Origin of the sequence: Streptomyces lacaronensis (assembly GCF_047337785.1) — a bacterium.
Taxonomy (GTDB): domain Bacteria; phylum Actinomycetota; class Actinomycetes; order Streptomycetales; family Streptomycetaceae; genus Streptomyces; species Streptomyces lycopersici.
Genome location: NZ_JBLHDK010000003.1, coordinates 11,901,786 through 12,017,128 on the forward strand (window position 1 = coordinate 11,901,786; position 115,343 = coordinate 12,017,128).

The window sequence follows — 115,343 nt, forward strand, 5'->3', positions numbered from 1 at the left end:
GGACGACGGGTCCGGGGCGCCGGTGCAGTTCGTGCCCCGGGCGCTCACGGTGCCCTGGCGCCGGATCGACCTGCGCCATCTGGACGAGGGGGCGCGCGCGGCGGAGCTGGAGCGGGTGTCGGCCGAGCAGCCGCGGTTCACCCCGGACCGGCCGCCGCTGTTCCAGTTCCTGCTGGCGCACACCGGCGAGGACCGGCACATCCTGGTCTTCCGCCATCACCACCTGCTGCTGGACGGCTGGTCGGTGCCGCTGCTGCTACGCGACGTCCGCACCGCGTACGCCGCGGAAGGGGCGGACGCCGGCCCGGCCACGCCCCCGGCCGTGCCGCCGTACCACCGATACCTCGACTGGCTGCGCGGCCAGGACCGGGAGGCGGCCGAGGCGGCGTGGCGGGCGGCGCTGGCGGACCTGCCGGGGCCGACCCGGCTCGCCCCGGCGGACGCCCCGCCCGCCGGCGGCGGCGTCGAGGAGCTGGCCGTGGACCTCGGCGCACCGCTCACCGCTGCCCTGGCGGCCACGGGCCGCCGCCACGGCCTCACCCTGGGCACCCTGGTACAGGGCGCGTGGGCCATCGTCCTCGGCGCCCTGACCGGGTCGCGGGACGTGGTCTTCGGCGGTACCGTCGCCGGGCGGCCCGCGGAGGTCGACGGCGTCGAGTCGATGGTGGGCCTGTTCATCAACACCCTCCCGGTGCGGGCGAGGTTCCGCCTGGACGAGCCGGTGCGCGCCCTGCTGGAGCGTCTGCAGCGGGAGCAGGCCGAGCAGACCGCCCATCAGCACCTGCCGCTGGCGGCGGTGCAGCGCCTGGGTGGGGTGGGCGAGCTGTTCGACACCCTGCTGGTGATCGAGAACTATCCGTTCCCGCCCGAGTCGCTGCGGGCGGCCGACGGCGCCTGGCAGGTGGCGGGCATCGACGGCCGCGACGACACCCACTACCCGCTGAGCATCGCGGTGATGACGGGCGACGCGCTGCGGCTGCGCCTGGGCCACCGCACCGATGTGTTCACCGCCGAGCAGGTGCGGGCCGTCGCGTCCTGCCTGCACCAGGTCCTGGCGCGCCTGGCCGACGACCTGGAGCAGCCGGTGGGCCGGGTGCGGCTGCTGGACCCCGCCACGCACCGTACCGTCCTCGGCTGGGGCCGGGGCGCGGCCGCCCCCGCCGCGGCCGGCACCGTCGGCGGACTACTGGAGGAGGCCGCGGCCCGCACCCCGGACCGTACGGCGCTGGTCGGCGAGGGCGGCACGCTGACGTACGCCCAGCTGGAGGAGCGGGCGAACCGGCTCGCCCGGCTCCTGGCCGCCCGGGGCGCCGGGCCCGAGCACACGGTCGGGCTGCTGCTGCCTCGCGGCGTGGACGCGATCGTCGCCCTGTTCGCGGTGCTGAAAGCGGGCGCCGCATACGTGCCCATCGACCCCGGGCTTCCGGCCGAGCGGATCCGCTTCGTGCTCGAGGACACCGCCCCGGTCGCGGTCGTGACCGCGACCGGACTGGCCCCGGCCCGCACCGGCGCGCCCCTGGTCGTCGTCGACGACCCACGGACCGCGGCCGAACTGGCCGCGCTGCCCGGACAGGCCCTGGCCGACGAGGAGCGCCGCGGCGCGGTGCGGCCGGAGAACCTGGCGTACCTCATCCACACCTCCGGCTCCACCGGTGTGCCCAAGGGCGTGGGAGTCGAACACCGCAACCTGGTGAGCCTGTTCGCGGCCCACCGGCGCGACCTGATCGAGCCGGCGGTGGCGGCCGCGGGGGGACGCCGCTTCCGGGCCGCGATGACCGCGTCGCTGTCGTTCGACACCTCCTTCGACGGGGTGCTGTGGATGCTCGCGGGCCATGAACTCCACGTGGTGGACGACGACACGCGCCGCGATCCACTGGCCCTGGTGGCGTATGTCGCCGAGCATCGCGTCGACTTCCTCGACATCACCCCCTCCTACGCCGCGCGGCTGCTGGACGCGGGCCTGCTGGAGGCCGATGCGGCGCCCGCGGTGCTGATGCTCGGCGGCGAGGCGCTCGGTCCGGGCCTGTGGGGCCGGCTGCGCGCGGCGGCCCCGGCGACCGCCGCGCACAACTTCTACGGTCCCACCGAGTTCACGATCGACGCCCTGTCGGCTCCGCTGGCCTCCGCGGAACACCCCGTGGTCGGACGGCCGCTGCGCGGTGGACGGGCGTACCTCCTGGACGGCGCGCTGCGGCCGGTGCCCCCGGGCGCCCCCGGGGAGCTGTATCTGTCCGGGCCGCAGCTGGCGCGCGGCTATGCCGGGCGGCCGGCGCTGACAGCGGATCGGTTCGTCGCCGACCCGTTCGTCCCCGGCGGCCGGATGTACCGGACCGGCGATGTGGTGCGCTGGTCGGCCGAGGGGCAGATCGAGTTCCTCGGCCGCGCGGACGAACAGGTCAAGGTCCGCGGGCACCGCATCGAGCTCGGTGAGATCGAGGCGGCGCTCACCGGTCACCCCGCGGTGGCCCGGGCGGCCGTGGTGACCCGCACCGACACCCCGGGGGTGACCCGGCTGGTGGCGTACGCCGTCGCCGCCGCGGGCCCCTGCGACCCGGCGGAGCTGCGCGACCATCTCGCCCGGGCACTTCCGGAGTACATGGTCCCGGCCGCGGTGGTACCGATGGCCGAGCTGCCGCTGACCGCGAACGGCAAACTGGACACCGGCGCCCTGCCGGCGCCCGACTTTGCCGCCGTGGCCCTCTCGCGGCCCGCGGCCACTCCGGCCGAGCACACGCTGTGCGCACTGTTCGCCGAGGTACTGGGGTTGCCCGCGGTCGGTGCCGATGACGACTTCTTCGCCCTCGGCGGCGACAGCATCATCTCCATCCAGCTGGTCAGCCGTGCCCGCCGGGCGGGGCTGGGCCTGAGTCCGCGTGATGTCTTCACCCGCCGCACCGTGGCGGCCCTCGCGGCCGCGGCCACACCGGTGACCCAGGACGAGACGGTCGCCACCCGTGACCCGTCGGCCCCGGGTGAGCTGCCGCTCACCCCGATCGTCGCGGCGCAGCGCGAACTCGGCGGCCCCAACGACGGCTTCCACCAGGCGTTCGTGGTGGCGGTGCCCGCGGGCGCCGGCGCGGACACGCTCAGGGAGGTCCTGCAGGACCTGGTCGACCACCACGACGCGCTGCGGTTGCGGCTGGACGTCGGGGACGGCGACTGGCGGCTGACCGTGCGCGAACCCGGTCAGGTGTCCGCCGCTCCATCGCTGACCACAGTCGAGGTCACGGCGGCCGGGGCGGACGGCGGCCCCGACGCGTACGAGGACGCCTTCGCCGCCGCGCTGGACGCGGCACTCCCCGGAGCGCGGGCCCGGCTGAACCCGGCGGCCGGCACCCTCCTGGACGCCGTGTGGTTCGATCCCGGCCCCGAGCGTGCCGGGCGGCTGCTGCTGAGCGTCCACCACCTGGCCGTCGACGGCGTGTCCTGGCGGATCCTGCTGGAGGATCTGGCCCTGGCCTGGCAGGCGCGGGCCGCCGGCCGGCGGGCCCAGCTGCCGCCGGCCGGCACCTCGCTGCGGACCTGGGCCACCGGGTTGGCCGCGCTGGCGCGCACTCCGGAGGTGGCGCGGGAGCTGGAGGTGTGGACGGGGCTGCTGCGCACCCCGGACCTGCCGGTGGCCGACCGCCCGCTGGACCCGGCCCGGGACGTGGCCGCCACGGCCCGCACATTGACCGTGACCGTAACCGCCGCGCACACCGCGCCGCTGCTCACCACGCTGCCCACCGCCTTCGCCACCGGGGTGAACGAGGTGCTGCTGGCCGGGTTCGCGGTCGCGGTCGCCGACTGGCGGCGCCGCCGGGGCCTGCACCCGGACGGTCCGCTGGTGGACGTGGAGAGCCACGGCCGGCACGACCTGCTGGAGGGCGCCGATCTGTCCCGTACGGTCGGCTGGTTCACCGAGCAACACCCGGTGCGGCTCGACCCCGGCCCGCTGGACTGGGCGGACGTCGCGGCCGGCGGCCCCTCCCTCGGCCAGGCGGTCAAGCGGATCAAGGAGCAGATCCGGGCCGTCCCCGGCGACGGCGCCGGATACGGCCTGCTGCGGTACCTCAATCCGCGCACCGCCGCGACGCTGGCCGAGCTGCCGCGCGCCGCGTGGGGCTTCAACTATCTGGGCCGGTTCACCGCCGGGCGGACGGAGGAGGACTGGGCGCCGATCGGCGCGGCCGGGCCGCTCGGCGGGGCCGACCCGGGGATGCCGCTGGAGCACGCCGTCGACCTCACCCTGGTCACCCAGGACCAGCCGGAGGGCCCCACACTGGTGGCCACCTGGACCTGGGCGGGCGAGCTGCTGTCCGAAGCGGATGTACGGGAGCTGTCGCAGGCGTGGCTGCGGTCGGTGGAGGCGCTGGCCGCGTACGCCGCCCGGCCCGGCGCGGGCGGCCGCACCCCGTCCGACTTCCCGCTGGTGTCGCTGTCCCTGCACGAGGTGGAGCGGCTGGAGGCCGCCCAGCCCGCGCTGGTGGACGTGGTGCCGCTCGCCCCGCTGCAGCAGGGCCTGATGTTCCAGAGTCAGCTGAGCGAGGGCCAGGTCGACCTGTACACCTCGCTGCTCACCCTGGAGGTGCGGGGCCCGCTGGACACCGCGCGGCTGCGCGCCGCGTGGGACGAGCTGCTCCGCCGCCATCCGCTGTTGCGCACCGAGTTCCGGCAGGACGGTCTGCGTGAGACCGTCGGCGTGGTCGTGGACGCGGTCCAGCTGCCGTGGGCGGAGGTGGATCTGTCCGGTTGCGCGCCGGAGGTACGCGAGAGCCGGCTGGCGCGGCTGGTGGAGCGGGAACGCGGGCACCGCTTCGACCTGGGCAGCGCACCGCTGCTGCGCTTCACGGTCGTGACCCTGGGCCCCGACCGTTGCGCGCTGCTGTTCACCAACCACCACATGCTGGTGGACGGCTGGTCGATGCCGATGCTGTTCGCCGAGCTGTTCGCGCTGTACGGCGGTGGCGGCGCCGCGCGGCCGCCGTTCGCCTACCGGGACTATCTGGCCTGGCTGGGCCGACAGGACCGGGCGGCGGCCGAGCGCGCCTGGAGCGAGGAACTGGCCGGTCTGGGGGACGCCACGTTGCTGGCGCCGGGGGAGCGGTCCGGCGCGGTCGTGGTCCCGGAGCGGCTCACCGCCGAGCTGTCGGAGGAGACGACGGCCGCACTGACGGCCACCGCCCGCACATTCGGCCTGACCCTCAACACGGTGGTGCAGTCGGCGCTCGCCGTGCTGATCGCACGGGCCACCGGACAGAGCGACGTGGTGTTCGGCACGACCGTCTCCGGCCGCCCGGCGCAGCTGCCCGGTGTGGAGGACATGCTGGGCATGTTCATCAACACCATCCCGGTGCGGGCGGCGGTGCGCCCCGAGCAGACCCTGGTGGAGACGGCCAAGCTGCTCCAGGAGCGGCAGGTGCGGCTGCTGGACCACCATCACCTGGGGCTGGCCGACATCCAGCGGACCGTGGGGCGGCGCGAACTGTTCGACACCGTCATCTCGTTCCAGAACTTCCCGCTGCAGCAGGCGCTGCCCGACCTCGGCGCGGCCGGTCTGGAGGTGACGTCCGCGGAGAGCACGGACGCCAGCCACTACCCGTTCGTCTTCCACGCCTTCCCCGGAGAGCGGCTGGAACTGCGCATCACCTACCAGCCCGATGTGCTGGATACCACGGGCGCCCGGGCCATGCTGGACCGGCTGGCCCGTGCGGTGTCCGCGTTCGCCACCCGGCCGGAGGCCCGGGTGGGGCGGCTGGACCTGCTCGCCGACGGCGAGCGCCAGGCGCTGCTGTCGGCCGGCAGCGGCCCGGCCGAGCCGGTGGTGGACGGCCATCTGGCCACGCTGTTCGAGCGGGTGGCCGCCCGCGCGCCCCAGGCGTGCGCGGTCCGCTGGGAGAGCCAGGAGCTGAGCTATGACGAGCTGAACCGGCACGCCAATCGGCTCGCCCGGCGCCTGGTGGCGATGGGCGCCGGGCCCGAGCGGTTCGTGGCGGTGGCCCTGCCCCGGTCCGTCGCCTGGATCACCGCGGTGCTGGCGGTGGCGAAGGCCGGGGCCGCGTATCTGCCGGTCGACACCGACTACCCGCACGAGCGCATCGCGTTCATGCTCGACGACGCGCGGCCGGTGCTCGTCATCACCGCCGACGCCGTCCAGGACCCGCTGCCGCCCGCCGATGTGCTGCCGCGGCTGTGCCTGGACGACCCGGCGGTCGCGGACGCGCTCGCCGCGGCGTCCGACACCGACCTAGGCGACGCCGACCGGGCCGGCGCCCCGGTCACCGCCAACGCCGCCTACATGATTTACACCTCCGGGTCGACCGGTCGCCCCAAGGGCGTCGTCGTCACCCACGCCGCGCTGGCCGCACTCGCCGATCTGCACACCCGCCGGCTCGGCGCGGGCCCCGGCAGCCGGGTGCTGCAGTTCGCGTCGCCGAGCTTCGACGCCTCGGTGTGGGAGGTGTGCATGGCGCTGCTGACGGGCGCCACCCTGGTGCTCGCCCCCAAGCACCGACTGCTGCCGGGACCCGCGCTCGCCGAACTGATCGCCGAGCACCGGGTCACCCACGCCACCATCCCGCCGACCCCGCTCGGGGCGGTGGGCGAGGAGGAACTGCCCAGCCTGACCGACCTGGTGGTGGCGGGCGAGGCCACCGGCGCCGACCTCGTCGCCCGCTGGGCCCCCGGCCGCACCATGATCAACGCGTACGGGCCCACGGAGACCACGGTCTGCGCGACCGTCAGCGGCCCGCTGACCGGCGGCCGCCCCTCCATCGGCCGCCCCGTACCGCACGCCCGGGTGCGGGTCCTGGACACCACGCTGGCCCCGGCCCCGGTCGGTGTCACCGGCGAGCTGTACATCGCGGGCCTGCCACTGGCCCGTGGGTACCGGGGCCGTCCGGACCTGACCGCCGACCGGTTCGTCGCCGACCCCTTCGGTCCGCCCGGAGCGCGCATGTACCGCACCGGCGACCTGGTGCGCTGGCGGTCCGACGGCGAACTGGACTTCCTCGGCCGGGCCGACCACCAGGTGAAGCTGCGCGGCTTCCGGATCGAACCCGCCGAGATCGAGGCCGTCCTGTCGGGAGCGCCGGGCGTGGCCGAGGCCGTCGTGCTGGTACGGGAGGACCAGCCGGGCGAACCGCGCCTGGTCGCCTATCTGCTGGCCGAGGACGACACCGGCCTCGACCTGGACGTGGTCGCGGCCACCGCCGCCGCGGCGCTTCCGGATCACATGGTGCCGCGGGTGTTCGTACCGATGACCGCGTGGCCGCGGACGCCCAACGACAAGCTGGACCGGGCCGCGCTCCCCGCACCACAGGCCCCGGCCGCGGCCGGCCGGCCCGCGCGCACCGTGCTGGAGCAGGTGCTGAGCACCCTCTTCGCCGAGGTGCTCGGACTGCCCGCGGTCGGCGTGGACGACGACTTCTTCCACCTCGGTGGGCACTCCCTGCTCGCCAGCCGGCTGGCCGGCCGCATCCGTTCCACGCTCGGGGCCGAGCTGCCGGTGCGGGCCCTGTTCGACAGCCCGACGGTCGCCGGGGTCGCGGCCTGGTTCGGCCGGGAGACGGCGGCGCTGCGGCCCGCGATGCGCCGGATGCCCCGCCCGGAGGTGCTGCCACTGTCCCACGCCCAGCGACGGCTGTGGTTCATCGACCGGTACGAGGGCGGCAGCGCCACGTACAACATGCCGATCGCGATGCGGCTCCACGGTCCGCTGGACCCCGGTGCGCTGCGCGCGGCGGTGGCCGATGTCATGGCCCGCCACGAGGCGCTGCGCACCGTCTTCCCCGAAGAGGCCGGCATCCCCCGCAGCTGCGTCCTGGACCCCGAGGGGCTGCGGATCGACCTGCCGGTGACCGCGGTGGCCGCCGACGGGGTCGCCGAGGCGCTGACCGGGGCGGCCCGCCGCCCCTTCGACCTGGCGGTGGACCCGCCGCTGCGCGTGGAGCTGCTGCGTCTGGACGCCCGGACGCATGTGCTGCTGGTGGTGGTGCACCACATCGCCGGTGACGGCTGGTCGATGGGCCCGCTGTGCCGGGACATCAGCACCGCCTACACGGCCCGGCTGCACGGCGAGGCCCCGGACTGGGAACCGCTTCCGATCCAGTACGGCGACTACACCCTGTGGCAGAACGAGCTGCTGGCCGAGGAGGCCGGGCCGGACAGCCCGTTCGCCCGCCAACTGCGGTTCTGGACCGAGGCCCTGGAGGGCGCGCCCGAGCAGCTGGCCCTGCCCACCGACCGCCCGCGCCCGGCCATGCCCAGCTACCGCGGCGACGATGTGGTCTTCCAGGTGGACGCCGAGACGCACACCGGGCTCACCGAGCTCGCCCGCCAGTGCGGGGTCACGGTATTCATGGTGCTCCAGGCCGGGCTCGCGGCGCTGCTGACCCGGCTCGGGGCGGGGACGGACCTCCCGCTGGGCAGCCCCATCGCGGGCCGTACCGACGAGGCGGTGCGGGACCTGGTCGGATTCTTCGTCAACACCCTGGTGCTGCGCACCGACACCTCGGGCAACCCCGGCTTCCGGGAGCTGCTGGACCGGGTGCGACGGACCGACCTGGCCGCCTACGCGCACCAGGACATGCCGTTCGAGCGGCTGGTGGACGCTCTCAAGCCCGAGCGCGATCCCTCCCGCAACCCGTTGTTCCAGGTCGCCTTCGGGCTGCAGAACGACGCCACACCCGTGGTGGACCTGCCCGAGGTACGGGGCGAGGAGGAATTCGTGGGCATGAAGGTCGCCCGCTTCGACCTCATGTTCGGCTTCACCGAGACACATGACTCCGACGGTTCGCCCGCCGGCCTGAACGGGTCCGTGGAGTACGCCACCGACCTGTTCGACGCGGAGACCGTCGAAGGCTTCGTACGACGGCTGATCCGGCTGCTGCGCAGTGCGATCCAGGAACCGGACCGCGGCTTGGACACGCTCGCGATCATGGACGAGGACGAGCGCCGCCGCATGCTGGTCGACTGGAACGACACCGCACGCCCCGCCCCCACCGGCACCCTGGTCAGCCGCTTCGAGGAGCAGGCGGCCCGCACTCCGGCGGCCCCCGCGCTGCTCGGCGGCGACCGCACGCTGGACTACGCCACGCTCGACCAGGAGGCCAACCGGCTCGCCCGGCTGCTGGTGGAGCGCGGCGTCGGCCCCGAGACGCTGGTGGCGATCGCGATTCCGGCGTCGGTCGAGCAGCTGGTCGCGGTGTTCGCGGTGCTCAAGGCGGGCGCGGGTTATGTGCCGCTCGATCCGCGCCACCCCGTCGAGCGCGTCCGGTTCATGCTCGACGACGCCCGGCCCACGCTGCTGCTCTGCACTGGGCAAGGGGCCTCCCAGCTGCCCGCGGACGATGCCCGGCCCCGGCTGTACCTCGACGCGCCCGCTACCCGGGCGGAGCTCGCGGCGCGTCCCGGCCATGCCCTCGACGACACGGAGCGGCGCCGTCCGCTGCACCGGAGCAACGTCGCGTACGTCATCTACACGTCGGGCTCGACCGGTCGCCCCAAGGGCGTGGCCGTGGCCCACGCCTCCGTCCTGCAATACCTGGACTGGGCCCTGGACATCTATCCGGGCCTGCGCGGCACCGCGCTGCTGCACTCGCCGATCTCCTTCGACCTGACGGTGACCGCGCTGTTCGGGCCGCTGCTCTCCGGTGGCCGGCTGCACGTGGCCGGGATGGAGGAGGACCGGCAGACCGTCGAGGCGCTTGACGCCGCCCCGCTGTCGTTCCTGAAGGTGACGCCCACACATCTGCGGCTGCTCGACGCGCTGCCGCCGGAATTCTCCCCCGTCGACGATCTGGTGATCGGCGGCGAGGCGCTGACCGACGCCGCACTCGCCAACTGGCGCGCCCGCAACCCGCGGGCCACCGTGCACAACGAGTACGGCCCCACCGAGACCACGGTCGGCTGCAGCGTCCACCGGATCGCGCCGGGTGACGAGGTGCGCCCCGGCGTCGTGACCCTCGGCGGCCCCGCGTGGAACACCCGGATGTATGTGCTGGACTCGCGGCTGCGGCCGGTTCCGGTGGGCGTCCCCGGCGAGCTGTACATCGCGGGCGGGCTGCTGGCCCGCGGCTATCTGCACCGGGCGCCCCTGACGGCCGAGCGGTTCGTCGCCGACCCGTTCGGCACCCCGGGTGAGCGGATGTACCGCACCGGCGACCTGGTGCGCTGGCTCCCCGACGGCCGGCAGGAGTTCGTCGGCCGGGCCGACAACCAGGTCAAGGTGCGCGGCTACCGCATCGAGACCGACGAGATCGAGCGCACCCTGCGGGACCACCCCGAGGTGGACGAGGCCGTGGTGACGGTGCGGGAGGACCGCCCGGGGGATCCGCAGCTGGTGGCGTACGTGGTGCCGGGTGCGGACGGCGCACAGGCGAAGAGCGGGTCCGCCGAGGAGCAGATCGACCAGTGGCAGCAGGTGTACGCGCAGATGTACGGCGTGGAGCGGCCGGAGGAGTTCGGTGAGGACTTCAGCGGCTGGGCCAGCAGTTACACCGGCGAGGACATTCCGGTGGGGGAGATGCGGGAGTGGCGGGACGCCACTGTGGAGCGGATCCGGGCCCTGCGGCCGCGCCGGGTGCTGGAGATCGGTGTCGGCAGTGGTCTGCTGCTGGCCAAGCTGGCCGGTGACTGCGAGGCGTACTGGGGTCTGGACTTCTCCGCCGAGGCCATCGGCGTGCTGCGCGAGCAGGTCGCCGCCCGGCCGGAACTCCTCGGGCGCGTCGAGCTGAGGCTGCGTGCCGCGCATGAGCTGGAGGGGCTGCCCACCGGGTTCTTCGACACCGTGGTCATCAACTCCGTCGCCCAGTACTTCCCCAGCGCGGCGTATCTGACGGACCTGTTGGAGTCGCTGTCCGGTCTCGTCGTGCCCGGTGGTGCGGTCTTCCTGGGTGACCAGCGCAATCTGCGCACCCAGCGCGCCTTCCAGACCGCGATCCGGCTGCGGCAGCACGTGGAGCATCAGGACCGGGCCGCGGTGTCCCGGGCGGTCGAGCAGGCGATCATGATGGAGAGGGAACTTCTGGTCGACCCCGAGTACTTCGCCGCCGTCGCCCGTGAGATCCCCGCGTACACGGCCGTGGATGTCCGGATCAAGCGCGGTACGGGTGGCAACGAGCTGACCCGTCACCGCTTCGATGTGGTGTTGCGCACCGGTCCGGTGGACGCACGCGGCCTCGGCGGGATCAGCCGGCTGCGTTATGGCGTGGACCTGACCGGTCTGACCGGTCTCGAAGACCATCTGGCCGAGTACGGCGGTGAGCCGGTCCGGGTCACCGGTATCCCCGATGCCCGGCTGGCCGGAGAACAGGCCGCCCTGCAGGCCCTGACCGAGGGGCGCCAGGTCGCCGAAGCCCTGGAGGTCCTCAGCCGTCCGGAGGAGCCGGGGATCGATCCGGAAGCTCTTCATGCCCTGGCCGACCGTCTCGGGCTGCCGGTGCAGGTCACCTATGCCTCCGGTGCCCCGGGCCGGCTCGACGCCGTCTTCGGCGCCGGCGGACCCGCCCTGACCGATGTGTACGTCCCCACCGCCCGTCTGGAGCCCGGCGCACACGTCAACAACCCCCTCGGCTCCCGCAGGCTGGGCACCCTCGTGGCCGACCTGCGCGCCCACGCCGAGCGGCAGCTGCCCGCCTACATGGTGCCCGCCGCGTTCGTCCCGCTCGACGAACTGCCCATGACGGTGAACGGCAAGCTCGACCGGCGGGCGTTGCCCGCGCCGGAGTTCAGCGTCAGTTCCACTCCGCGGGCGCCGCGCACCGAGCGGGAGGCCCTGGTCTGCGCGGTGATGGCCGAGGTCCTGGCCCTGTCCACGGTCGGCACCGAGGACAGCTTCTTCGACCTGGGCGGCGACAGCATCATCTCGATCCAGCTCGTCAGCCGTCTGCGGGCCGCCGGTGTGGTCCTTACGGCCCGTGATGTGTTCCGGCACAAGACGGCGGCGGCCATGGCGGCCGTCGCCGACACACCCACCGACACCACACCGGCGGGGGCACAGGCGCCGAGCGCGCCACCGCCGCCCGACGACGGGACGGTCGACCGGTCCCTGGTGTCGCTCTCGGACGACGAACTCTCACTCCTCGAATCTGACTGGAGGTTGCCGGAATGAGCACATCGGCAGTCGAAGCGATCCTGCCGCTCACCCCGTTGCAGGAGGGGCTGCTCTTCCACAGCCTGTACGACGACCGCAGCGTGGACCTGTACACCTCGCAGCTGAGCGTCGAGCTGGAGGGCCGGCTGGACGCCGACGCCCTCCGGGCGGCCGCGGCCACCGTGCTGCGCCGCCACGCCAACCTCCGGACGTCCTTCCAGCACCGCAGCTCCGCCCAGCCGGTGCAGCTGGTGATCCGGGAGGTGCCGGTCCCCTGGACCGAGCACGACCTCAGCGGGCTGACCGACGAGGAGCGCGCGGCCGAGGTGGCGCGGCTGACGGAGGAGGACCGCTCCCGCCGGTTCGACCTCGCGCGCCCGCCGCTGCTGCGGTTCACCCTGATCCGGCTGGGTGCCGAGCGCTGCCGGCTGCTCTTCACCCACCACCACATCCTGCTGGACGGCTGGTCCATCCCGCTGCTGTTGAGCGAGTTGTTCGCGCTGTACGCGCGTGGCGGCACCAATGACAGCAAACTGCCGCCGGTCCCGCCGTTCCGCGACTTCCTCGTCTGGCTGGCCGGGCAGGACCGGCCCGCGGCCGAACAGGCGTGGGCCGAGGCGCTCGACGGCCTCGCCGAGCCGATGGTGGTGCGGCCGGTGGCGCCGGACCGCATGGCGGTACTGCCCGAGCGGGCCACCCTCGACCTGAGCCGTTCGCTGACCACCGCGCTCACCGCGCTGGCCAGGCGCCACTCGCTCACCCTCAACACGGTCGTCCAGGGCGTGTGGGCGCTGCTGTTGAGCCAGCTCACCGGGCGCCGTGACGTGGTCTTCGGCACCACCGTGTCCGGCCGCCCTCCGGAGCTGCCGGGTGTGGAGAACATGGTCGGCCTGTTCCTCAACACCCTGCCGGTGCGGGTGCGCGTCGATCCCGGCGAGTCCTTCCTGGACCTGCTGGTACGGGTCCAGGCCGAGCAGACGGAGCTGCTGCCGCACCAGCACCTGGGGCTCGCCGCGATCCAGCGGCTGGCGGGCGGGGCCGAGTTGTTCGACACCATGACGGTGTTCGAGAGCTTCCCCGTCGACCACAACGCCGAGAACCTGCCCGGCACCGGGTTGCGCGTCCTGGATTCCGAGGGCACCGACTACAGCCACTATCCGATCGCGCTCATGGTGCTGCCCGGGGAGCGGCTGCACCTGCGGCTGAGCTACCAGCCCGACCTGTTCGGCGCCGGGGAGACCGCGGCCCTGCTGGACCGGGCGCGGCGGCTGCTGGAGACCCTCGTGGCCGAGCCGGAGCGGCTGGTCGGGCGTCTCGACCTGCTGGGGGCGGCCGAGCGGCAGCGGCTGCTGGTGCGGTTCAACGACACCGGCCGGCCCGTCGAACCGGCCACCCTCGCCCAGCTCTTCGAGGCCCAGGCCGCCCGGGCACCGGAGGCCGTCGCCGTCGAGTACGAGTCGACCACCCTCACCTACGGGGAGCTGGACGCGCGGGCCAATCAGCTGGCCCGCCGGCTGGCCGCCCGTGGCATCGGGCCGGAGCGGGTCGTGGCGCTGGCGCTGCCGCGCGGTATCGAGTTCGTGCTGTCGGTGCTCGCGGTGGCCAAGGCCGGGGCCGCGTACCTGCCGGTGGACCTGCGCTACCCGCGCGAGCGCATCGCCTTCCTCCTGGACGACGCGCGGCCCGCGGCGGTGCTCACCACCACCGGCGCCGCCCGGATGCTGCCCGCCACCGGTGCCGCCGAGGTGCTGCCGCTGGACGACCCGGGGCTGGGCGCCGCGCTGGCGGACACCGCGCGCACCCCGCTGACCGGCCGGGAGCGCACGGCTCCTCCGCACCCGCTGCACCCCGCCTACGTCATCTACACCTCCGGCTCCACCGGGCGCCCCAAGGGCGTCGTGGTGAGCCATCTGGGTCTGGCCAACGCCGTCGCGGTACAGCGCCGTAAGCACCGGGTGGGGCCGGGCGACCGGGTACTGCAGTTCGTCTCCCCGAGCTTCGACGCCTCGTTCTGGGAGCTGTCCAAGGCGCTCTTCACCGGCGCCACCCTGGTGTGCGCGCCCGAGGAGCGCCTCACGCCGGGCCCCGACCTGGCCACGCTGCTCGACGAGCGGCGGATCACCCATCTGATGATCCCGCCATCGCCACTGTCGATGATGCCGGCCGACAGCCTCGGCACGGTGCGCGGGCTGATGGTGGGCGGCGAGGCGTGCTCGGCCGAGCTGGTCTCCGCCTGGGCCCCCGGGCGTCATATGGTCAACGCGTACGGGCCGACCGAGGCCACGGTCGCCGCCACCATGACCGACGGGCTCACCCCGGACGGCGCCGCGCCGTCCATCGGCACACCGCTGGACAACGTGCGTGCCTATGTGCTGGACCAGGCGCTGCGGCCGGTGCCGGTGGGCGCGGTGGGCGAGCTGTATCTGAGCGGGGTGGGGCTCGCCCGGGGCTATCTGGGGCGGGCGGCGCTGACCGCGGAGCGGTTCGTGGCCGCCCCGTTCGGCGCGCCCGGGGAGCGCATGTACCGTACCGGCGACCTGGTGGCCTGGACCGACGCCGGGGTGCTGACCTTCGCCGGGCGGGCCGACGACCAGGTCAAGATCCGTGGCTTCCGCATCGAGACCGGTGAGATCGAGTCCGCGCTGCGCGGCCACGCCGCGGTGCGGCAGGCCGTCGTCACCGTCCGCGAGGACCGCCCCGGCGACCGCCGCCTGGTGGCGTACGTGGTGCTGGAGGGAGCCGGCGCGGACGAGGTGCGCGAGCACATCGCGGAGCGGCTGCCCGGCTACATGGTGCCCGCCGCCTTCGTCGTCCTCGACGAGCTTCCGCTGACCCGCAACGGCAAGGTGGCCAAGGCCGCGCTGCCGGCACCGGCGGCGCAGGGCGCCCGGCGCGCGCCCTCGACGCCGGAGCAGGAGATCGTCTGCGGTCTGTACGCCGATGTCCTCGGCGCACCCGAGGTCGGCGTCGACGACGACTTCTTCCAGCTGGGCGGTCATTCGTTGCTCGCGATCCGGCTGGCCGGGCGGATCCGCTCGGCCTTCGGGGTGGACGTGCCGATCCGCGTCATCTTCGAGGCACCCTCGGTCGAGGCGCTGACCGCCCGGATCACGGCCGCGCTGCCGCAGGGCGACGCGGCGTCCGCGGCCGGGGCCCGCACGGTGGAGGTCTCACGCGCGGACCGCCGTCTGTGGTTCATCAACCGCTTCGAGGAGCACCGGGCCGCCACCCACAACGTGCCGTTCGCCGTGCGGCTGACCGGCGACCTCGACCAGGAGGCGCTGCGCGGCGCGCTGCACGATGTGCTGGCCCGGCACGAGGCGCTGCGTACGGTCTTCCCCGAGCGTGACGGCGAGCCGAGCGGGGCGGTGCTGCCGCCGTCGAGCGTGCGCGTACCGCTCACGGTGGCCGACTTCGACGAGGCGGCGGTGACCGCCGAGGTGGCCGGCGGATTCGACCTGGCCACCCGGCTGCCCGTGCGGTTCGCGCTGTTCCGCGTCAGCGGCGGCGAAGCCGTCCTGGTGACGGTGGTGCACCGGATCGCGGGCGACGACTGGGCGGGCGGACGGCTGCTGCGCGACCTGGCGTCCGCCTACCGGGCCCGGACCGGCGGCGAACCGGTGCGCTGGGAGGCGGAGCCGGAGCCGGACCGGGCCCGGGACGAGGAGGCCCTCGCCTGGTGGGCCGGACACCTGGCGGGCGCGCCCGAGGAGCTGCCGCTGGCCACCGACCGGCCGCGCCCGGCCGTGGACGCCCAGCCCTCGCACGCCGTGCCCGTCCGGCTGGGCGCCGAGGCGCGCGAGCGCCTCGGCGCGCTCGCCGAGCGGGCCGGCACCGACCTGGAGACGGTGCTGCGCGCCGCGTTCGCCCTGGTGCTCGGCGGCCTCGGGGCCGGCCATGACGTGCCCGTCGCCACCCTGTCCCACCCCGCCGGGGAAACCGGCCCCGCGGCCTTCGGGGCGCATCTGTCCGTCCTGCGCGTCGACACCTCCGGTGATCCGACGGCGGCCGACCTGATCGCCCGCGTCGGCCGGGCGGCCGCCGAGGCCCGGCGCCACCCGGTCCCGTTCGAGCGGCTGTTGCGCCGTCTGGAGCCGGATCTGATCGCCTCGCGCCATCCACTGGCGCAGGTCGCCCTGACCGTACGGAGTGGTGGGGGCTCCGCGCGGTGGCCCGGTCTTGTGGTGCGCCCGGACGACGCGGCCCTGGGCGTGGAGAGGTTCGACCTGGCGGTGGTCCTGGCCGAGACGCCCGGCGGCCCGGAGCTCACCGGACGGCTGTACTACCGCTCGTCGCTGTTCGACGCGGAGTCCGTGACGGGGCTGTGGGAGCGCATGACCTCGGTGCTCACCCAGCTCGCCGACGCGCCCGGCGGGCGGCTGTCGCGGCTGCGGCTGCTGACCGGGGCCGAGCACGCGCGGCTGCTGACCGAGTGGAACGACACCGCCGTCGAGGTACCCGCCCTGGCGGACACCGTGCAGCACCGTTTCGCCGAACAGGCCGCGCGGGTGCCCGATGAGCCGGCCCTGCTGTGGCAGGGCGGGCAGCTGACGTATCAGGAGCTGGACGCGGCTGCCAACCGGCTGGCCCATCTGCTGCGCGCCTCGGGCGTGACGGCGGGCTCCCGGGTGGCCGTGCTCCAGCGCCGCTCGCCGGATCTCGTCGTGTCGCTGCTGGCCGTGCTCAAGGCCGGCGGGACCTACGTACCGCTGGACGCACGGGCACCGCTGGCACGCACGGCCCTCATCGTCGCCGAAACGGGCGCCGCGGTGGTGCTGACCGACACCGCGTCGGCGTCCGACGCGCCCCCGGCCGGCGGTCCGGTCATCGTCGTGGACGACGAGCCCCGGCTGGCCGACCAGCCGGCCGAGGACCCGGAAGCCGGGGGTCATCCGCAGCAGCTCGCGTACATCATGTACACCTCCGGCTCCACCGGTCGCGCCAAGGGCGTGGCAGTCACCCACCGTGACCTGCTGGCGTTCGCGCTCGACCGCTGCTTCGCCGGGGAGGCCCACCGCAGGGTACTGCTGCACGCCCCGCACGCCTTCGACGCCTCCAACTACGAACTGTGGATGCCTCTGCTGAGGGGCCGTCAGGTGGTGCTCGCTCCGCCGGAGGAGCTGGACGTGGCGTCCCTCGGGCGGCTCCTGAGCGAGTACCGGGTGACGGCGCTGCATCTGACGGCAGGGCTGTTCCGGCTGGTGGTGGACGAGGACCTGGAGTGCCTGGCGCCGGTGCGCGAACTGCTCGCGGGCGGCGACGTGGTGCCCGCCGCCTCGGTCGCCCGGCTGCTGGACCGCTTCCCCGGCATGGTGTTCAAGGACACCTACGGTCCGACCGAGACCACCAGCTTCGCCACATTCCACCGGGTGGACGCCGCCATCCCACCCGCCGGCACCGTGCCGATCGGCGGCCCGATGGACAACATGCGCGTCTATGCGCTGGACGGCATGCTGCGACCGGTGCCGACCGGGGTCACCGGTGAGCTGTACATCGCCGGTGAGGGGCTCGCGCGCGGCTACTGGGACCGGCCGGGGCTGACGGCCGCCTCTTTCGTGGCCGACCCGTTCGGCCCGCCGGGCAGCCGCATGTACCGGGTCGGCGACCTGGTGCGGTGGACACCGGAGGGCAGACTGCTGTTCGCGGGCCGCGCCGACGACCAGGTCAAGATCCGCGGGTTCCGCATCGAACTGGGCGAGGTGGAGGCGGCCATCTCCCGGCTGCCGCGGGTGGCCCAGGCCGCGGTGGTCGCACGCCGCGCCGCCGACGGCCCGCGGCGGCTCAACGCCTATCTCGTGCCCGCCGACGGCGCGGCCCTTGACGCCGAGGCGGTGCGCCGTCGGCTGGCCGACGAGCTGCCGGACTACATGGTGCCCTCCGCCGTGGTCACCCTGGACCGGCTTCCGCTCACCGCCAATGGGAAAGTCGACCGCGCGGCGCTGCCCGCGCCCGAGGTCACCGTCTCCGGCCGGGCCGCCCGCACCCCGCGCGAGGAGCAGCTGCTGGGCCTGTTCGTCGACCTCTTGGGGCGGCCGGACGTCGGCGTCGACGACAGCTTCTTCGCCCTCGGCGGCGACTCGCTGCTCGCCACCCGCCTGGTCAGCCGGGTCCGGGCCGCCTTCGGTGTGGAGCTGCCCATCCGGGCGGTGTTCGACGCGCCGACGGCCGAGGCGCTCGCCGCCCGGCTGGACGACGCCCGCGCCGGGCGCAGCGCGCTGCGGGCCATGGCGCGGCCGGAGCACATCCCGCTGTCGTTCGCCCAGCGGCGGCTGTGGTTCATCAACCGGTTCGACGGCCAGAGCGCCACGTACAACATGCCGATCTCGATCCGGCTGCGGGGCCCGCTCGACGAGGCCGCGCTCACCGACGCGCTCGGCGACCTCGTCGGCCGGCACGAGAGCCTGCGGACGGTCTACCCCGAGCGGGACGGCGTGCCCTACCAGCGGATCCTGCCCGCCGACGAGGCGCGGCCCGACCTGGCGGTGGTGGAGGCCGGCCCCGGGGACGTGGACGAGCGACTGGAGGCCGAGGTCCGCCGCGGTATCGACCTGACGGCCGAGGTGCCGCTGCGGGTGTCACTGTTCCGCCTGGCGGAGGAGGACCACGTCCTGCTGTTCGTGCTGCACCACATCGCCGGTGACGGCTGGTCGATGCGGCCGCTGGCGACCGATCTGGCCACCGCCTACGCCGCGCGCTGCGACGGGCGGGCGCCGGGGTGGGAGCCGCTGCCGGTGCAGAACGCCGACTACGCGCTGTGGCAGCAGCAGGTGCTGGGCGACGAGGACGACCCGGACAGCGTCTTCTCCGGGCAGCTGCGCTACTGGCGTGAGCAGCTCGCCGCGCTGCCGCAGGAGCTGGCGCTCCCGGTGGACCGTCCGCGCCCGGCGGTCGCGAGCCACCGCGGCATGCCCGTGTACTACCGGCTGGACGCGGAGCTGCACCGGAAGCTGCTGGCGCTCTCCCAGGAGACGGGCGCGAGCCTGTACATGGTGTTGCAGGCCGGGCTCGCCTCGATGCTGCACCGGGTCGGTGCGGGCACCGACATCCCGATCGGCAGCGTGATCGCCAACCGCACCGACGAGGCGCTCGACGACATGGTCGGATTCCTCACCAACATGCTGGTGCTGCGCACCGACACCTCCGGGCGCCCGACGTTCCGTCAGCTGGTGGACCGGGTGCGGGAGACCGACCTGAGTGCCTACGGCAACCAGGACGTGCCGTTCGAGCGGCTGGTGGAGGCCGTCAACCCGCCGCGTTCGCTGGCCCGGCACCCGCTGTTCCAGGTGCTGCTGAACCTCCAGAACCTGCCGGACTACGCCAGCGAGATGCGGGGCCTGGAGGTGAGCTCGTATGTGGTCAACCTCGGCGCGGCCCGGTTCGACCTGGCCTTCGGCTTCTCCGAGGAGTACGACACCGATGGCGGCCCGGCCGGGCTCCAGGGCGACATCCAGTACAGCGTCGACCTGTTCGACCAGGCCACGGCGGAGGACTTCGCCGCGTACCTGGCCCGGGTGCTGCGGTCCGCCGCGGACGACCCGGACCGGCCCATCGACCGGCTGGCGATGCTGCCCGCCGAGCGGCGCGACCGGCTGGTGTCGGGGTACGCGGCGGGCCCCTCCGTGAAAGTGCCCGCGGCGACCCTGCCGGAGCTGTTCACCGCCCAGGCGGCGCGCACCCCGGACGCGCCCGCGGTGGTGCGCGGCCCGCTCACGCTGACGTACGCGGAACTGGCGGCCGCCGCGGGCGGGCTCGCCCGCCACCTGATGGCCGCCGGCGCCGGACCCGGCGCGCTGGTCGCGGTCGCGCTGCCCAGAACACCGCGGCTGGTCACGGCCCTGCTCGGCGTGGTGACATCCGGTGCCGCGTATCTGCCGATCGATCCCGGCAACCCAGCCGACCGCATCGCCTTCGTGCTCGGCGACGCGGCGCCCGCGGTGGTGCTCACCGACACCGCCACCGCGGCGCGGCTTCCGGAGTGCGCCGCGCCCGTGGTCCTGCTGGACGCGCCGGAGACGACGGCGGCCCTGGAGCGTTGCGAAGGCGGGCCGGTGACCGACGCGGAGCGCGGCCGCCCGTTGTCCCTGCGGGACGCGGCGTACGTCATCTACACTTCCGGCTCCACCGGGCAGCCCAAGGGCGTGGTGGTCGAGCACCGCTCACTCACCGACTACCTGGCGCACACCACCGCCGAGTACGCATCGGCGCGCGGGGTCGCGCTGGTGCACTCGCCCGCCTCGTTCGACCTGACCGTCACCGGCCTGTACACACCGCTGCTGGTCGGCGGCTGCGTCAACCTCGCCTCGCTCAGCGAACCGGCGCCGCAGGAGGAGGCCGGGCTCGCCACGGCGCCCGTCACGTTCCTCAAGGCCACCCCGAGCCATCTGCCGCTGCTCACCGCGCTGCCCGACGGCTACTCGCCCTCCGGTGACCTGCTGCTCGGCGGCGAGCCGCTGCTCGGCACCAGCCTGCGCGAATGGCGCGAGCGGCACCCGGACGTGACGGTGCGCAATGTGTACGGGCCGACCGAGGCCACCGTGAACTGCGCCGAGTACCGCCTCGCCCCCGGGGCACCGCTGCCGGACGGGCCGGTGCCGATCGGGCGGCCGCAGGCCAACGCCCGGCTGTATGTGCTGGACGCGGGGCTCGAACCGGTGGCCGAAGGCGTGACCGGGGAGCTGTATCTGGCCGGTGAGGGGCTGGCGCGCGGCTATCTGCACGCGCAGGCGCCGACCGCGGAGCGGTTCGTGGCCGACCCGTACGGACCGCCCGGCGCCCGGATGTACCGCAGCGGCGACCTGGCCAAGTGGAACCGGGCCGGGGAGCTGGTGTACGTGGGCCGCGGCGACGACCAGGTCAAGCTGCGGGGTTTCCGGATCGAGCTGGGCGAGATCGAGGTGGCGCTCGCCGCGCATCCGGCCGTCGCCGGCGCGACGGTGATCGTGCGCGAGGACCGGCCGGGCGACCAGCGCCTGGTGGCCTATCTCGTCCCGGCACCCGGCACCGAGCCCTGCGCCCCCGCCGACCTCGCGGGGCACCTGGCCGGACGGCTGCCGGAGTACATGGTGCCGCAGGCGTATCTGACGTTGGACGAGCTGCCGCTGACCGCGCACGGCAAGGTGGACCGCGCCGCGCTCCCCGCTCCGGCGGCGGACCGGCCGGACAGGCCGGGCGCGGCCGGCGCGCGCACCCCGCGGGAAGAGGCGCTGTGCCACCTGTTCGCGGACATGCTCGGAGTGCCGGACGTCGGCGTGCACGACAACTTCTTCGACCTGGGCGGGCATTCGCTGCTCGCCACCCGGCTGGTCAGCAGGATCCGCTCGGCCTTCGGGCTGGAGCTGCCGATCCGCGCCGTCTTCGAGGCGCCCACGGTGGCCAGGCTGGCCGCGTACCTCACCCACGCCGGGGCGGGCCGCCGTGCGCTCGCGCCGATGCCGCGCCCGGCCGACATCCCGCTGTCGTTCGCCCAGCGGCGGCTGTGGTTCCTCAACCGCTTCGACGACACGGCCGACTCCGCGTACAATCTGCCGATCGCCCTGCGGATGACCGGTGCACTGGATCGGGACGCGCTCACCGCGGCGCTGGGTGACCTGGTGGCGCGGCACGAGGTGTTCCGCACCGTCTTCCCCGAGTCCGCCGGAATACCCGTGCAGCGGGTGCTCGCCGCGGACCGGGCCGCGCCGCGGCCGGAGATCACCGAGACCACCGAGGAGCATCTGGCCGGGCTGCTGGCGGCCGAGATGCGCCGCGGCTTCGATCTGACCGCCGAGCCCCCGCTCAGGGCCCGGGTGTTCGCTCTGGCCGCGGACACCCATGTGCTCACCCTGACCATGCACCACATCGCCGCCGACGGCTGGTCGCTCGCCCCGCTCATGGCCGACCTGGCGACCGCCTACCGGGCGCGGGCCACCGGCCGCGAGCCCGGCTGGCAGCCGCTGCCCGTGAGTTACGCCGACTACGCGCTGTGGCAGCGCGCGGTGCTGGGCGACGAGGCCGAGCCGGACAGCCCCATCGCCCGGCAGCTGCGCTACTGGGAGGAGACGCTGGACGGGCTGCCCGACGAGCTGTCCCTGCCCACCGACCGCCCCCGCCCGGCCGTGGCGAGCTATCAGGGCGCCAATGTTCCGGTGGAGATCCCCGCCGGACTGCACCAGCGGATCGGCGAGCTGGCCCGGTCCCGCCAGGCGAGCGTCTACATGGTTCTGCAGGCGGGCCTGGCAGCGCTGCTCTCGCGCCTGGGCTGCGGCACGGACATCCCGATCGGCAGCCTGATCGCCGGGCGCACCGACGAGGCCCTCGAGGCCCTGGTCGGATTCTTCGTCAACACCCTGGTGCTGCGCACCGACACCTCCGGAGAGCCGACCTTCGCCGAGCTGCTGGACCGGGTGCGCGCGACCGACCTGGCGGCCTACGCCCACCAGGACCTTCCGTTCGAGCGCCTGGTGGAGGCGGTCAACCCGGGCCGTTCGATGGCCCGCCACCCGCTGTTCCAGGTGGCGCTCAACCTCCAGAACGCCGCGCGGGCCGACTGGAGCCTGGGCCTGCCCGGGCTGACGGTCGAGCCGGAGGGCTTCCACCTGGAGACGGAGAAGTTCGACCTGTCCTTCACCTTCACCGAGCACCACGCCGCGGACGGCACACCGGCCGGTATCACCGGCACGGTGGGCTACGCCGTCGACCTCTTCGAGGGCGAGCGGGTGGCCGGGCTGGCGGCCCGTCTGGTGCGGCTGCTGTCCGCGGCCACCGCCGCGCCCGACGAGGCGGTCGGGGAGCTGGAGCTGCTCGACCCCGAAGAGCGGTCGGCGCTGCGTACGGCGGGCACCGGGCCGCGGCGGACGGTCCCCGCCGACGGCGTCGACGCGCTGCTCGCCCGACGCGCCGCGGCCACCCCCGGCGCCCTCGCGGTGCGCGGCCCCGACGGGTCGCTGACGTACGGCGAACTGGACGCCGCCGTGACCCGGCTGGCCCGGCGCCTGGTCGGCCGCGGCGCGGCGCCCGGTCGCCTGATCGCCGTGGCCCTGCCGCGCGGCACCGGCCTGCTGGTGGCGCTGCTGGCGGTACTGCGCTCGGGCGCGGCGTATCTGCCGCTGGACCCCGCACACCCCGCGGAGCGGCTGGCCGCCACCCTCGCCGACGCGCGTCCGCTGCTCGCCCTCGCCACCCGAGCCACCGCCGCGGCCCTGCCCGAGGGCGCGGACCTGGAGCTGCTGGACGACGCCGAGCCGCACCGTACGCCGGATTCGCCGGGGCGGCCGTGGGCCGACGACGAGCGGGCCGCACCGGTGCATCCGGAGCACCCCGCGTACGTCATCCACACCTCGGGATCGACCGGACGGCCCAAGGGCGTGGTGGTGCCGCGGCGCGCGCTGGCCAACTTCCTCGCCGACATGGCCGAGCGGTTCCCGCTGGAGGTCGCCGACCGGCTGCTGGCCGTCACCACGGTGGCGTTCGACATCGCCGCGCTGGAGCTGTACCTCCCGCTGGTGAGCGGAGCCGCGGTGGTCATCGCCGACCGCGACACGGTGCGCGACCCGGCGGCGCTGCTGCGGCTGGCCGACGAGGCGGGCGCGACCGTTCTGCAGGGGACGCCGTCCCTGTGGCAGGCCCTGGTCGCCCATGACCCCCACGCGCCGCGGGGCCTGCGCGCCCTGGCCGGCGGTGAGGCGCTGCCGCGCGAACTGGCGGACCGGATCACCGGGGTCGGCGCGGAGCTGACCAACCTGTACGGGCCGACGGAGACCACCATCTGGTCCACGACCGCGGCCCTCGGTGCCCGCCCGGGCACCCCGGCCATCGGCGCCCCGATCGCCAACACCACCGTCCACGTCCTGGACGGGCGGCTGCGGCCGGTCCCGGCCGGGGTCGCGGGCGAGCTGTACATCGGCGGCTCGGGTCTGGCCCACGGCTATCTGGGACGGCCCGGCCTGTCGGCCGAACGCTTCGTGGCCGACCCGTACGGCCCTGCGGGCACCCGGATGTACCGCACCGGGGACCTCGCCCGGTGGGGCTCCGACGGGTGCCTGGAGTACCTGGGCCGGGTCGACCACCAGGTGAAGCTGCGCGGGTTCCGCATCGAACCCGGGGAGATCGAAGCGGCGCTGACCCGCCATCAGGATGTCGCCCAGGCGGCGGTGCTGCTGCGCGAGGACAGACCGGGCGACCAGCGGCTCGTCGGATACGTCGTGCCGGCGCCCGGCCGGGCGGCCGACGCCGGGGCGCTGCGCGCGCATCTCGCGGCGTGTCTGCCCGAGTACATGGTCCCGTCGGCACTCGTCGCGCTCGACGCGCTGCCCATGACGCCCAACGGCAAGCTCGACCGGCGTGCCCTGCCGGAACCGGCGGCCACGGCCCATGGCCCCCAGCGCGGCGCCCCGCGCTCCCCGCGCGAGGAGATCATGTGCGGACTGTTCGCCCAGACCCTCGGCATGGACGCCTTCCCGGTCCATGACAGCTTCTTCGAGTCCGGTGGCCATTCGCTGCTGGCGACGCGGCTGATGAGCCGGGTGCGCACGGTCTTCGGCGTCGAACTGCCGATCCGCGCCCTGTTCGAGCACCCCACCGCGGCCGGGCTGGTCAGCCGGCTCGACGGTGCCGAGCAGGCCCGCCCCGCGCTGCGCCCGCTGCCCCGCCCGGAGGTGCTGCCGCTGTCGTTCGCCCAGCGCCGGATGTGGCTGCTGCACCGTCTGGAGGGACCGAGCCCGACGTACAACATGCCGTTCGTGGTGCGGCTCTCCGGCGACCTGGACCGGGACGCGTTGCGGACCGCGCTGGACGATGTCCTCGACCGGCACGAAAGCCTGCGCACCTTCTTCCCCGAGGTCGACGGCGTGCCCAGGCAGCGGATCCTGACCGGGGCCGACGCCCGGGTGGAGATCGCCTCTCGCCAGGTGACGCGGTCCGAGGCGGAGGCCGCGACGGCCGAGGCGGTCCGGGTCCGGTTCGACCTGACCACCGGCCTGCCGGTGGCGGCGACCCTGCTCTCCCTGTCGCCCACCGAGCACGTCTTCGTCCTGGTCGTCCACCACATCGCGGGCGACGGCTGGTCGATCGGCCCGCTCGCCGGGGACGTGGCCCGGGCGTACACGGCCCGCTGCGCCGGGCGGGCTCCCGACTGGGAGCCGCTGCCGGTGAGTTACGCGGACTACGCGCTGTGGCAGCGGGAGCTGCTGGGCGAGGAGTCCGATCCGGACAGCCTGTTCGCGGCGCAGGTCGGCCACTGGGAGCGGACTCTGGCGGACCTGCCCGACCAGCTGAACCTGCCCACCGACCGGCCGCGCCGGGCGGTGGCCAGCTTCGAGGGCGGACGGCTGGACATCCGGCTGCCGGCGCGGCTGCACTCCGCGATCCGGGCGCTGGCACGGCAGCAGGGCGCGAGCACGTTCATGGTGATGCAGGCCGCGGTGGCGGCGCTGCTGAGCAAGCTCGGCGCGGGTACGGACATTCCACTGGGCAGCCCCATCGCGGGCCGCACCGACGAGGCGCTGGACAAGCTGGTCGGCTTCTTCGTCAACACCCTGGTGCTGCGCAACGACATCAGCGGCAACCCCTCGTTCGCCGACCTGGTCGGCCGCGCCCGGGAGACGTCGCTGGCCGCGTACGCCCACCAGGACGTGCCGTTCGACCACCTGGTGGAGGTGTTGCGGCCGGACCGCTCCGCGGCACACCAGCCGCTGTTCCAGGTGATGCTGGCCCTGCAGAACGCCACGGCGGCCGCGGACCTGCAGCTGCCCGGGCTCACCGTCACGGCCGCAGACGGCTTCACCGGCGCCTCCCGCTTCGACCTGTTCTTCAGCTTCGCCGAGCAGTTCGACGACGACAGCGGCACGCCGGAGGGCATGGCCGGGTTCGTCGAGTACAGCACCGACCTGTTCGATGCCGGCACGGTCGCCGGGCTGCTGGAGCGTCTCGAGCGGCTGCTGACCGCCGCGACCGCGGATCCCGAGCGTCCGGTCTCCGCCATCGACCTGCTGGGCGAGGAGGAGCGGGAGACCGTTCTGCGACGGTGGAACGACACCGCCACGGAGGCCGCGCCGGACAGCGTGACCGGGCGGTTCGCCGCCCAGGTGGCACGCACACCGGACGCGGTGGCCGTCGCCGCGGGCGAGCGGCGGCTGACCTACCGGGAGCTGGACGAGGCGTCCGACCGGCTCGCGCGGCGCCTGGTCGCACTCGGGGTCGCCCCCGAGGGCCGGGTCGCCCTGTTCCAGGAGCGCTCGCCCGCGCTGGTGGTGTCGATCCTCGCGGTGCTCAAGGCCGGCGCCGCGTATGTGCCGATCGATCCGCGCTACCCGGCCTCCCGGCGCGGCCACATCATGGCGGACAGCCAGGTCTCGGTGCTGCTCACCGACCTGGCCTCGCCCGCGCTGGAGTGCGCGCACGACGCCACCGTCCTCGTGGTGGACACCCCGGCCCAGGCCGACGGGCCGGACGCGCCACTCCCGGTGGCCGTGCACCCCGAGCAGCTGGCGTACGTGATGTACACCTCCGGTTCGACCGGGGTGCCGAAGGGCGTGGCGGTCACGCACGCCGACGTCACGGCGCTCGCGGCCGACCGGGCGTTCGCCTCGGCTCACCACCGGGTGCTGCTGCACTCGCCGCAGGCGTTCGACGCCGCCACCTACGAGCTGTGGGTGCCGCTGCTGAACGGCGGCCGGGTGGTCGTGGCCCCGCCGGGCGACCTGGACCTTCCGACGCTGGAGCGGGTCGTCGCCGAGCACTCGGTCACGGCGCTGTGGATGACCGCCGGGCTGTTCCGGCTCACCGCCGAGGAGGCCCCGTCATGCTTCACGGGCGTGGCCGAGGTGTGGACCGGCGGCGACGTGGTGCCCGCGGAGGCGGTGCGGCGGGTCATGGCGGCCTGCCCGGGGACCGTGGTCGTGGACGGCTACGGCCCGACCGAGACCACCACCTTCGCCACCCGCTTCCGGGTGCCGGACCCCGACCGCGTCCCTGCCCAGATCCCCATCGGACGGCCGCTGGACAACATGCGCGTCCACGTTCTGGACGACGGGCTGTGCCCGGTCCCGCCAGGCGTGCCGGGCGAGCTCTACATCGCGGGCGCGGGTCTGGCGCGCGGCTATCTGGGGCGGCCGGAGCTGACGGCCGAGCGGTTCGTGGCCGATCCGTACGGCCCGGCGGGCGGCCGGATGTACCGGACGGGCGACCTGGTGCGGTGGAACGCCGAGGGCGCGGTGGAGTTCCTCAGCCGCGCCGACGACCAGGTCAAGATCCGCGGCTTCCGGATCGAACCGGGCGAGATCGAAGCTGCTCTCGCCGGCCACCCGGACGTCGCCCAGGCGGCCGTCGTGGTGCGGGAGGACCGTCCCGGCGACCACCAGCTGGTGGCGTATGTGGTGCCGGGCGCCGACGGCACCGCGGAGGAGACCGGCTCCGCCGAGGAGCAGATCGACCAGTGGCAGCAGCTGTACGCGCAGATGTACGGCGCGGAGCGGCCGGAGGAGTTCGGCGAGGACTTCAGCGGCTGGGCCAGCAGCTACACCGGCGAGGACATCCCGATCGAGGAGATGCGGGAGTGGCGGGACGCCACCGTGGAACGGATCCGTGCCCTACGGCCCCGCCGGGTGCTGGAAATCGGCGTCGGCAGTGGACTGCTGCTGGCCAAACTCGCCGGCGACTGCGAGACCTACTGGGGCCTGGACTTCTCGGCCGAGGCCATCGCCGTCCTGCGCGGCCAGGTGGCGGCCCGGCCCGAACTGGCCGGCCGGGTCGAGCTGAAGCTGCGCGCCGCGCATGAGCTGGAGGGGCTGCCCACCGGCTTCTTCGACACCGTCGTCATCAACTCGGTCGCCCAGTACTTCCCCCACGCCGCCTACCTCACCGACCTGCTGGAGTCACTGGCGGACCTCGTGGTCCCCGGGGGCGCGGTGTTCCTCGGCGACCAGCGCAACCTGCGCACCCAGCGCGCCTTCCAGACCGCGGCGCGGCTGCACGGGTGGACCGGACAGCAGGGCGCGGCGGAGCTGTCCCGGGCCGTCGAGCAGACGATCCTGATGGAGAAGGAACTCCTGGTCGACCCCGAGTACTTCGCCGCCGTCGCCCGCGACATCCCCGCCTACACGGCCGTGGACGTCCGGGTCAAGCGCGGGCACAGCGACAACGAGCTCACCCGCCACCGCTTCGACGTGGTGCTGCGCACCGGCCCGGTGGACGCAGAGGGCCTCGGCGACATCGAACGGCTGCGCCACGGCGTGGACGTCACCGACCTGGCCGACATGGAGCGCGTGCTGGCCGGGCGCGGCGGGCCGGTACGCGTGACGGGCATCCCGGACGCCCGGCTTGCCGGGGAGCGGGCCGCCCTCCAGACCCTCGCCGAGGGACGGGAGGTCGCCGAGGCCGTGGACGCCCTCCACCGCCCCGACGAGCCGGGCATCGACCCGGAGGCGCTGTATGCCCTGGGCGACCGCCTCGGGGTGGCCGTGCTCGTCACGTACGCCCCGGGCGCACCCGGGCGGCTGGACGCGGTCTTCGGCGCCGCCGGGCCCCTTCTGACCGACGTGTACCTGCCCGCCACCCGCCTGGAGCCCGCGGCCCACGTCAACAACCCCCTCGGCTCCCGCAGGCTGGGCACCCTCGTGGCCGACCTGCGCGCCCACGCGGAGCGGCGGCTGCCCGCCTACATGGTGCCCGCCGCGTTCGTCCCGCTCGACGAACTGCCGACCACCGTCAACGGCAAGCTCGACCGGCGCGCCCTGCCCAAGCCCGACTTCTCCGGCGCGGCCACATCGAGGGCGCCGCGCACCGAGCGGGAGGCGCGGCTGTGCGCGGTGATGGCCGAGGTGCTGGCCCTGCCCTCCATCGGCGTCGACGACAGCTTCTTCGACCTGGGCGGCGACAGCATCATGTCGATCCAGCTGGTCAGCCGCGCCCGGCGGGCCGGTCTGCTGATCAGTACGCGCGATGTGTTCCAGTACCCGACCGTCGCGGAACTGGCCGCCGTGGTCCGCCTCGCGGACGGCGCCGCGCCGGAGGGAGCCGACGAGCCGGATACCGGCGAGGTGCCGCTGCTGCCCATCGTGCACTGGCTGCGTGAGCGGGGCGGCCCCATCGAGGGCTTCCACCAGTCGCGGATCGTGCCCCTGCCCGCGGGCGCCACCGCGGAGCCGCTGCTGCGGGCCCTGCGGGCGCTGCTGGACCATCATGCCGCGCTGCGCATGCGGCTGCGGCGGAACGAGGAGCGGTGGCGCCTGGAGATCCCGCCGGTCCCGGCCGTCCGTGCGGAAGAGCTGCTGCGCCGCGTGGACGTGGCGGGGCTGGACGAGGCGGCGCTCGACGCCGCGGTCACCGACCATCGCGAGGCGGCGGCGGCCCGGCTGGCCCCGGACGACGGCGTGATGATGCGGGCCGTGTGGTTCGACGCGGGCCCGGAACACGATGGGCATCTGCTGCTCCTGGTGCACCATCTGGCCGTCGACGGAGTGTCCTGGCGGGTGTTGGTGCCCGACCTGGCCGAGGCGTACGAGACGGCCGCGCGGGGCGGTGAGATCGCCCTCCAGCCGGTCGGGACCTCGCTGCGCGGCTGGGCCACCCGGCTGCACCGGCTGGCGGCCGGGCGCCGTGCCGAAACCGGGTTCTGGGAGGCGGTGGTGGGCGCTCCGGAGCCGCCGCTGGGCCGCCGCCCGCTCGACCCGGCCCGCGATACCGTCGCCTCGACCCGGTTCACCCACGTCCGGCTGCCCGTCGAGCTGAGCACCGCGTTGCTGACGGACGCACCGCGCGCCATCCACGGCGGGGTGGACGACATCCTGCTCACCGCGCTGTCGCTGGCTCTGACCCGGTGGCGCGCCGCGCGCCGCGGCGACGCCCGCGACGACGTCCTGGTGGCGGTGGAGAGCCACGGCCGGCACGACATCGTGGACGGTGTCGACCTCACGCGGACCGTCGGCTGGTTCACCGCGATGTACCCGGTGCGGATCGACCTGTCGGGTCTCGGCCCCGCGTGGGCGGGGGGTCCGGCCGCCGAACGGGCCGCGAAGGCGGTGAAGGAGCAACTGCGACGGATCCCCGACCACGGGATCGGCTACGGGCTGCTGCGCTACCTCGACCCGGAGTCCGCCGTCCGCCTCGCGGGCGGCGCCGAACCGCAGGTCGCGTTCAACTACTTCGGCCGGTTCGCGACGCCCGGCGACCCGCTGCCGCCGACCGCCGCCGAGCCGGTGTACGAGACCGGCCGCTATGACGGCGGCACCGACGGACAGCGGCCGTTCGGCCATGCCCTGGAGATCAACGCGCGCGCGGACGACACGGCCGACGGACCGTCCCTGAGCTGCGTGTGGACCTGGCCGGACGAGCTGTTCACCGACGAGGAGGTCCACGAGCTGTGCGCGGGCTGGGTCGAGGCGCTCCAGGCCCTGGCCGACCTGCCGCGCCGGCCGGGCGCCGGCGGGCGCACCCCCTCCGATCTGCCGCTCGTCCAGCTCACCCAGCGCCAGATCGAGCGGCTCGAGGCCGATCTGCCGGGCCTGGCGGACGTGTTGCCGCTCACCCCGCTACAGGAGGGGCTGCTCTTCCACGCCCGCTATGACGAGGCCGGCCACGACCCGTACACCGTCCAGTTCCTGTGGGCGCTGGACGGCCATGTGGACCGGGACGCGCTGCGGGCGGCGGTGCGCACCCTGCTGCGCCGCCACCCCAACCTGCGGGTGGCCTTCCGCCAGGACGACCTGGACCGCCCGGTACAGGTGGTGGTCGACAACCTGCCGCTGCCCTGGTACGAGCACGATCTGCGGACCTTCAGCGGCGGAGAGCTCGACCGCGAGGTGGAGCGCATCGTCACGGAGGACCGTGCGCGCCGCTTCGATCCGGGCCGGCCACCGCTGATCCGCTTCACTCTGATCCGGGTGGCCGAGAACGCGTACCGCTTCCTGTTCACCAACCACCACATCCTGCTCGACGGCTGGTCCATGCCGATCCTCCTGGGCGAACTGGCCGCCCTGTACGGGGCGGCGGGCGACGACCGGGCTCTGCCCGCCCCGGCCGACTACCGCGGATACCTCACCTGGCTCGCCCGGCAGGGCCGGAACGAGGCCGAGGACGCCTGGCGCGAGGCGCTGGCCGGGCTGCAGGAGCCGCTGCTGCTCGCGCCGCGGACCGGCGCCCGGGTACCGGCCGCGCCGTCGCGCCGGGTGGTGGAGGTGGACGAGGAGCTGAGCGCGGCGCTGGCCGAGGTGGCGCGCCGCCACGGACTGACCCTCAACACGGTGGTGCAGGGCGCCTGGGCCACCCTGCTGGGCAGGCTCACCGGCCGGGACGACGTGGTGTTCGGCGCCACCGTCTCCGGGCGGCCCCCGGAGGTGCCGGACATCGAGACGATGGTCGGGCTGTTCATCAACACCCTGCCGGTCCGGGTCCGCCTGGACCAGTCGGAGCCCCTGTCGGCGCTGCTGGAGCGGATCCAGCGGCAGCAGTCGGCGCTGATGGCCTATCCGTACCTGCGCCTGTCCGACGTGCAGCGGCTGGCGGGCCTCGGCGAACTCTTCGACTCGGCCACGGTGTTCGAGAACTACCCGGCCCCGCCGCCGGGCCTGGACGCCGAGCCGGGCGAGGTGGACGTCAGCGGAGACGAGACGCGCGAGGCCACCCACTATCCGCTGGCCCTGTGCGCGTCCATGCGCGGGGCAACGCTGCGGCTGCGGCTCGACCACCGGCCCGATGTGGTCGACGCGCCGACCGCGGCGGGGCTCGTGGACCAGCTGACGCGCTGGCTGCGGGCACTGGCCACCGACCCGGACCAGCCGGCCGGCGGGATCGACCTGCTCGGCCCCGGCCAGCGCGACCAGGTGCTGCGGCGGTTCAACGACACCGCCCGCGCCGTCCCGTCACCGCGCTGGTCCGAGCTGGTCGCCGAGCAGGCCCGGCTCGCCCCGCGGCGCACCGCCGTGACCTGTGGGGACGAGCGGCTGAGCTACGCGGAGCTGGACCGGCGCGCGAACCAGCTGGCCCGGCTGCTGGCCGAGCGCGGCGCCGGGAAGGGCGCACTGGTCGGTCTGGTGCTGGAGCGCACGCCCGACACGGCGGTGGCCGTGCTCGCCGTCGCCCGGGCGGGCGCGGCGTACCTGCCGGTGGACCCGCGCTATCCGGCCGAGCGGTGCGCGTTCATCCTGGACGACGCGCGCCCGGCGCTGATGGTGGCGACCACGGACACGGTGCGCCTGCTGGCGGAAGCCGGCGGTAACCGGCCGGCGCTCGTCCTGGACGACCCCGCGGTACGAGCCGCGTGGGCGGCCCACAGCGACACGCCCCCGGCCCCGGCCGGACCCGCCTCACCCGACGAGGCCGCGTACGTCATCTACACCTCCGGCACGACCGGGCGGCCCAAGGGTGTCGTGGTCACCCACCGGGGCATCGGCAATCTGGCGGCGGCGCAGACCGAGCGGTTCGCGATCCAGGCGGACAGCGGCGTGCTGCAGTTCGCCTCGCCCAGCTTCGACGCGGCGGTCTCGGAAATCGTCACCGCCCTGACGGCGGGCGCCACCTTGGTGCTGGCCCCTGCGGCCGAGCTGATACCGGGTCCGGCGCTGGCCGGGGTGGTCGCCCGGCACGGCGTCACCCACGCCACCGTCCCGCCCACCGCGCTCGCCGCGGTGGCGCCCGACGGGCTGCCCGGGCTGCGCACCCTGGTGGTCGCGGGCGAGCCCTGCCCGTCCCATCTGGTGGAGCAGTGGGCGCCGCGGCTGCGCATGGTCAACGCGTACGGACCGACCGAGCTGACCGTGTGTGCCACGATGAGCGATCCCCTCACCGCGGGCGCCGCGGTCCCCATCGGCCGGCCCATCGCCAACACCTCCGCCTATGTGCTGGACGCGCGGCTGCGGCCGGTGCCACCCGGGGTGGCCGGTGAGCTCTACGTCAGCGGGCCCGGCCTGGCGCGCGGTTACCTCAACCGGAGCGCGCTGACGGCGGAGCGGTTCGTCGCCGACCCGTTCGGCACGCCCGGGGGACGCATGTACCGCACCGGCGACCTGGTCCGCTGGACTCACGACGGGCAGCTCACCTTCGTCGGCCGGGCCGACGAGCAGCTGAAGGTACGCGGCTTCCGGATCGAACCCGGCGAGATCGAGTCGGTGCTCCTCAGCCACCCGGACGTGGCCCAGGCCGCCGTCGTGCTGCGGGAGTCCGGCCCGGCCGGGCGCCGCCTCACGGCGTACGTGGTGCCGCACGACGGGGGCCGGCTCGACCCGATGGGCTTGCGCAAACACCTCGCCGGCCAGGTGCCCGACTACATGGTGCCCGCGGCGTTCGTCGCCCTGGACACCTTGCCGGTCACCCCGAACGGCAAGCTGGACCGGCCGGCCCTGCCCGCGCCGGACACCGCGGGCAGCACCGGCGGCGGCGCGCCGAGGACACCGCGGGAGGAGGTCCTGTGCGGGCTGTTCGCCGAGGCGCTCGGGGTCCGCCGGATCGGGGTCGAGGACAACTTCTTCGACCTCGGCGGCGATTCACTGACCGCTGCCGGGCTGGTCAGCAGGGTGAACCTGGCCTTCGGCACCGCGGTGAGCATCGCCGCGCTGTTCGACGGCCCCACCGTCGAGGGCCTCGCCGAGCGGCTGACCGCCGGCGACGAGGGCGACCCGCTCGACGTGGTGCTGCCGCTGCGGAGCACCGGCGACGCCGAGCCGGTGTTCTGCCTGCCGCCCGCGGGGGGGCTGAGCTGGACGTACACGGGGCTGCTGCGCCACATCGACCCCGAGCACCCGGTGTACGCCCTCCAGGCGCGCGGCCTGGCCCGCGACGAGCCGCTGCCGGAGTCGGTGGCGGCCATGGCCGAGGACTACCTGGAGCAGATCCGGGCCATCCAGCCGCACGGCCCGTACCATCTGCTGGGCTGGTCGCTCGGCGGTGTCCTGGGGCATCTGATCGCCACCCGGCTGCAGGCCGCCGGGGAACACGTCGCGACGCTGGCCATTCTCGACGCCTACCCCGTGGTCAACACCCATGAGGCGGTCGAGGAGCGGCCCGAGGACGTTCTGCGGCAACTGCTGACGTACCTCGGCCACGATCCGGCGGAGCTGGGCGACGGCCCGCTGGACCACGCCCGGGCCCGGGCCCTGCTCGACGACGGCGACAGCGCCATCGCCGGGCTGGAGGAACGCCACATCGAAGCCCTGGCGCGGGTGGGCAGCAACATCTCCCGCATCACCGCGGACTTCCACCTGGACCGGTACCGCGGCGAGGTGCTGGTCTTCCACGCCGCGCAGGGCAAGGAGGGCTCGGCCTACACACCCCAGTTGTGGGACCCGTACGTCGACGGGCGCGTGGTCCGGCACGACGTGGCCTGCGCCCACAACGACATCACCAAGCCCGCCGCCTGGGCCGTGATCGGCCCGGTGCTCGCCCGGTCCCTGCGCGACGCGCGCACCACCCAGAACCCGTCCGACCGTTGACGGACCTCTCCACCGAAGGAGCACACGCGATGCGACAAGCGACCGACGCGCGCCAGGATCCGGCGGGCCCGTCCGGCGACGGCGTCCCCGTCTTCCAGCTGATGGACCCCGAGCTGGTGCGCGACCAGTACGGCTTCTTCGCCCGGCTGCGGGAGAAGTCGCACGTCTGGTGGGCGGAGCTGCCGGACGGTTCGCGGTGGCTGGTGCCCACCCGCTACGAGGACATCCGGCTGGCCCACCTGGACCCGGTGCTGCGGCAGAAGCCGGACCCGGAGGACGACCCGGTCTCCGACGAGGAGGGCGGCATCTGGCGGATCTACAACGAGCACCCGGTGGTGACCGACCCGCCCAAGCACACACGGCTGCGCAAGCTGCTCAGCGGCGCGTTCACCGGGCGGCAGACCGAGCGGATGCGGCCGCGGGTTGAAGAGACCGCCGCCGAGCTGCTGGACCGCCTGGCCGAGGAGGGCGCTGACGGCAGCCCCGTTGACCTGATGGAGCGCTATGCCTGGCAGCTGCCGCTGGTCCTGATCTGCGAACTGCTGGGCGTCCCCGAGGACCGTCGCCAGGTCTTCCACGACTGGTCGCGGAACGCCCGCGACTTCAGCGGCGGTGATACCCACGAGGGCCGGGAGGAGATCGCCTACCGGATCATCGACGTCATCAAGGAGCTCATCGCCGAGCGGCGCGCCCACCCCACCGAGGACCTGCTGGGCCAGATGGTGCAGGCCCGGGACGCCGACGAGGGCAGGCTCAGCGAGATCGAGCTGATCTCGACCGCGTTCATCGTGCTGCTCGCCGGGTTCGAGACCAGCGTGGGCCTCATCGGCAACGGCGTGCACGCGTTGCTGCGCAACCCCGAGCAGCGCGCGCTGGTGGAGCGGGACCCGTCGCTGATGCCGGGCGCGGTCGAGGAGTTCCTGCGGTTCGACCCGTCGCTGTTCCTCACCAACGTCAGGATCTCCGGCGCCCCGACCACCGTCGCCGGGGTCACCATCCGCAAGGGCCAGCCGGTGCTGCTGTCCCTGGGCGCCGCGAACCGGGACCCCGGGCAGTTCCCGGATCCCGACCGGGTGGACGTCACCCGCCAGGCCGGCGGCCACCTGACGTTCGGCTACGGCATCCACCACTGTCTGGGCGCCCCGCTCGCCCGGATGGAGGGGGCGATCGCCATCGGGCGGCTGCTGGAGCGCTTCCCGCGGCTGCGGCTGGCCGGTGACGGGGACGTGCCGTTCATCCCCAATCCCATCTCCCGCACCCCGCTGACGCTGTCCGTGCTGCTCACCTGACACCCCGTGGGGTGGGTCCCGCTCCGGGATCCACCCCACGGGCCCCGCGAGCGTCTCCGGCCCGGCCCTTGCCCCGCCGGGCCGGAGACCTCACGACCGCGCACAGGCCGGGCAGTCCGCGGTGGTGCGGTGGTACTCCCAGGCCGCGCCCGCCAGCGCGACGCCCCACAACACCCAGGAGGAATAGAACATGAGCGGAACCCACGGGCGCAGCCCGATCTCCTCGACCGGCGGCGTGGCCGGGTCGTTGACATACCGCACACCCGCCACCAGCGCCGCCGGGGCCACCTCGGCCAGCACCGCGAGGCCGAAACAGCTCGGCACCAGCACCAGCGGCCGTGGCACCCGCGAACCCCCGGCCACCGGGACCCAGCGCGGGAACACCCGGCCCCACGGCCGGACCAGCGCCAGTGACAGGAGCGATCCGGCGAGGGCGGGCACGACCGGCAGCCAGCCGCCCGGGACGGCGTGGATCACCTCGGGCCGGGTGATACCGATGTCGCTGCCGCACTCCCAGGCCAGCTTCACCACCGGGTACGGCAGGGACAGCGCGCACGCCGCGTAGCCACTCCACACCAGGGCCCGCGACGCGGCCGCCCGCGGCCGCCGCCCGCACCGCGGACAGGCCAGTGCTCCCTCCCGCGCCTGCCACCGGGCGGCCGAGAGCGTCAGCGCGGCCGAGCCGAGGGCGAGACAGCGGGCCGCCACCCGGCCCGGGACCACTTCGGCGGCGTCCGGGTCCGTCGTTCCGGCCGTACGGCGCAGGGCCACGGCCAGCGCGTCGAACAGGAGGTGACTCCCACCTTGAACCAGCCCCGCGGCCGCGCCGCGCGCCGCCAGCTGAGCGGCCCCCCGCGTCCGGTGCCGGGCCGCGGGTACGGCCGTGAGCGCCGCCAGCGCCAGGCCACCCGCGGCGGAGGCGCCCTTGAGCAACCGCTCGCCGGGGAACGGCCCCCGCTCACGGCGGCGGGCGTGGGCGGTCGCGGCGAACGTGGCCGCGCACCCCGCGACCGCCCACGCCGCGCGGGCCCGCCCCCGTCGTTGTGTTGACGCCATGTCAGCTCTCCCGTCCATCCGCTCGCCGCTGCCGAGCACACAGTACGAACGCGCCCGCGCGAAATGGCAGTCGGCTTCCAAGAATCGAGAATCGGCAGACCCCATGTCCCAGACCACCGACCCGCTGCTCATCACCGCACCACCCGACCTGGCTGACCCCCGCCGCTACACCGAGGACGGCATCGAGGAGGTATGGCGGCGGCTGCGCACCGTCCACCCCGTCTTCCTCACCCGGCGGCCCCACGCCGCCGACTACTGGTCCGTCCTCGGCCACGATCCGGCGGCCCAGGTGCTCAAGGACGCCGCCACCTTCTCGTCCACTGGCGGCATGCGCCTGGACGCCGACCCGGCGTCCAACGAGGCCGCGGCCGGGAAGATGCTCATCGTCACCGACCCGCCCCGGCACGGCGGCATCCGCCGCGTCATCAACTCCGCGTTCACCCCGCGGATGGTGGGACGGCTCACCGACACCATCCGGCAGACCGCGGTCGAGGTCATCGAGACCGCGCTCGACCAGGGCGACGTCGACTTCGCGCAGGTCGCGGCGCGCCTCCCGGTCTCGGTCATCTCCGACATGCTCGGCGTGGAGCGAGCCGACTGGGACTTCATGCTCAAGCTCACCATGATCGCCTTCGGGGCGGATGAGGAAGCCGGCACCGACCCCCAGCGGATCGCCGAGGCGCACACGGAACTCCTCGTCTACTACGACAACCTGCTGGCCCGGCGGCGGCGCGATCCGCAGGAGGACATCGTCAGCGCCCTCGCCCACGGCACCGTCGACGGTGCGCCCCTGACGGATGAGGACGTCCTGCTCAACTGCAACGGGCTCATCTCCGGTGGCAACGAGACCACCCGCCACGCCACCATCGGCGGGCTGCTGGCATTCCTCCGGGCGCCCGACCAGTGGGCCCGGCTCCGCGCCGAGCCCGAGCTGCTGCCGTCGGCCGTCCAGGAGATCCTGCGCTTCACCAGCCCCGCACTGCATGTGCTGCGCACCGCGCGGCGCGAGGTGGACCTCGGCGGCCACCGGATCCGGCCCGGCGACCAGGTGGCGGTGTGGCTGCCCGCGGCCAACCGTGACGGGGCGGTGTTCGCCGATCCCGACCGCTTCGACATCGCTCGTACCCCCAACCGCCACCTCACCTTCGCCACCGGCACCCACTTCTGCCTCGGCTCCGCGCTCGCCACCAGCGAACTGACCATCTTCTTCGAGGAGTTGCTGGCCCGGGTGGACCAGGTCGCGCAGCGCGGCGCGGCGCGGCGCATGCGGTCCAACCTGATCTGGGGCTTCACCTCGCTGCCCGTCACCCTCACCCGCCGCACGACCTCGTCGCGCTGACCAGCGCCGGCGTCGGGTCAGCCCTGAGGACATCTAGGAGAGACATGATCACTGTGAACCTGTCCGCCGCGGACCGCCGGGAGACGGGCGCGCTGGCGGCCGAACTGGCCGCCACCGCGCCCGGCCTCATCGACGATCCGCGCTGGGTGGCAGAGGCCCGGAGAATGTCCTGCCGTCTTCCGGCGCGGCTGCGGGAGGCCACCCGCCTCTTTCGCCACGACCCCGGGCGGGACGGCGTTCTGATCGTGCGCGATCTGCCGGTGGACGAAGCGAAGTTGCCCCTGACTCCCACCGTGCCCGAGTCGGTGGAGCGCACCGCCACCGTGCCCGCCGCCGTCGCCGTGATGGTCACCCTGCAGATCGGCGAGATAGCGGCGTACCGGGACGAGAAGTCCGGTGCGCTCGTCCAGAACGTGGTGCCCGTGCCCGGCCGCGAGGAGTCGCAGAGCAATGCCGGCTCCACCCCGCTGGAGCTGCACGTGGAGAACGCGTTCCATCCGCACTGCCCCGACTACGTCGGCCTGCTCTGTCTGCGCAACGACCAGCCCCTGAACGCCGGCACGATGGTGTCGTCGATCCGTACCGCCCTGGGGCTGCTGAGCCCCGGGACGCTGCGCGTCCTGCGGGAGGAGCGCTTCACCACCACCCCGCCGCCGTCCTTCAGCGGCGGCGGCCCCGACCCCGCGCACGCGGTGCTCAGGGGGGACCCGGACGATCCCGATGTGAAGGTGGACTTCCACGCGACGACCACCGACGACGACGAGGCGAAGGTGGCGATGGAGGCCCTGCGGGGCGCGTTCCTCCAGGCCGCGCGGACGCTGGTCCTTCGGCCGGGGGAGATGGCCGTCGTGGACAACCGCATCGCCATTCACGGGCGCACCGCGTACCAGCCCAAGTACGACGGCTACGACCGGTGGCTGCACCGCACCTTCATCCATCTGGACCACCGCCGTACCCGGGCCCACCGGGCCGGCAACGGAAACGTCCTGTTCTGATCCGCCCGGCCCCGCGGGACGGGCGGGGAGGGGCGGGGTGTCATCCGCGAGGCGCATCCGTCCTCCCCCGCGCGGCGGAGGCGGTGCGCCCCAGGACGGATGCGCCCCCCGACCCTACGGGACAGGCTTGATTGTCGGCACCGCGAAACCGGAGGTCACGGTGACTGTTTCCGCGCAAACCCCGGCCCGCCCCGGCCCCGGGCTGCCGTCCCCGGAGCCCGGGTGGCGGACATGGCCGCGGCGGTGGCCCCGGTGGGCGCCCCACGCCACCGCGGCGTGGGGCGTGGGGTACGCCGCCGTCCAGGTGGTCTGGGCCGTCGCGGGCACCACCGTGCCCTGGTCGCCGCATGTGGCCTACGCACCCGGCGTCCAACTCGCGCTGGCCGCCCTCGCCCTGCTGGCTGCCGGCGGCTGCCTGGCCACCTCCCGGCCACTCGCGCGGCGCGGCCGGGTGGCGGTGGCGGCGGTGCTGGCCGTGGCGATCCCCGTCTTCGGGATGGGCATGGCGAGCCTGCCCGCGTACGTCGTCACCTTGGCGTCGTTATCGGGCGTGGAGAGCGCGACCGGCTTCGCCCATGTCCTGCTGAACACCGTGGGCCTGGCCCTGCTGCTGCTGGTCGGCGTCTCCCACCGGCGGCGGCTGCGGGGCCGGTGTCCGCGGTGCGGGGCCGGGCACACCGGCGACGGCAGCGGGCCGCTGGTCCACCCGCCCGCCTCCGTGGCGTCCCGGCGGACCCGGGTCCAGGTGTACCTGCTGATGAGCGGCCTTCTGCCGTGGGCGGTCGTCAAGACTGTCTGGACGCTCGGCGGCGACGCGCTGAGCGTCACGGCGGAGAAGTGGCGCGCGGAGAACGAGGGCGGCTCGGGCGTGGCCAAGGCACTCGCCTCGGTGGGCATCGACGTCACCGTCCTGGCCGCGCTGGCCGGGATCTTCCTGCTGCTGGGGCTGATGTACCCCTGGGGCCAGGTGTTCCCACGCTGGACGCTCCTCCTCACCGGGCGGCGGGTGCCCCGGCTCCTGCCACTCCTCCCGGCGTGGCTGTCGGCCATCGGCCTGTCGGTGTACGGCGTCGTCCTCGTGATCTACGCCCCGCTCAGCGCCGCAGGTGTGCTGCCTCGGATCAAACCGGACGGAGCGTTCACCTCCAGCGCGGGAATCACCTGGATGGTGCTCTTCGGCGGGCTGGCCTTCGGCGGCCTGGGCTTCGGACTGATCGCCGCGGCCCGCTCGTACGCCGCCCGCACCCGTCCGGTCTGCGCGATCGCCGCCACGGACGCGGTGCCGGGGAACTGATGGGGTACGCCCAGGGCGCCTGACGGGCATCCGCCCTCGTCAGGCGCCAAGCGGATGTGTCGGCCCGTCGAGTGCTATCCCGAGGTGGGCAGGTGCGGGGAGCGGAGCACGAGGAGGGTGATCTCGCTGGGGGCGAAGACGCGGAACGGCGGGCCCCAGAAGCCGGTGCCGCGGCTGGTGTAGAGGAGGGTGCGGGGGCCGTGGTGGCTGAGGCCGGCGAGGGCGGGCTGGTCGATGCGGACGAGGTGGTGGAAGGGCCAGATCTGGCCGCCGTGGGTGTGGCCGGAGAGTTGGAGGTCGATGCCGGCGGCTGCCGCCCGGTCGACGAACTTGGGCTGGTGTGCCAGGAGCAGGACGGGTAGGTCGGGGTCGGCGCCGTTCAGGGCTCCGGCGAGGTGGGCGCGGTGGCCTGCCAGGCCGGAGGACTCGGCGGTGACGTCGTCCACGCCGGCGACCACGAGGGTGTCGCCTCCGCGTTCGAGCAGCAGATGGCGGTTGCGCAGCGGCTCCCAGCCCAGCTCGTCCATCAGGTCGACCCAGCCCTGGGCCTCGCTGTAGTACTCGTGGTTGCCGGTGACGTATACCCGGGCCCGGGTGGCCCGCACGGTACCGAGTGGGGCGGCCTGGGCGCGGCGGCGTTCGGCCGTGCCGTCCGCGATGTCGCCGGTGTGGCAGACCAGGTCGGCTTCCAGAGTGTTCACCGTCTCGCATACCCGCGTCGACCAGCGAGCGCGATCGAGTGGGCCGTAGTGGGTGTCGGTGATGAGGGCGACGCGGATGCCGTCCAACCCGGCACCCAACCGGGGGAGTTGGACGTCGAGTCTGCGCACGCGTGGCACGCGGCGGGCCTCGGCGTACCCCCAGCCGAGCAGTACGGCGGTTGTGCCGAGGACGGCCCAGGCGACGATTCGGGCCCGGTCCTGGCTCTCGCCGACGCCGGCCACGGTCAGGACGAGCCGCAGGAGGACGCCGAGCAGAACGGACCAGGTGAACAGAGTCCAGATGGTGCCCAGCAGGGTGTCGCCGATGATCGCCGCCCGGTCCTGCTGGCGCGGGCCGTGGCCGCGCACCATCGCGAGCGGCATACCGATGAGGCCGAGGGTGAACAGGGCGGTGCCGGCCAGCGTGACGGGCAGCGGCCAGTGCTGGCCGGTGTGCAGGAGCACCCAGCAGGGCACGGCCCACAGCAGGACGGGGGCGATCAGGGGGAGGTAGCGCATCAGGCGGCGCGGTGGGCCCTGCCGCGGCGCTTGCGCCTCACCCTCGGCGGGCCGGGTGTTGCTGGTGTCGGTCACGCTTCCCCTCCCTGACCAGGCTGCCCTCTCGCGCACTGTATCCGGTCGCCTTGGGCCGGCCGGACCGGTTCGGCCCTCGCTGAACTCCCCCGCTGGCGCGGGGCCGACGTGGCCGTGCGGATGCTGCTCGTCGCGCCGGTCGAACCTGTGCCGTTCAGAAACTCGTCGCGGCAGGTCAGGCCGCGTACCTGTACTCGTTGCTGGGGCGATGGCCGTTGTAGTGCCGGGCGTAGACGTCGGGGATGTGCCGAGCGTGGGTCTCGTTCCAGATCAGAGGAAGACCGGCGCGTAGACCCGGCGAAGGTCCACCAGGTCGATGTGCAGGAAGTCGCAGGCGATGATGGAGCCGGCCTGAGCCGTACGGAAATCGCGCCATGGCGGCCCCATGCGGCGAGGAGCCGGATCGACACCGGCTGCAGTCAAATCCTCCACACCGTGGAGGCGCCGATCCCGTGGCCCAGCCGGGCGAGCTCGCCCTGGATTCTGCGGCTGCGCGGCGTCCAGCACATCCTGGCAGACCTCAGCCAACGACTCTTGACACGGGGCGCGCCGCTCCCTGGCGTTCTCTGGTACGGGTTCAGCATCGCTGTGCCCACATGGTGATGGCACTTGATTCGCCGGGCGTTGTCTGTGGGCTCACACTCGTATATCCGCACCGTGCTGTCGCTGCTTGCGGTGGCGAGAAGAGTGCCGTCCGGCGAGGAGGCCGCCGGCGCCGGTCTGGCATCCGTGACCGCTGGCTGCGACCGCGCCTGTCCGGGACACGCGGCCAGGGGTCCCGGACGCCGTGAAACTGTCGGCCCGCACCGGCATCGTCACCGCGGACAACTCCGGCCTGTCCCCGGCACTGTCGTATGTCCCTCCGAAAGGGGCGGCTCTTCTTCACCTTGTCGAAAACACACCCGCATCACCACCCTTGTCCAAGTCGTCCTCACCGGCCGGCTGGCCTGCTTGAACTGAGGTCGGAAAGGTTCCTTATCGGCGATGGAGGTCAATCGGCCACTGTGTGACTTTTTGGTCGAGTTCTCAGAGAGGAAGGTAAAGCAGCCTCGCGCAGGCTGGAATTCCTCCTTCCGTCTTGCGAAGACCTCGCCACCTGCGTCTTTGCCGTTACCTGACTAATCGTGAGATCTATCACGTTGCCATTACTTTACTCATCCATTGCCTGTTGTGTTTCGATGGTGCGCATCGTTTCTCGATCGACACGGACACATCGGACGGCAGTCGTCGGCATACCACCGACGGGACGGATGGGAACGCTCGCTCATATGCCTGACAACCGTGCTGAACTGCCGCTCACCGACGCGCAGCTGGGGGTATGGGTCGCCGAACGCGGGGGGTTCGGAGAGCCCGGCGCCTACCAGTGGGCGGAGTACCTCGAGCTGGACGGCCCCGTCGCCGTCGACCTGCTCGCGACCGCGGTCGCCAGGACGGCCGCCGACTGCGAGGCGGTGAACGTCCGTATCCGAGCGGCCGGTTCGGCGGCCCCCGTGCAGTGGCTCGTCGCCGATGCCGAGCATGTCGTCGAGACGGTCGACCTGCGGGAGAGGCCCGACCCGGACGCCGCGGCGCTGAAGTGGATGCGGGCGGCCATGGCCGAGTCGGGAGGCTGCGACGCGGGGCCGCTGTTCCTCGGCGCGGTGCTGCGCGTGAGCGACGACCGCACTCTGCTGTTCCACCGGGTCCATCACATCGCCCTCGACGGGGCGGGCATGGCCCTGTTCGCCGAACGGGCCGCTGAGGTCTACAGCCATCTGTACGAGGGCAGCCCGGTGCCGCCAAGCGGCTGGAGCGGGCTTCGGGCGCTGATCGACGCCGAGACGGCATACCGCGGTTCCGCCGAGCACGACGCGGACGGCGACCGGTGGAGGGAGCGGTTGGCGGGCCGGTCGCACTTCCCGACGCTCGGCGCGGGTCCGGCCGCGGCGTCGGACCGGTCGCTGCGCACGAGCAGGGGTGTGCCGGCGGCGGAGTTCGTCGAGCTGAGGAACGGCGCGCGGCGGCTCGGGCACCGCTGGACCCGGCTGTTCACCGCGGCCACCGCGATCCAGTCGCACGCGATGACCGGTGACCGGGACGTCGTCCTGAGCCTGCCGGTCGCCGGCCGGTCCGCCGAACTCGTCCGCCGCGTCCCGGCGATGACGGCCAACGTCCTGCCGCTGCGGCTCCGCGTCGACCCGGCCGCGTCCGTCGGCCACCTGCTCGACGAAGTGGCCGAAGAACTGCGGGCGGTACGCCGGCACCAGCGCTACCGGGGCGAGCGCCTGCGCCGGGAGGTGGACTGTCCCGACGACGGACGAAGGTTCTTCGGGCCGCTCCTCAACATCCAGCGGTTCGACCGGCCGCTGCGCTTCGGTTCGGTCACCGCGACCGTCCGCAACCTCCAGGCGCCGCCGTGCGAGGACCTCTCATTCTTCGCGCACGACCGTGGTGACGGCGAACTGCGCCTCGATTTCGACGCCAACCCCGCCAACCACGGCGAGGACCTCCTGCGAGGCGTCGCCGACCGCTTCCCGCACGTGCTGAGGCAGGTGGCGCGCGCCGAACGCGACACGCCCCTGGCGCGAGTGGCGATCACCACTACCAGGGAGCGCCGCCGTCTCGTCGCGCTGGGCACGGGCGCGCCCACCTCGGCCGCACCCGCCGCCACCGCCGTAGACCGGTTCGCGGACCGGGTACGCCGTAACCCGGACGCCTTCGCGGTGCGCTGCGCCGGAACGGGTGAGCGGCTGACCTACCGCGAACTGGGCGGGCGTGTCGCTGCGTTGGCGGGCGCGCTGGTCGCCGCCGGTGCGGGGCCGGAGCGCACTGTCGCCCTGCTTCTGGAACGCTCGGTGGATCTGGTCGTCGCCGCTCTCGCCGTGGTGTGGACGGGCGCGGCGTACGTACCCCTGCACCGGGACGACGCGTCGCCCCGGCAGGAGGCCGTCCTGTCCGACGCGGACGCGCGGCTGCTGGTCACCGACCGGCACACCGGGGGCGACGCCATCGTGACGTACGCCCGCGACCGCGGACTGCGCCTGCTGGACGTGCGGGCCGACTCCGGCGCGGCCGCCGATGATGCGCCCGCCGGGGCCGGGACGTCACCGGACGCCCTCGCCTGCGTGATGTTCACGTCCGGTTCCACGGGCCGGCCCAAAGGGGTCGGCATCACCCAGGGCGCCCTGGCCGGGCTCGCCGCCGACCGCTGGTGGTCCGAGGGCGGCGCGGACAGGGTCCTGCTGCACTCGCCGCACGCCTTCGACGCGTTCAACCTGGAGCTATGGGTGCCGCTCCTGACCGGCGGTGAGGTGGTCGTCGCCGCGCCGGGACATCTCGGCCCGGCCGAACTGGCCCGGACCGTGGCGGAGACCGGGGTGACCGGGCTGTGGCTGACCGCGGGACTCTTCCACGCCATCGCCGCTGAGGACCCGGCCTGCCTGGCCGGTGTTCGCCAGGTGTGGACCGGAGGGGACGTGGTGTCCCCGGACGCCGTCCGCGCGGTGCGTCAGGCGTTGCCGGATCTCACCGTCGTCAACGGTTACGGGCCCACCGAGACCACGGTCTTCGCGACCCGGTACGCCGTCCCGGAACTGCCCGCGGACGCCGCGTCCGTCCCCATCGGCGCCCCGCTGGACGGCAAGCGGGTGCTGCTTCTCGACGACGCGTTGCGGCCCGTGCCGCCGGGGTCGGTGGGGGAGCTGTATCTCGGGGGAGCGGGGGTGGCGCGCGGTTACGTCGGGCGCGCGGGCGCGACCGCGGAGCGCTTCATCCCCGACCCGTCGGGGCCGCCGGGGGCGCGCGTCTACCGCACGGGCGACCTGGCCCGGTGGAGCGCGGACGGTCGGCTGGAGTTCGCCGGTCGCGCCGACGGACAGGTCAAGCTGCGCGGTCACCGGATCGAGACGGGCGAGATCGACGCCGTGCTAGGTGCCGACCCGCGGGTCCGGCAGGCCGCGACCGTCGCACAGGAGCGCCCGGGAGGGCGGCGGCTGGTCTCCTACGTGACCGCGTCCGGCGGTGCGGCGGACGGCCTCGACACGGTGGCGCTGCTCGACCGGGTGCGGGACCGGCTGCCCGCTTACATGCTGCCGACCGCAGTGGTGGCCGTTGACCGGCTGCCCCTGACCCGCAACGGCAAGCTGGACCGGGCCGCGCTGCCCGCGCTCGAGTCCGCGGTCGCTGTTCGTAGCGCCGGAAGGGGCTCGGCCCCGCGCACGCCCGCCGAGAAACTGCTCGCCGGGCTGGTGGGCGAGCTGCTCGGCGTGCCGGACGTCCCCCTCGACGAGGACTTCTTCCGGCTCGGCGGTGACAGCATCCAGGCGATCCAACTCGCGGCGGCGGCGCAGCGTGCCGGTCTGGCGATCACCACCCCGGACGTGTTCCGCACCCCCACCGTCGCCGGACTCGCCGCCGCACTCGCGGACGACAGGCTCCCCGCGCACCGGATCGCGCTGGACGACGCGGACGACTCCGCGGTGCCGCTGACGCCCGTCATGCACTGGCTGCGCGAACGCGGCGGCACACTTCACGGATTCGTCCAGTCCCTGACCGTACGCACCCCGGTGGGCATCACCGGGGAACAGGTCCGCGCGGTGGTGCAGGCCCTCGTCGACCACCACCCCATGCTGCGGCTCTGTCTGACCGCCACGGGCCCGATCTGGTCGCTGGAGGTGCTGCCCACCGTGCCGGTCGAGCTGAACCGGCCGGGCCCGCCTACCGACCCGGAGCGCGGCCGGATGGTGCACGCGCGCTGGACGGACCCCGGACCCGGGACGGCGGGCGCGCTGACCCTCACAGTGCACCACCTCGGGGTCGACGGCGTCTCCTGGCGCATCCTCCGGGACGACCTCGAAACCGCCTGGGACGCGGTACGCCACGGCCGGACCCCGACGCTGCAACCGACCGGGACGTCCTTCGCGCAGTGGGCGAAGGCGCTGGTGGGGTACGCCCATCACCCGGCCGTGCTCCACACGTTCCCCCACCAGCGGCCGGAGCCCGTGGAACCGCCGGTCGCCGCGCGTCCCCTGGATCCCGCGTCGGACACCGAGGACACCCGGCGCCGCCACACCGCCACCCTGCCCGGCGCGCTCACCGCGCGCCTGCTGAGCGACGCGACCGCGGCTTTCGACTGCTCGGTGCAGGACCTGCTGCTCACCGCGTTCGCCCTGGCCGCCGCCGACTGGCGGGACGGCCCGGACGCGCTTCTCGTGGACCTGGAGGGCCACGGACGTGAGGAGTTCGCGGACAACCTCGACCTGTCCCGTACGGTCGGCTGGTTCACCACCCTGTATCCCGTGCTACTCGACCCCGGCTGCTCCTGGACCGAGGCGCGGACCGACCCGGTCGCCCTGGACGGCGCGGTCGCCCAGGTGCGGTCCCGCACCCGTGACTCCGGCCGCGCGGGACTGACCCACGGTCTGCTGCGCTACCTCAACCCGCAGAGCGCTCCCGCCCTCGCCGCCCGCCCCACGCCGCAGTTCGCCTTCAACTACCTGGGCCGCTTCTCCGTCGGCGGCGAAGGCCCCTGGTCGGTGCTGGCCGACGTGACCGCCGCCGGGACCCCCTCGGATGACGGCCCGACCACCGCGGCCGGGCCGGCCATGAGCCACGCCGTCGAGCTGGACACGGTGATCACCGACCGCCCGGACGGTCCCGAACTGGTCGCCCACTGGTCCTGGCCCGGCGGCCTGCTCGACGCGTCGCGCGTCGCCGCCCTGGCCGAGAGGTGGTTCGACGTCCTGGGCGCGCTGGTCGACCGGGTCCGGTCCCGCACCACCGGTGAACTGCCGCTGCCGCCGTTGGCCCAGGGCCTGCTCTTCCACTCGCTCTACGACCACGACGGGGTGGACCCCTACCTCGTCCAGTTCGTCTTCGACCTCGACGGGACACTGGACGCCGACGCGTTGCGGGACGCACTGCACCGCCTGCTGAGCCGCCACCCGCAGCTCTCCGCCGGTGTCCGGCCCGGCGCGTCGGGCCGGCCGGTCCAGGTGGTGGTGCCGGGCTCCGTCGTGGAGTGGCACGAGAGGCCCGAACCGGAGGACCTGGAGGGCTTCCTCGCCGCCGACCGCCGGCGCCGCTTCGACCTCGCCGACCCCCCACTGATGCGCGCCGCGCTGCTGCGCGGGTCCGCCGACCGGCACACCTTCGTCCTGACCACGCACCATCTCCTGGTCGACGGCTGGTCCATGCCGATCCTCGTCCACGAACTGTTCTCGCTCTACGCCGGTCACCCGCTGCCGCCCGCCACGCCGTACCGCGCCTTCCTCGACTGGCTGGCCACCAGGGACGCCCGCGCGGACGAATCGGCATGGCGCGCGCTGCTGGCGTCCGTGGACGGCCCGACCCTGGTCGGCGGCCCCGGCCGGCGCGGCGCCACCGGGGCACGTGGCCGCACGACCGCCGAGCTGGACCCTGAGTCCACCGCCCGCGTCGAGGCCCTGGCGCGGGAAGGCGGCCTGACGACCAGCATCGTCGTGCGACTGGCCTGGGCGCTCCTGCTCGGCACCCTGACCGGCCGGGACGACGTGGTGTTCGGCGCCACGGTCTCCGGCCGGCCGGCCGAACTGCCCGGCGCGGCGCGGATCGTCGGCCTGCTGATCAACACCGTGCCGGTCCGGGTCCGCCTCGACCCACGTCGGCCGGTCGCCGACTGCCTGGCGGACCTGCGGGCCCAGCAACTGTCCATGCTCGACCACCAGCACGCCGACCTGACGACCCTGCAGACGGTCACCGGGCACGCCGAACTCTTCGACACCGTCGTCGTCTTCGAGAACTATCCGGTCGACGACGAGGAACTCGCCACCCTGGTACCCGACCTCGAGCTGCGGGTGGTCCAGGGCCGCGACGGCACCCACTACCCGCTGACCCTGATCGCCGTGCCCGGCGACCGGCTGCGGCTCCAACTCGACCACGACACCGACCTGTTCGACGGGGAGGCGGCCGGCCGTCTGCTCGACCGTCTGCGCGCCGTCCTCGACCGGATGGCCGACGACCCGGCGGCACCCCTGGGACGCGTCGACCTGCTGCTGCCCGACGAGCGCGTCGACCTCGAAGCCCCCGCGCCCGCCCCGGACCGGGACACCGGGCCGGCCACGCTGACCGCCCTGTTCGCCGCGCAGGTGCGCCGCCGGCCGGCAGCCCCGGCCCTCACCCACGGCGGCACCACCCTGTCCTACGCGGAAATCGACGCGCGCGCCAACCGTCTCGCCCACCTCCTGATCGAGCGCGGCGCGGGACCGGAGCGCCTGGTCGGCCTGGTGCTGGAGCGTTCGGCGGACCTCGTCGTCGCGATCCTGGCGGTGCTGAAGTCGGGCGCGGGCTATCTGCCCCTGGACCCGGCGTACCCGGAGGAGCGTATCCGGGGGGTGCTCGGGGAGGCCGGCCCCGTGCTCGTCGTGACGGGCGCCCCGCTGCCGGTCCCGCACCCGCAGATCCTCCTCGACGGCGCCGACACGGCCGCCACCCACCCGGCGCACCCGCCCGCCGTGACCGTGGACCCCGAGGCGGTCGCCTACGTCATCTACACCTCCGGTTCCACCGGCCGGCCCAAGGGCGTCCTGGTCACCCACCGCAATGTCGTACGGCTGCTGGCCACGACCGACGAGCGGTTCCGGTTCGACGCCGATGTACACGCCCTGTTCCACTCCTACGCCTTCGACGTCTCCGTCTGGGAGATGTGGACGGCTCTCGGCCGCGGCGGGCGGCTGGTGGTGGTGCCGGACGACGTGGCCCGCTCGCCCAGGGACTTCCTGGCACTGCTGCGCCGGGAGCGAGTCACCGCCCTGAACCAGACTCCCTCGGCCTTCTACCAGCTCCTCCGGGCCGAGGAGGAGGCCGGCGCGGACGCGCTGCCCGACCTGCGGGTGATCGTATGCGCGGGGGAAGCGCTGGAACCGTCCCGTGTCCGCTCCTGGCACGGTCCGGGCCGGCCCGCCCTGGTCAACATGTACGGGATCACCGAGACCACCGTCCACGCGACGTACACCGAGCTGACCGACCCCGAAGAGACCGCGAGCGTCATCGGCACCGCGCTGCCCGACCTCCGCCTGCGGCTGCTGGACCACGCGCTACGACCGGTGCCGCCGGGCTGCCCCGGCGAGATCCACGTGTCCGGCCCCGGCGTGACCCGCGGCTATCTGGACCGGCCGGCGCTCACCGCGAGCCGGTTCGTCCCCGATCCGTTCGGCGCGCCCGGCACCCGGATGTACCGCTCCGGTGACCTCGCGCGGCAGCGGCCGGACGGCACGCTGGAGTACCTCGGACGGATCGACCAGCAGGTGAAGATCCGCGGTTACCGGATCGAGCCCGGCGAGATCGAGCGCGTCCTCGAACAGCACCCGGCCGTGGACCGGGCCGTGGTGCTCGCCGACACCGGCGCCGACGGCGGCCGCCTGCTCTGCTACGCCGTCCCGGCCACGCGACCGGCCGGGTCCGGCCCGGCCGAGACGCCGTCGGCCGCGGAACTGCGCGCCCACGCCCGCACGGTGCTGCCCGCGCACATGGTGCCCGCCTTCGTCGTCCCTGTAGACGAGATCCCGCTGACCGGGAACGGCAAACTGGACCGCGCCGCCCTGCCGCGTCCGGAGACCTCGCTGCTGGTGAGCCGCGGGCCGGAGAACCCGCAAGAACGGCTGCTGTGCGACCTGTTCGCCGAGACCCTGGGACTGGCCGAGGTCGGCGCCGAGGACAACTTCTTCGACCTCGGCGGGCACTCGCTGCTCGCCACCCGTCTGATCAACCGGCTGCGCGCGGAGACCGGCCGCGAGCTGAGCATCCGCACCCTGTTCGACGCCCCGGTCGTCGCCGACCTGGCACGCCACGTCCCGGAGGGCGCTGCCGTGGCTCCCGCCCGGGCGGCGGCGGCCGACGCCCCGCGACCGGAGCGCGTACCGCTCTCGCCCGCGCAGCGTCGGCTGTGGTTCTTCGACCGGTTCGCCGGCCCCAACTCCGTGTACAACATGTCCTTCGCCGTCCGGTTCACCGGGCCGCTGCGGGTGGAACCCCTGCGGGCGGCCCTCGGCGACCTGCTGGACAGACACGAGAGCCTGCGCACCACCGTGGTGGAACACCACGGCGAGCCGTACCAGCGGATCCGCGACGCCGACGGCCTGCCGTTCCGGACGGTGGTCACCTCGGAGGCGGAACTGCCCGGACTGCTCGCCGCCGCGTCCGCGCACGTCTTCGACCTGGAGACAGAACTCCCGGTCCGCGCCGTGCTCCACGAGACCGCACCCGACCACCACGTACTCCTGCTCCTGCTGCACCACATCGCCGCCGACGGCTGGTCGCTCGGTCCGCTGGCCCGTGACCTGTCCACCGCCTACCGGGCCCGTGCCGCGGGCGACGCCCCCCAGTGGACGAGCACGCCAGTGAGTTACGCGGACTACACGCTCCGCCTGCTCGACCGCGACCCGGACACCGGCCTCGACCACTGGACGCGGATCCTGCACGGCGCCCCGGAGGTGCTGCGGCTGCCGCTGGACCGTCCCCGGCCGCCGGTCTCCGCACACCGCGGGGAGACCGTCCCCTTCAACCTCGACGCCGCGCTGCACGCCCGCCTGAACCGGCTCGCCGCGACCACCCGGACCAGCCTGTTCATGGTGGTGCACACCGCGGTCGCCGCACTGCTGCACCGGCTGGGGGCGGGTGATGACATCCCCGTCGGCACACCCGTCGCAGGACGACACGACGCCGCGCTGCACGACACCGTCGGCTGCTTCGTCAACACCGTGGTGCTGCGCACCGACCTGAGCGGCGCGCCGACGTTCGCCGAACTCCTCCAGCGGGTACGCGCCACCGACCTCGACGCCTTCGCGCACCAGGAGGTCCCCTTCGAGCGGGTGGTGGAGGCCGTCAACCCGTCGCGTTCCCTCGCCGCCCACCCCCTCTTCCAGGTGATGCTGGCGTTCCAGGACACCCCGGCGGCCGAGTTCGACCTGCCGGGCCTGCGGACGGAACCGGTCGCCGTGCACGGCGGGGCCTCCCGGATGGACCTGCTGTGGAGCATGCGGCAGCACTACACGGTCCACGGCGGTGAGGCCGGGATCGAGGGTCTTCTGGAGTACGACACCGAACTGTTCACCCCCGCGTCCGCGCGCCTGATGCTCGCCCGCCTGGAGAGGCTGCTCCGCGCGGCCGTGGCCGATCCCCAGCTTCCCGTCGCCGACTTGCCGGTGCTCGTCGACGGCGAGCACGAGCGGCTGACCGGGCTGGGGAGGGGCACCGACCGCGAGGCGCCCGACACCTCCGTGGCGGCGCTCGCCGCGGCCCAGGCACACCGCACCCCGGAGGCACCCGCCGTGCTGCACGGCGACACCGTGCTCAGCCACCGGGACCTGTCCGAGCGGGCGGAACACCTCGCCGGGGAACTCCGCGCGCACGGGGCGGGCCCCGGAGCCCTGGTCGCCGTGGTGCTGCGCCGAGGCCCCGACCTGCCCGCCACCCTCCTCGCCGTCCAGGCGACCGGCGCCGCCTACCTGCCCGTCGACCCCACCCTGCCGGCCGAGCGCGTCACGGCGCTCCTGGCCGACGCCCGGCCCCTCCTCGTGGTGCGCGACGCCACCGGACCCGCCACCGGACCCGTTGTCACGGCCGGGGCGGCCGAGCCGCTGACGGTGCCACCCGACACCGCGTACGTCACCTACACCTCGGGCTCCACCGGGCGGCCCAAGGGCGTCGTCGTACCACGGACCGCGCTGGTGAACCTGCTGTTCGCCCTGCGCGAGCAGCTCGCGGTCGGTCCCGATGACCGGATGCTGGCCTCCGCACCCATCGGCTTCGACATGTGCAAGCCCGAGCTGTACCTGCCGCTGATCACCGGCGGTGCCATGGTCCTCGCCGACCAGGACGCGCTGCGCGACCCCGACCAGCTGTGCGCGCTGCTCGACCGGCACCGCGTCACCGTGATGCAGGCGACCCCGTCGCTCTGGCGGACGATCGTGGCACGACGACCGCGACAACTGCGTCACGTACGCGCCGTCGTCGGCGGCGAGGCGGTCCCCGCGGAACTCGCCGGGGAGCTGGCCGCCGCCACCGCGTCGCTGCTCGCCTGCTACGGCCCGACCGAGACCACCGTCTGGTCCGCCACCCACCCGGTCGGCGCGCGGACCGACGGTACCGTGCCGCTCGGCCGGCCGCTGCGCAACACCCGCGCTTACGTCCTCGACGACCGGCTGCGCCCGGTCCCCCCGGGCACGACAGGCGAGCTGTACCTGGCCGGCGCGGGCCTCGCGACCGGCTACCTGGGCCGCCCCGAACTGACGGCCGCCCGCTTCCTGCCGGCCCCCTTCGGACCGGCCGGCCAGCGGATGTACCGCACCGGTGACCTCGCGTCGTGGAGCCGCGACGGGGTGCTCCACTTCCACGGCCGGACCGACGACCAGGTGAAGATCCGCGGTCACCGCGTCGAACTCGGCGAGGTCGAAGCCGTGCTGGGCGGGCACCCGGAGGTCACGGCCGCCGCGGTCGCCGTGCACGATCGCGGCGCCGACGACCGTCGGCTCGTCGGCTACGTCACCCCCAAAGGCGCGGACCTGGGCGCGGTCGGGGCGCACCTGACCCGGCACCTGCCGGACTACATGGTGCCCGCCCGGCTGCTGGCCCTGGACCGGCTGCCCCTCGGCGCCAACGGAAAGCTGCTGCGCGACCGGCTGCCCGAGCCCGACTGGGCGGCCGCCACCGACGCCGAGCCGCCGCGCGACCTCCGTGAGGACCTGATGTGCCGCCAGTTCGCCGAGGTCCTCGACGTACCGAGGGTCGGCCCCGAGGACAACTTCTTCGAACTGGGCGGCCACTCGCTGCTCGCCGCCCGGCTGACCGAGCGGATAAGCGCCGTCCTCGGCCTCGCACCCGCGCTCCGGAACGTCTTCGAGGCCCCGACCCCGGCCGCCCTGAGCCGACTGCTCGTCGGGCCGCCGAGCGCGTCCACCCCCGCACACCTCGTGCCCTTCCGGGCCACCGGAGCGGCCGCGCCGGTGTTCTGTGTCCACCCGCTGAGCGGTATGAGCTGGAGTTACGCCGGCCTGCTGCGGCACGTCGGCCGGCACCACCCGGTCCACGGCATCCAGGCCGAGGGCACCGGGGGAGTGGCGGACCTGCCCGGCACGGTCGAGGAGATGGCCGAGCGCTACCTGCGACTGCTGCGCACAGTGCGCCCCTCCGGCCCGTACCACCTGGTCGGCTGGTCCTTCGGCGGACTGGTGGCGCACGCCATGGCCGTCCGGCTGCGGGAACTCGGCGAACCCGAAGGGACGCTGTTCCTGGTCGACACCGTCGCCGCCACCGGGGCCGGGCCCGCCGAGCCCATCGACGAGCACCGCGTGCACCGGGTGCTGCTGACGGCCGCGGGGTTCGACGACGACCGCCTCGCCCCGGAGACCCTCGACTTCACCACCGTCTCGGCACTGCTGCGCCGCGAGGGCAGCCTCTTCGCCCGCCTCACCGAGGACGACATCGCCCGCGTCATCGCCGTCTCCCGGCACAACGACGCTCTGCTGCGCGCCTACCGCCCCCCGCGCTACGCGGGCCACACCACCTACATCGAGGCCGCCGGCGAGCCTCGGCGCGCGGCGCCCACGCACGAACTGTGGCGGCCCTACGCCGGCGGCGAGCTGACCGTCGGACACGTCGACACACGGCACCACCAAATGATGCAGCCCCAGCACATCGACGCCGTCGGCGTCCAGCTCACCGAAGCCCTCGGGAGGGCCCGTTGACCGCCATCGAGGACGCGACGTACGAGGCGGACAGCGCCGCACTCGACGAACTGCCCGCAGGAGCACGGGTGGTGATCAGGCTCCCAGGCGGCCGCCGCCTCGCGGACATCCTGCTCGGCTGCTTCGACCGGGAACTCGTCGCCGTCCCGCTCCACCCGCGGGCCGGGGACGCGGACCTCGCCGCCGGCGCCGCCCGGGTCGCCGCCGCGGCCGTCGTGGACGTCCACGGGGTCCGGCCCACCCAACTGCCCGACGCGCACCCGATACCCGAAGCTGCGGCGCTCATCATGTTCACCTCCGGCTCCACCGGTCCACAGAAAGGGGTCGTGCTCAGCCGCCGGGCGGTTCTCGGCAACGCACGCCGCACAGCGGTCCTGCACGGCATCACACCGGACCGCCCGCACGGCACCTGCCTGCCGCTGTACCACTGCAACGCACTGGTCATGTCACTGCTCGGCACCCACCTCACCGGCACACCGCTCACCCTGCACCCCTCCTTCGACCCGGCCGGCTACTTCGCCGCGCTGGACGCTTCCGGCGCCAGGACGGCCTCCATCGTCCCGGCCCTGCTGGCGGACCTGGTCGAGGCCGCTCCCGCGTGGCCCGACGGGCTGGATTACCTGATCACCGCCGCGGCCCCGCTCACGGCCGACCTGGCCCGGCGCTTCCACTCCCGCTACGGCCCGCGGCTGCGTCAGGGCTACGGCCTGACGGAGGCGGTCAACTTCAGCTTCACCATGCCGCTGCTCGACGACGCCGACTTCCGCACCCACTACCTGGAGCGGACGCCCCCGGTGGGCGTACCCCTGCCCGATACCGAACTCCACCTGGAATCCGGCGAGGTCTGGATCCGAACCCCTGACCTGATGACCGGCTACTGGCAGGACCCGCGCAACACCGCCGCCGCCGTCACCGACGACGGCTGGCTGCGCACCGGCGACCTGGGCGAGCTCCGGGACGGACTCCTCGTCCTGCGGGGCCGCGCGGGCGAGCGCGTCAACCGAGGCGGGGAGAAGCACCATCCCCTCGACATCGAGCACGGCTGGCGCCGGGCGGGCCTCACCGGCCGGTTCGCGGCGGTCGCGGTGGACGAGCCCACGCTCGGCGACGACGTCGCCCTCGTCGCGACGGAACAGCCGGTGCCCGAGGTCCGCACCCTGTGCGAGCGATCGCCGCTGCGGCCCGCGGTCGTCCAGTTCGGCGGGTACCGGGCGACCGCCACCGGAAAGCCGCAACGCCGGGTGATGAGCCGGCCGCTGGCCGCCCGCCGCTTGGCGCCCGCGCGGTACGACCGACTGCTGCGCCACGCCGCGGCCACCGCACGCCACCTGCTGGACTCCGGGACCAACGACCCGGCCCTGCGGTCCCTCGCGGAACACACCGCCGCCCGGCACGCCGGGACCGGGGACGACACCGTCCTGGCCGCCTACGACTTCCTGCGCGAGCACTGGCACACCCCCGACGACGCGGAACTCGCCCGCGCCAAGGCGCGGTGGCGTGCGAAGGTGCTCGCCGCGTGGCCGCTGTCGGTGCACGGGGAACTGGCCGCGGAGCTGGCCGCCCGGCACCGCGTCGAGGAGGGGCCGGTGCCGTGGGGCGTCGAGACCCGCCTCGACGGCGGCGCACTGGTCCTCCTCCCGCACGGCCCCGCGCCGGGCGGCCCCGCCCGGCCGCTGGTCCCGCTGCTGTCCTTCCTCGGTGTCCCCGGCGGCGGGGGAACGGACCGCTGGGAGTGGCTGTCCCGGCAGCGGGGCGGCGGAACGTCCATGACCGGCTGCTCGGTGCTCCGCGCCGGGCGACACGACGCGGGCGGCGTCCTCTGGGCGCGCCACCTCGATTGCGGTCCGAACGAGCACACGGGAGCGACAGGATGATCCAGCCCACCGAGACCACCGGCCGGATGAAGCGGTCGCCCGACCACGAGGACGAGATCCTCGACGTCCGAGGCCACCGGGACCCCGACCGCAACCGGCTCACCCCGGTGGTGCAACTGCCCCCGGAGACCGCCCTGACCGTTGTCGACGCTCTGTCCGGCCTGGTCCGGGCGGCCCATCGGGAGGAGGGGGAGCGACCCGCACCGGCGGGCGAGCCGAAGCGGGCGCAGGTCTTCGAGGAGGGCGACGTCTTCATGCTGGAGCCGCCCTTCCCGGGCTTCTTCGCCGACCGCTACCTCATGGACTTCTACGACACCGCCGCACGCGACATCTGTTCGCGCATGCACCTGCACACCGGGCTGCGGTTCGTGCGGATGATGACCGGCCCGGACACCACGATCCGCGTGTCCAGCCTGTCGCCGATCACCGTCCGCCCCCCGACGGGACGCTTCGCACCGCTGTCCTGCTTCGCCGACGACCTGCCCGGCACCCCCGACGGGGCGCGCCGCGAACGGCACAACGTGATCGTGCCGCCCAACTCCTGGGTGGACATGCAGATACCACGCGGAGTCTCACATCAGTTCAACGCGGTCGGTCCGAACGCGGTCATCGACTCGGTGCACCCGGAGGAGTCCATCGAGACCCTGCGGGAGGGGATGTCGGGCTACCGGATGATGGCGCAGACCATCTTCCTCGCCAAGGACAGGAGCCCCGCCGCGACCTGCGCCGACGCCGGCGCGCCGGAGACGACCCCGCCACGCTGAGCCGGACGGGCCGAGCCCCACGGCCGCCGGACCGGCTTCTCCACCCGGACCCCGCAGAGATCGGCAGGACGACGTGAACCCCTTCGACGACCCGGACGGCACTTTCCTCGTCGTGGTCAACGACCACAACCAGCACGCCCTGTGGCCCACCTTCGTCCCGGTGCCCGACGGATGGCACGAGGCGCACCCGGCCGCATCCCGGGACGTGTGCCTGGACCATATCGAGCGCACCTGGACGGACCTCGCACCCGACGGTCCGGCCCGGCCCACGGATCCGGCCACCGGCTGAGCTGTCCGGGCGGCGGTGTGGGTCAGCCCGCCCCGCCGTCGAGCAGCCATGCGACGATCAGGTACATCAGCGCGCGGCCCGTGACCTTCTCGGACTCCATGCGCTCCAGGCGGAAGCCGCTGTGCGGTTCGGCGCGTTTGGGCAGTTGAAGGGCGTGCACGCTCAAGACGACGTTGTCGGCGCCGATCCGTACGGCAAGGGCCGGCCTTTTCCTGGCATCGATGATCCGTACGACCGCGTGCGCTCCCGCGATGACGGGTGGGTTCGCTACAGCGGTCGCCCTCACAGGGCCCTGTTGCCGGCGATGCCCCTATGACGACCCCGGCAACCTGGGGGGCGAAGGTCATCGACTCGACCGGGAAGGTGTACGCCGGTAGGCCCGGTAGTCCCACCGCCGGTGAGTCCATGGACCTCACCATGATCCTCCAGCCGGGCGACAAGGTCACCGGCTGGGTGATCTTCAACATGCCGCAGGACGCGAAGATCACGGCTGTGACGTACCAGATGGACTCCGCTGTACTGATCCATGCCCCGGCCGTGTCCCCTGCAGGGGGCGTGCCGGGCGCTGTTGTCGGGCGGGAGTCCGCGTGGCGGATTCCGGGGCGAGTTACGTGCGGGGGAGTAGGGGGCGCAGCAGGAGGGGGCGGGTTCGACGCGGATGGTGACGGTGTCGGTGTTGTTGGTGGGGTCGGGGCGGACAGGAAGGTGAGACCGTCCGGGAGCGGATCGGTGACGGTGACGCCGGTGGCCTGGTTCGGGCCGGGATCGCTCGGCTGCGCCTGGTGGCCGGCCTGCCGCTGCTGTGGCCGGATTCCCAGGGCGGATACCTAGCGCGCGGCGGTGAGGTGGGCGTCCACGGTGACGACACCGTCGACGCCCTGGCACAGGCCCACGACCACCGGGATGAGACGCGGTTCCGGGACGTGGCCCCGAAGGGTGACGTCCCCGTCGCGGACCTCGACCGCGACGGTGCCCTTGTCCAGGCCGAGGATGCGTCCCAGGACGTCCTGCTCGACCTCGTCGCGGATCTCGACGTCGGAACGGATGAAGGCGTCGAGCAGGTCGCTGCGGCTGACGATGCCAAGGAGCCTGTCGTCGCCGACCACCGGCAGTTGCTTGACGTGTCGCCTGCGGAGTTCGCGCGCGGCCCGGGGGATGGTCCAGTCGGCGCGGGCGGCGATGACGGGGCTGCTCATGAGCGCGCCTGCGGTCTGGGCCCGGGCCTTGCTCCAGGGGTGCTTGTCGTTCTCGTCCTGCCCCTGCGGATCGGGCATGCCGGTCTCGTGCCGCAGCACGTCGGAGGCGGACACCATGCCGACGGGGGCGTCGTTGTCATCGACGACCGGAGCCGCGGCAATGTCGTTCGCGTCCAGCAGGGCGGCGACGTCCTGGAAGGGTGTGTCGGGCCGGAGGGTGACGACCTCCTCGGTCATCACGTCACCGACCGTGCGGCGGTGCAGCATGGCATCGGCCTCCTCCGCTTCGCGACGGGGCGCGGCCGCGGCCGGACCGCCGCGGCCGGACCGCCCGGGCGGACCACGCGCGGCGCGCCGACTTCCGCGGCCCGGCCGGCTCGCCCACGCCGTCTTCCCTACCCATGACAGCACCGCGCCGCTCCGGCGACCACTGGCGTTCGGCCTGGCGGGGAAAGCCGGCGGTCCTACGGCCGGGAGTGCGGCCGAGCGCGCGGTGGAGGCCGGCACTGGGCGCCTGGCCCTTGCGCTTATCGAAGGGGGATGGGCAGGCGGCCCTCCTGACCGCTCACTCAGCGTCCGTGCCCACGCCCACGGGCCCGGCCCCCGGAACGGACGAAGGGGCCGCGGCCGCCGGACAGTGCGGGTGCGGGCGCTTCGGGAACTGAGGGAGGCTTCAGGCAGGCGGCCTGGTGGCTGATCAGTCGTCGTCGCTGTCGTTGTCGTCCCGGTCGTCCTGGTCGACGTGCTGGTTGAGGACCTTGCCGCCGGCGGCGTCGACGGTCGCGTCGTGGCTCTTGTGGTCCATGCCGAGGACGTCAGGCCGACCGGTACCTGAATTCAGCAATTCGCACTGTCATGGTGTGCTGACCGTTGCCTCCGACATCGACGTACTGGCCCGTTCGGCCGCGCGCTCGCCGGCCCGATCCGCTGCCGTCTCTTGCTCGCTCTGCGGGATGCCCCCGCCTACCCCTCCGACCTCGCCGACGCCCTCGGTATCTCCCGCACCCGGCTGTCGAACCACCTGGCCTGTCTGCGCGACTGCGGCCTCGTCGTCACCGTCCCCGATGGACGGCGGGCCCGCTACGAGTCGGCCGACGAACGCCTCGGCCATGCGCTGGACGACCTGCGCACCGCCGTGGTCGCCATTGAGAGCGACCGGACCTGCACGGACGCCGACGGGAAGGGCTGCTGCGCCGTACTCGCGACCACAGCGGTGTCGGCCGCCGACGCCGAAACGGACGCCTGTGGCTGCCGCTGATGGGACTCGGGCTGCCGGACACCCCCACCAGGCCATACCCGCCCGGCGCAGGAGTCATCGGCAAACAGGACCCCAGACCGCACGCGGCCTTCCCTGACCGCTTCACCGGCGCCCGCGCCCAGAAGGCCGCCGATATCGTCGTCAATTCGGTGGTCTTCCGCCCCAGCGGCCGGGACCTGACCACCGCGGGCCGCTACACCGAGATGGCCTCTCGTTTCGCCGAACCCGTCCTGCTCGCTCTGGCCCTCCTCGCCGTCCGCGGCCCGGGGCGAGGGTCGGCGGCTGGCGGTTCCGGCCAGTCGGCAGGGGCGACGGGTCGCAGCCCGTAGGCAGCCTGCACGGCGGCAATCGCCTGCTCATAGGTGTCCGTCTCGGTGTCGATCGTCAACCGCATGACGCCCCCCTTTCGTGACCACTGCCAACATTCTTCCCCGGCCGCCCCACGCCCCCAGCTCGGTCCGGGCCGGGGCGGACCGCGACGAGGGCCGCCGACACCGCACCGCCCAGTACCTCCTGGCGACGTCACTGGAGCAGTCGCGCGAGCGGCGGGCGGCGCGCACCGAGCAGGCCACGCCCGCGCCCGCCGTGGTCGGACCCGCTGCCTGATCCTGAAAAGCGCCTGTTTCGCTCGCTAGTAGCCCTGCGAGCGGTTACCCCTCGCGGGTCCAGCGGTGTGACATCACCGCGGTCACCGGTGACGTGGTCGTCTGTGCCTTGGCGACTCGGATCCACCGCTGTCGGCGGGCTCGGCGGTGGCCGGGCGACGGCCCGCGGCGACCAAGCCGATCATCGCTGTCAGCAGCCCGAGCACCTGGCTGATCAGCCCGATCCAGGAGGTGAGCAGCGCTGCCGAATTGGCCATCACCTCCTGTGTGTCCTGGCTCAGTGGGCCCGAGGCGGGGCCGGGCGTGGCGGGTGCGGACGGCGGGGAGGTGGGCGGTGAGGTGGGTGGGGAGGTGACGGGTGAGGTCGGTGGCGTGGTGGGCGGTGAGGTCGGCGGACCGGACGTGGTGTCCGTGTCGGTGGGGTTCGGGGTGACCGTCCGCGTGGGGTGGACGGTCAGCACGGTCAGGCCCCCCGCCGACAGGAGCGTGCCGATGCCCATCAGTGCGAGGGTGACCAGGAGCAGGGTGGCCGGGAGCTTGAGGACGGCGAGGGTACCGGCTTGCGGAAGGCGCCACATGGGGCCACTTTACGAACGGGATGTACGGATGTGATCACGTTGCGTTGCGCCTGTCGGGGCAACGCCGGGCCCGCTCCCGGGCCCGCGCCAAAACCTGTCCGCCCGCCAACGGCAGCGTCCACAGCTCGGTCGCGTTTCTCATGCGCCCTTCTACGAGGTGGCCATGGTGATGTCGTCGTAGGACTCCAGGAGGGTCCAGCGCCGTGCTGCCCGCACTCCGGCGGGGAGCCGGTCGGCCGCTGGCAGTGGGCCCGGGCCCGGGTCCAGGCCGGTGAGGGTGGTGATGTCCAAGACAGGTACCTGGAAGGTGCGGAAGGCGCTCGAGCGGGGGAGGGTCTCCTGCTCGCGTGGCTTTGGCCATGGCTTGGGCGGCGGCGTCTTTGGTGAGGTCGGGGCTCTGGTCCAGCACGTAGGCGGTGGCCGCCAGGTCCCTGTCGTGCATGAACGCGGCGACATTCCGGAACCGGAGCGGTACCTGGATGCCCCGGCAGGGCGGATCGGAATCCTCGAGTACCGGCCCGGTGAAGACCGTCAGCTTGCGATCGAAGTCTTCCGCATGGTCGAGCAGACCCCGGCCTGCGACACCCGCCGCGGCGGTCGGCCGGAGAAGCACCCCCGGCGCGAGATCGTCGACGCGATCCGCTACGTGGTCGATACCGGATGCAAGTGGAGGGCTCTGCCTGCGGATTTCCCGCCGTGGCGCACGGTTTGGGGGTTCATGGCGCGCTGGGCCGCCGCCGGGATCATCGGACAGATCCGCGACCAGCTCGCCGGCCGGATCCGTCGTGAGATGGGCAAGGGCCCCCGCGCGGTCGCCACGGTCATCGACTCCCAGAGCGTCAAGGCCGCCGAGACCGTCGGAAAGGACAGCCGCGGCTACGACGCAGGAAAGAAAATCAACGGTCGCAAGCGCCACCTGGTCGTGGACACACGCGGGCTACCCCTGCTGGTCATGGTTACCCCGGCCGATCTGCACGATTCCGCCGCAGCGAAGGAAGTCCTCTTCCGCCTTCGGCTGATGCACCCCGAGATCACCATCGTCTGGGCCGACCGCGCCTACGCGGGCAAGCTCGTGACCTGGGCCAAACAGCACCTCAACATCACGATCAAGACCGTCAGCCGCCCCAAGGACACGACGGGATTTGTCGTCCTGTCCCGCAGGTGGGTCGTCGAAAGCTCGCTGGCCTGGATCATGCACGCCCGCCGTCACGCCCGCGACTACGAACGACTCGTCCAGCACTCCGAGACCTTGATCACCTGGGCCGCCATCACCCTCATGACCAGGCGCCTCACTCGGCGCCGTCAGGTGAAGCCGACGGCACCGCCCTCGCCAGCGCAGGCAACGTGATCACAGCATTCCGAGGTGTCACCTAACGCCGAGCCGCCGGGAAAATGATGCCGAGGATTCCGCCTACGCCGCTGCCGAGTACTGCGCCGAGGGGGCCGCCGGGGCGCAGCAGTGTGATTGAAACCTTCGCCGGGCGCTGGGCGGGGACATTAAGCCGAGCCCGGACGCGATCACCGTTCCGCCCGTCCTCGGCACCTACTACCGCTCAAGAAAGTCCAGGGCTTCCGACACGAACTGCTCGTGGAACTGGAAGATGCCTCCGTGGCCGGCGTCGGGGTAGACGACCAGATCGGCGTTCGGCAGTCGCCGTGCCAGGTCGAACGAGTTCTTCGTCGGCACCATCCGGTCACTCTGGCCGTTGGCGACGAACACGGGCTGATGAATGACGGAGAGATCCTGGGGCTGCGCGAGCCCCCAGCGGTGGATGGCCCTGAGCTGGGCGAAGTACGACGGGAGAGAGATCACCTTGTCCCGGTCGTGGGTGCGCTCCTTGAGCCGGGCCAGGAACTGCTTGCCGGCTCGGCGTCCGCCCGCGGTGCGGGTGAAGAAGAGGAACTGCTTCGGGTCCTGCAGGGTGAACAGGCCCCGGACGGTGTCCAGATGGGAGAGCCAGGTCACGTTCTTGATGCCCTCGCCGCCCGCGGGGCCGGTACCCGTGAGGATCAGCCTGCGGACGAGCCGCGGTTCCTCCTGCGCGATCACCTGGGCGATCATGCCGCCCATCGAGAAGCCGTGGATGTCGACCTGTTCGAGCCCGAGGCCCCGGATGAAGGTGACGGCGTCCCTCGCCATCTCCTCGATGGTTTTCGGTGTCGCGCCACTGGATGCGCCGACACCCCTGTTGTCGAAGGTGATGACGCGATGCCTGGCGGCGATGCCGTCGACGACCCTGGGGTCCCAGTTGTCGAGGACCGCGGCAAGGTGGGTGAGGAAGACCACCGGCACGCCGGTATTCGGACCGAGGTCACGGTAGGCGAAGGTCACTCCGCCGGCGGTGAGGGTGCGGGTCGGGGCCTTCCTGTACGAGGTCACCACGTCGCCTCGTACTCCTTGTGCGTCGTTCATGACCGTGCCCTTCTGGTGGGGTTCTGCACTGCGTCTGCAGTCAGTTCGGTCGACGACAGAAGATCCGTAGGAGTCACGCCAACTTTTAAAGTATGACCGTAATTCCATTGGGTCGCAAGAGAGGCGGCGCACACCATGACGGTGAGGCCGCACCTGCGCGACGCAGTGGATATGGACAGCTCGGTTGCGGGAACCGAAGTACGCGCCAACTCCAGCCCTCACCAGGGGCGTTGTGTGTCAGACGCGCTGCCCGGCATCCAGCAGCGCGAGGGCGTTGTTCACCCCCTGCTCGAGGAGCTCATTGGCGAGTTGGCTGTCGGTCAAGGCGCGGGAGAGCTGCAGCGTCCCGGCCATCAGGCCGAGGAGGCTGAGTGCCTTCACACGGGCGGAGGACGGATCCTCGGGCGCCATGCGGGCGGCGATGCCGTCGATGAGGATCAGCACGCCGTCGGTGTACGCCTGCCTGGTCGCGTTGGTGCAGCGCCCGATCTCGTCGAGCAGAGCGGCGTTGGGGCAGCCATCGCCAAGCATTTCGCGGTGCTGGGGTGAAAGGTAACCCCGCACGATCTGCTCCAGTCCGGCACGGCCGGGCGCGGCCTGTGCGACAACGCTCGCGGCCTGTGCCTTCAACTGGTCGGCGATCGCCGTGGTGACGAGGTCATCTTTGGATGTGAAGTGAGCATAGAAGGCACCATTGGTCAGCCCCGCGTCCTTCATGAGCGTCGAGACGCCGGAGCCGTCGATACCGTCTTGCTTGAACCGGCGGCCCGCCGTCTCGATGATCCGCCGCCTCGTCTCCGACTTGTGCTCTTTTCCGTACCGCACCACAGCGCACGCTCCCTCGCCGACCAAACGGACCCGTTGCCCTTTACCGACTGCACCAGTCTATGGTATTGCGAACGTAATCCAAAGAATCGACGTCGGCTCGGCGAGGCCGGGGTTGGTCAGGACTGCAACTGGGCGAACAGCGTCGCGAGGTCGATGAGGCCCCAGTGGTCGGTGAGTTTCCCGTCGGCCACCTTGAACATGCGGACCTCCAGCACCTTGATCGATCGGCCGGTGGCGGGAGTGCCGTTGAAGGGCCCGGTGTTCGTGCCGGTGAGGACGAAGCTGATCGTGAACCAGTCGTCCTCGGCGACGACACGGACCGGCGCGGCGGCGAAGTCGGGGACCGCGTCCAGGAACGACTTCAGCACCGCGCGGGTCTCCTCGACGCCGGAGGTGGTGCCGTCGGCGGCGTGGTCGCGGAAGTCCGGCGCGTACAGGGCGAACAGGCCGTCGATGTCATGCAGGTTGACGAGTTCGACGTACTCATCGGCAAGCCGGTGCAGGTCGGCCGTGGTCGTTCGGTTCTCGACGTTCGAGGAAGACATGCGCTTCTCCGATGTGGGTCGAACAGGCGGGTTGGACGAGCAGGGCCTGGCAACGTTTCCGTGTGGAGTGCCGGCGTTCCGGTCGACGTGGTCAGATGGTGAGGAAGGTGGCCACCTCGACCGTGAAGGCATCGACGGGCCGGCACAGGTGACGACGGCTGAGCGCTCGTCGCCGTCCTGTGCCGCCGCTGTCCTCACCTCGATGACGCGAGGGCGCGGGAGTGGGACACCGGGCGTCGCCATCCGCCGGCCCGGTGAGGGTTTCCGGGCCGGCGTGGGCGTTCAGGAGAGCTGCGGATAGAGCGCCGAGACGCCTCCGGACAGTGCAGGCTGGGCTTGGCGGGCGGGGTCGTCCGCGAGGATCTCGTAGGCGCCGGCGGCGATGCCGTCGACCGCGATCCTGGCGATGTCGGCGGGGTCGGACTTGGGCGCCTCGACGGTCCGGACCATGTCGGTGTCCATGTAGCCGACGTGTAGGCCGGCCACTCGAATGCCCTGGTCGGCAAGCTGCAGGCGCAGGGCGTTGGTGAGGGACCACTGGGCGGACTTGGCCGCGCAGTAGGCGCCGTGTTCCGGGGAGCTGACCCAGGACAGGACGGACAGGATGTTCAGGATGGCACCGCCGCCGTTGGCCGCGATCTGGGGCGCGAAGGCGCGGACCACCGACAGGGTGCCGTAGTAGTGGGTGTCCAGCTCCAGGCGGATGTTGTCCAGGTCGCCTGTGAGCAGGTCGGTGCCGGTGGCCGAGCCGGCGTTGTTGATCAGGACGGTCACGTCGCCGGTGGCCTGGGCGGCGGCCGCGACGGAGGCCGGGTCGGTGATGTCGAGCGCGATCGGCTTGGCGCCGGGCAGGTCGACCTGGTCGGGGTTGCGGGCACCGGCGTAGACGGTGGCGCCACGGGCGAGCAGTTCGGCGGCGAGTGCCCGCCCCAGCCCGCGGTTGGCCCCGGTGACGAGGACGGTGCTGGCGGAAAGGTCCATGAAGAGTTCCTGGTGAAGTAGGAGGGCTCACTGCCCGAAGCGACCACGCCGTGACAACGGCGCCGGTGCGCGGTGTCGGCCCTACCGCAGGCGGTTCAGGCCCTTGTCGCGGGCGGCGTGGGAAGGGTGCGCCGTATGGGCGAGCACGCTCAGGTTTAAATTACGTTCGTAATACTATAGGGGTGCTTCGATGATCGCAAGCACCTTGCACGGGGAACGGACCACGCGATGTGCCGTGCGCGAGGGGTGCAGGCAGACCGCCACCCTGTCGGCCGGCCAGGATCTGTCACTGAGAGGAGGCATCCAGGGGCGGCACGCCTGTCAGTTCACCGGACCCACCTCGGGCCCCTGAGCCGCCTGCGCCGCCTGCGAGCGTCGCGAAGCAGAACGGGACGTGCGCTCCTCTCACGGAGTCCAGCGCCTCGCCGCCCGCCGCCGCTGAACCACTCGGCCGCCGCCAGCGCCCCGCGGTCGATCTCCGCCTGAGTCGGCAGACACGATGCGAAGACCTGCGCCAGTTCGTGGAAGTCGGGGCCGCCGTCCGGCACCCACGCCGTCACGCGGAGCCCCGCCTGCCAGCCGTCGCCACCGCGGAGGACCTGAAGTACGAGGTGCTCGCCACGCAGGGCGCGTTCCTGGGGCACCCCGCTCGGATACCCGATCACGACACCGTCCGTGTGGTCGTAGTAACCGCCGAGTCCCTGGCGCCGGACGGCGTCGACCAGGCGCTGCTCGTTGCAGGCGAGGTCCGAAGGGAGCGGTCAGACCAGGAACGGCCGGAGGAACGGCCGGTCGTACGGAGCGGAGTCCCTGGCGGAAAGCACCTGCTGGGCGACGGGGCCGACAGGCACCCTCAGCGGAACGGTCTGCGCCGCCGCGAGGTCGGCAAGCGCTGCAGCGACCTGCTCGGGACTGCTCATCATCTCGGCCGGGATGCTCCCCTGCAGCAGGGCCTCGTAGGGGTCGTCCGGCAGCCGGTAGGCGGTCATGCCGTCGAGCGCGCCGGAACTGATCGGCCCGGGCTCGGCAAGGGTGACGTCGATGCCGAAGCCTTCCAGTTCGACGGCGAGGCTCTCGCCCAACGCCTCCAGTGCCCACTTGGAGGCGACGTAGGCGGCGTTGCCCGGCAGGACGATGCGCCCGCCGACGCTGGAGACGAACACCAGCCTGCCCGCGCCCCGCTGGCGCATCTGCGGCAGAAGGGCTTGCGTCACGCGGATCGCGCCGACTGTGTTCTGTGCGTAGAGACGCTCGATCTCGGAGAGGGGGCTCGCTTCGACGGCGGCGGCGAAGGTCACGGCGGCGTTCGAGATCAGAACATCGATGCCACCGGCCTGCTCGACGGCGGCGTCGACGCTGGCCTGATCGGTGACGTCCAGGCGCAGCCGCTGGTCGACGTCGAGGCCGTCGAGTGTGCGTGGGTCACGGGCCGTCGCGACGACGCGGTGGCCGCGCTTGGCGAGTTCGGCGGCGGTGGCGCGACCGACACCCCTGGAGGCGCCGGTGATGAGGATCGAAGACATGGAGGGTCCTACCTTTCAGATGTGGGTCTGATCTGGTCATTCGTAAGATCGGAGGGCCCAGGGGTTCTGGGTATGGCTGGCATGGTGGAGACCGTTCGATGGCTCAAGGAACTTGGCCGCCCGGAGCCCCGCGACGACTCGACCGCCAATTGGGAGATGCGACTTTGATCGCTGCTGTAGGACAACGTCGGCGAGGTCGTCTGTGGGATCGATATACGACGAGCTGGCGGAGGGGAACGTGCCCGAGATCTGGGCCGGAGTGGACATCGGCAAGACGCATCACCATGCGGTGGTGATCAACGCGGAGGGCAAGCGTCTGCTGTCCCGCCGAGTCCAGAACGACGAGGCCGAGCTCCTCGCTCTGATCGGCGACGTCCTGGAGATATCGCGGGATGTGCTGTGGGCGGTGGACCTCAACCATGGTGGTGCCGCGCTGCTGATCGGCCTGCTGATCAGCCATGGCCAGCCGGTCGCCTACCTCACCGGCCTGGCGGTCCACCGTGCTTCTGCCACCTACCGCGGCGAGGGCAAGACGGACGCGAAGGACGCCTTCGTCATCGCCGACCAGGCTCGCGTTCGCCGTGACCTCGGCCTGCTGAGGCCCGGCGACGAGATCGCCGTCGACCTGCGCACCCTGACTACCCGTCGGCTGGACGCAGTCTTCGACCGCACTCGCCAGATCAACCGCCTGCGTGCCCAACTCCTGGAAATCTTCCCTGCCTTGGAGCGGTCCTTGGAGCTGACGAACCACGGTCCGGTGGTGCTGCTGACCGGCTTCCAGACCCCGGCGGCGATCCGTCGTGCGGGCGTGAACCGGATCGAGACGTGGCTGAAGAACCACAAGGTCCGAGGTGCCGCCGCACTGGCGAAGACGGCGGTGGAGGCCGCCCGGGCTCAGCACACCGCGCTCCCTGGCGAGAAGCTGGCCGCCGCCATGGTGGTCCGCCTCGCGAACGGGGTGATGGACCTCGATGAGGAGATCGCCGAGCTCGACGCCCTGATCGAGGCTCGGTTTCGCGAGCATCCGCACGCCGAGGTGATCCGTAGCCTGCCCGGCATGGGGACCAAGCTCGCCGCAGAGTTCATCGCCGCGACCGGCGGAGACATGGACGCCTTCGCCAGCTCCGACCGCCTGGCCGGCTTCGCCGGCCTGGCCCCCAGGCCCCGCGACTCCGGCCGCGTCAGCGGCAACATGCGCAGACCCCGGCGCTATCACCGCGGGCTGCTGAGAACTATGTACCTGTCCGCGATGGTCAGCCTTCGATGCTGCCCCGCCTCCAAGGCGTACTACGACCGGAAGCGGAACGAGGGCAAGGGGCACAAGCAGGCGCTGCTGGCCCTCGCACGCCGACGCCTCAACGTTCTGTGGGCGATGATCCGTGACGGAGAGTGCTTTCATGCTTCACCTCCCGTCACGGGAGCAGCTTGACAACACGATTGGGAAGTTCCTTGAGGTGGAAGGTGCGTCGCGGAGGACGACGAGCGACAGAGGTAAGTTCGGTTTATGGACCTACCCACGTGGCCCACGATAGCAAGGTGAGTCCAGAAAGCGAATTGACTACTCCGGGGGTGCGCGGTGACGGCTGCCGCGCCGGTCACGGAGAGCGATTGGGGGGCGCGGCGTCGGCGGGGCGAGCGGCGCCCAGCCCACCCACAGGGGGATTCGGCCTGCCGCTGCGAGCGGCCGGCGCGTGCATTCGGCGGCTCGCAGGGGGTGATCACGCGATCCGGCCCCGGGGGCGGCGCGGGCGTCACAGCGCACCTCAGCGCGCATGCGGTGGACTACCGGGCGGGCTTCGTCGGTCGCCTGGCGGTCGGCCCGTCCGGTCCGGTCTAGACTCCGGGCAAGTCCATTATTCGAACCAACCTAGGGGTGAGTCGCTGTGTCGACACTGGAGGATTTCGCGGATCTGCTCCGCACCGAGCGCGGTCTCGCAACGGTGACGACGCTCCGGGCGGGCGGAGGCGTGCACGCGTCCGTCGTCAACCAGGGCGTCCTCCGGCATCCGGCGACCGGCGAGGACGTGGTGGGGTTCGTCACATACGGCAAGGTCAAGCTCGCCAACCTGCGCGAGCGGCCCCGTCTCGCGGCGACCGTGCGGTCCGGCTGGCGGTGGGTGACGGTCGAAGGGCTTGCTGAGATCGCCGGACCGGATGATCCGCATCCTGACATCGCCGGCGACGGCCTGCGCTCGCTGCTCCGCGACATCTACGCGGCAGCGGCAGGCGGCGAGCACGAGGACTGGGACACCTACGACCGCGTCATGGCGCACGAGCACCGCGCGGCCGTGCTCGTACGGCCGGAGCGCGTCTACGGCGTCTGAGTCGCCGGTTCGCCGCGACAGCGGAACCGTGCCCGTGCCTCGCGGGCGATCGCGACGACCCTACGCGCCCGGCATCCCGTCCGGTACGGCGTTCCCGCCTGCGTATCGTTCTCCCCACGTGTGAAGCGCGGCGAGGACGGGGGCGAGTTCGCCGCCGCTGGCGGTGAGAAGGTACTCGTCGCGGGGAGGGCGGTCGCAGTAGCGGCGGCGTTCGATGACGCAGGCCTCCTCCAGCTTGCGCAGGCGCAGGGCGAGCGTCTCCCGGGGGGCACCCGTGTTGACCTGAATATCCTTGAAGCGATGGACCCCGAGACCGATCTCCCGCAGGATGAGCAGACTCCAGCGTTCTCCGACGATCTCAAGCGCATCGGCAATGGGGCAGACGCGGGGCGCCCCCAGATTCATCGATTCGAATTCCTGACTCACTTGTCCAGCATAGCGCCGCCGCCGACACCGCCTTCCACCAAAATCGTCGCCGGCAGCGGATCACCGCACTCCCGGCAGTACCGGCGAGCCGTCCCGCCATCCACCACGAACCAGATCATCCAGTCGCACACACCTCACGACCAGAGTCAAAAACACTCACTTAGAGGTTGTTTTCGCCTTGAATGCCCTGGTGCCTGCCGATTTTCGCAGCACGGGGTTGTGGTGGTGCGGAGGTTGTTGATGAGTTTGGTACCTGATGGACAGGGGGGGTGACAAGTGGGGCGGGAGGTGGCCTGTGCCTGTCTCATCCCAAGAAGCCGGGCTTTGTGCTGTGTGCTTCCGTCGTCGTTGCCGTGCGCCTGGGCGCACTCGGTCCGGAGCGGTACGTCAGGAGCATGCCTGCGCGACGCCCCTATCCGAGTGATCTGTCCGATGCCCGCTGGGAGTTGATCGAGCCGGTGCTGTCCGCCTGGCGCTTCGAGCGTCGCGGCAGGGCCCTGGACGTCGGCCGGCCACCCGAACACGACCTGCGCGAGATCATGAACGCGATCTTGTATGTGGACCGCACCGGCGTCCAGTGGCGCTACCTTCCGCACTTCCCGCACTGGAACACGGTCTACGGCTACTTCGCCAAGTGGGCGACAGACGGCGTCTTCGCCCAGCTCAACGGCCTGCTCAGGCAACTCCTGCGGCAGAAAGAAGGGCGGGACGCCGAACCTTCGGCCTGCGTGATCGACGCGCAGAGCGTCAAGACGTCCACCAGCGTCCCGGCCTCCAGTCAGGGAACCGACGCCGGGAAGAAGATCGTCGGACGGAAGCGGAGCATCGTCATCGACACGATCGGCCTCCTGCTCGCGGTGCTGGTCACCGCGGCCGGCGTGCAGGACTCCGTGGCCGGCACCCGGCTCCTGGACCAGGTGACCGCCGACCACCCTGGCATCCGGAAGGTGTGGGTCGATGGCGGCTACGGCCAACACCTCGTCGAGCACGCCGCCACCCTCGGCATCGACATGGAAATCACCGCCCGCACCCCCGGGATCAGCGGCTTCACCCCGATCCCGAAACGGTGGGCGGTCGAACGAACCTACGGCTGGCTGATGCTCCACCGACGTCTTGCCCGCGACTACGAAACCCTTCCCGGACGCTCCGAAGCCATGGTCCACCTCGCCATGACCGACCTCATGACTCGCCGCCTGACCGGCGAAGCCACCATCTCCTGACGCGACCCGAAAACCGTCACTAAGCAACCAATTCCGGGATGAAACACTGGGAGAAAACGACCTCTCAGCGTTCGGCGGGGGATCGAGGGGAGTGGCCATGCCGCTCTAGGTACCGCACCGCCCGGGCTCGCACGCGGACGCGGCCGGTCACCTCACCAGAATGGCTGAGGAGCAGGTTCGACCTCGAGGTACCCGCGTCAGGCGACGCGGGGGGCGGTTCACCGCGCAACAGGCGCGCCGCGAGCCCGACACGGCTGGGTGGCGCTCACACGGATCGCCGAACGGCGTGAGCCTCTGGCCGCCGCGAGGGCCGGACACCAGTATGGCCGCAGCACTGGCCACCGACGCGGAGGTCGCCTGACTCAGATGTGTTGCCGCGAGAGGGGCCGCTACCGTTCGGGTGAGCGGCCCCGAGCGGCGTCAGGAAGAGATGACGGCACCGTTGGGGACGGCGTCCAACACGACCGCGCTCACGGTGACGATCTTGTCCCAGTCGAAGGAGTACTTGTCGAACACCGCTGCGCTGGTGATCCCGCGCTTGACGCCGTTGCTGACAAGGTAAACGGTGGCGGAGGAGGGGGACTTGGCCAACATGGCACCGTCCGACAGGTTGCCGCCGTCGTCGATGCTGTCGATGTCGATCACGTTCTGAATTCCGTCCCAGCTGCGGAACAGATTGAAGTATGTGGCCTCGTTGGGGATGCCGCGGCGCTTGCCGTCGAGGACCAGGTAGACGGCAGCGCTGTTCACCGTCTTGATGCGGTAACCGTTGAGTTCCGGATGTTCGCCCTGGACCTGTGCGGACGAGCCCTGAGCAGCGGATGCTGCTCCGGCGGCGTGTGCCGCGGGGGATGCGACGAGTCCGAGCAGAGCGGCCACTACCAGGCTGACCGCGCCGAGTAAGGCACGTCTTCGGGTCATGTGTCCTCCAAACAATCGGGAGAGTATCCGGACCGGGGCGAGGACCGCCGCCGATCCCGGTCACACAGGTGAACGACGGAGGGGGATCTGGCGGATAATCCTCACGCATCGGATGCTGCGGGGAAAGGCCAATGCGAGTCACACTCGATGCCGCACTGCGGGCAAGGCCCGCGCAGCCCTGCGCGCCGCGATGCAGACGGCGAGGAACCGCGGCGACCAGCCACGAATGTCAGCGCAGGACCGATCCGGTCGACGGGATGGTCCGTGAGACGGCAGACTCAGGGACGGACGGATAGGGCAGCATGAGCGCACAGCCGATTCACCCGCACACGGAGCCGGACCCGGTGTCGCGGCCAGAAGACCCGAGTCGCGATACCCCTCGCACAGGGATTCGGAGGGTACGGACACATCGTGGCTGGCCAGGCATACCCAGTGGCCGCCTGTAAGGCCCAGGGTGGAGGTCGGCGAGCCGACTCCTTCCTGGCAGCCGTACAGGCGGGCTCCCGCTCCGGCTCCCGGCTGAAGACTCCGGAGGGTGTGCCGCTGAGCACCCCTGTGAGCCGGGCACTGTCACCCTGCGGACAGAGGCAGGGTGCACCAGGCATTCTTCGGGCTGGGCACCGCATCGAGTTCCTGCGAACACTGTTCCGCATTACGGTCGTTGGTCACGGCCACTTCGAACTTGGTTGTCATGATTACTGAGGTTGAACTCGCCGTGTCCCTGGGCTCGTGACGGTCTTGATCGTTGTGGCAGGCGGTCCTGATGCGGTATGCGCTGTACGTGGGCTGACGCCCAAGGAGGCGGTCCAGCCCCGGCCGTGTGGCTGGGCGTCCAATCGCCGGACAGTCGGCCGACAGCGCCGAGATTGAGGCGGCTGCTTAAACGGGGGCCTGGGCCGGAAAAGATCACCCGCAAGCTTCAGGGGCAGTGGAGACTGTGAGGCAGTTCTCCCCGATGTGATCAGGAGCCTCAGTGAACGACATGGAATTCGCCGAAGCTGTGGAGACAGTCCTGCGGGACCTCCAGGTGCAGTGCGCGGTGCAACCAGACATACGTTCGGATGACAGGATCGGGATCACGCTCTGGGCCCCGGACGGTTCAGGCCAAGGCCTGACCTCACATCCGGATGGCACCGCTGCAGAGTTGCTCGTGCACCTGGCAGATCAGGTCCAGGACTGGGCGGTGGAGGCACTATGGTCTGAAGGTGCATCGGCGGTCTGGCCACAGTGCCCGACGCACCCGGACACGCATCCGCTGACGGCGACTGTCCGCACGGACGTGGCGGTGTGGGTATGCCCGAAGGAGAGAATGACGGTGGCGCGGATCGGCGAACTGAAGACCCATTAGAGCAGGCGGGGCCTGCGGCCGGCGACAATCACGGCACGCCGTGCAGCGGCTGTGGGGGCGGTTGCCGTACGTGGGTGATGTCGTCGATCTCCTGCCGGTTCTCTTCGATCGTCTTGTTCACGATGTCGGCAGGGAAGCCGATCAGAAGGACCAGTGCGGAGGCCACCCACCAGCGTTGTGGCTACGCTGCGCAGGCCCCACGGCACCTCGGAAGGCTTGGGGATCGCCGAGAACACTGGCGAGGTGCCGGCGGCAGGCGATGGAGCATCGGCGGGGGCTGCCGTCCTGCTGGCGGCGATCGGGTAGCTCATCAACGTGTCCTGCCGGCAGTCAAGCGCGATCTGGCGCCGCCCCTGTCGGGTGTTCGCGGGGACGGTGAACTCGGCTGTGACGTACCCCAGCCCTCCCTGTGAGGTCAGCGTGGTCGCCAGTGCGCGCCCATCCAACCGGACCTGGCCGCCGGAGCATTTATGGGCGGCGCCCTGGCCGAGCCCTTCGAGGTCGAGCGTGGTGGTCCCGGCCCTGGTCCAGGACTTGCCGTCGGCAGACCGGCATTCCACGACCACGGTGTGCGATCCGCCCCGGTCGCCGTCCGAGATGTTCGGATATTGAAAGCACCCCCGGGCCCTGGACGCCGGCCTGCGCTGGCGCAATGCCCACGCGCACCATCCCGACGCGGTTCACTGCACAGTGCACGGGACCCGTCCGGTGCGCAGCGAGAAGGATATCCGCGGGGGTGGACGCCCCTTCAAGTCATGGCCTGATGGGCCGGGGCTGCTCCCGGGCCCCCGGGCGGGGGCGCCGTCCGCGTGTCTCTTGCCGGCTGGACGCCGCACCCTCCGGGGCGCCGGGGTGCCGCCGAACGACGCTGGTGACCTGTTGTGCCGGGCGCACCTCGGGGGAAAAGGGCTACGGGTCGCTGTCGATGCGGCCATGTCCCGTTCGACGCCCTGGTGTGGGGCGGCATCTCGCCACACGAGGATGCGACAGGACCGGTGAGGAAACACGTGGATCAGCTGCTGAGAGTCATGAACTTCAACGTCTCAAGTGAGGGAATCGGTGCGGGTGAGCACCAGAGCCTCGAGAGCCCGTTCGGTTACGCCAATCCCGAAAGGCTGTTCGCCTGGGCCGGTGCCACGGCGAGCTGGCCCATGCGCACCGATCCCGGAGGGAGCCGCGGCCTCGACGACTACTTCACGCGGGACTTCGCACACAACGTCGGCGCCGAGATCATGGGCCGCAACAAGTTCGGCCCACAGCGCGGCCCCTGGCACGACCATGACTGGCGCGGCTGGTGGGGCGAGGAGCCCCCGTTCCACACCCCGGTGTTCGTCATGACCCATCACCAGCGTCCCTCGTTCACGCTGTCCGACACCACATTCCACTTCGTCGACGGTGACCCGGTCACGGTCTTGGAGCGGGCACGGGCGGCAGCGCGGGGCAAGGACGTCCGACTCGGCGGCGGGGTCACGACCATCCGGCAGTTCCTTGAAGCCGACCTCGTCGACACCATGCACGTGGCGGTCTCGCCGGTGAAGCTCGGATCCGGCCTCCGTCTGTGGGAGTCGCCCGATGAACTGCTGGACCAGTTCCATCTCGAGGTCGTGCCCAGCCGAAGTGGTGTGACGCATCACCTGTTCTGGCGAAAATGATGCGGGGCCCACCTTGGGGATCTCAGCACAGTCGATGCGAGTGTTTCCGCACATGAACGCGTAGGTGTGGGCGAGTTGCCGAGACCGGCCGCGGTACTCGCCCACAGCCAGCCGCATGAGCAGCAGGGCTGCCTGGCCGCCGTATCGCCCGATGAGCAGCACCCAACTGAACAGGTCCGGATACGGCCCGCCGTGAACGGAAGGCCGGACGCCTGGCCACAACAGGAACACCCCCGGGGGCCACGGCCCGCCCGAGCACCCCCCACGGCCGAAACGCCGACCGGCAGCGGGCCGCTGGGACGGCCCGCTGCCCCGCGTCACCGGCCGGACCCGGCACGAGAGCGGTGAACGTCTCGTCCTGCGGAAGCCATGGGACTGGCAGGTCAGGGTCTGTCCGGTGCTGCGGGTCCGACTGCGGGACCGGCCGATTCACCCTTCCCGCCCCCGCCCACGCTGCCCGCCCGTCGACAAGCGAAGAGACACGGCTCAGCCGCCGACCGCCGGCACTCACCGCCGGCTGTCAGCTGTGCAACCACGGCCGGTGGCCATCGTGCAGACGGTCGGGTGGTCAGGTGGTGGTCTCCTGAACAGCCCGGCCCGCGCCGCTGGATAGGGTCGGGCCGCGGACCCCACCACCAGACACCCCGACGACACACACGCCGGACAAGCGCGGGGCGAGCTGTCACCTCGCACGGCCCGGACGCTGTGGTGGGGTCGGCCGCTGTGGTGCTCGCCGTGCTGGGCACCTCGGTACTCGTCGCCGGCACCGAACACGGCCGACGACTCCCCGCAGCCGTGGCCGTAGTCCTGGTCCTCGCGCAGACCGGTGCCCTGAAATGGCAGACAGGCGCCCCGGTCACCGTCCTGGCCGTGAACGCGGCGACGGGGCCGGCGGTGTGGGCGCTGCTGCCCGCGGTGACCTTGACCGGGGCCCTGCTTGCAGCGCAGGTCACCTTGTGCGTGCTCTCGGCCACCAGACCACGCCGGATCTCGGTACGGGCACTCGCGGCGATGTGCCTGCCGGTGCCGCCGGCCTTCGCGGCCGGCGGCCCCGCAGGCCTGGCGGTCTATCTCCTGACCGTGGCCCTGGGCTGGACCGCGGGCCAGTGGCGCAGGGCACGGCAGGCACGCACCAGGGCGGAGATGCGCCGGGCCGTGGTGGAGGAACGCGCCCGGATCGCGCGCGAGGTGCACGACGTCGTGGCACACACCCTGTCGGTGGTGATCATCCAGGCGGGCGCCGCCGACGACGTGTTCGCCCATCAGTCCGAACAGGCCCGCCAGGCCCTGCGCGCCATCGAGACATCCGCCCGCTCCGCGCTCGGCGAACTATGCCTGCTGCTCCGTGCGTTCCGGCCCGGTACGGGGGAGGACGGGCCAGGGGAGGACGGGACGGGGGAGCAGCGGGAACCGGGACTCTGGCTCGCGCGCCTGGAGGAACTGGCCGACACCATGCGCGCGACCGGGATGACCGTCCACATCCACCGCGAGGGCACCCTTCTGGCGAGTCGCATCGAGGCCCCTGGAACCTGCGCGAGGGCTCCAACTCCCTCATCCGGATGCACCACCGTGCTCCCCCTGCCACCATCAGGACCGTGACGGAGACACAGGCAGCGCTGTACGCCGCAGCGGTTGGCGCGCTCTCTGCGCTCGTAGTCGGGTGCATAGCCGGTTGGGCAGCGCTCCGGCAGGTAGAAAAGACCGCAGAAGCTCAACGAAAACAAGCCGACTGGCAGCTTCGCAGCGAGGACTACGCCAACTTCATCCGCGTCATGTTTCGTTTCCGCGCTTCCGTAGGCCATGCTGCGGAGGCGTCGCAGCTCTCTGCCGATCTCGCGAACGAGGTGCGCGCTCTATACGCGGATCTCGCCAACGTCGCAGCAACGCTCAGTATGCGCATCGCCGCAGCTCCCGCGATGGACGCCATGATGGGCTTGGTGAACTGCGCCTATGCTCTGCACTCGCGGGTCACCGACCGCAGACAGCTCTACCTGCCCTCACGTGATGCCTCGATGGATCGATTGCTCGAACAATTCGAGAAGGCGGAATTGGCTGTACGTAAAGCCTTTCGGGACGATCTGTGGGGAGGGCAGCCTCTGCGGAACAGCAGAACCGGGGGAACTTCGACCGATCCTTAGCACTGGTCCCCCTCGCCCGTCCGCCGTGGCGGCTGTCGCCCTGGCCGCGGCCACGGCCTCGGCGCTCAGCCAGGCTCCGGCCTCGGCCGTCTCCGCGCCGCTGAGCAGCGCGCGGATCGCCGCGCACTCCGACTTGGCCAGGGGGCAGATGCCGGAGAACCTTGCTCTGGCACCGGGCGGCCGCGCGTACGTCACCTTCGCCAAGGGCCGTCAGGTCGCCGAGGGCTCCCTCCGGGGCACTGTCCGGATCCCGGCCACCCTGCCCAGGCCCGCCGACGGCGGTGTCCACACTCCAGCCATGGGCTTCCCGCTGGCCGCCGGCATCGTCCGGGCCCACGACGGAACCTTGTCCTTCCTGTACGCCACCGGCACCGCCGACCTGACCGGCTTATGGCGGATGCGCCCCGGCGGCCGGCCGGAGCGGATCGCCACGCTGCCGGCGGACGGTCTGCCCAACGGTCTGGTGCTGGATGCGCGCACCCACACCCTCTATGTCGCCGACTCCGTGCTCGGCGCCATCTGGACGGTGCCCACCACTGGCGGCACCCCGACCGCCCGGTCCACCGCCCCCGAACTGGCCCCCACCGGCTTCCTCGGCGCCAACGGCCTGAAGACCCACAACGGCGGGTCTGGGCCACCAATCTCGACCAGGGCACCATCTTGCGCATCCCCGTCCTCCGGGACGGAGGTACGGGCGGAATCCAGACTCGGGCCAGCGGTATGCCGGGGATCGACGACTTCGCCTTCACTTGCCGTGGCGACCGGCTCCTGGCCGCCCTGGACGGACCGGACGACGTCGCGCTCGACCAGCCCGACGGCAGCCATTCCACCGTGCTGAATTCGGTGGACGGTTTGCAGAACCCCACGTCCATCGCCCTGCGTGGCGAAACGGTCTACGTGCTGAGCGCCGGCTGGAGCATCGCCGAGGACCCCAACCTGATCCTCGCCCACCTGGCCAGGTAGGGCCGCGGGCACAAGCACGGGCCCAGGCGAAACACACCCGGCCCGGACCGACGGGTTCCGTCGGTCCGGGCCGACCGGTCACACGGCCCTCCGCGCCTCCGGCAACCGCGCCGCGCGGAGGGGTTCACCATGCGGGTCTCAACTCCTGGTCGGATCCGCTTATCGAAGATCGGCTTGGTCTTCTCGGCCAGGTATGGGTCCGTGTCCGCCGGCAGCCCGTAGGTCAGGGCTTGACGAAGGAGGCACACTTCAGATCGTTCAGATCATGGTCGTCGAGACAGACCATGACCAGGTCGGCTCCGCCGTCGGTGTCTGCGGGGACGGTGAAGTCGTAGGTCGTGGCGCGGTCGCACACGAAGCCCATGCCTTTGGAACCCAGTCTGTTCCTGGCGATGTCGAAGGTATAGACCCAGGTGGCCCGGCAGTCGTCCGCGCTCGGGGAGGAGTGTTCCCCGGTCACGGTGACGGACCGGTCGTTCCAGGTCACCACACCCCTCGTATAGGTGGTCGCGTCGGAGATGTCGAATGAGGCGGTGGGGGCGGCCGTCCGTGCGGCGGCTCCGGAGGGGGCGAGGAGCATTCCGGCGGCCACAACCGTGACACAGAGACCTGCGGCGGTCTGCGTACGCATACTGTCTCCCGCTGCTGAGGAAGGGCAGGTGGTGGGCGATTGAGCTGATTCGGCCCGTTCAGTCTCCCGGTGGAGAAGTTGTCGCGACCATGACGTATTGCGCCATCCTCCGCCTCTCCTTCGAACGGCGGCCGGCGCATGCCAAGGACCGGGCCGGCCCGGGAGGCGCGATCGGCGTCCGCGCTGGCGGCCGTCACTCGGCACTCGCCAGATCACTCCGCCCAGCGACCGCTCCGCGACCACAACCCCCACGTCGCCACCGGATCACGCTCGGCAACACACCGGCCGGAACGCCGAGGAACCTGCGACCCCTTGACACCGCGAGTCTCCTGGGGTGCCGGCCATCGCTACCCAAGCGGGTACGCCGCGTCTTTGGCCGCAGTGCGTTCCGGCACCGTGCCCCCGACCGTGTCGCGTGGCCGGGGGGTGGCGGAGTCCGCGTGGTGTGTTCCTGGGTGGGTTACTTGCGGGGGGAGCAGGGGTCGCAGCAGGAGGGGGCGGGTTCGACGCAGATGGTGACGGTGTCGGTGTTGTTGGTGGGGTCGGGGTCCTTTTCGTTGCCGGCGGCGGTGGCGGTGTTGGTGATCCGGCCGGTCTTGGTGGCCTTGGCCCGCAGTACGAGGGTGGCCGTGGCGCCGTCGGCCAGGTCGCCCACGGTCCACTGCCCGGTGGCCGGATCGTGGCTTCCGGGGGTGCCGTCGGCGGACAGGAAGGTGAGACCGTCGGGGAGTTGGTCGGTGACAATGACGCCGGTGGCCTGGTTCGGGCCGGTGTTGTGGACGGTGACGCGGTAGGTCACGGTCTGGCCGACGGTGACGGTGGTCGCGTCGGCCGCCTTCGTCACGGTCAGGTCGGCAGCGGGCTTGACCTCCGTAACCTGTTCGTTGGACGTGGCCGTCAGGGGTTCGGGCGTGTCGCCGAGCCGGTTCTCATAGGTGGCGGTGGCGGTGTTGCTGATCTGCTTGCCGGCGGCGGCCAGGTCGATGGTGGCCCGGTACTCCACCGTGGTCCCCGGCGGGAGCGTCCCGGTGTTGGGCAGGCTGCCGCCCTCCACGCCGGAAGCGCCGTTGCCGAGATGGAAGACGACCTGGTTCGCCTGGGCGTCGTAGTACGCCTGGTCGTCACCCTTCGCGTCACTCTTCGCTCCGGCGTTCGGGCCGTCGACGATGCGCAGGGAACTGGGCAGATAGGTCGTGCCCTGCGGGATGGCGTCGGTCAGGATGAGGTTCTCGGCCCCGCCGCCGCCCTCGTTCTTGGCGGTGATGCGGTAGGTGACGGTGTCGCCCACCTCCAGGGGCCCTGCGGGAATGGCGGTCTTGGCGAGCGTCAGGTTGGGAGCGGTGCCGAAGAAGATGCCGTCCAGGAAGTTGCCGATGCTGCGGTTGCCGCCGGCGGCGGAGACGGAACGGAAGGCGAAGCGCGTCAGTGACTGGCCGTCCGGGACGGTGTAGGTGCCTGTGTAGTAACCCCAGGCGGTGTTGCCGTCGGTGAAGCGCCTCTGCTCCACCGTGGAGCCGGGCGTGCCGATGTCCAGCGCCATGGTGTCCTCGCCCTGGCGGCCACGGTGATACAGCCGCCAGTACAGCTTCGTGCCGGGCGTGGTCGGCAGATCCTGGTAGAGCGTGGAGACCTGGTTCGCGTTGAGCTCGGCGAACTGGACGCCCTGGGCCGCCGGCACACCGCTGAAGCCCGACCGCCACAGCTCGATCTTGTGGTCGGAGGCGGTGGTGAGCCAGGCCGGGACCCGCTTGGCCGCCTGCGTCTGTGAGGCGTCCGGCAGAATCTCCACACCGGTTACGGCGGGCTCTTCGAAACTGCCGTTGGCCAGGGCGACCCGGAGCGGAGCAGCGGGAGGTGTGGTCATGGTGATGTCCCTCGAGTCGATGCTGCTGGAATGCACCGCCGGGCCGTGACGGAGCCGAAACAGCCAGTAGCACAACGCGTTCATGTGAACACGTAAAGTGATTAGCGAATGAGTCCGGCCAACCCTCCGCAGCACGTTTGCGCACCCCACCCCTGAGCGCCCCCGCCCCGCCGTCCCCACACGCCGCCGGTGGCACACCCCTCCCACCACACACCCCTCCCCACTCTCGCCCACCACACCGGTCATGGCCGAAAGCGCCCGTCGCACTACCCGCGCTCACCCCCGCGCAGGGTGAATCAGCCACCAGCGAAGTTGACGCTCCCGGCACTCCCGAGCCGACTCACCTCGGCGAGCGTGGCGCCGGCCGTGACCGTGCCGACGTGGCGCTGCTCCCGGATCCACCGGGTGTCGACTGCGCTTCGAGGGGGATGTCGGCCAGCACCGACTCCACATCGTCTTCGTCGCCCTCACCGTCGCCGTCCACGGCCAGGTCGTGTTCGGGTGGCCGGCCGACGTCCAGGGCCCTGCCGCGACGCTCGAAGCGCCAGGCGGACAGCACCGGCTCGATCAACTCCCAGCGGGCATCGGACAGATCATCCGATAGGGGCGTCGCGCAGGCATGCTCCTGACGTACCGCTCCGGACCGAGTGCGCCCAGGCGCACGGCAACGACGACGGAAGCACACAGCGCAAAGCCCGGCTTCTTGGGATGAGACAGGCACAGGCCACCTCCCGCCCCACTTGTCACCCCACCTGTCCATCAGGTACCAAACTCATCAACAATCTCCGCACCACCACAACCCCGTGCTGCGAAAATCGGCAGACACCAGGGCATTCAAGGTGAAAACGACCTCTCAGTAGGTGTTTTCGAACCCGAGGTGACTGGGCGATCCCGAGTTCTGTTGAGCCCGCCCACGTCTGGATGAATTCGGTTGTGGCGTAACCGGTGAGCCCGGTGAGGTACCTCCATGGACGGGGTCACGAAGCAGGCACAACGAGGGAGCTCAGGAAGAGACCGTGCGGTCACGGGACAACCGGTCCCATGGCACGCTCTGGCGGTGCTCGTGGCCCTGATGCTGGCTGCCTTCACCTTCAACACCGCGGAGAACCTGCCAGTCGGCCTCTTGGAGCTCATTTCCGAAAGCCTTCGGGTGTCCCTGTCAGCGGTCGGTCTCCTGGTCACCGGTTACGGCGTGACGGTGGCCGTCGCGTCTGTGCCGCTCGCCCACTTCGTTCGGGCTGTGCCCCGACGTCATGTGCTCACGGGACTGCTGGCCGCGCTCGTCGTGTCCAGTCTGGTTGCGGCGCTGTCGACTTCCTACTGGCTGCTCCTTGTGGCGCGGCTGCTGACGGCGCTCGCCCAGGCGCTGTTCTGGGCCGTGATGGGGCCGGTCGCGGTGGGCCTGTTCGCGCCCGAGGTCGGTGGGCGTGTGGTCGGGGCGTTGTCCGTCGCTGGTTCGCTGGCCCTGGTGCTTGGTGTTCCTGCCGGAACCTGGCTGGGCCAGCAGAGCGACTGGCAGGTGCCCGTCGCCACGTGAGCGGGTTCTCCCCGAACACGGTCAGCGCCCTGTTCGTGGCTTTCGGTGTTGCGTGTCTGGCCGGGGGTGAGTATCACCGGTGCGTTGCTCGACCGCTTTCCGCAGTCCGCGCTGACCACGGCCGTAGCCACGCAGGCAGTGGGCATGCTGGGCCTGTACTCGGCTGGCACCAATCGGGTGGCGGCGGCGGTGTTCCTGGCGCTCATGGGCGGTGCGCTCGGGCCGGTGTTCATGACCACCCAGAACGCGATGCTGCACTGCGCACCGGGCCGCACCGATATCGCACTGGCAGCCAACTCCGGTTCATACAACGCCGGCATGGCGGCGGGCGCCGCGCTCGGGGGACTGATTCTGCCGCTGGCCGACGTGCGGGACACCTTCCTGGCCGGTGGGCTGCTGACCGTCGGGGCTTGCGCGGTGCTGCTCGGCGAGCGGCTGCAGGGTTACAAGTCGAGGTCCGCCAAGTAGAACCGGCGTCAATGCGCGGTTGGCGGTGTCCCGTCAGGCTGAGTGTTACGTTGATCCGCTTTGCTCCGATCGGAAGGAAAGCAGATGGACGTCCCCTCCTTGCACAGCCGGTTCCTCAGCGACGCACTACCCCGGATCCGGCAGGATGCGCGCGTGGTCGGCGTGGCGATCACCGGGTCGATCGTGGGAGGCCGCCCCGATGTCTACTCGGACGTGGACCTGATCCTGGTCATCGATGACGAGGCGTACGAAGCGGTCATGCGGGAGCGGCTCGTGCTGATCGGCTCCTGGGCCTCCCTGGTGGCCGGGTTCACCGGGGAGCATGTCGGCGAGCCGCGCCTGATCATCACGCTCGTCGGGCCGCCCCTCCTGCACGTCGACTTCAAGTTCGGCCAGGTCTCCGACTTCGCCGAGCGGAACGAGGACCCGGAGATCCTGTGGGACCGGGACGGCCTCCTGGCCAGCGCCCTCGCCCAGCAGCCGCCGGTCACTCCGGCGCTCGACCTCCAGTGGATCGAGGACCGGTTCTGGATCTGGGTGCACTACGGCGCGACGAAGCTCGGCCGCGGGGAACTGTTCGAGACCATCGGCTTCCTCACCTACCTGCGCGAGACCGTGCTCGGCCCCCTGGCCGCCCGCCGGGTGGGCGCGATCCCCCGCGGTGTACGCCACTTGGAGACCACCGCGCCCGAAGAGGCGCGCGACCTTCAGGCAACGCTGTGCGGCTACGACCGCCACGAAGCCGGACGGGCGCTCCTCGCCAGCGTCGATCTCTACCGCCGATGGTCCGACGCCGGTGGAACGATCGTTGAACGGCGCCACAACGCCGAGAAGCTCGCCGTGCAGTACCTCCACGACGTCATCGAGCAAGGCTGCTGACTGAAGCGGGCACACACAGCCGACTGAAGTACCTCGCCGCCCTTGTCGGCTCAGGTTCTCCATCCCGTCCCGGTACGCCTGATGGATGGCGCCAACACCCCTCCTCACCTTTGGCCATGCCTTCCCCGGCCCACCTCACCCCGGTCAATGATCCAGCCACCCCGGGAGCGACGCCGAGGCATGGCTCTTTCAGGCTGCCGATCCGGCTGCGCCGTCCGCCGCCGATCGGGCGGTTTCCGCACCGGGCGCGGTGCAGGGGTCGGGCACCGGGGCCGCGGTGGCGAGGTCGAGGTGGGAATTCATGTCCAGCTCGAACCGGCCGTAGGGGTTCACGTGGGTGGCTTCGTAGCTGACGGGCGACACCGCTTGTCACCGAATCTGGACAGCACTTGGTGATCACAGGGCAAGAAAATATCGATGAGGACTGACACCGGTCATGGGCGCACTGCGGCGCGACGCTGATGAGGATCTCCGAAACCTCCACCGCGGTTCGGTTGGTCCACCAGACTTGCTCCTGTTTCCCAACGGAGAAGGGACGGCAAGGATGGCGAACAGCGCACTTCTGGTGATGGACGTCCAGCGGGACGTCGTGGCCATCGCCGACGACGGTTCTGGGTATCTGCCGCGCTTGCGCAGGGCGATCGACGGTGCCCGGGCTGCCGGCATCCCCGTGATCTACGTGGTGATGGGGTTGCGGCCGGGCGATCCGGAAGTCAGCCCCCGCAACAAGGTGATGACAAATGCCGTGCGGGCCGGCCTGTTCACCGAGGGTGCCCCTGGCACCGAGATCCATGACGACGTCGCGCCCCAGCAGGGCGACGTCGTGGTCACCAAGAGGCGGGGGAGCGCGTTCTCGGGCAGCGACCTCGACCTGGTACTCAGGGCTCGCGATATCGACAGCCTTGTTCTCACCGGCATCGCCACCAGCGCTGTAGTGCTGTCCACCCTGTGGCACGCCATCGACCTGGACTTCGGCCTCACCGTCCTGGCGGATGCCTGCCTCGACACCGACCCCGAGGTGCACCGGATGCTCACCGAAAAGCTGTTCCCGCAGTGGGCAGACGTCGTCGCCGTCGAGGACTGGCTCAAAGCCATCGCACCGCAATAGCGGGAGGCCGCCCGGGCCCTCGCATGCGGGGCAGGGCGGCACTCCCGCTGGCCGGATAAAGCCACCGGTCGCTCGTTCAGCAGGATGTCTTTGCGTCGACGGTGTGCTTCTTCGTCCAGATGTCGGTGCGGGGGCTTTTGCGGGTGAGGCGTCGGGTCATCATGGTGATGAGTGCCCAGTTCAGGTGTGCTTCGGAGTGCTGGGGCAGGCGTTCGTAGTCGCGCGCGTTGCGGCGTGCGTTCATGTACCAGCCGATCGTGCGTTCGACTTCCAGCGGCGGGGCAGGACGACGAAGCCTTTGGTGCCTTTCGGCCTGGAGACGATGCGCAGGCGGCGGTTCCACCACCCACCCAGGTGCTGCCGACGAAGAACGCTCACTCAGAGCGCGGCACGGGCCGCAGCGCGTCCAGCACCGACGGATCCTCGATCGTCGACGGCACTGGTTCATCGCGCCCGTCGGCGATTCCGCGCATCGTCTTGCGCAGGATCTATCCCGACCGGGTCTTGGGCAGCGCCTCCACGACCGGGACGGCCCGGAACGCGGCGACCGGGCCGATCTCCCGGCGTACCGCCGCGACCAGCTCCTCGCGCAGGTCTTCGTCGCTGATGTCGGCGCCCGCCTTGAGCACCACGAAGCCCCGGGGCAGCTGGCCCTTGAGCTCGTCGTGCACCCCGATCACCGCACACTCGGCGACGGCCGGATGCGCCGCGAGCACCGCTTCCATCGCACCGGTGGACAATCGGTGCCCCGCGACGTTGATCACGTCGTCGGTGCGGCCCATGACGAACAGATAGCCGTCCGCGTCGCGGTACCCGGAGTCACCGGTCAAGTAGTAGCCGTCGTACCGGGACAGATACGCCTCGATGAACCGAACCGCTGGTCGTCACCCCACAGCGTGGGAAGCGCGCCGGGTGGCAGCGGAAGCCGGATCGCGATCACGCCTTCCTGGCCCGCGGGCAGTTCGGCACCGCCCTGGTCCAGGACGCGCATATCCCAGCCGGGAACCGGCACCATGGCCGACCCGGGCTTGACCGGCATCGGCTCCAGCCCGTGGAGGTTGGCCGCGATCGGCCAGCCGGTCTCGGTCTGCCACCAATGGTCGATGACCGGTGTGCCGAGGTGCCGGTGCGCCCAGTGGTAGGTCTCGCGGTCGAGCCGCTCCCCGGCCAGGAAGAGGGTGCGGAACGACGGCAGGTCGCACTTCCTCGGCTCGGCGGCCTCCGAGTCGAGTCTTTTGATCGCCCGCAATGCCGTGGGAGCGGTGAACAGCGCCTTCACACCGTGGTCGCTGATCACCCGCCAGAACGCCCCGGCATCCGGGGTGCGCACCGGCTTGCCCTCGTACAGCACGGTGGTCGCACCGATCAGCAGCGGCGCGTAGACGATGTACGAGTGACCGACCACCCAGCCGACGTCGGATGCGGTCCACCAGACGTCGCCCGGCCCGATGTCATAGAACGCAGCCATCGACCACGCCAGTGCGACCGCATGGCCGCCGTTGTCGCGGACGACGCCCTTCGGCCTGCCGGTGGTACCGGAGGTGTACAGCACATACAGCGGGTCGGTCGCCGCCACCGGGACCGGACCGACCGGCTCGGCACGGACGACGAGATCCGCCCAGTCCACGTAACGCTCGCCGAGCCGCGCTCGCGCCCGGTCACGCTGCAGGATGACGGCCTTGTCCGGCTGATGGGTGGTCACGCCGAGCGCCGCCTCGACGATGGGCTGGTACTCCACGACCCGTGCCGGCTCGATCCCACAGGACGCCGCGACGATCACGGCCGGTTCGGCGTCCTCGATACGGGCGGCCAGCTCCTTGGGAGCGAAGCCGCCGAAGACCACCGAGTGCACTTCCGACCACGCGGCCGGTACGTTGGCGGCCACCGGTTCCCCCCGGTTGACGCGGACCCGTAAGGCGGCCGCCCCGCAATCCCGCAGTTCAGGGACGGAACGGCCACTCCGCCGACCTGACCGCCGAATACCGAGCCGGTGCCCGATGGCCGACCGCCTCACCGTACCGTCGGGCCCGTTGCTCCCGTGGGGAATTCCTCGATACCGATGACCCGCAGCAGCTCCAGCCGCTCGCGGGCCTCGGCGTCCGCCGGGGTGAGCACCAGCAGGTGCTGGCCCTGGTCGGGAGTGACCAGGGTCTCGCAGTCCATCAGCAGGCGGCCGACCCGCGGGTGCAGCAAGGTCTTGCGGTCGGCGCGCCGGACCGCCACCTGGTGCTCGGCCCAGATCCGGCGGAAGTCGGCGCTCGCCGCCTGCAACCGGTCGACGAGTCCGGCGGCGATGGAGTCGCCGGTCCGGCGGCCGGCGGCCGCACGCAGGTCGGCCACGAGCTGGCGGGCGTGGCGTTCCTGTTCTTCGAGCGGGGCGACGGCGCGGGCTGCGGGGTCGGTGAACCAGCGGTATGCGACGTAGCGGCGGTCGCCGGAGAAGGCGGTGTGGTCGCCCGTGAGCAGGAGGGCGGCCCGGTTCTGGGCGAGGACCTCGCCCAGGTCGGACAGGACCAGGGCGGGGGTGTCGCCGAGCAGGTCGAGCATGCGGATCAGTCCGGCACGGGCCAGGCGGGCCACTCCGTCGGCGGGTGGGGGCTGGTGGCCGGCCAGGTGGAACAGGTGGTCACGCTCGTCGTCGGACAGGCGCAGCGCCCGGGCCAGCGCGCCGAGCAGATGGACCGAGGGCTGGCTGCTGCGGCCCTGTTCGAGGCGTACGACGTAGTCCACTGACATGCCGGCGAGCGTGGCCACCTCTTCCCGGCGCAGGCCGGTGGTACGGCGGCGGGGGCCGTCGGCGATGCCGACCTCGGCCGGGCGCATCGCCTCACGGCGGCGGCGCAGGAAGTCGGCGAGCTGGTCACGTTGCATGGCCTCATGGTCCCTCGCGGCGGGCAAGCCGATCCAGGGAGCGGCTCTCCCAGGATGAACGCTCCGCTCCCTTGCCTCGCGGCGCGGGCGCACAGTGGCTGGCAGATCGACAACGAAGGAGAATGCGATGCAGACACGAACCCTGGGCAGCACCGGCCCGGCCGTTTCCGCGCTGGGGCTGGGTGCGATGGGTATGTCGGGCGCTTACGGCGCGGCCGACCGCGCGGAGAGTATCGCCACCGTGCACGCCGCGCTGGAGACCGGTGTCACTCTGATCGACACCGGCGACTTCTACGCGATGGGCCACAACGAACTGCTGATCGCCGAGGCGCTGCGCGGCCGGGATCGGGACAGCTACCAGCTGAGCGTGAAGTTCGGCATGCTGCGGGGGCCGGGCCCGGAGTTCGGTGGGACGGACGGCCGGCCCGAGGCGGTCAAGAACTTCCTGGCCTACTCGCTGACCCGGCTGGGCACCGACCACATCGACATCTACCGTCCCGCTCGGCTGGACCCGGCGGTACCGATCGAGGAGTCGGTGGGGGCGATCAAGGAGATGATCGACGCCGGGTACGTCCGCCACCTCGGCCTCTCGGAGGTCGACGCGGCGACGATCCGCCGGGCGCATGCCGTGCACCCGGTCGCCGATCTGCAGATCGAGTACTCGCTGATCTCCCGCGCGGTGGAGGCGGACATTCTGCCTACCCTTCGGGAGCTCGGCATCGGCCTGACCGCGTACGGCGTCCTCAGCCGCGGCCTCATCTCCGGGCACTGGTCCGCCGGCCGCACCGCCGGGCCCGGCGACAGCCGCGGGTTCACCCCGCGATTCTCGAGCGGGAACGTGGAACACAACCTCGCCCTCGTGGAGGCACTACGCCGGGTCGCCGACGCGAAGGGATGTACAGTCGCCCAACTGGCCATCGCCTGGGTGGCCGCACAGGGTGACGACATCGTGCCGCTGGTCGGCGCTCGAACCCGCGAGCGGCTGGCCGAGGCGCTGCCCGCGATGGAGCTGAACCTCACCGCGGACGACCTCGCCGAGATCGAGAAGGCGGTGCCGCCGGGTGCGGCGCGCGGCGACCGGTATCCGTCCGCGTTCATGTCCAGCCTCGGCGCCGGCAACTGAGTCCGCCTCTCACCCTGCCAACGATGACCAGCCGGTTGTCGTGCAGGTCGCCCGGAGCGATATCACGCCGGCCGACGGCAGGACCTGTACGTCGTCCACTCCAGTCGATGCAGGTCAGGGCATCGCTCCGGACTAACTTCCGTGTCAAAGGACACGGGCCGTGCCGACCGGTCAACGGCGCCTTCGACGGCGTGCGCGCTGGCCTTCGCCCACCCCGGACAGTCCGTCCCGCCCCTGACCTGGCCGGCTATCGGGCGACCCTCACCTGTGGTGCCCGTCGGCAGGTCAGACGCCCTATGGGTGGGGAGATCCACCGAGCAGGTCTGAGGTCACCTCCAAGCAGGAGGGTGGTCGCTTTCAACGAGCGCCATCAAGCCTGCTCGCGAGTTACGGGTCGGTCGGCTTCCGTTTGCGAGGAGCCCGCACAACCGGCAGCCCACCGGTGCTGTCCGTGGCATGGGGTGTACGTCTCTGTGCGTGCTGAATCTGGGGGGAGGTGCCGTCGCGGCTGCGCTTCTTTCCTCCGCCGGGACCGCGCAACGGCGGGAGGGCCTTCGGGTCGATGCCGTTGGCCTTGAGACGCTCCGGATGGACACCATTGCGCGGCCGGTCAAATCACGCGTGAAATGAGTCGTGAGGAGACGAACGGTGATTGTCGTGAGTTGCTGCTGAGTCTGGTCCGGCCCGCGGGGTCAGCAGTCCGGTATGAGGAGCCTCCATGGCAGCGTCGCCGTCCGCCGCCGCCCGGACCGGTGACGTGTACGGCTTCGATGACCTGACCACTGTGTACGCCAACTGCACGCTCAGACCGTCTGGGGCAGCAGGGCAGTACCGAGGGGCTGGCCGACGGAAGTCGCGCGATCATGGATACGCACGGCGTGACCACAGACGGGTTCCGGGCCGTCGGCCACGATATCGCGACGGGCATCTACCGGACATGACCGGACACGGCTTCGCCACCGATGCCTGGCCGAGGCTGTACGAGCGGGTGATGGCGGCGGACATCCTGGTGCTGGCGGGGCCGATCTGGCTCGGCGGCGACAGCTCGGTGGCCGAGCGGGTGATCGAACGTCTCTGGGCCTGCTCGAGTCTGCTCGACGACAAGGGCCGGTACGCCTGTTACGGACGCGTCGGCGGCTGTCTGATCACCGGCAACGAGGACGGTGTGAGGCACTGCGCGGTGAGCGTCCTCGACCTCCAGCGCTTCGGCTACACCTTCCCGACGCGGGCTGCCGCGGGCTGCCGCGGGCTGCCGCGGGCCGGGTCGGCGCGGCGGGACCGGGACCGTGGTACCTGGGCCCGGATCCGGGCGGCCCGGAGAACGACTTCACCAACCGCGACACCGCCTTCATGACCTGGAACCTGATGCATCTGGGGGCCGTCCTCGAGGGTGCCAACGGCATCCCCGCACACGGCAACCAGCGCTCCGGGTGGGAAGGGGGGTGCCGCTTGGGCTACCCCGGCCCCGACTACCGCTGAGGTTGCCGGGGATCTCTTTGAGGGGGCCGCCGGCCGGCCCGGCCTCTCGAGGAGAATCGGTGCCTCACGCGGGTGTCCGGTACCCGCCGAGGATCCCCTCCGCAATGCGGGCGTCCTCGGCCTCGGCCTTCAGCGCTTCGTCGATCACCCGCCGCGGGCTTCCGCCCGGGATCACGACCGCGCCGCTGGCGCCGGGGTGAACGTAGTCCCCGGGGACCATGCATACGCCGCCTACTTCCGAGCCATTGCCAACGGTTGTGGATCGGTTGAGGTGGCGCGGCCGGCCATCTCCTTTTGTCGGCGTCAGCTTATGGACGGATGATGGCCTGCTCGAGCAGGTCCTGAAGGACGTGCTGCTGCTGGGGGGTGAGGCCGGCCAGCGGCGAGTCCTGCGCGAGGAGTTCGAGGAGCCGTTCGCGGAGGGCAGTGCCCTCAGCGCTGAGGACGAGGTGCTTGGCTCGGCGGTCGGTGGGATGCGCGCGGCGCTCGACCAAGCCCTGTTTCTCGAGCTTATCGACGACGAAGGTGGCGTTGGAGGGCTCGCAGCTCATGCGCTCGGCGAGCTCCCGCATCGTCATCGGCCCGGTCATCTCCCGCAGCGCGGTCGCCTGGGCTGCCGTCAGGCCAAGGGTGACAGCGCGTTCGCGTACGTGATCCGCGATCTGCTGGGCCAGTCCGTTCACCAGACCGCACAGCTCTCGCTCGGCGATGGCTTGCGGTTCCGGGGGCGTCGTCATGCATCCCACCCTAGCAAGTCCATCAAGCCAGAATAATTAGAGCTTGAATGTTTCTAGCTTGATGCTTATGGTGGCGTGGTCGTCGCCGGGAGACGCGGCGACGAGCCGACACCGAATGGGGAGAGGGACCATGGTGATGAACTCCGCGGTTGACCAGAGCGAGCGGCTGCGGCGGCCTGCGGGTATCCGCTCGGTATGGCTGGGCGACACGAGGGTGTCCTTCGTGCCGGACGGGGACGTGCGGCTCCCGCCGCGCGGTTGGCTCCCGGACACCACCGACGAGGTGTGGGCCGGACACCCGGACTACCTGGACGCCTCCGGCCACCTCGTGGCAAGCATCGGCGCCCTGCTGGTGGAGAACGGCGATCGCGCGCTGCTGATCGACGCCGGGTTCGGGCCGCAGACGCTGCCGCCCGACCTGGGCACCCCCCGTGGCGTCATCCACGGGGGTGCGCTCTTGGACAACCTGGCCGAACTCGGCCGCAGGCCGGAAGAGATCGAGGCAGTGGCGTTCACGCACCTGCACCCCGATCACCTCGGCTGGGCCTGGCACTCCGCCCCGGGTGGTGACCGGACCGCCTTCGCCCACGCCGACTACCTGGTGTCCGAGCCGGAATGGGCCCAGCGAGACCTCCTGGCGGCGCACGGCATGGCCGAGGAGGTCACCGGCCTGGCACCGTATGTGCGCACGGTGACGGGCGGTCAGGAGATCTTCCCCGGTGTGCGAGTCCGGATCACCGCCGGTCACACGGCCGGGCATGCCGAGTACGTCATCACCTCGGGCAGGCGGCGGTTGATCGCCTTCGGCGACGCCCTGCACTCACCGATCCAGGTCGACCACCCCGAATGGTCTGCGGCCGTCGACCACGACCCGGTTCGGTCCGCCGACCACCGTCGCCGTCTCGTCGCCGAGCTGGAAGAGCCCGACACAATCGGCTTCGGCATCCACTTCGCCGACGTCGTGTTCGGGCAGGTCCGGCGGGACGGCAACGGTCCCGCCTGGCGCCCCCTGGACACCTGACCCGCCGGGGACGACCGGTGACAACGACGATCGCGTGCGGGCTCCCCGTCACATCGCGCGCCAGTACTGGCTGGGCATCGTCGCGGCCGCGCTGGCCACAACGGTCACGGGGCGCCACCCTCATCGCCGCCACCGCCGCCTGCACCGGAGCTACAGCCATGAGTGCCGGAGCGTTAGTGTCCCGACGCCTCAATGTGGATTTCAAGAAGTCGTGTGCGGATGTCGGTTTACACCACGATTTCCCGGCCGCCGGCACCCGCGAAGAGGTCAACGACGTTGCCGAAGCCCCTGGTCAGACTGAGTGGAGGACTCACGATCGACGGCCGCGTCCGGCCCTTGGGCGACCTCACCGTGCACGTCGCCCGCGATGGGCTGAACGTTCGGCGCCGCCGCTGGCCCGACACCGCCAACCCTCACTTGCTGATCAACAAGTTCACCGCGCTGGGCACCGGCCCGGTCAGCCAGGTCTCCCTCACCACATCGCTTCGCAGTCAGGCAGCCACACTGGAACAGCTCCGCGTCGACCGCCGGCTCGAAGAAGCCCTCGTCCGCGGTCCCGATCCGCTCCACCTCGCCGAGGTCTTCGGTCTCGATGAGAAGGCGGTGAGGCCGTGAGGGGCGAGGGCGTGGTGCGGTCGACGGACAGCCGGACCCTACCCCGCCCCTGCGATGATGGGCCACCTCGTCACCATGGGGTGATGTGCCGTCGTCTCGTACTCCTTGATGCCCCGTCGAATCTCGGCCTCAGGCCGCCCGTAGAAGGGGCCGTGCCCGGGTGCTACAAGCTGGCCGGTGCCCTGCGCGAACAGCGGCTGCTGGCGCGGCTCGGTGCCGAGGAGGGGGGAGTCGTCGTGCCGCCCCGTTATGACCGCGGGGACTGGAAAGAGGGCGACGGGGTGTTCCACGCGGGGGCCATCGCCGCGTACACCCGCAAACTCGCCGACCGCATCGAAGGGCACGTGCGGGCTGGGGACTTCCCCGTGGTCCTGGGCGGGGACTGCTCCATCCAGCTCGGCGCTTCGCTCGCGCTGCGCCGCATCGGGCGTTACGGAATCGCCGTGATCGACGGGTCCGCCGACTTTCGGCACCCCGGCAACTCCGACCGCGTCGGCGCCGCGGGTGGTGAGGAGCTGGCTCTTGCGACCGGCCGTGGGCAGGCGGATCTCACGGATCTCGAAGGGCTGCGGCCGTACGTGCGGGAGAGCGACGTCCAGGTCTTCGGCATCCGGGACTACGACGTGGAGCGCGCCGAACTCACGGACTCGGGCATTGCGAGCACGACGGTGGGGGAGATCCGGGAGTGCGGCCCCCAGCAGGCGGCTGGCGCGGCGCTGCGAACGCTGGAGGCAGCCGCTCTCGACGGCTTCTGGGTGCACCTGGACGCCGACGTCCTGGATCCGTCGGTGATGCCCGCCGTGGACAGCCCCGACGACGGCGGGCTGCTGTCCGGCGAACTCTCGACGCTGCTACGGACGTTGGTCGGCTCGCACCGGTGCGTGGGGCTCAACGTCACCATCTACGACCCCGATCTCGACCCGGACAGCTCCTGCGCGGCCCTGCTCGCCGACCTCCTCGTCGCGGCTCTCGCCCGGCCCTGACCAGCAACGGCGCCAGGCTCGGAGGACGTGATCCGGCCGCCTCGATGGAGCTCGGGGATGTCGACGAGCTCCCAGTCAGCGTTCTTGGGCGGGCGGACTCGGTCAGCTTGAACATTCATGGCCAGGGCCGCAGCCGCGCTGCCGGCCCCGCGGGTGACCTTCGTCCTGAGTTTCACGGTGCTGAATGTACTTTCGATCGGGTTTGTCGTGCGCAGGTGCACCCAGTGCTCGACAGGGAAGTCGTAGAACGCGAGGAGCTCGTCGACCTCGCCGGTGACCTTCTTCACCGCCTTCGGCCACTTCGCGCCGTAGGCGTCCTTGAAATCGCGGATAGCCTTCTCTGCGTGGTCGCGGTCCTGGGCGTTGTAGATCTCCTGGAGGGCCTTCTTCGCGCCGGGCTGGGCCGACTTCGGCAGGGCATTGATCACGTTTCGGGTTTTGTGAACCCAGCACCTTTGATGCCTGGACTGCGGAAACACCTCCGCGAGGGCCCGCCACAGGCCCATCGCGCCGTCGCCGACGACGAGTTCGGGATCCCGCATGCCGCGCCGACGGCAGTGGCGCAGCAGGTCCGCCCAGGACTCGGTCGACTCGCGCAGCCCCTCGGTGGACGCCGTCGGCCCACACATGGACATAGTCGGATTCCGACAGGTCACGGGCCTGGAAGGCGGTGTGGTCGTCCTGCCACTGCTTCGTCAGCCGCGTGATCGTCGCCGGGGGAGAGTCCAGCCGCCGGGCCGAGGAACTGCTCCATCGCCGGCACAAAGTCGCCGGAGGACAGTCCGTGCGGGTAGAGAAGCGGGAGGACCTCGCTGATCTTCGGAGACTTCCGGCACCATGGCGCGAGGATCTTCGACGAGAACCGCTTGCGCTCACCCGTCGCCTCGTCCACGCGCCTGTCGTTCACGCGCGCCGCCTTCACCGCGACCGGCCCGGCGGCCGTGGTCACAGCCCGCTCCCGGCGGTGCCCGTTACGGACGACCAGACGGCGGCCGGCCTCGTCACGCTGGCCTGCCAGCTCGGCTATGTACTTGGTTGACCTCGGCCTCCAAGGCCGCGGCGAGCATCCGCCGGGCACCCTCGCGGACGATGTCGTCCATCAGGGAGCCAGTCTCGGTGGTGCCGTCCTTGTTGACTACGCTCAGCATGGGCGTGCCTTCCCGACCCGCGGTGCAACGCGGGCCTGCTCGATGACCTTGAGTCGATCACTCGGGAAGGTACGCCCTCCGCGTCACACGGGGCATCCCATCCGAGGCCGATCCACAAGTCCTGAGCATTGCTCGTTCGAGCCTGGAGAGCTTGGTTCCACCGCTGTGGGATACGTCGGGACGGCCTCCGCTGGACAGCACCAGCACGGTGTCCGCCGGACGGTCGCCCGCCGCGTGGCCGAAGGGATCGCCGAATTCGGTGTGCGGGATGTCGTGGCGGTAGGGCAGGTGGGCAATCGTGGCCGCCGGGCCGAACAGTTTGCGTGGCGCGGGGCTGACGAGGCCGACGATATGCGACCGGTGATCGTGAACCCGGCCCATGGCGTCGACCAGCGACGGGCAGGACACGCGGTCGTGCACGGGCTTTGAGGTCGCCGGCCATCGTCGCTTCCTTCCTGTCATCGCGGCACCGGACGCTCGCCCCTGTACCAGGCATGCCTTGTGGTGGATGCTGGCCGTCCGGCCGCGGTGCGGCAGCCTGGTGACGAGGCGCGGAGCGCGGGTGATGACGAGTCCCTCTCCAGCAGGCATGTGTTTTTGCGTGGCGGTCGCAACACTGGGAGAATTGGGAATAACCCGGACAGTGGATCCGGAGGGAGTTCCGTATGGACTCGTCCGAAGCGCTGGGGATGCAATTCGGCATCTTCACGGTCGGTGATGTCACGACCGACCCCATGACAGGGACAGCTCCCACCGAGGCGGAGCGTGTCCGGGCCACCGTTGCCATCGCGCGCAAGGCCGAGGAGGTCGGACTCGATGTCTTCGCCACCGGCGAGCATCACAACCCGCCTTTCGTGCCGTCCTCACCCACGACCCTGCTCGGCTATATCGCCGGGCAGACCGAGCGCATCATCCTGTCGACCTCGACCACGCTGATCACGACCAATGACCCGGTCAAGATCGCCGAGGACTTCAGCGTGCTCCAGCACCTGTCCGGCGGTCGTACGGACGTCATGCTGGGACGGGGGAATACCGGGCCCGTCTACCCGTGGTTCGGGCAGGACATCCGCCAGGCCGTCCCGCTGACCGTCGAACACTATGGCCTGCTGCGCCGTCTGTGGCGCGAGGAGGTGGTGGACTGGGAGGGCGAGCTGCGTTCCTCTCTGCAGGGCTTCACTCTGGTGCCACGGCCACTGGACGACGTCCCGCCCTTCGTCTGGCACGGCTCCATCCGCACTCCCGAAGTGGCGGAGCTGGCGGCCTATTTCGGCGACGGATTCTTCGCCAACCACATCTTCTGGCCCACCTCCCATACGCAGTCGATGGTTCAGATGTACCGCCGGCGCTTCGCGCACTACGGTCACGGCTCCCCGGAACAGGCCATCGTCGGCTTGGGCGGGCAGGTTTTCATGCGTCGCAACAGTCAGGAGGCGGTCGGCGAGTTCCGGCCGTACTTCGACAATGCCCCGGTCTACGGACACGGCCCCTCGCTGGAGGACTTCACGACGCTCACGCCGTTGACCGTCGGCTCACCGGCCCAGGTCATCGAGAGAACGCTGGGTTTCCGCGATTACACCGGTGACTACCAGCGCCAGCTCTTCCTCGTCGACCACGCCGGTCTCCCGCTCAAGACGGTGCTCGAACAGCTCGATCTGCTCGGTGAGGAAGTGGTGCCGGTACTCCGCAAGGAGTTCGCCGTCGGCAGGCCGGCCGACGTTCCGCCGGCCCCGACGCATGAGTCCCTGCTCCGTGCCCGCAGGGGCGAGGAAAAGCCGCAGTCCGACGATGAAGGGGGTCCGGAAGCGCGATGAAATTGGCGATCATCACCGGCGGTCTGCGCGAGCCGTCCTCGACGCGGCTCCTCGCGGACCGGCTGGTGACGGCTGTGACCAGGGAACTCGAACAACACGGCGAACAGGTCGAGGCGTCATTCGTGGAACTCCGTCCCCTGGGCCACCTCATCATGGACGCGATGCTGACGGGATTCACCAAGGACGAACTGGAATCCGCCTTCCGAACGGTCTCCGACGCCGACGGCATCATCGCCGTCACACCCGCCTTCAACGCCTCTTTCAGCGGGCTGTTCAAGTCCTTCTTCGACGTACTGCCGGAACAGACGCTCTCGGACCTGCCCGTCCTCATCGGCGCGACCGGCGGAACCGAGCGGCACTCGCTCGTTCTCGAACACGCGCTGCGCCCGATGCTCACCTATCTGCACGCGATCGTCTCCCCCCGTGCCGTCTACGCCGCCACCAGCGATTTCGGCTCCCAGTCCGGGGCCGCCCTGGCGGAACGCATCACCGATGCCGCGGCCGACTTCTCCCGTCTGCTGCGCGTCTGCGGTCCACGGGTACGTCGCGAACCGGCGGACGAAGATCTCGCCTCCATGCGGCGGCTGCTGCCCGGCACGACCGGTGTGGGCCCCGGCCGGCCGGCGGATCCGGCATGAATTCCGCTGCCCCCGGCACCGGGCCCGTCGTCCGCATCGCCGTGCGACGGCTCGGCCGCCGGTGGACTCCGGGGTGACCGTGGCGGCGGCCTCCCCGGCCACGGCACATGCCTGCTTCTCGGGCACACCGGCCGCGATGGGCATGGCAACGGTGTTCCTGTTTCCAAGGTCGCCCTGGCCGCGCTCGCCTCCGCCTTCGCCCCCTCGGTGGTCGGTGCCTCCACCGACGCCGTGCTGTCCCTGACTCATAGCGGCAGCATCGCCCCCATTTGGCTCCTCGGCCCGGCCTGTGGCCTCGGTGGTCTCATCGGCGGCTACGTCGGAGCCCGCCTCCAGCCGCGCATGCCCGAGACCTTCCTCCGCCTCCTCCTGGGCACCCTGGCCGCCGCACTCGGCGGGTCTGCGCGCTCAGTGCACTGCGCTGACCTGGCCGATCAGCCTTCGCTGTCGCGGGATGCCCGGCGTTTTGTGACTCGTGGCGCTGGTCGTCGTCCTGTGATGCGCAGCGTGAGCAGGCCGAGCTGGATCGTTTGGACCAGACCGCGGCCAGTGTGCAGGTCACCGACCCGGCGGAGGCGGAGCGGGCACGTAACCGCCAGGAGGCCGTCTGGCAGACCCGTATCGAGATCCTTATGGAGAGCCTGGACGCTGCCCAGCGGGAGCAGGCGGCCGAGCAGTTGCGCAGTCTGCTCGCCCAATACGCCCCGCAGTCCGGCGTGGTTGCGGGGCCGGGCGGGCTGGCCGCGAACACGGTAGGCATCTAGGCAGATCGAGGCTCGAGAGCGGGCGGTGTGATCCATGGAGGGACGCAGATCGGCTCCCCTTCCCCGCCGGATTCGCCCCAGGGCTGAGCGGACCGGCCAGCGCAAGCCCACCCGAAATCCCGCACCACCCCGGCGCAGACGGTGCCAGGGCCATCACCGCGACCGGCGGCGGCATCGCCGCCGGCACCGTTACCGGGGGTATCCACCAGTACCGGCATGCCGCGCGCCGCGAGCCCGCCGTGTGGCCGCACCAGGTCGGCGTCATCCCCTCCCGGGCACAGTCCTTCCAGCACCGCGCCGAGGCGGACCGGCTGCGGGCAGCGATCGACAGTGGCGGCACTGCGGTCCTGCGCCAGGTGCTGACCTGGATGGGCGGGGTGGGCAAGACCCAGCTCGCCGCCGACTTCGCCCGCACCGCCTGGGACACCGGCGGCCTCGATGTCCTCGTCTGGATCACCGCCGGCGACCGCTCGCCCGTCGTGAGCGGATACGCGCAGGCCGGTATCGAGCTGTGCCGGGCTGACCCCGACGACCCGGAACAGGCCGCCGACTCCTTCGTGGCCTGGCTGACTCCCAAGTCCGGCGCTCCGCCGTGCCGGTGGCTGATCGTCTTGGACGACGTCGCCGACCCCGCAGATCTACACGGTCTGTGGCCGCCGGCCAGCCCGTACGGCCGGACCCTGGTCACCACCCGCCGCCGCGACGCCGCCCCGACCGGGGAAGGCCGCCGCCTGGTCGAGGTGGGCCTGTTCTCCGAGGCCGAAGCCCTCGCCTACCTCACCACGCCCCTGGCCGCGCGCGGCCGGGCCGAGCCCGCCGACCAGCTCACCGCCCTGGCCGCCGACCTCGGCCACCTGGCCCTGGCCCTAGCGCAGGCCGCCGCCTACCTCATCGACTCCGGCGAAACCGCGGCCGCCTACCGTCGCCTGCTGACCGACCGCACCACCACACTCACCGACCTCGCCCCCGACGCACTGCCCGACGAGCAGGCCATCGCCCTCGCCGCCGCCTGGTCCCTGTCCATCACCCGCGCCGACACCCTGCGCCCCGCCGGCCTGGCCCGGCCCATGCTCCACCTGGCTTCCCTACTCGACGCCTACGGCATTCCTCAGGACGTACTGACCGGCGAGGCGGCCCGTGCCCACCTCGCCGCACACCGCACCGCAACCGGCCCCGACCCCACCGCGGAACCGGCCCCAGTCTCCCGCCCAGACGCCGTACGCGCCCTGCGCGCCCTGGACCGGCTCAGCCTCATTGACCACCGACCGGGCACCCCCCACCAGGCCGTCCGCATCCACCAGCTCATCCAGCGGGCCACCCGCGATACCCTCAGCCTCGCCCAGCAAGACCAGTACGCCCGCACCGCCGCCGATGCCCTCATGGCAGCCTGGCCCGCGATCGAACGCAACACCGCCCTCGCCCAGAACCTGCGCGCCAACACGGATGCCCTCACACGCCACGCCGAAGACGCCCTGTACCGGACAGACGCCCATAGCGTGCTGTACCGCCTCGGCCAAAGCCTCGGCGACAGCGGCCAGACCAACGCCGCCACCACCCACTTCCAGCACCTGACGGACACCACCACCCGCCACCTCGGCCCCGACCACCCCGAGACCCTGGCCGCCCGCCACGAGCTGGCCCGCTGGCGGGGCGAGTCGGGAGATGCGGCCGGTGATCAGTCGACCGATTGATGAGAAAACTGATCAACACCGTTTGCGGCTGCTAACCAGGTTCTTATCGGCGCCCCATTACGGCATGCCGACGATCAGCCCTCGGGTTCCTCCGCCTTTCTCCTGCTCAGGAGATACTTCGCGGCCTCGATCATTTCCCTGTTGAGTTCCTCGACGGAGACGCCCCAGGTCTCCTCCCAGCCGTCCAGGCTGTACGCGCAGTGGACAAGCGTCTCCAGCTCTTCGGGATACCCAAGGTCATACGCGACGCCTGCGCATATGAGACGCACCCCTGCGGCAGGATCGAGGGATCCATCGGCGATCTGTTCAGCGAGCCAGTAGGCCATGGCCCACTTCGCAGCCTGTCGGTCATCCGGCGGGCGGAAGAGCAGTCCCAGCTCCTCCAGCACCTGGTCGAAGAGCTCAGGAGCTTCGGACTCTTCGCTCCGCAGGAGGCCGGCCAATATAGCCAGCGCAGGACTGTCAACCCCAGCGGTTAGAGCGTCCAGCCCCGCCCGGATCAGTCGATCCGAGCCGATATGGCCACCGAACGCCCTCTCCCGCGCCATGTGCCTGAATTGCTTGAGGGCCTCATCCTGGTTCATCTCGGGCTTCCTCATCGGCAGCTGGCAAGGCACTCTCGCACGGCGGCCGTCACTGTCGCCATCGAGTTCCGCTGCTCCCGCCATCGGACTGCTGCTGTGCACCACCGCCGGGTATGAGTTCGCCTGCCGCCTGTTCCAAGGCTGCCTGGTGAAGGCCGCCACCCTCGATCAGGTACTTGTCTGGAAGCAGCCGCGCCGGCAACCCCCAGGCGCCAGCCCGGGTCCGCACATCGATGTCGCGGCTGACGACGACGACCTCGACCGGGGCGACGGCCTGCTGCAGACGCAGCGCCGAGGCCACCAGTTCGTCGTCCGGCACGGGGAGGCGAGCGTGCCCCGGCTTCGTCGGCTGCGATCAGCACCGCCGTCCCGTCGTCGGCCGTCCCTCCCTCGGGTCCCTGCTCCAGCACCGACTCCAGCAGCCGGAAGACCCCGCGCGCTCGCTTCGAGATCCTCTTGTCCCCCGTCTGGTAGCTCTTGGTGTCGATCTCATCGACCACGACGTGCGGAACCACCACGGTGGTCCCCTTCCCGAACTCCTTCTGCCAGGGAACCTTGTGAAGTATTGGCCCAGCTCGACGAACTCCGCGTCATACGGGTGCGACTTTTCTAGTGCCGCATCAGGCAACGTTCGCCCTGTTCACGACCTCGCGGAGGCGTTCGTCGGCGGCGTGCTAGTTTCACCAGACGATGTAGCGACGGATCATGCCCTGCTCAAGTTGTCGAGCACGATCGCGATGCGGATCTCGGGCGGGTAGAGGCTGCGCAGGTAACGCCAGAACTCCAGGAACCTGGTCCGCTTCTTCTTCGGCTTGATGTGGCCCCGTAGAGTTAGCCCTTGGCCAGGTCGTAGGCGGCGAACAGGTGCCGGACCCCGTGCGGGCGGGTGTAGGTCGCCCGCCGGCGGGGCCTCGGTTCCCGGGCAGAGTCCTTGTGGCGGCCGCCGCGTTCGGTCCACTGCCGCCCGGGGTAGGGCTGGAGGTTGAGCGGCCCGAACTCGTCCATGCAGAAGATGACTTCGGGCTTGCCTTCCTCGGGTATGACCTCACCGTCGGCCATCGCGTAGAGGTGTTCGACCTGGGCCTTCTTGGCCGCGTAGTCGTGTGAGGTCTTCCAGGTCTTTATGCATTGAAATCAGACGCCTTCCTCGCGGAGCAGGGCCCGAAGGCCCTCGTGGCTGATGTCGTCGAACGCCCCCTCGGCTACCAGGAAGTCGGCCAGCTTGGCTGGGCTGGCTCCAGGTCGAGAGCGGCAGGCCGTGCTCGGCTGGCTTGGACTTGGCGATCTTCTTGATCTCCCGGCCGGTCCGGGCGAACAGGGTCTGGGCCACGGAAGATTCAACGGAGGCGAGACGGGTCCGGCGGACACGGTGGGAATGACATTCTGTTCGGCCCGGACCAGGTCGCGGTGAGCATCCGCCAACGCCGCGCGGGTGCGTCGAGGAGATCGCCGTCGCGCCCGCCGGCCGGGAGAGGGTGACGCTCGCCGCGGGCGTGGAGGTGCTGCCGGTGATCACCCAGGGCTGGCAGATATATTTCGTAGCTCGATATATGCTCGATGCATGACCAGACAGAATCCGCCCTTGACGGAACCGCAGTACTTCATCCTTGCTGCACTCATGGATGGTCCGTTGCACGGTTACGGCATCATCAAGGCTGCCGAGCAGGCCACCGACGGGAGGCTCCGGATTGCTGTCGGCACTCTCTACGGCGCGTTGGAGCGGATGGAGCGGGCCGGGCTGGTGGCCGCCGGCCATGAGGAGATCGTGGACGGGCGGGCGCGGCGCTACTACCGGCTCACCGAGGACGGCACCGAGGCGCTCGGCCGGGAGGCGCTGCGGATGCAGCAGGCGGCGGCCGTCGTCATCGGACACTCGCGGGACGCCGGAGCGGCCCCGGCATGAATCGTCTGCTGCTCGCGGCCTATCCCGAGCCCTACCGTTCCCGGCAGGGAGAGGAGGTGCTGGCCTGCCTGTCCGAGGCGTATCCCGGCCGCTCCTGGCCCCCGCCGCGGGAAGTTGCCGCCCTGGTGCGCGCCGGGGTGCAGGCCCGCGCCCGTGCCGTCGTCGACGACACGGCCCGGCCGTGGTGGCTGGACGGCATCCATCTGGCCGCCCTGGCCCTCGCCGCGCTGGCGCTGGTTCCGTACTTGCAGGATGTGTGGCACTGGGCACTGCACATCGACCCCGGACAGCACGCCATCGCCTTCCACTTCTCCGGCTGGTACCCGTGGGCCGAAGGTCCCACGCGGATACGGCTGCTGCCCTACGGGCTGCTCCCGCTGGGCTGCCTGATCGCCCTGCTGCGCGGCAGAGCGTGGATCGCGCTGCCGGCCGCGGCAGCCATGATGTGGGCCGGCGCCACGTCCCACGGCCGCACCCTCTTCGGCGACGAGGGCAAGGCGGGCCTGGGCTACTACGGTCTTGGCGCCCCGATAACGGCCCGTGACCTGGTGCTGTCGGGGGCACTGTGCGCCGCGTGCGCCATGCTGGCGCTCTGCCGTCCCAGCCGTCTGCGACGCCGCTCGTACCGCTGGCTGGCCCCCGTCATGCTCGCCATGTTCGTGGCCGGGGGTCTGCACATCATCTCCGTCAGTCCGGCTTTCCAGCGCGGTCTGTTCGTCCTCGAAGTCGCCGCGCTGATCGCCGCCTGGGTGGCGACGGCCGCCACCGGCGACCACCGGTGGCTGATCCCCGTCGCGGCGTTCGCGATCGTCCGCATGCAGGCGATCGTCGTCCGGCCGGACGCGTTCATGCAGTCCTTTCCGGACCTGGTCGTCCTCATCCTGCTGATCGCACCCCTCCCCGCCCTGGCGATCGCCGCCCAGCGCCGACAGGGGCAGGCACTCGCCGAATAGGAGCGGACCCCCGGTGGGCCGGCCGAGCCCGGCGGCCCACGTCGTGCCGGAAGACGTGCGTGACCGAATTCCCCCCAACGGAAGAAACAGAGCGATGACTCAGCACGATTCACCGTCCCTGCCCGCGCACCGTCCGGGGGCCTCAAGGCAGGCCCCCGAGGCCCCCGACGACCCCAGCCCGTCGCGTACGACACGGCCGTGGATGCCGGCTCTGCTGTACGCCCTGGGGTTCCTGACGGTCTACCTGCTCGCCATCTGCACCCCGTGGGGGCAACGAGCTGAGAACGCCCTGTTTGATCTCGGTAAACAGGGCGGCGAAGAAGCATGGATCTACCCCCTGTCAGGAGCGGTCTACGGCTCGACGCCCCTGCCGCCGATGGAATTGAGCGCCAAGCCCACCCTGATGGTGGGCCTGGCCGTCATCGTGGTCCTCACCCTGGTGCGGCGGTGCTGGCGGCAGGGGTGCGCGGCGCTCGGGGTCGTCATTCTCACGACCGGAGGCAAGGAGGTGCTCAAATCGACGATCCTGCCCCGCCCCGATCTGGTGGGCGCGCCGGAGAATCTCCTTGATCAGGGTTTCCCCAGCGGGCACACGGCCATCCCCGCCGCGCTGACCCTCGCCGCCGTCCTCGTGGTTTCCCCCCGCATCCGCCCCTCCGTCGCCACGGCCGGTGTGCTGTGGCTCGCCTGCATCGCCGCCGCCAGCGCGACCATGGGCGGCCACCGGCCCAGCGAAGTGCTGGGAGCCACACTGTTGGCCTGTGCCTGTTACGGCCTCGCAACCTGGCTGCTGCCGCCAGCCGCCGTGCCACGCGCCACGCGGATCCCCCGTGCGCTGCCCGTCATCACCCTGACGCTGGCACTGGCCGTCGCCCTCGTTTCCGGCGCAAGGAACGACACCCTCACAAGGTCACTGGTCTCCGCGGCGACGGCCTTCATATGTGCGGCCCTGGTCTGGTACGCCGCAGTCGGGCGGCCCGCACACACCGCACGCCGCACACGCCCCGCCCTGGACTGACCACCCGGCCGGTTCCGGGCGGGAACCGGCGCATCCTGGCAAAGCGGCGGTCCGCGCCACCGCCCAGTCGTAGAAGCCGTCGACGCCCGAGCGCGGATGCGCTACCGCCCGGCGCGTCCTCCCATATTCCGGCCAACAGGCCGGTGTCGCCCGGCGCGGCAACCGGACGGCCAGAATGATCACGTGGCTGAACGAGTGCAGGTCCGGGAGATCGACGATGACGAGGGCCGGCGGCTGCCGCGGATTATCCGCAGGGGCACCGGGGCGGTGGTGACCTGGCGGCGGGCCCAGATGGTTCTGCTGTCCGCGCAGGGGATGCCCCTGGCGAAGATCGCCGAAGTGTCGTTCACCAGCGACGACCGGGTCCGCGATGTGATCCACAACTTCAACACCGATGACTTCGACTCGCTCTACACGAAATACAAGGGCGGGCGGCCCAGGACGTTCACGCTGCCCGAGCGCCGCGAGATCAAGAAGATCGCGAAGTCTGAGCCGACTGAGCACGACCTGCCCTTTTCCACCTGGAGTCTGTCCAAGCTGGCGGACTTTCCTGGTCGCAGAGGGAGTGATCGACGACATCAGCCACGAGGCCTGCGCATCCTGCTCCGCAAGGAAGGCGTCTCCTTTCAACGCCTGAAGACCTGGAAGACCTCCCGCGACCCGGACTACGCGGCCAAGAAGGCCCGCGTCGAGCACCTCTACGCGATCGCCGACGGGGAGGTCCTGCCCGAGGAAGGCGAGCCCGAAGTCATCTTCTGCATGGACGAGTTCGGCCCGCTCAACCTCATGTCCCACCCCGGGAAGCAGTGGGCCGAGCGCGGCGGCAAGCACAAGGACCCCGACCGTGAGCCGGGCCGCAGGCGGCGGGCGACCTACAACCGCTACGGCGGAGTACGGCACCTGTTCGCCGCCCTGGACCTGGCCAAGGACAAGCTCTACGCCACATCAAGCCCCGGATGAGCGCGGGCAGGTCCATGTTCTTGTGGTCGGCGCCGTAGAAGTCGAGGATCGCCTTGCAAGTACTCTTCGGCTTCGCCGTGACCGGGGTCTGGACATAGGCGACGGGGATGTGCAGGTCACGGGTGCCGGGGATCGCGTCCGGGTTGAGGTGGTGCAGTTCCAGCCAGGAATCCTCGAACGCGGCCGCGACTTCGCAGGCTGTCTCGGTCTTCCCCTGGCATCCGCCGCCGTTGATGATCAGGCCGCGGCGGGTGGTCGGGGCCTGTTTGAACGCTTCCTTGCGCAGGCGGGAGCGCATGACACGGGCGAGAGCCGCCGGGACAGCCGCCAGCGTCTCCAGCCCTCGGCTGTCTGCCGGTCGGCCGGCGGAGGCGGCAGGATGAACCGGGCGGCCTGGGACGTGCCGGGTGGCGGGCCGGTCACCGGGCAATCTCGGCGTCGTCGGCCGGCGGGAGTGCGAACAGGTTGCGGCGGCGGACCTCTTCTCCGAGCCGTGGTGGCGGCTCCAGCTGTCCGGCAACGGCGGCCTCCCGCTTCCTGCGGCGCTCGGGATCCGGTGCCAAGGCAGCAGGGCGGCTTGGGCTGGAAGGCCGTTGCCTCGTCTTCTGGGGTGATGGGGCGGCCGGACGGTCAGCGGCGGCAGCCTTGGCCATCTCGCGTTCCCGGGAGGTCTCGAGCCGCTGGGACTTGGTCAGGCGGGTGGGCCACCGGTTGACGGGGTGGGTGGCCCGCATCAAGCCCGGTAGGTGCGGCAGGAGTTCGGCGTCCGTGCGGGGCCGAAGTCCTGCCTGTTTGGCGCGCTTGAGCGCAATCCCCGCAACTACCTGGCCTTCCTCGGTCGCGCCGCAGCCATCTGCTGCTACAAGCGCCTCGTCCGCCTCACCACATAGGACACGGTCTTAACCGTAGTATTCGACGTTGTCCCAGAAGACGGTCCGTGGGTCGACGGCGCGTGGGTCGTCGGTTCGGAGCATCCAGTTCTGGAGCTGTTCCCGGAGCCGGGTCTTCACCGCGGCACATTCGGGATAGTCCGTGAGGTTTTCCAGGCTGTGCGGATCGGATTCGAGGTCGTAGAGCTCCTCCTTCGGCCGCTTGCCGGTGGCCAGCTGGAATGCCATGGCGAATTCCGGCCGATGCCGGTTCTCCAGGAGCTGTGTCTTGGTGGGGCCCGCGTCGATGTCGCCGAAGACCCCACGGTCGGGCGAGGGGGGCTGCGGGTCGCCGGCGGGCCAGCGCTCCGGGAAAAAGTTGCGGATATACAGCCACCTGTGCGTCCGTAGTGCGCGGATGGGGTACGAGAGATTCCCTTCCCGGGCGAAGGAGTGTCGCTCGCGCTCGAGGACGACGAACTCGCGCGGGGCGGCTGTGCCCGAGAGCGCCGGCAGCAGCGACTGCCCGGTCATCGCCGGCGGCGTGGACAGCCCGGCGGCGTGGAGGAAGGTGGGAGCGAGATCGCTCAGCACCGTCAGGCGATCGATCACTGTTCCCGGGGCGGCCCGGCCCGGCCAGCGGATCGCAAGCGGCACGTGGGTACCGGCGTCGTAGGTGTTGGCCTTGGCCCGCGGCCAGGGCCAGCCGTTGTCGCTGGTCATCACCACGATCGTGTTCTCGGCGAACCCTCGCTCGTCCAGGAGTTGCAGGGCATCGCCGACCTCGCGGTCGAAGCGTTGCACCTCGGCCAGGTAGTTGACGGCGTCGGCGCGGACCTCCGGCGTGTCCGGGAGATACGGCGGGACATCCACGGTGGCCGGGTCGATGCCGGAGTGCTCGCCCAGCTCGGGGTCGTACGGTCGGTGTGGATCGGAGGAGCCGAACCAGAAGCAGAACGGCGTCCGCTCCGGCTGCTGTTGGAGAAACTCGCCGAACGACGGGAAGCCCGGGCCCGCCGGGTCGTGCGGCCACTGCGGAAACACGCCGGGGCCGTAGCCCTTGCGAATTCGCCCGATACGGTATCCCGCCTGCTCAAGGAGGTCCGGGTACACATCGAACGTAGCCGGGAGCTCGGACCACAGGTTTGCTCCCGCCCCGAGGCGGTGCGGCGCCTGGCCGGTGAGGAGTGCGTTCCGTGACGGCGTGCATGAGGGGGTCGCGCAGAAGGCGCGCGTGAACAGCGCGCCTTCTGCCGCGAGCCGGTCGAACGTCGGCGTCCGCGCGGCGTGGGAACCGTAGGCGCCCGCGTCCGGGAAGCCCCAGTCGTCCGCGATCGCGAACAGGATGTTGACCGCTGGGTCCGGCTCGCCCCTTGCCGCCCTGGCCGGCGTGCCCAGCGCCAGCGCACCGGTGATCCCAGAGATCAGCATCGTGCGCCTTCGCACGTCATTGCCGCGCAGGTGCCTTGAACTCATCGAAGGCCTCCGCTCCGGTCGCCATCGGCCATCGGCCGCGTCGTGATCGCACCGTCTCCTCGCAAGAGCAGCTCGTCATCCGGTGTGGCTCCACACCGCCGTGGGCCGCATGAGCGGCGAACCGACATCTGTTACGTGTACCTCGCCAGGCCCAGCATGCCCTCAACTGGTCTGAGGAAACGCCGAGTGGAGCCAGGCACGGGTGTGGGCCAAGCTGCACCGTCTGATCTTCGATGAGCTGGGCGCGCGAGGTGAGCTCGACTGGCGCGGCGCGCGATCGACTGGGTGAACATGCGGGCGCTCAAAGGGAGGCCCAGGGTCTGTCCGGCGGATCATGCGGGCTGCCCACCGGCCCTGAATCGCTGTCGCGACCCGCCGGACACGGAGCTGGGTGGAGCAGGTTGCGCCCGGCGTTAAATGCCTCGACATTGGTCGCGGTGATCGGGGACGCTTCGCGCGATGACAAGAATCGACGACACGCCGCCCGCGTGGGACGAGCGCACCCAGCTCACCACGTTTCTCGACTACGCACGTGACACCGCCCGCGCCAAGTGCGATGGCGTCTCTGCGGAGAACGCCCACAAGGCACTCCTGCCGGGCTCACCGCTGATGACCATGAGCGGAGTGATCAACCACCTCCGTTGGGTCGAGTACTACTGGTTCCAGGTGGTCTTCCTCGGCGAGGAAGACCGGGGCCCCTGGACCGAGGAGGACCCCGACCGCGAGATGCGTATCGCCGTCGACTTCCCGCTCACGCAGTTGCTCGACGAATACGCCGAACAGAGCGCCCACTACCGCGAACTGGTCGCCGGGAACGGCCTGGACAAGCAGGCCCAGCGAGCCGTCCGCGACGGTCTCCATGTCGACCTGCGCTGGATTCTCTTTCACCTCACCGAGGAGACGGCCCGCCACAACGGCCACCTGGACATCCTGCGCGAGATGCTCGACGGCACGACCGGCGACTAGATCCGGCGGAGATCACGGGCGGAGCCAGAGTCGGATCGAGGCGACGGTGACGGTGCCGTGGAAGATGTAGCCGCGCTTGTCGAACCTCGTGGCCACGGCCCGGGAGTTCTTTAACGCGTTGATCGTTCGCTCGACTTCGTTCCTTCGCTTGTAGATCGTCTTGTCGAAGCCTGCGGGTCGGCCGCCTTTGCTGCCGCTTCGTTGGCGGTTGGCCCGCTGGTTCTTCGGTTCGGGGATGGTGGGCTTGATCTGGCGTCGTCGCAGGTAGCGGCGGTTGCGATGGGAGGAGTACGCCTTGTCGCCGCCGAGATGGTCGGGCCGCGTGCGTGGATGCCCGCCGCCGAGGCGGGCGACACGGATGCGTTCCATGACCGGGATGAGCTGCGGAGCGTCGCCCCACTGGCCCGGAGTGATCAGCAGGGCCAGGGGGCGGCGCCCCCCATCACCGGCGAGGTGGATCTTGCAGGTCAGGCCGCCCTGGGAGCGTCCGAGTCCCTCGTCGAGGCGGTGCTGCCGGGGCGTGCGTCTTTTCCCGGCACTCGTGGCGGTTCCCTACGAGCCCCAGCGGCGTGCTGATGGGCCCGGCAGGAGGTCGAATCGACGCTCACCATCGACCAGTCGATCCGGCCTTCCGCGTCGGCGTCGGCCAGAACGGTCGCGAAGATCCTGTCCCAGGTGCCGTCCGCCGACCAGTGTCTGTGCCGTTCGTACGCTGTCTTCCATGGACCGAAACGCGCAGGCAGATCCCGCCATGGCACCCCAGTGCGCAGTCGGTACAGGAACCTGTTGATGACCCTGCGGTGACCGGCCCACCGGCCGCCGCGCTGCCCGAACTTCGGCAGATGCGGCTTCAGCCGGGCCCACTCCTTATGCGTTAAATCTCGCCGCTCCATGCTCATGCCAACGACTCGAAGCCACGACGGTCACATGATCCGCCGGACAGGCCCTGGTCCCGTACTTCGCGGGTCACTCGTTCGTGACGGCCAAAACCATGATCGACAGGAGGTCACTGCTGGTCTTCAGCATGTTCGTCTCATGGCTGGTGGGGGCCGATTGCGGCATCATCCTGTGCGGGGGTGGTCCAGCGGTCTAACGCCCGACATCACCCGGTCTCGCGGCGCCAAGGACGCCGGGGCCCTTCGTCCGGTGCGACGGCATGGGGATCATTCGGTTCCTCCGTCCTTGGCCTGCGCCAGCAGGTTGGCAACGACATCGGAGCCGTCCCGGCTGCGTCTGAGCAAGTCGTCAGCACCCGGCCGCCGCCCGTGACCTGCCGGGTGAGCCGTACCATCAGCTCTGGGTCGATGCCGCTGCCCGGTCTGGTGAGCCGGACGCGGGTGGGGCGGCGCGGGCCGACGGCCTGCGCATCCTGTTCCTCGGCTTCGGCAAGCGCCCGGTACAGCGAGGCGACCGAGGGCTGCTTGCCTGTGTTCTTCCCCGTCTTGGTGGTCAGCTTCGGCGTCGATGTCCTTGAGCGTCAGGCGATGGTTCCCGATCAGGGGCTCGACCAGCCCCTGCTGGCGCAGGCGGATCTCCCCCAGCTCCGCCCCGCCCAGGACGGCCATTCCACCGCTCGGGTGCCGGACTCGCTCACACTGGGGGCATCGGCCGAGATAAGCCGAAAGACGTCCGGCGCCACCCGGGAGCAGTGCCGCCGGACAGCCACAGAAGGGTCTCGCGGCTGCCCGGCGATATTCATCCCAGTTCTACTGGCTCAGGCCTCCCTGAGGTATACCTGCACCTGCACGGGCGCGTAGCCGGGGTAGTTCCAGCTGAAGTAGGTCTCCGTGCCCTTGGGACATGCCTTAGCTTGGTTGCGGATGGTGCCACTCCCGTTGAGGGTCGTGTAGACGTAGGCGCACTGTGCTGTCGCAGTAAATACCCGATTTGCTGGGCCGTTGCGAACGCGTCCCGCGATCGAGCATCCGCCCGAATGCGGTTCTGCTGTGCGGACTTGAGGGGAGGGGACGGTCAGTGTCCGACGCCGGCCAGGCCCGGCGCCAGCATGCTTACCTGGGTCATGCCCTCAGGTCCTCCGTCACGGGCAAGCACTCGGCGAGCAGGTCGACGACGTCGCGCCAGGCGCGCTGCGCGTGCCGTGGGTGGTAGCCGACGCCGGGGACTGCGGGGTGGTCGACCGGCGGGTGGTGGAAGGCGTGCAAGGCGCCGCCGTAGACCGCGAGGCGCCAGTCGACGCCTGCGGCCTGCATCTCAGCGGTGAACGCGTTTCGTTGCGCGGGCGGCATGATCGGGTCTTCCGATCCGACCCCGGCCCACACCGGGCAGCGGATGCGCGCTGCCTCGCCCGGTCGGCCCGTGGTCAGTGCGTTGACTGTCCCGATCGCGCGCAGGCTGACGCCATCACGCCCGAGTTCCAGCCCGATGGCGCCCCCGGTGCCGTAACCGACGGCGGCGATCCGGTCGGGGTCGGTCCGCGGTTCGGTGCGCAACACGTCGAGCGCCGCATGGCCGATGCCCCGCATCCGGTCGGGATCAGCGAGCAGTGGCATGCAACGGGCCAGCATCTCCTCGGGGTCACCCAAGTAGCGCCCGCCGTGAAGGTCAAAGGCCAGCGCTACATATCCCAGCTCGGCGAGAGCATCGGCCCGGCGGCGCTCGACGTCGCTGAGCCCCATGCCCTCCGGCCCGAGCAGTACCGCGGGCCGGCGGTCGACACCGGCCGGGAGCGCGAGGTGCCCGATCATCGTCAAACCGTCGGCCGGGTACTCCACCGTGCGCGTCGTAATCGTCGTCATGAGACTGGACTGTAGTGATCGTCAAGCCCGGTCCGGCCGCTGTTCTACCGCTGGTGTCGGCGGCGGATGAATCGTGGTTCTGTCGCAGGTGTTGTGGATGGTCGCGGACTGTAATTGCTGGCGGGCTGGACGGCTGCGTGGAAGTTGCCCGAAATCGGCCCCGCTCAGCGCTCGTCCGGGTGATGGTCACCGGGCGTGGGAGAGAAGCACGGTCGATCTGAGGGAGTTGCTGTTCCCTGGCGTTGCCGACGTGGCCATCGCGTCGATAGAGGCAGAGCCGGGGGTCATACGCGTTGCGGCTCGCAGCACGGCCCGTGGTGCGCGGTGTCCGGGATGTCGCGGCTGGTCCGAGCGGGTCCACGGCTCCTACCAGCGTCATCCCGCCCACCTGCCAGCCGTGGGGAAGGCAGTTGGTGCTGGTGTTGACGGTCCGTCGCTTCCTGTGCGATGACCGGGAATGTCCCCGGCAGAGACCAGGAATGTCCCCGGCAGACCTTCACCGAACAGGTATCAGGGCTGACCAGGCCCTACGCTCACCGCACCGAACGGCAACGCTCCACCTTGGCCCGGATCGCCCTGGCATTGGCCGGCCGGGCCGGCGCCCGCCTGGCCCACCTGCTGGGCATGAACGTCGGCCGGGACATCCTGCTGCGGCTCATCCTCGCGCTGCCCGACCCCGGCAGACCCACCCCACGGGTGCTGGGCGTGGACGACTTCGCCTTCCGCAAGGGGCACACCTACGGCACGATCCTGATCGACATCGGCACCCACCGGCCCATCGACGTTCTCCCCGACCGCGAGGCCGCCACCCTGGCCCGCTGGCTGGCCGACCACCCCGGCGTGGAAGTGATCTGCCGCGACCGCTCCACCGCCTACGCCGACGGCACCCGCGCCGGAGCACCGAACGCCGAGCACTGCGCGGACCGCTGGCACCTCTTCCACAACCTCGTGGAGGCCGTGGAGAAGACCGTCGTCCGCCATCGGGCCCTGCTCCCCGAGCCCGAACCGCCCGACGACCAGCAGGCGGTGACGGCCGAGGACGTCAGAGCCGGCGCGTCCACGGCCCGAACAACAGCCGTGCCTCGCACGTCCGGGCGGATCAGTGACCGCACGCGCGAGCGCCATCAGGCCATCCACAAGCTGCACCGCCACGGCCACAGCCTGCGCGGCATCGCGGCCCAACTCGGCCTGGCCCGCAACACCGTCCGCCGCTTCCTGCGCGCGGCGACCGCGGACGACCTGCTGGTCGGCAAGTGGACCGGCCGCACCAGCTTCTCGACCCCCACAAGCCCTACCACCACCAGCGGTGGGCGGAAGGCTGCACCACCGCCCGCCGACTGTTCGAGGAACTCCGCGACCGCGGCTACACCGGAGGTGAGAGCGTGGTCAAGGAGTACGTCCGGCAACTGCGCGACGCCTTCCCCCGCACTGACCGGCCGCCCCGTCGGCATCCATCCGTGCGGGAGGTGACCAGCTGGATCACCCGCCACCGGACAACATCGCCGATCACCAGGCCGAGCGTCTCAAGGCCATCCTGGACCGCTGCCCGGAGCTGGAGAAGACCGCCCGCCACGTCCAAACCTTCGCTGAGCTGATGACCAAGCGCCACGGTGACCAGTTGGAGGAATGTGGGACCGGGGGATGACGATCCGGGCCAGCCGTCCGTTCGATGTGGTACGCGGTGCGGGTGGGATGGGTGCTGCCTGACCCAGGCCGGGGAGTCGGCGGCATGGCTGCCGCAGGGCAGAAGCAGCGGGGTGGGTCAGAGGGTGCCGGAGAGGACGATCTTGCCGGTGGTGCGGCCGGTCTCACCCAGCGTGTGGGCCCGGGCGGCTTCTTCGAGGGGGAAGACTGCGTCGACGATTACGCGCAGGCGTCCGCCCTCGACCAGGGAGGTGATCTCGCGCAACCCCGCATGGTCGGGCTCGACGAGCATGAACACCGCCCGCACTGCGGCCGCTTCGGCCTCCTCGGCGGGGAAGGTGTCGTCCAGCGGCAGGATCGAGACCAGCGTGCCGCCCGGCCGCAGCGTTCGCAGGGACCGGGCCCAGTTGGGGCCGCCGAGGGCGTCCACGACGACATCGACGTCGCGCAAGGTCTCGGCGAAATCCTGGGTGCGGTAGTCGATCAGCTCGTCGGCGCCCAGCGAGCGCAGCAGCTCGTGCTTGGCGGCGCTGGCCGTGCCGATGACGTACGCGCCGCGGGCCCTGGCGATCTGCACGGCCAGGTGGCCGACTCCTCCGGCGGCCGCGTGGATCAGGACGCGCTGGCCGGGCTGGACGTTCGCGGTGTCCACCAGGGCCTGCCAGGCGGTCAGCGAGGCCAGCGGCAGGGCGCCGGCCTGGATGTAGGTGAGGCCCTGGGGGCGCGGGGCGAAGTGCCGGGCCGGGGCGGTGACGTACTCGGCATAGGCACCCGCCGGGTGCGGGAAGCGCGGCATCCCGAACACCTCGTCGCCGACCTGGAAGAGTGTCACCCCGTCGCCGACCGCCTCGACCACCCCGGCGACGTCGGAGCCGAGCGTGAACGGCGGCCTGGCGCCGTTCACGAACACGCCCCGCTCGCGGGTCTTCCAGTCGGACGGGTTCACACCCGCCGCGTGCACCCGGACCAGGATCTCGCCCCGGCCCGGGAGCGGACGCTGCGTCTCGACGAGCTTGAGGACGTCCGGTGCTCCAGCGACCTCCTGGGAGATGGCGCGCATGGTCGCGGGGGTTGCGGGCTGGTCCATGATGACGTGTCTCTTTTCATCAGCACTGAGTTTCTTGTGGTTTGTGCCGGTTCTCCTCGGCACGTCCCAAGACTGTCTGGCCGGATAGCCCCTCAGTAGTGGCCCAATGGTCACGAGATGAAAGGATCGGGTCATGCACCACGTTGGCGTCCTGGCCCTGGACGGTGTCGTCCCCTTCGAGCTCGGTATCCCCGCGCGGATCTTCGGCGCCGCCCGCGACGGCAGGGGAAACCAGCTCTACTCCGTAACCACGTGCAGCCTGGACGGCCGCCCCGTCCGCGCCGAGGCCGACTACCAGCTCACCGTCTCCCACGACGCCTCCCTGCTGGCCAGCGTCGACACCGTCGTCATCCCGCCCTCCCACGCGCTGGGCCCCATCCGCGAGGAGGGCCGCCTGCCCGACACCCTGCGCAAGGCCCTGGACGCCATCCGCCCCGGAACCCGGATCGTGGCGATCTGCACCGGCACCTACGTGCTGGCCGCTGCCGGACTGCTCGACGGCCGCCCCGCCACCACCCACTGGCGCGAAGCCGACCGCCTGCAGCGCATGTTCACCACCGCGCGTATTGACCCCGACGTCCTCTTCATCGACGACGGCGAGATCCTCACCTCCGCCGGGGTCGCCGCCGGCATCGACCTGTGCCTGCACCTGGTCCGCCGCGACCACGGCAGCGGCATCGCCAACGAGGTCGCCCGCTCCTGCGTCGTACCGCCCTGGCGCGACGGCGGCCAGGCCCAGTACATCCAGCGCCCCGTCCCCGACCCCTCTGCCCCCGGCACCGCCCCCACCCAGGCCTGGGTCATGCAGCGCCTCGCCGAACCCGTCACCCTGGCCGACATGGCCGCCCACGCCAACGTCAGCGTGCGTACTTTCACCCGCCGCTTCCGCGACGACGTCGGCACCAGCCCCGGCCAGTGGCTCGTCCGCCAGCGCGTCGACCTGGCCCGGCACCTGCTGGAGACCACAGACTGGCCGATCAACCTGGTCGCCGACCGCGCCGGATTCGGCACTGGTGTCTCCCTGCGCCAGCACCTCCGTGTCGCCATCGGGGTCACACCCCAGGCATACCGACGCACCTTCCGCCCCACACCCGCAGCTGCCTGACAAGCCGCAGCTGGATCAGCTCTTGGCACCTTCGAGCTGGCGCAGAACGCGGACATTCCAGTCGGCACCGACCCGACCTCGCGACCGCCACGGTCTGGGCGGGCGAGCCTCCCCACCCAGCGACGGTTCAGCGCGGTAGCGGCGAGCAACTCACGGTTCCGCCCGGCCTGCGGCACGTTTCCGGCGTATTCCGGTTGTCCTCCTGATACCGAGGGCGTTGATCATGAAGGCCTCCCACCCGCGGTCGCTCATCTCCATGCTCATCCACTCAAGATGCGCCGCCGTGGATCTCCTCGGCGCCGCCGCTCGCAAGCCCCGGGGCGGTCGAGCGCGAGAGGCGGGGGCGGTACACCGCGGCGGGCTACAGCAGCC

General features: G+C 71.6%; 66 protein-coding genes and 13 pseudogenes (2 of these 79 cut by a window edge). 44 read left to right on the forward strand and 35 right to left on the reverse strand.

The annotated features are described in order from the left end of the window. The 3 genes in view from ACMTAK_RS51105 to ACMTAK_RS51115 are tightly spaced (at most 29 nt apart) and all read left to right on the forward strand, a layout consistent with a single transcriptional unit that may run on beyond the window. Window positions 1-12,091 carry the 3' portion of an amino acid adenylation domain-containing protein gene (locus ACMTAK_RS51105; protein ID WP_413812529.1) on the forward strand. The gene continues 4,898 nt to the left of window position 1, outside the view, so the window shows 12,091 of its 16,989 coding nt (coding positions 4,899-16,989); its start codon lies beyond the left edge, outside the window; the stop codon is at window positions 12,089-12,091. Then, complete coding sequence (locus tag ACMTAK_RS51110) at window positions 12,088-34,470, forward strand: non-ribosomal peptide synthase/polyketide synthase (protein ID WP_413812530.1); 22,383 nt, start codon at window positions 12,088-12,090, stop codon at window positions 34,468-34,470. Before ACMTAK_RS51105 ends, ACMTAK_RS51110 begins: the two co-directional genes overlap by 4 nt. A gap of 29 nt (window positions 34,471-34,499) precedes the next feature. Beyond that, window positions 34,500-35,759, forward strand: a complete 1,260-nt coding sequence (locus tag ACMTAK_RS51115) for a cytochrome P450 family protein (protein ID WP_413812531.1) — start codon at window positions 34,500-34,502, stop codon at window positions 35,757-35,759. Between the two features lie 90 nt (window positions 35,760-35,849). Here ACMTAK_RS51115 and ACMTAK_RS51120 read toward each other — a convergent pair whose 3' ends face one another. Further along, on the reverse strand, window positions 35,850-36,815 hold the full coding sequence (locus ACMTAK_RS51120) for a hypothetical protein (RefSeq protein ID WP_413812532.1): 966 nt from the start codon (window positions 36,813-36,815) through the stop codon (window positions 35,850-35,852). 103 nt (window positions 36,816-36,918) lie between these two features. Between ACMTAK_RS51120 and ACMTAK_RS51125 the strand changes: the two genes are divergently transcribed. The 3 genes from ACMTAK_RS51125 (at window position 36,919) to ACMTAK_RS51135 (ending at window position 40,443) form a co-directional block, all read left to right on the forward strand. Beyond that, entirely contained in the window at window positions 36,919-38,154 is a 1,236-nt protein-coding gene (locus ACMTAK_RS51125) for a cytochrome P450 (protein WP_413812533.1), read from the forward strand. A 44-nt stretch (window positions 38,155-38,198) separates the two neighbouring features. Beyond that, window positions 38,199-39,149: a TauD/TfdA family dioxygenase gene (locus ACMTAK_RS51130; RefSeq protein ID WP_413812534.1), complete on the forward strand. Its 951-nt coding sequence runs from the start codon at window positions 38,199-38,201 to the stop codon at window positions 39,147-39,149. A gap of 160 nt (window positions 39,150-39,309) precedes the next feature. Beyond that, window positions 39,310-40,443 carry a hypothetical protein gene (locus ACMTAK_RS51135; RefSeq protein ID WP_413812535.1) on the forward strand — a complete coding sequence of 378 codons (1,134 nt, stop codon included), beginning with the start codon at window positions 39,310-39,312 and terminating at the stop codon, window positions 40,441-40,443. A gap of 74 nt (window positions 40,444-40,517) precedes the next feature. Here the strand turns inward: ACMTAK_RS51135 and ACMTAK_RS51140 are convergent, their stop codons facing one another. Then, window positions 40,518-41,738: a metallophosphoesterase gene (locus tag ACMTAK_RS51140; protein WP_413812536.1), complete on the reverse strand. Its 1,221-nt coding sequence runs from the start codon at window positions 41,736-41,738 to the stop codon at window positions 40,518-40,520. Window positions 41,739-43,006: 1,268 nt separating this feature from the next. Here ACMTAK_RS51140 and ACMTAK_RS51145 point away from each other — a divergent pair. From ACMTAK_RS51145 to ACMTAK_RS51160, 4 genes are all read left to right on the forward strand, one after another. Further along, on the forward strand, window positions 43,007-54,436 hold the full coding sequence (locus ACMTAK_RS51145) for an amino acid adenylation domain-containing protein (protein ID WP_413812537.1): 11,430 nt from the start codon (window positions 43,007-43,009) through the stop codon (window positions 54,434-54,436). Next, entirely contained in the window at window positions 54,433-56,310 is a 1,878-nt protein-coding gene (locus ACMTAK_RS51150) for a class I adenylate-forming enzyme family protein (RefSeq protein WP_413812538.1), read from the forward strand. Before ACMTAK_RS51145 ends, ACMTAK_RS51150 begins: the two co-directional genes overlap by 4 nt. Next, window positions 56,307-57,074 carry a hypothetical protein gene (locus ACMTAK_RS51155; RefSeq protein WP_413812539.1) on the forward strand — a complete coding sequence of 256 codons (768 nt, stop codon included), beginning with the start codon at window positions 56,307-56,309 and terminating at the stop codon, window positions 57,072-57,074. Before ACMTAK_RS51150 ends, ACMTAK_RS51155 begins: the two co-directional genes overlap by 4 nt. A gap of 73 nt (window positions 57,075-57,147) precedes the next feature. Continuing rightward, complete coding sequence (locus ACMTAK_RS51160) at window positions 57,148-57,363, forward strand: MbtH family protein (RefSeq protein WP_413812540.1); 216 nt, start codon at window positions 57,148-57,150, stop codon at window positions 57,361-57,363. Between the two features lie 22 nt (window positions 57,364-57,385). Here ACMTAK_RS51160 and ACMTAK_RS51165 read toward each other — a convergent pair whose 3' ends face one another. Both ACMTAK_RS51165 and ACMTAK_RS51170 read right to left on the reverse strand, forming a co-directional pair. Beyond that, on the reverse strand, window positions 57,386-57,529 hold the full coding sequence (locus ACMTAK_RS51165; RefSeq protein WP_413812541.1) for a hypothetical protein: 144 nt from the start codon (window positions 57,527-57,529) through the stop codon (window positions 57,386-57,388). A gap of 661 nt (window positions 57,530-58,190) precedes the next feature. Next, window positions 58,191-58,826 (reverse strand): CBS domain-containing protein, encoded by a 636-nt coding sequence (locus ACMTAK_RS51170; protein WP_413812542.1) that lies wholly within the window; start codon window positions 58,824-58,826, stop codon window positions 58,191-58,193. Between the two features lie 593 nt (window positions 58,827-59,419). Here ACMTAK_RS51170 and ACMTAK_RS51175 point away from each other — a divergent pair. The 3 genes and pseudogenes from ACMTAK_RS51175 to ACMTAK_RS51185 form a co-directional block, all read left to right on the forward strand. Then, window positions 59,420-59,751, forward strand: a pseudogene (locus tag ACMTAK_RS51175) (ArsR/SmtB family transcription factor); the annotation flags it as partial. 65 nt (window positions 59,752-59,816) lie between these two features. Beyond that, the gene (locus ACMTAK_RS51180) at window positions 59,817-60,146 is read left to right on the forward strand and encodes a hypothetical protein (RefSeq protein ID WP_413812543.1); all 330 of its coding nucleotides are present in this window, start codon (window positions 59,817-59,819) and stop codon (window positions 60,144-60,146) included. A gap of 79 nt (window positions 60,147-60,225) precedes the next feature. Beyond that, a complete protein-coding gene (locus tag ACMTAK_RS51185) occupies window positions 60,226-60,423 on the forward strand; it encodes a hypothetical protein (RefSeq protein ID WP_413812544.1) in 198 nt (65 codons plus the stop codon). Window positions 60,424-60,505: 82 nt separating this feature from the next. On the opposite strand, the gene ACMTAK_RS51190 is transcribed toward ACMTAK_RS51185, so the two are convergent. Continuing rightward, complete coding sequence (locus ACMTAK_RS51190; protein WP_413812545.1) at window positions 60,506-61,000, reverse strand: hypothetical protein; 495 nt, start codon at window positions 60,998-61,000, stop codon at window positions 60,506-60,508. A gap of 150 nt (window positions 61,001-61,150) precedes the next feature. Continuing rightward, window positions 61,151-61,291 (reverse strand): hypothetical protein, encoded by a 141-nt coding sequence (locus tag ACMTAK_RS51195; RefSeq protein ID WP_413812546.1) that lies wholly within the window; start codon window positions 61,289-61,291, stop codon window positions 61,151-61,153. 265 nt (window positions 61,292-61,556) lie between these two features. On the opposite strand from ACMTAK_RS51195, the pseudogene ACMTAK_RS51200 reads away from it, so the two are divergent. Beyond that, window positions 61,557-62,345 (forward strand): annotated as a pseudogene (locus ACMTAK_RS51200) (IS5 family transposase); the annotation flags it as partial. Between the two features lie 201 nt (window positions 62,346-62,546). Here ACMTAK_RS51200 and ACMTAK_RS51205 read toward each other — a convergent pair. The 5 genes from ACMTAK_RS51205 to ACMTAK_RS51225 all read right to left on the reverse strand — a co-directional run bounded on the left by ACMTAK_RS51205 (window position 62,547) and on the right by ACMTAK_RS51225 (window position 67,290). After that, window positions 62,547-63,413, reverse strand: coding sequence for an alpha/beta fold hydrolase (locus ACMTAK_RS51205; protein ID WP_413812547.1), 867 nt, complete (start codon window positions 63,411-63,413; stop codon window positions 62,547-62,549). A 237-nt stretch (window positions 63,414-63,650) separates the two neighbouring features. Further along, complete coding sequence (locus tag ACMTAK_RS51210) at window positions 63,651-64,241, reverse strand: TetR/AcrR family transcriptional regulator (protein WP_413812548.1); 591 nt, start codon at window positions 64,239-64,241, stop codon at window positions 63,651-63,653. Window positions 64,242-64,357: 116 nt separating this feature from the next. Then, window positions 64,358-64,786, reverse strand: a complete 429-nt coding sequence (locus tag ACMTAK_RS51215) for an ester cyclase (RefSeq protein ID WP_413812549.1) — start codon at window positions 64,784-64,786, stop codon at window positions 64,358-64,360. 282 nt (window positions 64,787-65,068) lie between these two features. After that, on the reverse strand, window positions 65,069-65,767 hold the full coding sequence (locus ACMTAK_RS51220; RefSeq protein WP_413812550.1) for an SDR family oxidoreductase: 699 nt from the start codon (window positions 65,765-65,767) through the stop codon (window positions 65,069-65,071). Between the two features lie 761 nt (window positions 65,768-66,528). Beyond that, window positions 66,529-67,290, reverse strand: a complete 762-nt coding sequence (locus ACMTAK_RS51225) for an SDR family oxidoreductase (RefSeq protein ID WP_413812551.1) — start codon at window positions 67,288-67,290, stop codon at window positions 66,529-66,531. Between the two features lie 238 nt (window positions 67,291-67,528). On the opposite strand from ACMTAK_RS51225, the gene ACMTAK_RS51230 reads away from it, so the two are divergent. Both ACMTAK_RS51230 and ACMTAK_RS51235 read left to right on the forward strand, forming a co-directional pair. After that, the gene (locus tag ACMTAK_RS51230) at window positions 67,529-68,719 is read left to right on the forward strand and encodes an IS110 family RNA-guided transposase (protein WP_413812792.1); all 1,191 of its coding nucleotides are present in this window, start codon (window positions 67,529-67,531) and stop codon (window positions 68,717-68,719) included. A gap of 454 nt (window positions 68,720-69,173) precedes the next feature. After that, window positions 69,174-69,614 (forward strand): TIGR03618 family F420-dependent PPOX class oxidoreductase, encoded by a 441-nt coding sequence (locus tag ACMTAK_RS51235; protein WP_413812552.1) that lies wholly within the window; start codon window positions 69,174-69,176, stop codon window positions 69,612-69,614. 60 nt (window positions 69,615-69,674) lie between these two features. Here ACMTAK_RS51235 and ACMTAK_RS51240 read toward each other — a convergent pair whose 3' ends face one another. Both ACMTAK_RS51240 and ACMTAK_RS51245 read right to left on the reverse strand, forming a co-directional pair. Continuing rightward, window positions 69,675-70,040, reverse strand: coding sequence for a winged helix-turn-helix transcriptional regulator (locus tag ACMTAK_RS51240; RefSeq protein WP_413812553.1), 366 nt, complete (start codon window positions 70,038-70,040; stop codon window positions 69,675-69,677). Further along, window positions 70,037-70,159: a hypothetical protein gene (locus ACMTAK_RS51245; RefSeq protein ID WP_413812554.1), complete on the reverse strand. Its 123-nt coding sequence runs from the start codon at window positions 70,157-70,159 to the stop codon at window positions 70,037-70,039. Before ACMTAK_RS51245 ends, ACMTAK_RS51240 begins: the two co-directional genes overlap by 4 nt. 276 nt (window positions 70,160-70,435) lie before the next feature. Between ACMTAK_RS51245 and ACMTAK_RS51250 the strand changes: the two genes are divergently transcribed. Further along, entirely contained in the window at window positions 70,436-71,260 is an 825-nt protein-coding gene (locus ACMTAK_RS51250; RefSeq protein WP_413812555.1) for an IS5 family transposase, read from the forward strand. A 420-nt stretch (window positions 71,261-71,680) separates the two neighbouring features. On the opposite strand, the gene ACMTAK_RS51255 is transcribed toward ACMTAK_RS51250, so the two are convergent. Further along, a complete protein-coding gene (locus ACMTAK_RS51255) occupies window positions 71,681-72,181 on the reverse strand; it encodes a hypothetical protein (RefSeq protein ID WP_413812556.1) in 501 nt (166 codons plus the stop codon). Between the two features lie 570 nt (window positions 72,182-72,751). Then, the gene (locus ACMTAK_RS51260) at window positions 72,752-72,874 is read right to left on the reverse strand and encodes a hypothetical protein (RefSeq protein ID WP_413812557.1); all 123 of its coding nucleotides are present in this window, start codon (window positions 72,872-72,874) and stop codon (window positions 72,752-72,754) included. A 289-nt stretch (window positions 72,875-73,163) separates the two neighbouring features. On the opposite strand from ACMTAK_RS51260, the gene ACMTAK_RS51265 reads away from it, so the two are divergent. Then, on the forward strand, window positions 73,164-73,529 hold the full coding sequence (locus ACMTAK_RS51265; protein ID WP_413813245.1) for a hypothetical protein: 366 nt from the start codon (window positions 73,164-73,166) through the stop codon (window positions 73,527-73,529). A gap of 28 nt (window positions 73,530-73,557) precedes the next feature. Here ACMTAK_RS51265 and ACMTAK_RS51270 read toward each other — a convergent pair whose 3' ends face one another. Further along, the gene (locus ACMTAK_RS51270) at window positions 73,558-73,695 is read right to left on the reverse strand and encodes a hypothetical protein (RefSeq protein ID WP_413812558.1); all 138 of its coding nucleotides are present in this window, start codon (window positions 73,693-73,695) and stop codon (window positions 73,558-73,560) included. An 841-nt stretch (window positions 73,696-74,536) separates the two neighbouring features. On the opposite strand from ACMTAK_RS51270, the gene ACMTAK_RS51275 reads away from it, so the two are divergent. From ACMTAK_RS51275 to ACMTAK_RS51295, 5 genes and pseudogenes are all read left to right on the forward strand, one after another. Then, the gene (locus ACMTAK_RS51275) at window positions 74,537-75,181 is read left to right on the forward strand and encodes a dihydrofolate reductase family protein (protein WP_413812559.1); all 645 of its coding nucleotides are present in this window, start codon (window positions 74,537-74,539) and stop codon (window positions 75,179-75,181) included. Between the two features lie 679 nt (window positions 75,182-75,860). Further along, window positions 75,861-76,678: pseudogene (locus tag ACMTAK_RS51280) on the forward strand (sensor histidine kinase); the annotation flags it as partial. Between the two features lie 98 nt (window positions 76,679-76,776). Next, window positions 76,777-77,319: a hypothetical protein gene (locus ACMTAK_RS51285; RefSeq protein ID WP_413812560.1), complete on the forward strand. Its 543-nt coding sequence runs from the start codon at window positions 76,777-76,779 to the stop codon at window positions 77,317-77,319. Between the two features lie 25 nt (window positions 77,320-77,344). Continuing rightward, window positions 77,345-78,157: an SMP-30/gluconolactonase/LRE family protein gene (locus ACMTAK_RS51290; RefSeq protein WP_413812561.1), complete on the forward strand. Its 813-nt coding sequence runs from the start codon at window positions 77,345-77,347 to the stop codon at window positions 78,155-78,157. Beyond that, complete coding sequence (locus ACMTAK_RS51295; RefSeq protein ID WP_413812562.1) at window positions 78,151-78,282, forward strand: hypothetical protein; 132 nt, start codon at window positions 78,151-78,153, stop codon at window positions 78,280-78,282. Before ACMTAK_RS51290 ends, ACMTAK_RS51295 begins: the two co-directional genes overlap by 7 nt. Before the next feature lie 223 nt (window positions 78,283-78,505). On the opposite strand, the gene ACMTAK_RS51300 is transcribed toward ACMTAK_RS51295, so the two are convergent. From ACMTAK_RS51300 to ACMTAK_RS51310, 3 genes and pseudogenes are all read right to left on the reverse strand, one after another. After that, a complete protein-coding gene (locus tag ACMTAK_RS51300; protein WP_413812563.1) occupies window positions 78,506-78,913 on the reverse strand; it encodes a hypothetical protein in 408 nt (135 codons plus the stop codon). A 460-nt stretch (window positions 78,914-79,373) separates the two neighbouring features. Then, window positions 79,374-80,777 (reverse strand): DUF7507 domain-containing protein, encoded by a 1,404-nt coding sequence (locus tag ACMTAK_RS51305; RefSeq protein WP_413812564.1) that lies wholly within the window; start codon window positions 80,775-80,777, stop codon window positions 79,374-79,376. A gap of 487 nt (window positions 80,778-81,264) precedes the next feature. Then, window positions 81,265-81,398 (reverse strand): annotated as a pseudogene (locus ACMTAK_RS51310) (IS5 family transposase); the annotation flags it as partial. Between the two features lie 451 nt (window positions 81,399-81,849). Between ACMTAK_RS51310 and ACMTAK_RS51315 the strand changes: the two are divergent. Both ACMTAK_RS51315 and ACMTAK_RS51320 read left to right on the forward strand, forming a co-directional pair. After that, window positions 81,850-82,782: pseudogene (locus ACMTAK_RS51315) on the forward strand (MFS transporter). An 84-nt stretch (window positions 82,783-82,866) separates the two neighbouring features. Next, the gene (locus ACMTAK_RS51320) at window positions 82,867-83,661 is read left to right on the forward strand and encodes a nucleotidyltransferase domain-containing protein (protein ID WP_413812565.1); all 795 of its coding nucleotides are present in this window, start codon (window positions 82,867-82,869) and stop codon (window positions 83,659-83,661) included. 189 nt (window positions 83,662-83,850) lie between these two features. Here ACMTAK_RS51320 and ACMTAK_RS51325 read toward each other — a convergent pair whose 3' ends face one another. Next, the gene (locus tag ACMTAK_RS51325) at window positions 83,851-83,994 is read right to left on the reverse strand and encodes a hypothetical protein (RefSeq protein ID WP_413812566.1); all 144 of its coding nucleotides are present in this window, start codon (window positions 83,992-83,994) and stop codon (window positions 83,851-83,853) included. Between the two features lie 211 nt (window positions 83,995-84,205). Here ACMTAK_RS51325 and ACMTAK_RS51330 point away from each other — a divergent pair, with 211 nt between their 5' ends. Continuing rightward, complete coding sequence (locus ACMTAK_RS51330; RefSeq protein WP_413812567.1) at window positions 84,206-84,769, forward strand: cysteine hydrolase family protein; 564 nt, start codon at window positions 84,206-84,208, stop codon at window positions 84,767-84,769. 76 nt (window positions 84,770-84,845) lie between these two features. On the opposite strand, the pseudogene ACMTAK_RS51335 reads toward ACMTAK_RS51330, so the two are convergent. The 3 genes and pseudogenes from ACMTAK_RS51335 to ACMTAK_RS51345 form a co-directional block, all read right to left on the reverse strand. Next, a pseudogene (locus tag ACMTAK_RS51335) lies at window positions 84,846-85,108 on the reverse strand (transposase); the annotation flags it as partial. A 35-nt stretch (window positions 85,109-85,143) separates the two neighbouring features. Beyond that, window positions 85,144-86,654: pseudogene (locus ACMTAK_RS51340) on the reverse strand (AMP-binding protein); the annotation flags it as partial. A gap of 125 nt (window positions 86,655-86,779) precedes the next feature. Then, window positions 86,780-87,640, reverse strand: a complete 861-nt coding sequence (locus ACMTAK_RS51345; protein WP_413812568.1) for a helix-turn-helix transcriptional regulator — start codon at window positions 87,638-87,640, stop codon at window positions 86,780-86,782. A gap of 127 nt (window positions 87,641-87,767) precedes the next feature. Here ACMTAK_RS51345 and ACMTAK_RS51350 point away from each other — a divergent pair, with 127 nt between their 5' ends. Together ACMTAK_RS51350 and ACMTAK_RS51355 are read left to right on the forward strand one after the other, a co-directional pair. Then, a complete protein-coding gene (locus ACMTAK_RS51350) occupies window positions 87,768-88,763 on the forward strand; it encodes an aldo/keto reductase (protein WP_413812569.1) in 996 nt (331 codons plus the stop codon). A gap of 718 nt (window positions 88,764-89,481) precedes the next feature. Continuing rightward, window positions 89,482-90,242, forward strand: a pseudogene (locus ACMTAK_RS51355) (flavodoxin family protein). A 64-nt stretch (window positions 90,243-90,306) separates the two neighbouring features. Here ACMTAK_RS51355 and ACMTAK_RS51360 read toward each other — a convergent pair. After that, window positions 90,307-90,462, reverse strand: coding sequence for a hypothetical protein (locus ACMTAK_RS51360; protein WP_413812570.1), 156 nt, complete (start codon window positions 90,460-90,462; stop codon window positions 90,307-90,309). A gap of 88 nt (window positions 90,463-90,550) precedes the next feature. After that, entirely contained in the window at window positions 90,551-90,979 is a 429-nt protein-coding gene (locus ACMTAK_RS51365) for a MarR family winged helix-turn-helix transcriptional regulator (RefSeq protein WP_413812571.1), read from the reverse strand. Window positions 90,980-91,109: 130 nt separating this feature from the next. Between ACMTAK_RS51365 and ACMTAK_RS51370 the strand changes: the two genes are divergently transcribed. The 3 genes from ACMTAK_RS51370 to ACMTAK_RS51380 all read left to right on the forward strand — a co-directional run bounded on the left by ACMTAK_RS51370 (window position 91,110) and on the right by ACMTAK_RS51380 (window position 93,598). Beyond that, window positions 91,110-92,000 (forward strand): MBL fold metallo-hydrolase, encoded by an 891-nt coding sequence (locus ACMTAK_RS51370; protein WP_413812572.1) that lies wholly within the window; start codon window positions 91,110-91,112, stop codon window positions 91,998-92,000. 336 nt (window positions 92,001-92,336) lie between these two features. Next, a complete protein-coding gene (locus ACMTAK_RS51375) occupies window positions 92,337-92,615 on the forward strand; it encodes a hypothetical protein (RefSeq protein ID WP_413812573.1) in 279 nt (92 codons plus the stop codon). A gap of 83 nt (window positions 92,616-92,698) precedes the next feature. Beyond that, window positions 92,699-93,598, forward strand: coding sequence for an arginase family protein (locus tag ACMTAK_RS51380; protein ID WP_413812574.1), 900 nt, complete (start codon window positions 92,699-92,701; stop codon window positions 93,596-93,598). On the opposite strand, the pseudogene ACMTAK_RS51385 reads toward ACMTAK_RS51380, so the two are convergent. Both ACMTAK_RS51385 and ACMTAK_RS51390 read right to left on the reverse strand, forming a co-directional pair. Further along, a pseudogene (locus ACMTAK_RS51385) lies at window positions 93,517-94,746 on the reverse strand (IS256 family transposase). The gene ACMTAK_RS51380 and the pseudogene ACMTAK_RS51385 overlap by 82 nt on opposite strands. A gap of 57 nt (window positions 94,747-94,803) precedes the next feature. Beyond that, window positions 94,804-95,166 (reverse strand): hypothetical protein, encoded by a 363-nt coding sequence (locus tag ACMTAK_RS51390; protein WP_413812575.1) that lies wholly within the window; start codon window positions 95,164-95,166, stop codon window positions 94,804-94,806. Between the two features lie 269 nt (window positions 95,167-95,435). Here ACMTAK_RS51390 and ACMTAK_RS51395 point away from each other — a divergent pair, with 269 nt between their 5' ends. The 4 genes from ACMTAK_RS51395 (at window position 95,436) to ACMTAK_RS51410 (ending at window position 99,650) form a co-directional block, all read left to right on the forward strand. Continuing rightward, window positions 95,436-96,557 carry an LLM class flavin-dependent oxidoreductase gene (locus tag ACMTAK_RS51395; protein ID WP_413813246.1) on the forward strand — a complete coding sequence of 374 codons (1,122 nt, stop codon included), beginning with the start codon at window positions 95,436-95,438 and terminating at the stop codon, window positions 96,555-96,557. Further along, entirely contained in the window at window positions 96,554-97,195 is a 642-nt protein-coding gene (locus ACMTAK_RS51400) for a CE1759 family FMN reductase (protein ID WP_413812576.1), read from the forward strand. Before ACMTAK_RS51395 ends, ACMTAK_RS51400 begins: the two co-directional genes overlap by 4 nt. A gap of 530 nt (window positions 97,196-97,725) precedes the next feature. Further along, entirely contained in the window at window positions 97,726-97,959 is a 234-nt protein-coding gene (locus ACMTAK_RS51405; RefSeq protein WP_413812577.1) for a hypothetical protein, read from the forward strand. A gap of 239 nt (window positions 97,960-98,198) precedes the next feature. Beyond that, window positions 98,199-99,650, forward strand: a complete 1,452-nt coding sequence (locus ACMTAK_RS51410; RefSeq protein WP_413812578.1) for an NB-ARC domain-containing protein — start codon at window positions 98,199-98,201, stop codon at window positions 99,648-99,650. A gap of 74 nt (window positions 99,651-99,724) precedes the next feature. On the opposite strand, the gene ACMTAK_RS51415 is transcribed toward ACMTAK_RS51410, so the two are convergent. The 3 genes and pseudogenes from ACMTAK_RS51415 to ACMTAK_RS51425 all read right to left on the reverse strand — a co-directional run. Next, window positions 99,725-100,234, reverse strand: a complete 510-nt coding sequence (locus ACMTAK_RS51415) for a VOC family protein (RefSeq protein WP_413812579.1) — start codon at window positions 100,232-100,234, stop codon at window positions 99,725-99,727. A gap of 49 nt (window positions 100,235-100,283) precedes the next feature. Then, a complete protein-coding gene (locus ACMTAK_RS51420; protein WP_413812580.1) occupies window positions 100,284-100,553 on the reverse strand; it encodes a hypothetical protein in 270 nt (89 codons plus the stop codon). Window positions 100,554-100,946: 393 nt separating this feature from the next. Next, window positions 100,947-101,564 (reverse strand): annotated as a pseudogene (locus ACMTAK_RS51425) (transposase); the annotation flags it as partial. Window positions 101,565-101,795: 231 nt separating this feature from the next. Between ACMTAK_RS51425 and ACMTAK_RS51430 the strand changes: the two are divergent. The 5 genes and pseudogenes from ACMTAK_RS51430 to ACMTAK_RS51450 form a co-directional block, all read left to right on the forward strand. Next, complete coding sequence (locus tag ACMTAK_RS51430) at window positions 101,796-102,137, forward strand: PadR family transcriptional regulator (RefSeq protein WP_063731093.1); 342 nt, start codon at window positions 101,796-101,798, stop codon at window positions 102,135-102,137. Beyond that, a complete protein-coding gene (locus tag ACMTAK_RS51435; protein ID WP_413812581.1) occupies window positions 102,134-103,090 on the forward strand; it encodes a hypothetical protein in 957 nt (318 codons plus the stop codon). The genes ACMTAK_RS51430 and ACMTAK_RS51435 overlap by 4 nt, the downstream gene beginning before the upstream one ends. A gap of 94 nt (window positions 103,091-103,184) precedes the next feature. Next, a complete protein-coding gene (locus tag ACMTAK_RS51440; protein WP_413812582.1) occupies window positions 103,185-104,108 on the forward strand; it encodes a phosphatase PAP2 family protein in 924 nt (307 codons plus the stop codon). Between the two features lie 183 nt (window positions 104,109-104,291). Continuing rightward, window positions 104,292-105,062: pseudogene (locus ACMTAK_RS51445) on the forward strand (helix-turn-helix domain-containing protein); the annotation flags it as partial. An 809-nt stretch (window positions 105,063-105,871) separates the two neighbouring features. Further along, window positions 105,872-105,958: pseudogene (locus ACMTAK_RS51450) on the forward strand (IS5/IS1182 family transposase); the annotation flags it as partial. Window positions 105,959-105,967: 9 nt separating this feature from the next. On the opposite strand, the gene ACMTAK_RS51455 reads toward ACMTAK_RS51450, so the two are convergent. After that, window positions 105,968-107,413, reverse strand: coding sequence for a sulfatase family protein (locus ACMTAK_RS51455; protein WP_413812583.1), 1,446 nt, complete (start codon window positions 107,411-107,413; stop codon window positions 105,968-105,970). 184 nt (window positions 107,414-107,597) lie between these two features. Here ACMTAK_RS51455 and ACMTAK_RS51460 point away from each other — a divergent pair. Both ACMTAK_RS51460 and ACMTAK_RS51465 read left to right on the forward strand, forming a co-directional pair. After that, window positions 107,598-107,725 (forward strand): annotated as a pseudogene (locus tag ACMTAK_RS51460) (IS5/IS1182 family transposase); the annotation flags it as partial. 147 nt (window positions 107,726-107,872) lie between these two features. Further along, window positions 107,873-108,379, forward strand: coding sequence for a DinB family protein (locus ACMTAK_RS51465; protein WP_413812584.1), 507 nt, complete (start codon window positions 107,873-107,875; stop codon window positions 108,377-108,379). A gap of 12 nt (window positions 108,380-108,391) precedes the next feature. Here ACMTAK_RS51465 and ACMTAK_RS51470 read toward each other — a convergent pair. After that, window positions 108,392-109,272, reverse strand: a protein-coding gene (locus tag ACMTAK_RS51470) for an IS5 family transposase (RefSeq protein WP_413813247.1) whose coding sequence is annotated in 2 segments (ribosomal slippage) — window positions 108,392-108,909 and window positions 108,909-109,272 — 882 coding nt in all. Because the reading frame shifts where the segments join, the coding sequence is not laid out codon by codon here. A 1,125-nt stretch (window positions 109,273-110,397) separates the two neighbouring features. Further along, on the reverse strand, window positions 110,398-111,135 hold the full coding sequence (locus ACMTAK_RS51475; protein WP_413812585.1) for a dienelactone hydrolase family protein: 738 nt from the start codon (window positions 111,133-111,135) through the stop codon (window positions 110,398-110,400). 447 nt (window positions 111,136-111,582) lie between these two features. Between ACMTAK_RS51475 and ACMTAK_RS51480 the strand changes: the two genes are divergently transcribed. Further along, on the forward strand, window positions 111,583-112,605 hold the full coding sequence (locus ACMTAK_RS51480; RefSeq protein ID WP_413812586.1) for an ISL3 family transposase: 1,023 nt from the start codon (window positions 111,583-111,585) through the stop codon (window positions 112,603-112,605). 292 nt (window positions 112,606-112,897) lie between these two features. On the opposite strand, the gene ACMTAK_RS51485 is transcribed toward ACMTAK_RS51480, so the two are convergent. Continuing rightward, entirely contained in the window at window positions 112,898-113,866 is a 969-nt protein-coding gene (locus ACMTAK_RS51485; protein WP_413812587.1) for an NADP-dependent oxidoreductase, read from the reverse strand. A 133-nt stretch (window positions 113,867-113,999) separates the two neighbouring features. On the opposite strand from ACMTAK_RS51485, the gene ACMTAK_RS51490 reads away from it, so the two are divergent. Then, complete coding sequence (locus ACMTAK_RS51490; protein ID WP_413812588.1) at window positions 114,000-114,971, forward strand: GlxA family transcriptional regulator; 972 nt, start codon at window positions 114,000-114,002, stop codon at window positions 114,969-114,971. Between the two features lie 361 nt (window positions 114,972-115,332). Here ACMTAK_RS51490 and ACMTAK_RS51495 read toward each other — a convergent pair whose 3' ends face one another. Beyond that, window positions 115,333-115,343, reverse strand: the 3' portion of a protein-coding gene (locus ACMTAK_RS51495; protein WP_413812589.1) for a hypothetical protein. It continues 1,666 nt past the right edge of the window; only the last 11 of its 1,677 coding nucleotides appear in the window; its start codon lies off the right edge, out of view; it ends in the stop codon at window positions 115,333-115,335.

Excerpts from the sequence above, each read along its gene's own strand:
- ACMTAK_RS51435 (WP_413812581.1), top strand. The coding sequence starts at position 102,134 with ATGAATCGTCTGCTGCTCGCGGCCTATCCCGAGCCCTACCGTTCCCGG.
- ACMTAK_RS51395 (WP_413813246.1), top strand. The coding sequence starts at position 95,436 with ATGCAATTCGGCATCTTCACGGTCGGTGATGTCACGACCGACCCCATG.
- ACMTAK_RS51400 (WP_413812576.1), top strand. The coding sequence starts at position 96,554 with ATGAAATTGGCGATCATCACCGGCGGTCTGCGCGAGCCGTCCTCGACG.
- ACMTAK_RS51265 (WP_413813245.1), top strand. The coding sequence starts at position 73,164 with ATGGAATTCGCCGAAGCTGTGGAGACAGTCCTGCGGGACCTCCAGGTG.
- ACMTAK_RS51345 (WP_413812568.1), bottom strand. The coding sequence starts at position 87,640 with ATGCAACGTGACCAGCTCGCCGACTTCCTGCGCCGCCGCCGTGAGGCG.
- ACMTAK_RS51430 (WP_063731093.1), top strand. The coding sequence starts at position 101,796 with ATGACCAGACAGAATCCGCCCTTGACGGAACCGCAGTACTTCATCCTT.
- ACMTAK_RS51245 (WP_413812554.1), bottom strand. The coding sequence starts at position 70,159 with ATGATCTGGTTCGTGGTGGATGGCGGGACGGCTCGCCGGTACTGCCGG.
- ACMTAK_RS51300 (WP_413812563.1), bottom strand. The coding sequence starts at position 78,913 with ATGCGTACGCAGACCGCCGCAGGTCTCTGTGTCACGGTTGTGGCCGCC.
- ACMTAK_RS51120 (WP_413812532.1), bottom strand. The coding sequence starts at position 36,815 with ATGGCGTCAACACAACGACGGGGGCGGGCCCGCGCGGCGTGGGCGGTC.
- ACMTAK_RS51380 (WP_413812574.1), top strand. The coding sequence starts at position 92,699 with ATGTGCCGTCGTCTCGTACTCCTTGATGCCCCGTCGAATCTCGGCCTC.
- ACMTAK_RS51465 (WP_413812584.1), top strand. The coding sequence starts at position 107,873 with ATGACAAGAATCGACGACACGCCGCCCGCGTGGGACGAGCGCACCCAG.
- ACMTAK_RS51255 (WP_413812556.1), bottom strand. The coding sequence starts at position 72,181 with ATGACCCGAAGACGTGCCTTACTCGGCGCGGTCAGCCTGGTAGTGGCC.
- ACMTAK_RS51145 (WP_413812537.1), top strand. The coding sequence starts at position 43,007 with ATGCCTGACAACCGTGCTGAACTGCCGCTCACCGACGCGCAGCTGGGG.
- ACMTAK_RS51320 (WP_413812565.1), top strand. The coding sequence starts at position 82,867 with ATGGACGTCCCCTCCTTGCACAGCCGGTTCCTCAGCGACGCACTACCC.
- ACMTAK_RS51180 (WP_413812543.1), top strand. The coding sequence starts at position 59,817 with ATGGGACTCGGGCTGCCGGACACCCCCACCAGGCCATACCCGCCCGGC.
- ACMTAK_RS51220 (WP_413812550.1), bottom strand. The coding sequence starts at position 65,767 with ATGGACCTTTCCGCCAGCACCGTCCTCGTCACCGGGGCCAACCGCGGG.
- ACMTAK_RS51440 (WP_413812582.1), top strand. The coding sequence starts at position 103,185 with ATGACTCAGCACGATTCACCGTCCCTGCCCGCGCACCGTCCGGGGGCC.
- ACMTAK_RS51480 (WP_413812586.1), top strand. The coding sequence starts at position 111,583 with ATGACCGGGAATGTCCCCGGCAGAGACCAGGAATGTCCCCGGCAGACC.
- ACMTAK_RS51125 (WP_413812533.1), top strand. The coding sequence starts at position 36,919 with ATGTCCCAGACCACCGACCCGCTGCTCATCACCGCACCACCCGACCTG.
- ACMTAK_RS51455 (WP_413812583.1), bottom strand. The coding sequence starts at position 107,413 with ATGAGTTCAAGGCACCTGCGCGGCAATGACGTGCGAAGGCGCACGATG.
- ACMTAK_RS51260 (WP_413812557.1), bottom strand. The coding sequence starts at position 72,874 with ATGACAACCAAGTTCGAAGTGGCCGTGACCAACGACCGTAATGCGGAA.
- ACMTAK_RS51365 (WP_413812571.1), bottom strand. The coding sequence starts at position 90,979 with ATGACGACGCCCCCGGAACCGCAAGCCATCGCCGAGCGAGAGCTGTGC.
- ACMTAK_RS51170 (WP_413812542.1), bottom strand. The coding sequence starts at position 58,826 with ATGCTGCACCGCCGCACGGTCGGTGACGTGATGACCGAGGAGGTCGTC.
- ACMTAK_RS51415 (WP_413812579.1), bottom strand. The coding sequence starts at position 100,234 with ATGAACCAGGATGAGGCCCTCAAGCAATTCAGGCACATGGCGCGGGAG.
- ACMTAK_RS51485 (WP_413812587.1), bottom strand. The coding sequence starts at position 113,866 with ATGGACCAGCCCGCAACCCCCGCGACCATGCGCGCCATCTCCCAGGAG.
- ACMTAK_RS51205 (WP_413812547.1), bottom strand. The coding sequence starts at position 63,413 with ATGAACGACGCACAAGGAGTACGAGGCGACGTGGTGACCTCGTACAGG.
- ACMTAK_RS51190 (WP_413812545.1), bottom strand. The coding sequence starts at position 61,000 with ATGTGGCGCCTTCCGCAAGCCGGTACCCTCGCCGTCCTCAAGCTCCCG.
- ACMTAK_RS51130 (WP_413812534.1), top strand. The coding sequence starts at position 38,199 with ATGATCACTGTGAACCTGTCCGCCGCGGACCGCCGGGAGACGGGCGCG.
- ACMTAK_RS51360 (WP_413812570.1), bottom strand. The coding sequence starts at position 90,462 with ATGGTCCCCGGGGACTACGTTCACCCCGGCGCCAGCGGCGCGGTCGTG.
- ACMTAK_RS51115 (WP_413812531.1), top strand. The coding sequence starts at position 34,500 with ATGCGACAAGCGACCGACGCGCGCCAGGATCCGGCGGGCCCGTCCGGC.
- ACMTAK_RS51490 (WP_413812588.1), top strand. The coding sequence starts at position 114,000 with ATGCACCACGTTGGCGTCCTGGCCCTGGACGGTGTCGTCCCCTTCGAG.
- ACMTAK_RS51225 (WP_413812551.1), bottom strand. The coding sequence starts at position 67,290 with ATGTCTTCGATCCTCATCACCGGCGCCTCCAGGGGTGTCGGTCGCGCC.
- ACMTAK_RS51215 (WP_413812549.1), bottom strand. The coding sequence starts at position 64,786 with ATGTCTTCCTCGAACGTCGAGAACCGAACGACCACGGCCGACCTGCAC.
- ACMTAK_RS51305 (WP_413812564.1), bottom strand. The coding sequence starts at position 80,777 with ATGACCACACCTCCCGCTGCTCCGCTCCGGGTCGCCCTGGCCAACGGC.
- ACMTAK_RS51155 (WP_413812539.1), top strand. The coding sequence starts at position 56,307 with ATGATCCAGCCCACCGAGACCACCGGCCGGATGAAGCGGTCGCCCGAC.
- ACMTAK_RS51110 (WP_413812530.1), top strand. The coding sequence starts at position 12,088 with ATGAGCACATCGGCAGTCGAAGCGATCCTGCCGCTCACCCCGTTGCAG.
- ACMTAK_RS51475 (WP_413812585.1), bottom strand. The coding sequence starts at position 111,135 with ATGACGACGATTACGACGCGCACGGTGGAGTACCCGGCCGACGGTTTG.
- ACMTAK_RS51330 (WP_413812567.1), top strand. The coding sequence starts at position 84,206 with ATGGCGAACAGCGCACTTCTGGTGATGGACGTCCAGCGGGACGTCGTG.
- ACMTAK_RS51250 (WP_413812555.1), top strand. The coding sequence starts at position 70,436 with ATGCCTGCGCGACGCCCCTATCCGAGTGATCTGTCCGATGCCCGCTGG.
- ACMTAK_RS51370 (WP_413812572.1), top strand. The coding sequence starts at position 91,110 with ATGGTGATGAACTCCGCGGTTGACCAGAGCGAGCGGCTGCGGCGGCCT.
- ACMTAK_RS51350 (WP_413812569.1), top strand. The coding sequence starts at position 87,768 with ATGCAGACACGAACCCTGGGCAGCACCGGCCCGGCCGTTTCCGCGCTG.